Origin of the sequence: Enterococcus quebecensis (genome assembly GCF_001730365.1) — a bacterium.
GTDB classification, from domain to species: domain Bacteria; phylum Bacillota; class Bacilli; order Lactobacillales; family Enterococcaceae; genus Enterococcus_L; species Enterococcus_L quebecensis.
Genome location: NZ_MIKB01000012.1, coordinates 288357 through 403699, shown reverse-complemented (window position 1 = coordinate 403699; position 115343 = coordinate 288357). Strand labels below are relative to the sequence as shown.

Genomic DNA, 115343 nt, shown 5'->3' with positions numbered 1-115343 from the left:
GCAGAAAAACAAAACTGTAAGCAGCTGGCTTTTTTTCATAGCTTTTCTCCTTTTGTTTACTTTTTAAGCATTGAAACGATATCCACTGCCCCAAATTGTTTCAATGGGAATCTCTGATAGTTTCCCTTTTTTCAACTTCTCTCTAATCCGTCCAACATGGACAACAACGGTATAAATATCGCCATCAAGATCATCCATATCCCAAACTTGGCGAAACAGCTGTTCTTTCATCCACACTCGGTTGGGATGTTCCATAAAAAAGAGTAGTAAATCGAATTCTTTTGTCGTAAAAATAACTTCTTTGCCTAAAACAAAGACTCTACGAGCATTTTTATCAATAAGAATCTGAGCTCTCTCTACTGTATCATTTTCTTGAGTAGCGCCTGTTAATAATTGATATCGTTTAATATGAGCCTGAACACGTGCGACCAACTCACTTGGACTGAAGGGCTTCGTCATATAATCGTCTGCGCCTAAGCCTAAACCTCTAACTTTGTCGATATCTTCTTTTTTAGCTGAAACAATCATCAAGGGTACATTTTTCTTCTCTCTAATTCGACGGCAAATTTCAAAGCCATCCATTGAGGGCAACATGATATCAATCACGATTAGATCGAAGGATTCGTTCAAAGCTCGATTCAATCCTTCCAATCCATCACTCGCAATCTCAGCTTCCATTTGATTGATTTCTAAATAATCTTTTTGTAATTCAGCAATGCTTGCGTCATCTTCAATCAATAAAACGCGTGATACGTCTTTTGACATTTCGTTGTCCCCCTCAGGCTTTTTTTAGTAGAATCGTGATAGTTGTTCCTTGATGAAGTTCACTTTCAATCGTTACTTTGCCTTCATGCATATCGATGATTTGTTTGACGATAGCAAGGCCTAAACCGCTCCCGCCAGTATTCGTTGGTCGAGCTTCTTCGCCACGATAAAAATGATCGAAAACAAATGGTAGTTGTTCTTCTGGAATCCCTTGTCCGTTATCTACTATGCGAATCCTAACCTCTTGGTTCGTTTCAAAAACCTCTATTTTGATCGCAAGAGAACGTTCCTTAGATTTAAATTTCAAGCTATTTTCAATTAAATTGATGAATACACGATTTAATTGCATCCTATCCGCCAATACATAACTTGGATGTGCTTGGTGATCAATCAACTGAATGGAAACTGAGCTTTCTTGCAACTGAAATTCTTCAATGATATGTTTCAAAAATTCGTTGACATTGATCCGATCAAATTGAAAGGGAATAGCAACTGCATCTAGTTTTGAATAGAGAAACAATTCTTCGATCAGCTCGTTTAAAGAGATGGCTTTTGTATGGATCGTCTGTAAATACTTATTCTGCTTTTCTGGGGAATCAGCAACACCATCTAGTAAACCTTCCACATAACCAATAATAGATGTGATCGGTGTTTTTAAATCATGTGAAATACTCGCTACCAGTTCTTTGCGATTCTCTTCAAGTTTTTCCTGTTCTTCTGTTGAATCAATCAAGGCTTCACGCATTTTTTCAAAATCATCTGTTAGTTGTTTGACTTCCATCGCCGTCTGTTGAGATTGATCTGTCATAACTACCTCTAAATGACCATTACTTATTTCGGACATGCCTGCCCCTAAATTTTCAAGAGGTTGAATAATGGTTTTTCTTAATAAATGGTTTAAAAAGAGCAAGCCACTAAATGACACAACTAAAATCGCAACAATGATCAACACGCCCCATTTAGTCATAAATTCAAGAAAATTATTTTCTTTTTTCAAAACTAATAAGCTGCCTGGCACATTATCACTAAAATAAAAATCAAATTTCACATAGCGATATAAACGACCAGCGTTGTCGATGGTTCCTCTTGTTTCAATGTTGTTGGCATCAAATTTAGGAAAGTGAGCAACCAAGGATTTTTCGACTAAATCTTTTGAATAATAAGCAATCAGTTCATCCATGCTTACAACAACGCCTAAAGACTCAGATTCAAACTGACGGATATTTTTCTTTAATTCTCCACGGGGGATAAGAAGTTGGTCGGGATCTGTTTTGGCAATTCCACGTAGTTTGACATAGGCTAATTCCTCTTCTGGACTTAATGAGCGTTGCTGAGTAAAGGCACGATACAACGTGCCTGGAGTTGGATTTTTTCCTGTTGTTACATAGAAAATAATACAAATAATTGAAACTAATGATAGGCAGGCAATCGCAATGCCTCCAATATATGAAATGAGAAATCTCTTTTTAATTGTCATTTTTTCTCCTTTGTTTTCATTTAATAGAGGTAAGAATCACACTGCCTATTTCTTAGAAGCTAAATACTGGTTTATGTTCTCCCTTGTATGGTTCATGTTCAACAAATATAGTTATTTCATTTCCTGCTTGATCTTTACCCATTCGTTTATACGTGAATTTCTTGTTGTTCAATTCTGTAAGTTCAAGCGCTGCACCATATTTATTCTCTCCAATGGATACGTGAGCTCGAATTTTATTATGGTCCAACACATCATAGTACCCAAAATCTCCACGGCTATTGCCTGTTTTCAAATCAAAGAATTCATATTTACTATTGTCAGAATCAAATTTAGCTAAACTGATAAAGTTTTGGTTGAACTCTGTTACATCATTGCCTGCTTCATCAATAACTTTTGTTCCATTCCATAATGTTTGACCTAAAATTTTTGAACCAGTGTCTTTTGTATTTATCGTTCCAGTTTTGGTATCTAATGGTTTTGCTTCTTCTGTAAAAGTTAACTTCTCTTCATTATAAGGGATATGCTCAACAAATACATCTACTTCATTACCAGCTTTGTCTTTTCCTTTTCTTTCATAGGTGAATTTATCCTTCGTTAATTCGGTAACATCAACAACTGCTTGGTATTTTTTAGACTCTGAAATAAGGATACGTTTTTTTCCGTCATTTGTAATGAAAAATATTCCTCGGTCATCACGAGTATCACCAGTTTTAGCATCAAAAAATTCATAACGCCCAGTATCTCCGTCGTATTTTGCTAATCCGATAAAATTAACATTTTCTGCAGTTAAATCATTATTGTCTTTGTCGTATACTTTTGTTCCTTGCCAATTGGTTTTACCTAAAATGTTTGTTAGGTTCTTTCCTTTAGTGTCGCTCTTCTCTTGTTTGGTTTGTTCCGTTTGTTGCTGACTACTTGCTTTTGATTCCTTGGATTCTTCTGTCCCCATGCTACAACCTGCTAATAATACTACTAAACTTGAAACGCCTACGATAATTTTTTTATTATTCATACTTTCTCTTTCCTTTCTAAAATTCGTTCTAAATTCTCAATCTATACTTTTATTATAAAGGAGAGTTCTAAACGGATTCTAACAAGAAAATAAACAAAGTATAAACAATTTTTTGTATCTGTTAAATATCGTAACGTTAACTATCCAGGAACACTATATGTATTTATACTTTAACAACATAAGCTACTAAATTATTGGCTATAAAAAAACAGAGATATAACGTTTGAAGTTATACCTCGGTTTTTCTGTTTTAAATCGTAGTAGCTTTTGGTAAATTTTCATAGAAAGCTGCTTTCGTTGCAGCAATATATGGTGTTAGCCATAGATAACCAATTCCAAGTGTTAAAATAGCTAAGATATGCCAACCGATAAAGCTCAAATCCAATAGGAATAATTGGCCTTTGTATCCCTTCATCAACTGTCTACTGCGAGTGATACAATTTAGAAACCCAGGACGTACTCCTGTTTCTTCAAAACTGTCGTAATAAACAAAATATGCTTGAGAATAAGAATAGCCTTTGATAATTCCCGGTATAACTAAGAGTAATGACCACAAAGAGATAAAAATAGTCATTAATAGATAAATACAGATTACTCCTAAAACTACAGGTCCAGCAAAGCCTCGAAAAACATCTGAAAATGGACGGATTTCTTGTCTTTTTTCTCTTAAAAGATCAAGGAATGTCCAAGAAATTCCTGCACTGAACAATGCTCCGATGATTCCACCGACAAAACCGCCACTACCTCCTCCAGAATTTCCGTCATAACCTGTATTGCTGTTTAATAAATCTGAATTATTCTGAACAAATGTAAGCATGGGTAATATCAGTACAACAAATAATAAAAGTCCAATTGCAATTGCGATCAACGTCGGTACCAAACACATCAATACACTATCTTTCCAACGACCACGCAGTATTCCTTTCGCTTCATTTTTTAATTCAGCAGTTGTTTTCATAAAATTCCCTCCTTTCTATTTATTACAATCAGTATAACAAATAAATAGTCATAAAAAAAAAGATACACGTTTAGATGATTTTAGAAATGATAATCAAATTTCTATTTGTAAAGAATGGATGCTATAATTTAACCGCAAGAATAATAAAGTAAATCTATTCAACAACAAAACTAGTATCTTCATGGCTAAAATCGTTTGGAAAGTATTGCTTTCCCTTTATTTTACTGGTCTGCAAGCAATGCTTTCTTGAAAATAGGAAACAGGTTCTTTATGCTTAAGATACATTAACGAAAGGAAATTATATGATGGAATTTGGAGACAAGATAAAAGAGCTACGAACAAAAAATCAACTGACACAGGAAAAATTTGCTATTCGTTTAAATGTAACAAGACAAGCAGTATCTAACTGGGAAAATGATAGAAACCTTCCAGATCTTGAAATGTTAATCCTAATTTCTAGTATTTTTTACATTTCGCTTGATGATTTAATTTTAGGAGGAAACAACGTGAACAATATGACAGAAAAGCTAATTAAAGATGGCAGTCAAATAAGGCAAGCAAAATTAAATATGGTTACGACTTTGATTGGAGCATTTCTATTATTTTTTGGTTTTGCTTGCTTCTTTATAAAAGCAAACTCAGTAGAATATGTTGATGCATCAGGTATCCTACATGAAAATTTTTATCTTTTACCTATAGGCTTTTTGTTCATTTTTGCCGGAATGGTTGTATTTTTAGTTACTGGTATCAAATTTCTAATCGCTATCATTCGTAAGAAAACAGCGTGAATACATCTCTAACAAAAAACTCCTCTTGCAAAAAGCAAGAGGAGTTTTTACGTATGGGTATAAGGAGAAAAGATCAAGTGATCAATTGTCCCTTTTTACTTTATAGTCAACTAAAAATTATTTGTTTTTTAAGTTGTAGAAAGATTTCAAACCTTTGTACTCAGCAACTTCACCAAGTTGGTCTTCAATTCTTAATAGTTGGTTATATTTAGCAACACGGTCTGTACGGCTTAATGAACCAGTTTTGATTTGACCAGCGTTTGTTGCTACAGCGATATCAGAGATTGTTGAATCTTCTGTTTCAAAGGCGTAGTACCAATACTTTAAACATGATTTAACTAAAACTAAGGACTGATATTATAAAAGGATTGTATATCTAAGTGCTAATTAAAACAGACAGTATTATTAACTAGGAACACTTGTACTTTGCAATACTTTCAAATCAGGCTGTATGAATTTAAATTAATCTGTCAAATATTACTAATAAGTATTTTATATTTTAATACATAAAAATAGTGTAAGTAGAACAATACTAATGATAGTTATCACGAAGAAAAAAATTAAACGAAATTTTATGTCTGATTGAAGTTCATTTAATTTTTTTTCTTTAACAAAATTCAATCCATTGAGAAAATTGGCTTGATTTGTTTCGATATCTTTTTTAATCTTACTTATTGACAAACGACTTGTCTTTTCTATGAAAGCCTTACCTGCTGTATCATTAATTGAAAAATACTTTAAATCAGAAACCGAATCTTTTTGATAATAATAAGTAGTATCAATATTTGTTAAGTTGAACGATACTGAAATACTTGGCTCATTTTCATTATATAATAGTTCAAAAAATATTATATCTGATGTAGAAAAGGGATGATTTAATACTCGTAATTTATCCTTTTTTAAAGTAATTACAGTATGTTCATTAGTGCTACTATCTCCAACTAGTCCAAATGATTGTTCATCCCAAAGATAACTGTACTTTAACTTAATAAATTTTTTTGAAAGCTGTTCATTATTACCATTTTTTATTTCAATGTACTCAGTAACTGGATTTTTTAATAAAAAAAAGCCTACTACTAATAACAGTACTGATAAAATTAATACTTTATTTCTCTGTCTCATCGTTTGTTACCAGATTTTAATTCCGAATTTTTATTCATTAAATTCAATAAAAACTCAGCAAATACTTTCTTGTCATTAACGTCCATATTTTTATATGTCTCGCTATTTGTAAATTGAGTATATTGTTTCTGTAACAATAGCCATCCCGCTTCATAACTGCCATTTCCGATATTTTTAATAAATTCATTGACTCGATAATCAGAAGCAGATTCTATATTCTTATAATAGTCATTAAACACTTTATTCATATTCTTCTCTACTTGTAATTTAGAGTAGATATTTACGGCATCTAAATCTGCACGATAATCATCATTTCCCATGCTCGGTCTTGCTCCATTGGTTCCCGCTACATCCCCTATATACCCAGAATTAACATCCAATCCTGAAACTGGATACAAAATTCCTAGTAACTCATCTGCTGTATCCTCAAGTGGAGATTTAGTATAATAAGTCGCAATAGTCGCACACATATGTGCAAAATCAGAGCGATTTCCAAACTGAGTAAAGAGTTCAGTTACTCTTGCTTGTTGCTCTTTAGACAAGTCATCCCAATTACTATCGAATAAAATACGAGATGCTTGTTTAATATCCAGTATTGGAGCCAAATTATGCTGATTTATAATAGCTTTTGAAAGTAACTCTATTTCTTTATCTGTTAATCTTCCTGCCTCTGCTAAAATTAAGTGCAATGGCTTTTCCCCAAACAGAGCACCTGTATAACTCCATTGTATACTTCCTCCATATTGAAAAGATGCTAATAACGTAATAAGTAATCTATTTGCTTCCTCTTTACCATGCAGTTTTTCCAAATTATCATATAGTTTGTTAATAATTTGAGCTTCTTCTGAATTAAATCCATATTGCTTTTTCATATTATAGGAGAACAATTCAGTTTCTGACATATTTTTAACCTGATATTTTTCCCATTTTTCATTAATTGTGTTCTTCCATGACAAATCATTTGGAATATTAAAGGTTCCTGTTGCACCACTCCATGCCGTTTTAGTTTGTGCCAACCCTTGATTTACAGCTTGTTGTAGACTAGTTATCTCCGAAAATAATGATGGTGAACTTGCATTAAATGCTAATAATTTCTGTAATTGCTCTTCCAATTTTTGCTTGGAAGCGTTATACATCCCTATTAACATTGAATTAGCAGTTAACTGGAATGATTTAGTAATATCAGGCGTTTTAGAAGAATTTAGTTCTCTGCGAATATCTTCTGCTTGATTCAATAATCTATCTGCTCTTCTAATCTTTTCTTCCAATTCAGATTGTTTTAAGTCACCACTATCTACTTGAGAAATATATTCCTCTGGGAATTTCTTAACTGCACTTTCTACTGCTTCAGAAAGTAGAATTCCTCCTTGTGCTAGAGGATATAGAACCGACTGAAAATAGGCTTTTGCAGAATCGTATGCTTTACCAGTTAAAAATGGACTTGCTATCACAAAATCTGTAATAGCTTTTTGTAGTTCATTGTATCCTTCTACTTGCGACTTGCACATTATAGACACGCTAGATGCTTGACTTTGTGATACGGAAACATACATATTAACACTCATTATTTACTATCCTCCTCTGACAATACTTTTCTTTTTTCATATCCAATATCTTCTAATTGATTCAAAACTTTCTTTTTTTGTATGCGTAATTCTTCCTCATCATTTTCCAAATAATCCATTACTTGTCTTTCTTTTTGAGAAAATTCATCAAAGATTGATTTATAAAAATTGCCTTGTTTATTTTTATTAAACTGATAACAGATATCATCAAAAAAATGTCTTGCTTCGTAAAAATGTTGGTCATAGCTTTCTTTGACTCTCTTTACTTGATTTAATTCACTCGATAGGGTTTCTTCTTTTAAATATAATTGCTTTTCTTCTTTTTGAATCTCTTCTAATTTTCTCATTTTCCTAAACCACCTAGAGGTCTAAAAATAGTATTTGCAACTGTTTGGTCTAAAGCTTCAAAATCCTTTGCCACACTTTGGAGATTACTAGATGCCAAAAACACTGCTTGAGCTATCTTAGTGGCTGTTTCTTGTGCGGTAATTATCACTTCTTGTGCATTATCATTCCCTGTCACTGTTGTTTGAGTATCATTATTTATCTTAGATTGCTGTATTAGTCTATCCGTTGCACTTTTTAGCACAGTAGCCTTTTGACTTGCTCCAGCCAAATCACTTTGTATTGCCATTAGTTACTCCTCTCTAAAAAAACTAATTGTAATAAAATTTTATCACAAATGTCATTTTGATAATAGTTAAAATTTACTTAATGATAATTATTTATTCCATAAATTACTATATCTAATTTTATAGACTTTGTAATATTCTGATTTTTCTTACTTATGTTCAATATTTTATGAATAGTAAATATCCACCCGTGTGAACGGGTGGCTTTTTAATCCCCCTATAAGGGGTCACTACATACCAAGCCCCTTATAGGGGCCTTTTAAAAAGACCTCCAACCGCTTCTTGCTCTCTAATGTATTTTTCGATTGTTTTTTGATTCAATCCAACCGTACTAACATAATATCCTTTTGCCCAAAATGTTCGATTTCCATAATTATATTTCAAATTCGCATGTCTTTCATGAATGAGAACCGCACTTCTTCCCTTTAAGTAGCCCATGAAACTTGAAACACTTAACTTTGGTGGTATTTTTACTAACATATGAATATGATTTGGCATTGCATGCGCTTCTAAGATCTCTACTTCTTTTATTTCACATAATTTTCTCAAAATTGTTCCAATATCTTTTCTTAGTTTTCCATAAATAACTTTCCTTCTATATTTTGGTGTGAAAACAATGTGATACTTACAATTCCAACGACTATGTGATAAACTTTTATCGTCATTAGACATAAAAAATCTCCTTTCGCTCAGTATCTGGTTGGTAGCCATTTACTAGTATAGCGAAAGGAGATTTTTAACGCTAAAGCTTCCGTTTCCGCACACGTAGAACGTGTGGTTTATTTCTGTCGTTAACAAAAAAACTCCTCTTGCAAAAAGCAAGAGGAGTTTTTACGTATGGGTATAAGGAGAAAAGCTCAAGTGATCAATTGTCCCTTTTTACTTTATAGTCAACTAAAAATTATTTGTTTTTTAAGTTGTAGAAAGATTTCAAACCTTTGTACTCAGCAACTTCACCAAGTTGGTCTTCAATTCTTAATAGTTGGTTATATTTAGCAACACGGTCTGTACGGCTTAATGAACCAGTTTTGATTTGACCAGCGTTTGTTGCTACAGCGATATCAGAGATTGTTGAATCTTCTGTTTCACCTGAACGGTGAGATACAACTGCAGTGTAGCCAGCTTCTTTAGCCATTTCGATAGCTTCGAATGTTTCAGTTAAAGTACCGATTTGGTTAACTTTGATAAGGATTGAGTTAGCGATGCCTTTTTCAATACCTTCAGCTAATTTAGTTGTGTTTGTAACGAATAGATCGTCACCAACTAATTGAACTTTGTCGCCTAAAGAAACAGTCATTTTTTTGAATCCGTCCCAGTCATTTTCGTCTAGTCCATCTTCAATTGAGATGATTGGATATTTCGCACATAAAGCTTCGTAGAATGCGATCATTTCTTCAGTTGTTTTTTCGCCTTCGCCAGAATCAGCTAATACGTAAACACCTTTTTCTTTGTCGTAGAATTCTGAAGCCGCAGCATCCATAGCAAGAACGATGTCTTTACCAGGTACATAGCCAGCTTTTTCGATTGCTTCGATGATTACTTCAAAACCTTCTTCGTTTGAACCAAGGTTAGGAGCGAAACCACCTTCGTCACCTACAGAAGTAGCTAAACCGCGAGCTTTTAAGATTCCAGCTAATGCGTGGAATACTTCAGCACCATAACGTAAAGCTTCTTTGAAAGTAGGAGCGCCTACAGGCATGATCATGAATTCTTGGAAGTCGATACTGTTATCAGCATGAGATCCACCGTTGATGATGTTCATCATTGGAGTTGGTAATACTTTAGTATTGAATCCGCCTAAGTAGTGGTATAAAGGTACTTCTAGGTAATCAGCAGCAGCACGAGCTACAGCAATTGAAACACCAAGAATAGCGTTTGCGCCTAATTTACCTTTGTTAGGAGTTCCATCTAAATCGATCATTGCTTTGTCGATAGACATTTGGTCACGTACATCGTAGCCAATGATTGCTTCAGCGATGATGTTATTAACGTTGTCAACTGCTTTAACAACCCCTTTACCTAAGTAACGAGATTTGTCGCCATCACGTAATTCAACGGCTTCGTATTCACCAGTTGAAGCTCCAGATGGAACCATTCCACGACCAAAAGCACCGCTTTCAGTGTATACTTCTACTTCGATTGTTGGGTTACCGCGTGAGTCTAAGACTTCGCGTGCATAAACATCAGTAATAATTGACATGTTTTGTCTCTCCTTTGAGTTTGTTTTATACTAAGGGGATTCGATTCCCTTAATTATGATTGTAGTGAATAAACGCGCGCTATGCAAACATTTTTTGCATAAATTCAATGATTCTTTGATTTATTGCGTATATTGTTATAAGCAGTGATTATTTAACCGCATCTAATAATGCTAAGAATGAGTCAGCTTCAAGGCTTGCTCCGCCGACTAAAGCACCATCAACGTTTTCTTTTGCCATATATTCAGCAATATTTTCAGGCTTAACAGAACCGCCGTATTGAATACGTACAGCTTCTGATACTTCTTTACCATATAATTTTTCAACAGTTGAACGAACAACGCCGCAAATTTCATCAGCGATGTTAGCATCTGCAGATTTACCAGTTCCGATTGCCCAGATTGGTTCATAAGCAATAACCATTGAAGATACTTGCTCATTAGTTAAACCAACTAAACCGTTTGTGATTTGACCTTCGATCCATTCAGCAGTTTTACCAGCTTCGTATGTTTCTAAAGATTCACCACAACAGAAAATTGGTGTCATGTTATTGGCAAAGATAGCTTTAGCTTTTTTGTTGATGTCTTCATCTGTTTCGTGGAAGTACTCACGACGTTCAGAGTGACCAATAATTACATATTGGATACCTAAATCTGCAATAGCAGCAGGTGAATTTTCACCAGTAAATGCGCCTGAGTTTTCCCAGTAGCAGTTTTGTGCAGATAGTTGAACTTCAGAATCTTTAAGACTCCAAGCTAATGGTGCTAAAAATAATGCAGGAGACCCGATTACTGAATCAACAACATCTTTTGATGGAATAGCATTTTTTACTGCTTCAGCAAAGCTTTGCGCTTCTGCTAAAGTTTTGTTCATTTTCCAGTTACCAGCGATAATTGGTTTACGCATGAAAAAGCACATCCTTTTCTTATTATGGTTTAGATTGGTTAAACGGTGTTCAAAAGACAAGCTTTTTGTAATTTCCTTCATCTGTAGAACTTCAAGTATTGAAGTTCTACAGATTCAGTCCAATCACTGAAGTTTAAACGCCTTTTTCACAACCTCTTTATTTGTCGTTGATTGCTGCTAAGCCAGGTAATTCTTTACCTTCTAATAATTCTAAGCTTGCGCCTCCACCTGTTGAGATGTGAGTGAATTTATCAGCAAAGCCTAATTGGATCGCAGCTGCAGCTGAATCACCACCACCGATGATTGTTGTTGCATCTGCTAAGTTAGCAATTGCTTCACAAACACCAATCGTACCATTAGCGAAGTTACTCATTTCAAATACGCCCATTGGTCCGTTCCAAACAACTGTTTTTGCGCCTTCTAGTGCTTGAGCAAATAAAGCAATTGATTCAGGTCCAATGTCAAGACCCATTTGTCCATCAGGAACATCACCTGTATGTTCTTCTGTTGGTACATCATTTGAGAATTCAGCAGCAGTGATTGAATCGATTGGCAAGATTAATTTGTCGCCTGCTTTTTCGATTAATTCTTTTGCTAGTTCAACTTTATCTTCTTCTACTAAAGATTTACCAATATTCATGCCTTTAGCTTTGTAGAATGTATAAGTCATTCCGCCGCCGATAAGGATTTTATCTGCTTTAGAAATTAAATTTTCGATAACACCGATTTTGTCAGAAACTTTTGCTCCACCTAAGATCGCAACAAATGGACGTTTTGGTGCAGTAACTGCTTCGCCAACAAATTTGATTTCTTTTTCCATTAAGAATCCAGCAACTGTTGGGATACCAGTTGAAGCAATTCCAACGTTAGAAGCGTGCGCACGGTGAGCCGTACCAAATGCATCATTAACAAATACATCACCTAAAGAAGCCCAGTATTTACCTAATTCAGCGTCATTTCCGCTTTCTTTTTTACCGTCAACATCTTCAAAACGAGTGTTTTCAAATACTAAAACATCGCCGTCTTTCATATTGTTTACAGCAGTCTCTAATTCAGTACCACGAGTTTCAGAAACGAATGCCACTGGTTTGCCCAATAATTCGCCTAAACGCTCTGCAACTGGTTTTAATGATTTGCCAGCTTTGTCTTCTTCTGTTTTCACACGACCTAGGTGAGAAAATAGAATTGCTTTTCCACCGTTTTCGATTACGTATTTGATCGTTGGTAATGCAGCTACGATACGGTTATCGTTCGTGATTACACCATCTTTCAAAGGCACGTTGAAATCAACACGAACAAGGACTTTTTTATCTTTTAAATCTACATCTTTGATTGTCTTTTTAGCCATTGTGGAGTACTCCTATCTATAAAAGTTTTTAGGTATTTTTAAACAAAATAATAAAAGCGGAGAAGCGCGCTGCTTCCCCGCTTATTATTTCACAGTTGTTCAAATTTCACTAATGATAAGAAGAAATCTTATAAGTTAGCGAAGTACTCTAAAGTACGAACTAATTGTGCAGTATAAGACATTTCGTTGTCATACCAAGCAACAGTTTTCACTAATTGTTGATCTCCAACAGTCATTACTTTTGTTTGAGTAGCATCGAATAATGAACCGAAAGTCATACCTACGATATCAGAAGAAACGATTTCATCTGTGTTGTATCCGTAAGATTCGTTAGCAGCTTTAGCCATAACTTCGTTTACTTCTTCAACAGTTACTTTTTTGTCAAGAACTGTTACTAACTCAGTTAATGAACCAGTTGCTACAGGAACACGTTGAGCAGCTCCATCTAATTTACCATTTAATTCAGGAATAACTAGACCGATTGCTTTAGCAGCACCAGTTGTGTTAGGCACGATGTTTTCTGCTGCAGCGCGCGCACGACGGAAGTCTCCACCTGGGTGAGGTCCATCAAGAGTCATTTGGTCCCCTGTGTAAGCGTGGATTGTAGTCATAAGACCTTCAACAACACCAAAGTTATCTTGTAACGCTTTAGCCATAGGAGCTAAACAGTTAGTTGTACATGAAGCACCTGAGATTACTGTTTCTTTACCAGTTAAGATATCGTGGTTAGTGTTGTAAACGATTGTTGGTACGTCATTTCCACCAGGAGCAGAGATAACAACACGTTTAGCACCAGCTTTTAAGTGTAATTCAGCTTTTTCTTTTGAAGTGAAGAATCCAGTACATTCAAGAACGATATCTACACCTAATTCGCCCCATGGTAATTCTTCTGGGTTACGGTTAGCAAGAACTTTAACTTCTTTACCGTTTACGTTGAAAGATCCATCATGAACTTCAACAGTTCCGTTGAAACGTCCTTGAGTTGTGTCATATTTTAACAAGTGAGCCAACATTTTAGCATCTGTTAAGTCGTTGATTGCTACTACTTCGATTCCTGCTACATCTTGGATACGACGGAATGCTAAGCGTCCGATACGTCCAAATCCATTAATACCTACTTTAACTGTCATTGAAGATTTCCTCCTTATGAAAATCAAAAATTTTTTTATTTTAAAGAGTTGCCCCTTTTAAAATCTCATTTGCAGCAGCTTCATCAGTGATGAGCCACGTTTGTTTTGGTGCATTTTTCATGTAAGCCCGAATTGCTTTGGCTTTGGTCTTGCCGCCTGCAATCGCTACGACATTTGGAATTTTTTGTACATCTTTCAACTGAAGTCCAATTCGTGGGATTTTATGAACGATTTTTCCTTCTTCATCAAAGAAATAACCGAAGGACTCTGCTACAGCATTATTTTGCTTTAACATAACCAGTTCATCATCTGACATCTTACGCCGTGCCGCCATGTGTAAAGCACGTCCGATACTGTGAACAACACAATTGCTTTGTTCAATCAATGTCAACACTTCTTGGATTGATGGTTCTTGCAGTAGAGAGTTATAGGTTTCAAGACTTAATTGTTCTGGAACATATAATGCTCTATGATGTCCGCCAGTTTTACTTGCCATAACAGCACTTACTGAATTAGCTTGAACAGTCATTGCCTCACCAATTCCACCTCTGGCTGGGACAAACAAGTTATGTCTTTTTTCCGTCTCTAGCGTCCCCATGTGTTCTGCGGTCACTGCCATTGTGGTGCCGCCCATTACTGCGATAATATTGTTACCGTCAGGTAAAAGCAAATCTAGCGAATCGGTCAAAATATCGCCAAACTCATAAAGAACTTTCTCTTGACTGTCACTATCTCCAGCTACAACAATGCAACGCTGAATTCCAAAATATTGACTGATTTCTTTTTCAACTTGATGCATGCCAAGCAATTGATTCATCACTGTCTCTAAACCTTGATAGACATCTAAGCCTTTTTCAGTCAACGTCATTCCACTTTTTGAAGTTTCTATCAATTGTAGGTTCTTTAGAAAATCAGTCTCGGTTCTCAAGACACGCTCTGTAATCCCCATACTATCTGATAAACTTCTACGTCCAATAGGCTGCATCCAGTATATATTACGAAGAATATGAAACCTTTCCTGCATTACATCGAGCAAATCTGGAGCAACAGCTTCAATCATTTTTAATTCATCTAGCATGATGCGCTCCTTCGTTGGTCTGAAAACGTCCAAGTAAGACTTAAAACGACCTATGAACTTTAAAAAAATAAAATTGACGTTTTTCTTTTTCATTGTTAATCTCTATTAACAGTCTTAAAAGCGTCCCTCAATCTTACAAACTTAGTTTAACAGTTTTGATCCTTCTTTTCAAGAAAAAGAGATTATTTTTTTGAAATAACTCAATCTATTTTCTTGAAATTTAATATATACCCACTATTTCTCTTTTAAGATCGAATCACCTTTCTAAATTTTACTCAGTACAAAGCGTTTTTCAAAAATCATACCTTTTTTATATTTTTTTCACTACTTACACCAACTATATTCACACCTGTCTCTTATTATAAGAACATACCAAATTATGAGGTGAATACATATGGATAAAGAAAAAAATGAACAACAAAGTAATGAATCAATTGAAGAAACGTTAGAAAATCATTCTGAAAAAGCGGAATCATCTGAATATAATGAGTCAACGGAACAAGAAACGGCAACAGAAACTCGTTCAACTATTGTAACCGAAGACAACAATTTCAAAAGTTTCTTTAAAAAACTTGATAAAAAAGTAGTCATTTATAGTGCAAGTTTCTTATTGATTGGATTGATTGGAGGAGCTAGTCTTTCTGGCGGTCACAGTCGTCACAACTTTGCTGATGGACGTCCCGAACATAGACGCTTTGATGGAAACCGTAGAGGTCAGCAAGAACAGAAAAGTTGGAAACAAGAACGGAATGAGGATAATTCAAAAAGTAATCGCCATAACCGTCGCTCAACTCAACAAGGTGATACACCAATGAAGGATAATAGCTCTAAGGATGAAACAAAATCAAGTGAAGACAGTAAAAATAGATAATTCACTTTAGACACAAAAAATCCAGATCATATGATCTGGATTTTTTGTCTTCTATCTTCCTTCTTATAAGTCCTCTTCATAAAAATGGCCTAGAATTTTTACATTATCCGAAATACTGACAAAAGCAGATGGATCTGATTCTTTCATTGCAGCTTCCAGTGCCGGCAATTCAAAACGGGTAACAACTGTCAACAACAATGTCTGCTTATCATGCCGATAAGCTCCCTCTGCTTCATGAATGATCGTGATGCCTCGTCGCATTTTCTTTTGAATTTCATTAATCACATTATCAGGATTTTTTGTAATGATCATTACCTGCATTTTCTTTTGTTTTGTATAAACAGCATCGGTTACTTTCCCACTGACAAAAATCGACAATGCACTATAAAACATATATTGCCAACCGAATAAGTACCCTGCTACAAAGATAATCAATCCATTAAAATACATTGAAATTGAACCTACAGAACGTCCAGTTTTTTTACGGATCGTAATACTAAAAATATCCAATCCTCCTGAAGACAATCCATTTTTCAAGGCAAAACCAATTCCTGAACCCATCACACCTCCACCAAAGATGGCACAAATAATCGGATCATTGGAAAGAGTTGTTTGTGGTACGATTTGCATAAATACAGATGTCAGTGTAACGGTCAGTACTGTGAAAATCGTAAATTTTTTCCCGATTTTTAGCCAAGCAATAAAAAATAATGGAATATTCAATGCATATAAAGTTATCGAAACCGGCACTTTAAATCCAACTACTTTGGTTGAAAGTGTAGTGAGAATTTGTGCCAATCCAGTAATCCCGCTAGAATAGATATTTCCTGGTTGGTAAAAAAAGTTCATCGCAACTGATGCCAAGATCGCATAAACGATTGATACTGAAAGTTTCGTCGTGTAATCATGGACTGGTAAACTTTCAAAGAATTTTTTCATGTAGAAGCAGCCTCACTTTACTTGATTCATTTGTTTATCATTATACGTGCTTTGAGGTAAGAAAAAAAGCTCAATCTCCGATTTAACATAAAAGTATCCCACATTCTTCATTTTACTCTTAACGTTTCATAATCCTGCAACGTGTTGCAAACCTTTTGAAAACGGTTACAAATCGACGCTTTTTCAGTTATGATCAAGTTGTATAAATTTTACTGAAATGAGGAATGATTATGCGTCATACAAAACTAGATTCTTTTCCTAAAAACTTTTTATGGGGAAGTGCTTCTGCTGCTTACCAAGTTGAAGGTGCCTACCAAGAAGATGGGAAAGGTATTTCAGTCTGGGATTCTTTTGTAACAAAACCAGACACAACATTTAAAAATACCAACGGTAACATTGCAGTTGATCATTATCACCGCTTTAAAGAAGATGTCGCTTTAATGAATGAGCAAGGTTTAAAAGCGTATCGTTTTTCGATCGCTTGGTCACGAATTTTCCCAACTGGAAAAGGTGAAATCAATCAACAAGGTTTGGATTTTTACAGCCAATTAATTGATGAATTACTGAAATATGATATAGAACCGATTGTAACAATTTATCACTGGGATTTACCCCAAGCATTACAAGAGGAGTATGGGGGCTGGGAATCTCGTACTATTATTGAAGACTTCACGAATTATGCCAAAGTCCTATTTGATGCTTTTTCTAGTCGTGTGAAGTATTGGGTTAGTTTAAACGAACAAAATGTGTTTATCACTCACGGCTATTTATTAGGAACTCATCCACCAGCAGTTCGTGATATAAAAAGAATGTTTAATGCCAATCACATAGCTAATTTAGCCAACGCTTCAGTGATTAAGGCCTTTAAAGCTGGCGGTTATCCAGGAAAAATCGGTCCAAGTTTCAATTATGGCCCAACTTACGCTTTTGATAGTAATCCTCTCAATGTTCTTGCCAAAATCGATACAGAGGAATTAATGGGCTTTTTCTGGCTAGATGTATATGGTATAGGTAAATATCCCAGAACAGTAATTAAACAGCTGGAAACACTGCAAATAGCGCCAACAATCACCAAAGCCGATGAAGCATTACTACTCGAAGGTCTTCCCGATTTTATCGGATTGAATTATTATCAAACCGCTGCCGTTAAAGCCAGCAACAACGATTCTTTTACAGGAAAAATGAAAATGAATAATTCCGGTCAAAAAGGTTCAAGTCAAGAACTTGAAATCCCAAGAATCAGCAAATTCGTCAAAAATCCTTATTTAGAACAAACCAATTGGGATTGGACGATTGATCCTATAGGTATTCGCGTTGCTTTACGAACCATTGAAAGTCGCTACCAATTGCCTGTACTGATCACCGAAAATGGTTTAGGCGAGTATGATACATTTGAAGATGGTAAAATCCATGATCCTTACCGCATCGAATACTTAGAAAAACACCTAAGTGAAATTCAAGAAGCTATCACAGATGGTGTTCAAGTATTAGGTTATTGTACGTGGAGTTTTACCGACTTACTCAGTTGGCTAAATGGCTATCAAAAACGATATGGTTTTATTTATGTGGATAGAGATGAAGAATCAGAACGGACATTGAATCGCTATAAAAAAGATAGTTTTTACTGGTATCAAAAAGTGATTGAAACAAATGGTGATTACTTAAATGAAACGGGGCGTAAATAATGGAAAGATTAGAGAATTTTCTAAATAAATTTATTGGTCCAATTGCTCAAAAAATGAACGGCAGTAAATTTTTTAGTGCATTGTCTGAAGCTTTTATGAGAACCACGCCAATTACATTAGGCGTTGCATTATTGATGATTATTGGTAATTTCCCTATTCCTCAATGGATTGAATTCTTAGCTAAAACAGGAATGACTGCTCATTTTAACGCCGCTTTAGGTGCGACGATTAGTTTGCTTTCTGTTTACGTGACTTTCAACTTTGCTTATATCTATTCTAAAAAAGAAGGCTTAGATCCACTACCGGCAGGACTTTTAGCTATTGGTTCATTTTTTATTTTAATGCCACAAATAGTTCAAACCTACACCTTAGAAAAAACGGTTACTGAATTTCCAACTCAAGCCACTGTCACTGCAAGTACTAATGTAGAAGCTTTCGCTAGTCAATATACTGGGGGAACCGGATTATTTGTTGCCATCATTGTTGGTTATTTGACAGCTGTTATGTATGCGTTCTTTATCAGAAAAAACTTATCGATTAAAATGCCTGATACTGTTCCTTCAAATGTCTCTGAATCATTAAGTCCAGCAATTTTATCAGGTCTTATTCTAGCAGTATTCTTTATTATCAGAGTCCTATTCTCATTTACACCTTTTGACAATATTTTTGCTTTTATTACAACATTGATTCAAGCACCACTACAATCTTTAACTGGTTCACCAATTGCAATCATCATTATTTTTACTTTAGCAAATATGTTGTGGTTTTTCGGAATTCACCCCAATATGGTTTATGGCGTTGTGATGCCGGTTATGACTGCTAATATGCTAGCAAATATGGCGGCTTATCAACAACATCAAGAACTTCCTTTTTTAGCAATGGCTGTTGTTTCATTTGTTTGCGGTAACTCTTTTGGTGGCCAAGGAAGTACTTACGGCTTAGTTATTTCAATGTTCACAGCAAAATCAGAACGCTATAAACAATTATTCAAATTAGCAGGACCACCAGTGATTTTTAATGTGAATGAACCGTTGATTTTTGGAATGCCTTTGATGTTAAATCCCTTCTTCTTTATACCGATGGTTGCTTCCCCTATCTTGATGGGCGGTATTACTTGGGGCATGTTGTCGATTCTTGATTTTTCTAAATATAATCCGCTGATTGCATTACCTTGGACAACTCCGGCACCTATTGTTATGGCTTTGAAAGGCGGCTTTAATTATTTATTGATCTTTGTTGTATTATTGATTGTTAACGTATTGGTTTGGTATCCATTCTTTAAAATGGCAGATAAAAAAGAGTATCAACTTGAACAAGCAAATGCAAAATAGTTTGGACATGAGCCTTTAGCTCCGAGAACCAAGTAGGTACTGTGCAACATCAACTCGTACCTTGTTGTGTTTTACAGTAATAAGAATAGATTACCGGAAATTGTTCTTCAAATTCTTGGTAATCTATTCTTAGTCCTTAAACATTGGATGTGATCGAAGTGAAGCGTATAGCTGCTTTTTAACCATCATTTATTTGGTTTTAGAGGGTGAGACAAAAGTAAACAGCACTTTTGTCTCACCCTCTTTAATACTATCTACTTAGAACTTAGCATAATTACTATTTCCGAGTAGCCTAAGCTTCTCGCATAATCTTCAGCTGTTCGACCTGTATTGTCTTTCAACTCCTTATTTGCTCCTGCATCTAATAATACTTTGACGATTTGTTGGTAGACTGAAGAGCCGTTTGTTAATGCCACCGCTTCAATCAAAGCTGTGTAGCCATAGTTATTTTGATGATTAATATTAGCCCGACCATCTTTTAATAAAAGTTCAACGTTCTCCAGATGACCTTTTTCAGCAGCTGGGATCAAGGCATTCCCACCAAAACGATTAACTTTTTGCTGATCCGGTACTTGTTTTTCTAACATATATCTCAAGATTTCTGTTTTGCCTTGTGCACCTGCGTAAAGGTAAGGGCTGTCAGAGATATGATCTTGCTGATTGATATCTGCCCCTCTATCGATTAGCAGTTTAGCAATTTCGATAAAGTTTTGATGGGTAGCAATCAACAGAGGTGATTCTCCTTGCGCATTTACTTCATCAATCGGATAGTTTTTATCTTGAAGTATTTCTTGAACTTTCGCCGTATTATTCTCATTCACTGCTTGAATCAGCGTTCCTACTGGAAATGATTTACTTCTCGACTCTGAGATCTGAGAATGAGGTTCACTAAATTGAGACTTCGTTGTATCACTTTTTTCACTTGTCATACTCGTACTCTCCTTCACCGTTTGTTTTGACTCCCTTTTTTTCGTTTGACAGGCTGAAAAAATAAGTAATAAAGAAAACAGTACCGTTATCTTTAGCATGAATGTTTTTTTCATTCTATTTATCCTCCTTAACTGGGTCTTATTTTCAGTATAAAGCATAAATATAAACGAATTATAAATTCAACCGTTTCAGCGAGATTTATTTCTTATTAAAACAAAAAGCAACTAAATACTCGATTAATGCGACTGTCGGAATCTGTGAAGATAAATCAAAATTATAAGGTAGTCGCTGATTTTCAATATAATAAGGAATATTGATCGTTGAAAGTTTGGCCAATGTATTATCATGCGTATTGGTAATACTGATAATATGCTTGCTAGTTGATTTTAATAATCGAACAAGTTCAATAATTTCAGCTGTTTCTCCTGAAGTGGAAAAAATAATAATCACGCTGTCCCCCTCTTTCATTTGTGTAGAAAGAAAGGGTGCATATGGCTCATTGGAATGCATTGCCTTGTATCCTATCGTATTGAATTTTCTAGCAGCGTAATTGGCCATCACTCCTGATGACCCCATACCAACACAATAAATAAAACTTGATTGTTGTAATAACTCACTAACCATCTCAACTTGTTCTAAAACATTTTCAGCAAAAACTTGATTCACAAAAATCCCTTCAAGTGAAATCGTATCAGTCATTCCTTGACCAGCAACTTTACTGACTTCATTTTTGACATAGCGTTGAAAATCATGATAAGAATCAAAGCCACATTTCCGTACAAACCTTGTCACAGTTGAAGGAGAGCAAGGAATTTGAGCTGCGATTTCTCTAGCTGAAAGAGTAAAAATAGTTTCTAAGTTTCTAAAAATATAGTTTTGCAGTACTTCATCGGCATCAGATAGATGTTTAACTGCTGATATTTTTTCTAGCATCGACTTAACCTACTTATGTTCAAATTTATGTGTACATTATAGTGGAGGCTTAGATATAAGTAAAGAATGCTAATCAGTGATCTTTCAATAAACAAAAAACGAGCCCCGAATAAACGCTAAAAGTTTATGGGGAACTCGTTTTTTTATTTATCTAAATCAAGTGTTATTTCTTTTTCTACTCATCAATTGCTGTTACATCAATATTCAACTCAAACAATTGTAGCGGTGAAACAGTACTTGGTGCGCTAGTCATTGGATCTGCTGCTTTCCCATTTTTAGGGAAGGCGATCACTTCACGAATGTTGTTTTCGCCTGCTAATAACATCACTAAACGGTCTAAACCTAATGCGATTCCGCCGTGTGGAGGGAATCCGTAATCTAATGCATCCAACAAGAAGCCAAATTGTTCTTGTGCTGATTCTTTTGTAAATCCTAATGTTTCAAACATTTTTTCTTGTAAGTCACGCTTGTGGATACGTAGTGAACCTCCACCTAGTTCGTAACCATTTAAAACAATATCATAAGCTTCAGCGTAGACTTTAGATGGATCTGTAGAAAGTAATTCCACATCAGACTCTTTTGGTTGTGTGAATGGATGATGTGCAGAAACATAACGACCAGCTTCTTCATCATATTCAAACAATGGCCAGTCAACAACCCATAAGAAGTTAAATTTCGACTCATCGATTAAACCTAATTCTTTTCCTAAACGAGAACGAACTGCTCCTAATGCTGCTGCAACTACTTCTGGCTTATCTGCACCAAACATCAAAATATCGCCGACCTCAGCATTTGTTGCTTTGATTAATTCATCTGAAACATCTGTCAAGAATTTAGCGATTGGACCTTTTAATCCATCTTCTTCGACTTTCAACCAAGCTAGGCCTTTTGCTCCAAATTGACTAACATACGTACCTAAATTATCCATGTCTTTTCTTGAATATTTATCCGCTGCACCTTTAGCATTCAACGCTTTGACTTGCCCACCATTTTCTAAAGCCATTTGGAAGACTTTGAAATCAACATCTTTGACAACATCTGAAATATCAATTAATTCCATATCAAAACGTGTATCTGGTTTGTCACTACCGTAACGCGCCATTGCTTCATCATAGCTGATACGTGGGAATGGTAATGTTACTTCGATTCCTTTTGTTTCACGCATTACTTTCGCTAACATTTCTTCTGTCATTGTTTGGATTTCTTCTGGTGTTAAGAAAGTTGTCTCAATATCGACTTGGGTAAATTCTGGTTGACGATCCCCACGTAAATCTTCATCACGGAAACAACGAACGATTTGGTAATAACGATCGAAACCAGCATTCATCAATAACTGTTTGAAAATTTGTGGCGATTGTGGCAACGCATAAAAATGTCCAGCGTGCACACGGGAAGGAACTAAATAGTCGCGAGCGCCTTCTGGTGTTGATTTACCTAGGTAAGGTGTTTCGATATCCATAAAATCAGTGTCATCTAAATAATGACGGATTGTTTTCGTTACTTCATGACGTAATTTTAAATTTGCTGTCATTTGTGGACGGCGTAAATCTAAATAACGATATTTCATGCGAATTTCATCACCAACATTATTCTCGTCCTCAATTAAAAATGGCGGTGTTTTAGCCGTATTTAAAATCGTGATTCCTGTTGCCATTACTTCAAATTCACCGGTTTTCATTTTAGGGTTGATCGCTTCTGTATCACGATATGTTAGTTCGCCAGTGATTTCAATTACATATTCACTACGGCATTTGTCTGCAATTTCCCATGCTTCTTTTGAATGGGCTGGATTAAAAACAACTTGTGCAATCCCTTCACGGTCACGCAAGTCAATAAAAATAACTCCACCTAGGTCACGGCGTTTTTGTACCCAACCTTTTAATGTGATTACCTGTCCTACTAAATCTGCCGAAACTTCTCCGCAGTATACTGTTCTTTTTGTCATTGATTGTTGCTCCTCTTCATTTTTTACTATTTATTAATCAAACATCACTGTCATCATTTCATCATAGACTTCATCAAATCTCTCGTAAATATCTGATAGTGGAAATGCTTTTTCTTTACGGCTAGCCATTGATTTTACATTGACAATGCCTTGTGTTAACTCAGTTTCACCTAAAGTCAGTGCTAATTTTGCATTTAATTTAGCTGCTGTTTTAAATTGTGCTTTTGCTTTTCGATCCATAAAATCTCGATCCGCTGAAAAACCAAAGTTACGAATAGCTTGAACTAGTTTTAATGATTCGATATTTGTCTGCTCCCCAAGTCCTACAACAAAGGCATCTACTTCATTGATCACTGGAACAACTACGCCTTCTGCTTCCATTGTAATCAACACACGTTCGATTCCCATTGCAAAACCAAAACCAGGGGTTGCAGGTCCCCCAAGCTCTTCCACTAAACCATCGTATCGACCGCCGGCACAAATCGTTGCTTGAGCGCCCATACCAGGTGCTTCACTCATCACTTCAAAAATTGTATTTGTGTAATAATCCAAGCCACGAACCATGTTACTGTCCACTTCAAAAGGAATATTTAGCTCATTCAACATTGTTTTGACTATTTCAAAATGCTCTTTTGAATCTTCACTTAAATAATCCAAAATCGATGGCGCATCCGCTACAATCGCTTGATCTTTCTTATCTTTACTGTCTAGAACTCGTAAAGGATTTTCGTGTAGACGACGTTTCGAATCTTCACTTAAATCAGCCGATTTTGGCTCTAAATAATCAATCAAAGCCTGACGATAAGCAGCTCTTGTTGCTTTGTCTCCTAAAGAGTTAATCACCAAGCGAATTTGTTGAATCCCTAACTGTTTAAAAAAGTCTAAAGCCATTGCCATACTTTCAACATCAACCGCTGGATTAACGCTTCCGAAAGCTTCTGCTCCAATTTGGTGAAATTGTCTTAGACGTCCTGCTTGCGGACGCTCATAACGGAACATCGGTCCCATGTAATAGGTTTTATAAGGTTTCGCAAATTCTGGTCCAAATAATTTATTTTCAACAAATGAACGAACAATTGGAGCTGTCCCTTCTGGGCGCAATGTTACATGACGATCCCCTTTATCATAAAAATCATACATCTCTTTTGAAACAATGTCAGTTGTATCTCCCACGCTTCGAGAGATCACTTCATAGTGTTCAAAAATAGGGGTGCGAATTTCTTCATATTGATAATCACGGAAAATCAAGCGAGCCGTTTCTTCAACGAACTGCCACTTTTCAGAAGTTCCTGGTAATAAGTCATTGGTGCCTTTTGGTTTTTGATAACTCATTTTTTTCATCTCCTATTTTATTGTTTGTTATTTGTAAGGTGTTTTGGTAAAGATTGATTGAGATTAGAGCAGCTCTAAAGTCGTTTGTAAAATTAGGTACTACTTTTTATTCACTGATCATTTCTTTTTGTTCGGATCATGGCGTTTAATAGTTCACTAGTTAAGATAACTTCTCTCACTTCGTTCGCCAAGTATTGTTCATCATCCCCTCTAGTGAAGCCAAGCATGCTCAGCTTTAGCTCTTATATCTAAAGTGATAAACAACAAAAACTCGCCCTTGTATAATTACAAGGGCGAGTGAATAGACACACGCGGTACCACCTAAGTTTTGAAAGATTGCTCTTTCCTCTAACGATTAACGCTCGTAACGGAACGGTTTTTCCTCCGTTCATCTCCAGAATGTCTTTCGATTTTTCTATTGAAGTTGCTTTCAGCCACGGCAACTTTCTCTTATACAATTAGATTGAAATCTACTCGTTCTTTCATTGATTTTTTAGATATTAAATATAAATTACTAAAATTCCCCAGTAAAGTCAAGGGAATTCAATTAATTTCACCCTCTGAGACAAAAAATAATCTGATAATTCTTCCTTAGTACATCTATTTCAGCCTTTATTAATAAAACTTTTCTATTTTCTTAATGATGATGAAGCATATCGTGAAGGATATCTGAACCTGACCACTCACTATTATAATAAGTCGGCCAGTTTTCCAATTCTTTCAGTAACTCTTCTTGGCTCTCATCGCCAAAATATAAATGAAAATGTTCAGTTTTTGTCGGCTTAATATTGTGATCACTAAACTGAATATTTAGCGGTGCACCACTATTTTTATCTACTGCACTAAAAAGATAGCGTACACCTCTTTTACCAGATTCATATGTTAAGATTCGATACCCATCATAGTGATAGTCTGATTTTTGAGAAATGCCATCTTTAAAAAACTCAACTGTATTTCCCTTAATAAGGATTCGTTCGGTCTCCGTTTTATAGCCTGTCGTATAATATTGTTTATACTCGTCAAAACTCTTGTCCTTTTTTTCTTTTGCTTTGTGTTCAAGAACTTCATCTAAGGTGCCATCAAGCAAGTATGGATAAACGGATTGCCAATCGCCTGACCAATCTTGTAATGTTCTGTTTTCAATTTCATCATCTTTAAACTCTCCGTCCTTACTGTGAGAATGTTTATGATTATGCGCTTGTTTTTCTTTTGAAGATTGACTAGTTGTTTCAACTGTTTCTGTGTTATTTGTTTTTGCACAACCACTAACTACCAACATCCCCAGCAAAAGAATCCCGATTCCTTTAAACAACTCCGTATTTTTCTTTTTCATCTTCCAACCTCTTTTCCATTTTTATTGATTAAACCTAATAATAGCTTCTTATCATTTCTGGTTTGCAAACCACAAAACGTAACGATTACGATTTAATCAAATTATTTTATACTACCTTTCGAAAAAAAACAATAGAAAATAAAAAAATATTGTAAGCAAAGATAAGATTTCTATCTATTACTCACAATATAAAAGGTTTACAATCCACTATCTAATAGTTCTGCTAATGAAATAAGTGCCTTATGAATAGCTTCCAGTAATTGGTTTGTTTCATTTTCATTGTTTTTTTTTGCTGACATCGTCAGAATCACTTTTTCATCTAGAATACCGTAATAAAGGCCAAAACCAGTTTTATTTACTGGTCCAAAACTAAAGGACTCTAATAAATCATAGGGAATTCCGGTTGTTGAGATAAAATCTTCTCTTAATATTTCAAGTGCTTCCGCTGAAAAAAATCTCGCTCCTTCTTCAGGATTAAGAGCCATTTTTTGTAGCCCAAAAAGATGCCGTTCTATTCCCTTACCATTTTGACATTGCCTGATTCGATCTGAATGAGCGGATGCAGCTTCTTTAAATAATGCCGCTAACTCCTCTTTAGAATTCACTTCAGTATTTTCATAAAATGCCTCGACAAATACTTTTTTCTCTAGACTAATTGAACGAGCACTTTCTGTTCTCCCTTCATAAAACATACGCATAGCAACTGGTTCATAAATCGATCTTAACTTTCCAAAAACCTTTTGTTGCGCCATCGCTAAAGCAATATGGAAAAATGCGTCTGGACTGACTTTGGCTTTTTTCATCTGTTCTTTTCCGATATCAGAGATGACTTGATGTTTAATACTATAAGAGCTATTTTCTTCCATAACGCTCTTTCGTGATTGTTCTAAATCAGTGATTAATTCATTTGTTAAGACCCATTCAAATCTCTCCACTATACGAGCTGAACCCTTTTTAGCAACTGGCAAATCTCCCTCATTGAAGGAATTAAATACGTTGGTCAGTAGATTCATAGTTGGCACACCATCAATCGCAGTATGTTCCATATTAAATCCAATATAACCGTTTTTCGTGATGATCGCCTGTGTTGTTTTTGCCAAGAATTGATGGCTTGTATTTAACAAAACATCATTGATTCGTTCATCCTCAGTATCATCGTTTCCTTGTGAAAAACTTAGAATAAATAATGCCTCTTCAATCTGTTTCAAATTTTGACTATTTCTTTCATCTAGTTTTAGCTGTTCATAAATCGAAGCTGACTCATCCCTTTTGACACCTGTGAGGTAAGGAATCAACTCTTCGCCTTTTCTGGGGGTGCGTTCCGCTGATAATACATACTGCAGATTTTCCAACAATTGTTCAATGGGATAAATTTCGCCCAAACCATTTGTCACATCTAAACGAAAATAGATACCATTTGCAAAAATCACAACATAATTACCTTCTGCCTTCGCTTCTCCTCTATAAAAAGAATCGATCTCTCCGCCAGGAATTCTGCAACTTTTGAAAAAATTCATATAAAATGACATATCAACAGGTTGGTTTTGTTTCGTATATTCCATTGGATATGTGCCATCAACTAAGCGAAGATAATTATTCGTCAATTGATACACCAGTTGAGCCGCTTTGGCTTCTTTAGATGTCAATTGATCATAATAAATTGGGTTAATAACCAAAGCAAAGTTCGACTCGCTTTGCAAATAGCCTCGACTTTCTAAATAATTCTGTTCCCAAAGGGGCGCCAACCAACTCCCCGTTGTTTTTTCGGCATAATGAACCAAATCCTTTTGCAATATTACTCCATCTGAAAAACCAAAGGCTACAACTTTCTTTTGAAAGTCTTTTAGCTCTTCTAATGTCATCAGTGGTCTCATCCATTCACTAAATTCTCTTAAGGTTTCATGTAATTCAGGCACAGGCAATTTTTTTAATTTCGGTAACAGTTGCTCTTTATATTTTTCCATCTTACACCTCAACGCTCTCTTTTTCTTTCATTATACCAATCATTTCTTCTTTATATGTCCCTTTTCTAAAAATAATTGAACATAATAACAAAAATAAAAAAAGAACTTTTTATCTTGAATTAACCTGATAATTCGCTCTTATTCAATTTTCATCAAAACGAGAAATCTTGAAAAAACATAGAATAAATTAGTGATATATAAACCAACTTGAATTACTGACAAAAAATTGTAAAAACTATTTTTGAATATTTCATTTACTTGTTTTTTAGTAAGATATACTTTTTATTAAATTGAAAGCAAAGAATCGCATTAGATAACTGCGTTGTTAGAGCAGAAAATAGAGGACGATTTAGAGATCCTAACAAAAGAGGAATGGTCATTCAAAAGTTTTGGTTTAAAGCTGAATTATAAGCCTTCAAAGTAGAGGTAGATGCTTAGATAGGTGCCATACAAGCCCATACGGAGCAAATCAATGCATTTGGTCAAGCTTATAGTTAGGCTGTCTCCAACGCTACGCAAGAAATGCAGTTCGCTGTTACTATGAGTGGACAAGGAAATAGATGCTATAAACAGATAGAAAAACAAGCTTAATTTTGACAATTATCATCAAAATCAAGCTTGTTTTCTTTTGGAGAAATACTAGTACTCCAGATGTATTTCTTTATCTATTCTTTGTATCAATAATAATCGTAACCGGTCCGTCATTTATCAATGACACGGCCATATCAGCCCCAAACTCACCAGTTTCCACGTGGATCTCTAATTCTTTCAACTGCTTATTAAACAACTCATATAAAGGAATCGCAGTCTCTGGACGAGCAGCCTCAATAAAACTAGGTCGATTGCCCTTCTTTGTATCTGCATACAAGGTAAACTGAGAAACACTCAAAATGCTTCCTTGAATATCTTGAATACTTAAATTCATCTTACCAGCCTCATCTTCAAAAACACGAAGCTTGCTGATTTTACGAATTAAATAAGCCACATCTTCCGCTGTATCGATTTCATGAATTCCTAATAAAATCATGAAGCCTTGATCGATTTTTCCAACACTTTTTTGATCGATCATAACCTCAGCTTGGGTCACTCGCTGAACGACTGCTTTCATAATTTATTCCTCCTAGCCGTTGGTACGACGGACATTATAAACATCCGGTATATTTTTGATTTTATCCACGATGGTTTTTAGATGAGCCAGATTTTGAATTTTTACTGTCACATGAATCATCGCCATTTTATTTTTCGTTGGTTTTGCTTCCACACTCACTAAATTTTTGGTCATTGAACTAATTACTTGCAGCACATCATTCAATAATCCGCTACGATTATAGCCATAAATCTCTAAATCAGCATCATATTCTTTATTTGAATTATCAGTATCTTCCCACTCAACTTCAATCAAACGCTGAGCAAGTTCTTCTTGATACTGCACATTCGGACAATCCGCACGATGGATCGAAACACCTCGGCCTTTCGTAATATAACCGACAATCTCGTCTCCTGGCACTGGGTTACAGCAACGACTTATTCTAACAAGTAAGTTTTCTACGCCTTGAATCACGATTCCGCCTTCATGACGAACTTTCATTTTATCCGATTCTTTTTTGACGGGCTGTGTCATCAACTCTTCTGCTTCTTGCTTTTGGCGTACCATCTCTTGTTCTTTCCGTTCCTTTTCAGTTAAACGGTTGGACACCATTTGCGCACTAATTTCACCATAACCAACAGCTGCATAAAGATCATCTTCTGTTTGGAAATTAAAACGATCCAACGCTTCCGCCATTTTGGTTTTATTCAAAAATTCTTTTGGCGCAAAACCATGTTCCAGCAAAAACTTGCTAATTGCATCGTGTCCTTTGATAATGTTGACTTCACGATCTTGAACTTTGAAAAATCGTTTGATTTTATTTCGTGCTTTGCTTGTTGCTACCATTTTTAGCCAATCACGGCTTGGGCCAAAGGAATTTGGTGAGGTTAAAACTTCAATAATATCACCATTTTTCAGTGTATAATCCAATTGAACCATTTTCCCATTAACCTTCGCACCTGTTGTCTTATTTCCAATTTCCGTATGCACACTATAAGCAAAATCAAGCGGTCCAGAACCTTTTGGCAATTCCGTTACTTCACCGGTCGGAGTAAAGACATAGACTTTATCACTGAAAATATCGCCTTTAACACTTTCCATAAAATCAGAAGCATCATAACTCTCATCTTGCAATTCAAGAATCTCACGGAACCAACTTAGTTGTTTTGTATCATTGTCTTCATCTACTTTTTCAGTCTTACCTTCTTTGTAAGCCCAGTGAGCAGCAACCCCGAACTCAGCAATTTGATGCATTTCGTGCGTTCGGATCTGTACTTCTACTGGATTTCCTTTTGGTCCAATTACTGTTGTATGGATGGATTGATACATATTTGCTTTAGGCATAGCAATATAATCTTTAAACCGTCCTGGCATAGGGGTCCATTTCGTGTGGATCGCACCTAAAACAGCATAGCAATCTTTGATAGAATCAACAATCACTCGGATCGCTAATAAATCATAGATTTCATTGAATTGTTTTTTATGATCCTTCATCTTCCGATAGATTGAATAAATATGTTTAGGACGACCGTAAATTTCGGCATAAATATCTAAATCTTCTGTCGCTATTCGAATATCCTCAACCGCTTCTTCAACATAGGCTTCTCGCTCATCTCTTTTACTTTGCATCAAATTAACGATACGGTAGTATTGATTCGGATTGATATAGCGCAATGCTGTATCTTCCAGTTCCCATTTGATTCGACTAATCCCTAAACGATGTGCAAGAGGTGCATAAATTTCAATTGTTTCTTGGGCAATTCGGCGCTGTTTGTCTTCTCTTAGATGCTTTAGTGTACGCATATTATGGAGACGATCAGCCAGCTTCACCATAATTACACGCAAATCTTGTGCCATCGCTAAAAGCATTTTCCGATGATTTTCAGCTAACTGTTCTTCATGAGATTTATACTTTATCTTTCCAAGTTTAGTCACACCATCAACTAACATAGCGACATCTGCCCCAAACTCATTCTTTAAATCTTCCAACGTTACGTCTGTATCTTCTACCACATCATGTAAAAATCCTGTTGCAACCGTGTGCGGATCCATCCGTAATTCAGCTAAAATCCCTGCAACTTGAATTGGGTGAATAAAATAAGGCTCTCCGGACTTTCTAACTTGACCTTCATGCGCCTTTTCAGCATAATCACAGGCTTTTTGAACAAACGCAACATGCTGTGGTGCCATATATTTCGATACAAGTTTAATGACTCCTGGACCAGTCATAATTTCCTCTTTTGGCATTGTTATCACTCCTTTGTCCCTATGTCAGACACCTTCGTAACGTGTCCGATTGACTTATGTAAAATACGTAAATTACTACAATTTGTTATATCACTTTAAAAAAGAAAAGTACCACTTGAAACAGTAGCACTTCCAACATCTTTTATTATACTAAATTTCACTAGATTTTCAATTACTCACAATTTAATTCCACTTTGAAATTAAAGGCAAGATCTCCCGACCATTACCGATCCCGATTTGAGAGGCTCCCGCTTGAAAAAGTAATTCGATTTCAAGTAAGGTTGGCGCTTTTACATTTACTTGGAAATTTATTTTCTTTCTTCGAGCTGTCCGAAAAATACTCATATCATAGATTGCCTGCTCCATTGTCAAATCAATCCCTAAAGAAATCCGACTAACATTCAACTCTGCGATATCCATTATCAATGCTTGTTTTTGATTGTCCGTTAAGTTACTGCTATCTATAAAAAATCCAAGGGCGTTCCGCCCAAATGCCAGCGGTGCTAATGCTTGATAATTCTGATTGCCATAACTGTTCAACTGCTCAGGCGGCATAGTCACAAAAACATCTGATGCACCATCTCTGTATAATTGTCCTGTCTCAAACGCTTTTTTAGCTAATGTTCCTCTGCCTAGCGGAAAATCGACAAAACTACCTACTTGAATGATTGTTCCATTCAATAATTGTTTGGCTCTTGCTACATTATGTGGCAAAACAAAAATTGAACCTACAGGAAATTCTTTCAAGAAAAGTATTTCTTCTGTGAACTGTTGGTCTGTAAACGCTGGATCCGTTAACATAACTGAAAGTTTTTGCAACCTTAACTCCATAACTAACCCCCTTATAACTTACACTAATTCAAATTGATAACTAATGGCGCTCAATACATATAAAGGCGCCGTTTCAGCGCGTAAAATCCGCGGTCCCAAGCCGCAAAGAATACCACCATGTTCTTGAAACACCTCGATTTCGGTCGGTGAAAAACCACCTTCTGGACCAAATATAATCAAAATTGACGCCCCAACAGCTAGTTCGCTAAGTGCTGTAGCAAAGCTACTACGTTCCCCACTTTTTGCAGATTCTTCATAAGCAATCAATACTTTATCATAGTTAGAAAAAATCGATATCAGCTCTTGTTCTTTCTCTAATAATACAATATCAGGTGCAAACTGACGATGAGATTGCTCAGCTGCTTCCGTAGCAATTTTCTTCAAGCGTTCTGTTTTTTTAGCTAACTTTTTGTGATCCCACTTTACAACAGATGACTTGGCAGGAAATCCAATAAACTCGTGACTACCAAGTTCGGTTCCTTTTTGAACAACCCATTCTAATTTATCTCCCTTAGGATAACCACAAGCAATCGTGACGTTGACTGGTAACTCTTTTTCTGCTTGTTCTTTACTGATTTCTCTTAAGTAGACTGCTTCTTCCGTAACATCAACAATTTCCGCAATGATTGCCAAGCGATCACTAAATACCAAATATACTTGCTGTTTTGGCTCCATCCTCATCACTCGCACAATATGATGATAATTTTCTCCAGTGATCGTGTATTGCTCTTTGGTTTCATAAGGTTCACTTAAAAAATAACGTTGCATCTTACTCTTCCTCTGTTTTCTTTAATATAATCGCATACCAATCTCCCTGTTGGAAAATTTGATCTACAAGAAAACCCGTTTCTGTCATTTTTTCTATGACCATGGCTTTTTTGTCCTGAATAATACCAGAAACAATCAATGTTCCATCATTTTTCAGCAAACGCCATGCATCTTCAATCATCAAGGTAATGATATCTGCTAAAATATTCGCCACGATCACATCAGCTTCAATCATTACACCTTTCAACAAATCATTAGCTGATACATGAACATCACTAGCAATCGGATTCATATCCATATTTTCTTTAGCGGCAGTCACAGCTACATCATCTAAATCATAAGCATGAACTTCTTTAGCCCCTAAATATTTACTAGCAATACTTAACACACCAGAACCTGTACCAACATCAAGCAACGTCTCACCACCACGTAAAACGGTCTCCAGAGCTTGTAATGTCAAGCGTGTTGTTGGATGCGTACCTGTACCAAAGGCCATCCCCGGATCTAAAGTAATAATTTTTTCAGCCCCATCTTGTGCCTCATATTTTTCCCAACTTGGAACGATTGTCAGAAAACGAGTAACACGCACTGGATGATAATATTTTTTCCAAGCAGTTGCCCAGTCACTTTCAGCGACTTCACTAACGTTTACTTCATTCTTACCAATTTCCAAACCAAACTCTGGCAAACGGGTAATGCTTTCTTTAATAAAAGGTAAAATTTCCGGTAAAAATGTTGTTTCAGGAAAATACGCCATCACCAATGCGCCATCCTTAATATGAGTAAATTGCTCTTTGTCTAACAATTCACCATAAAGATCACTTTGAAAATTTTCGACATCTAAAGAATCTTCAATGGCAACACCGCTTGCTCCAGCTTCCATCATAATATTTGAGATTGCTTCCACTGCTTCACTTGCTGTTTCAACTTTTACTTCTGTCCACTTCATGTAGGTACCTCCTTTAATAGGTTGGATAAGCGATATACGTATCGCCCTCAGCTTTTTGATATTTTTTAACAGCTTCATCAAAAGACTCTTGTGACCATTTTAGCTCAAATACTTCTTGTTCTTCATCCGTTAAAAAGTCTAACAAATCACTTTGTCCTTCTGCTAATACTTCATTTAAATAGTCTACAAAACCATCTAGAATAGATTGTTTGATTCCTTTTTTTCCTTCATACGGAATGACTGCTAAATAATCGTCTTCATCTGCAGATGTTTTTTCAGGGTTATAAAATAAAACACCATCTTCAAATTCAATGATTTCTTCTTCTGAAACAATCCCTTGTGCATCGTCGATTGCTTCATGTTCTTTATTTTCAGCAAATAATCGAAAAACAACTTCAATTGAATGATTTTTCGTATTCCAATCTAGTGCTACGTCATACTCTGTCATTTTTTTTGTCATTTGTTCATCTAAATAAGTTAACATTGTTGTTTTTTTCATTTGTTTTCTTCCTTCCAGCCAAAGGCTTTTTGATCAATATCGCTTCTTCTTTGTTTAGAAATATAAGGATTTCCAGAAACAGCGTACCTCAATGGTAAGTCTGTCCAGATTCCTTTATTAGGAATGCCTATACGAGGAAGTGAGATGATTTTCTTGGGTGTTTTTCTTTTTTCAGGAACGATCCTAAGTCTGCTGTCAAAAATCGATTGACCGTATAAATTGCTATTGATTCCCAATGCTGCAACTAGCTTGCCCGGACCATTGGATAGTTCTATTCCTTTGCGACCTCTACGATTTTCTTCCATTTTCTCGATGCCTTCAATTGGCTCGATAGCACGAATCATTACACCTTGGGGCTTACCTTTTTCTTGTGTCACCATGTTCAAGATTAAATGAGTATGCATCGTATAAAGATAAATCGTTCCAGGCTTCTCATACATGGCTTTTAAACGAGGAGTGTCTCGCATCCCAAAGCTGTGAGCTGCCTCATCTTCTGGACCCAGATAAGCTTCCGTATCAACAATATAGCCAGAAAGGATCATTCCATTCTCTGTTTCATGCTCTAAATACATCCCTAATAAATATTGCGCAATTTCTTCTGTTGATTTTGTATTAAAAAAATGTATCATTTTATTCATTCGTTTTCACCACTTCTTATCATACACGAATCTAGCCCCATTATCCATTGAAATAACAAACAATTGGCAGACGGCAGCCCTGTTTTTTATCTACTTTTAATCCTCTTACATGTACAAATCCTCAACTAAACACAAACGTACGTTCTTTGTGGTATAATATGTTTATGAAGAATTGAAAAGGAGGTCCAACGATGCAACAACCATTAGCTTATCGTATGAGGCCACGAAATTTAGATGAAGTTGTCGGTCAACAACAACTTGTTGGGCCAGGAAAGATCATTCGCCGAATGGTGGAAGCTCGAATGCTTTCATCCATGATTTTATACGGTCCTCCTGGGACTGGAAAAACCAGTATTGCTAGTGCGATTGCCGGTTCCACAAACTACGCATTTCGTCTATTAAACGCCGCAACAGACACAAAAAAAGATCTACAGATTGTCGCAGAAGAAGCAAAAATGAGCGGCACAGTAATATTATTATTAGATGAGGTACATCGTTTAGATAAAACAAAACAAGATTTTCTATTGCCACATTTAGAAAGTGGACGAATTATTATGATTGGTGCAACTACAGAGAACCCTTATATTACTATCAATCCAGCGATTCGAAGCCGAACTCAAATTTTTGAAGTTAAACCACTAACTGAAACAGATATCCAAAAAGCAATCAAAGAAGCACTATCTGATACCGAACGCGGCTTGGGAGAATACCCTGTAGTTCTAGAAGAAAAAGCTCTCCAACATCTATCTCGTGCAACGAATGGGGATTTACGTAGTGCTTTAAATGGTCTCGAGCTTGCAGTAAAATCAACACCAGAAAATGAAGATAAAGAAATTGAGATCACTCTTTCTATCATTGAAGAGTGTGTACAGCGTAAAGCATTGACTCATGATAAAAATGGGGATGCTCATTATGATGTCATTTCTGCCTTTCAAAAATCAATCCGCGGCAGTGATGTCGATGCAGCGCTCCATTATCTAGCTAGATTAGTGGAAGCAGGTGACTTGCCGATTATTTGTCGTCGCTTAATGGTAATTGCCTACGAAGATATTGGTTTAGGCAACCCTCCAGCTGCAGCTCGCACTATCACTGCAGTTCAAGCAGCAGAAAAACTCGGTTTTCCTGAAGCCCGAATTCCTCTTGCAAGTGTAGTAATAGATTTATGCCTATCGCCAAAATCTAATTCCGGCATCGTTGCAATCGATGCTGCGTTAGCCGATATTCGTGATGGAAAAGCTGGAGATGTTCCAGGTCATTTGAGAGACAGCCATTATTCAGGTGCGAAAGATTTAAATCGAGGCATTGGTTATCAGTATCCTCATAATTTTGAAAATGCGTGGGTTAATCAACAATATTTACCTGATAAAATAAAAAATGCTCACTATTACAAACCAATTGATACTGGAAAATATGAACAAGCTTTACACCAACAATACCAGCGGATTCAAGATTGGCAAAAAGAAAAGAATTCAAAAAAATAATCCGCTTTCAAATCTAAGCTACCTCGTTGCTGTTTGTACGAGGTTGTGCTATTATAAAGATGGTAAATCTGTGATGTACGAGTTGTCTTTTTTGTGTGTTGACCGAACATTTTATTGATATCTAGGGATCCTTCTGGTACCTAAGCTGGTAACATGCCTTATCATTTGGTAGTTCGAAGCTGTCAGTCGTGGAACCCACCTGCTTTGTTTGCGGGTTCAATACTATAGGACGAATAACGGCATTAACGGATTTTACCATTTTATTAGATTATCGAACAATTTGCGAAGTGCAAATTGTTTTTTATTTGATGGAGGGGCTTTTATGGTTCGAGTACTTATTTTTATAGCTGTCATATTATTAGTTGTTATTGGTGTTTATCTATTAAAAAAAGCAAGCGTTTTTCTACCTATCATGCACAATGGTGAAGCAGACGATAATAAGCAATTTCTACACCAGTTTGGTGTTTTTTATCTGATTCTAGCTGGCATTGGTATTTTAGTTGGACTTTTTAACTTGAAATTTTTTTCATTATTCTACATTTTTTGTTTGCTAGTAATTTCGGGCGTGTTCAGTTTTATGTTTGCTAAGAAGATTCTATAACAGTCTCTTCTTTTTTATTTTCTTTTTTTAAGGTTTTGTTCTACAATTAAGTAAGTAATAAGATTATCGTTTCTAAGGGTTTGAAAGGAGTGGTCACAATGTTACAAAATTATCGTAAAATCATGGTTGCTGTAGATGGATCATCTGAAGCTGAATTGGCTTTTCAAAAAGCAATGAATGTTGCAATGAGAAATGATGCAGAATTGTTATTGGTTCATGTTATAGATACACGAGCATTTCAATCTGTTTCTTCTTTTGATGGTGTCTTAGCAGAACAAGCAACTGAGATGGCGAAACAAACGCTTGAAGGGTATAAGAAACAGGCAAAAGAATATGGTTGTGAGAAAGTATCCAGTATCATTGAATATGGTTCTCCAAAACCGTTGATCGCAAAACAACTACCACAAGATTACGAAGTTGATTTGATCATGTTAGGTGCTACAGGCTTAAATGCAGTTGAACGATTATTTATTGGTTCGGTTTCTGAATACGTTATTCGAAACGCTGCTTGTGACGTTTTAGTGGTTAGAACTGATTTAAACAATAAAGTTCCTGTCCAAACAGACGAAGACTAACAATTAAAAAACAGTCAAAAAAGAAGCAACTCGAAAAAATCGAGTTGCTTCTTTTTAACTTAATTATTTTCTTAAACGTTCAACGTCACGAGCAATCATTAATTCTTCATCTGTTGGAATCAATAATACTTTAACTTTTGAATCTTCCGTAGAAATCACTGATTCTTTTCCACGAACGTTATTTTTCTCATCATCTAATTCACAACCAAACCAAGTCATGCCTTTGATTACTTCACTACGAACGTGTGAATCATTTTCACCGATTCCAGCAGTAAAGACAATTGCATCTACACCATTTAAAACAGTTACGTAACTACCGATATATTTACGGATACGATCAGTAAAGACATCGTAAGCAACTTGAACAGCTTCATTATCCATATTTGCTTCTAAATCACGCATATCACTAGAAATACCAGTTAAACCAAGTAAACCTGATTTTTTATTTAAAATATCGATCATATCTTTGATATCAGTTAATTCAAGTTTTTCCATTAGGTAAGCTAGTAAAGAAGGATCAATATCTCCAGAACGAGTACCCATTGTTACACCTGCAAGTGGTGTAAAGCCCATTGATGTATCAACAGATTTACCACCGTCAACTGCTGTAATTGAAGCGCCATTACCTAAGTGACAAGTAATGATTTTTAGCTCTTCGATCGGACGACCTAGCATTTCAGCTGCACGATTTGCAACATACATATGACTTGTGCCATGTGCGCCATATTTACGAGCTGCATATTTGTCATAGTACTCAGTTGGAATACTGTACAAGTAATTATGTTTTGGCATTGTTGTATGGAATGCTGTATCAAAAACTGCAACACTGATAATATCAGGCAAGATTTTCTTAAATGCCTTGATTCCCATTGCATTAGCTGGATTGTGTAATGGTGCAAGATCAGCTAATTTTTCAATTTTTGTTAACACTTCGTCATCAATAACAACAGACTCTTTGAAGTCTTCTCCACCAGCAACGACACGGTGTCCAACTCCAGTGATTTCATTGTAAGATGCTAAGATATTTAACTCAGTTAACTTATCTAATAACATTTTTACAGCAACGTCATGATTATTGATGTCGATTACTTCTTCATATTTTTCGTTATTTCCATACTTGATTGTAAAGATCGAATCATTTAAACCAATTCTTTCAACGATTCCTTTAGCGATTACTTCTTCGTTTGGCATTTGATATAGTTGCCATTTTAAACTTGAACTTCCAGCATTGATTGCAATTGTTTTAGACATAATACTCTCCTCTTTATCAGTTGTTTTATTTTAAATTTGAAGACTTCCAAGCCTCAAATTGTTGAAAAAATTGTGTTACTTTCGCAGGATCTTTCAATGAACCTAGTTTTGCGACAAGTACTTCTTTTACCTGTTCACTGTATTCCCCTTTATTTTGTACAAACAAAATACTCTTTCTCGACTGAACAGATTTGAACAACTCATCAGGCAGCTGAATCATGCCTTGTAGATATACATTTTTTTGCAACCAATTTTTGAAGAACTCGCTCTGTTCTGTTTCTAAAATATTGGTTGGTATTAGAAATAATCCGTAGCCATCGGGTTTAACAAACTTCATGGCTTGTTCCATCAATAAATGATGTGCGTAGCTATGCCCTTCTTTTGCTACTGAATCAAACTCTTTAGCTTTTTCATCATTTGGATAATACCCAATTGGTAAATCGCTGACAGCTACATCAACTGGATCAACAAGCAAATCTTGCAAGCCATCTTGATGGAATAGCTGGATTGAAGCATTTGTCCATTCACTATTAGTAGCTGAGACAGATAGTAATGTATCATCAATATCTACACCAAAACCTTGAACGGTGTACTTGGCTAAATTCAAGTTAAGAATGATCGTCAGCAATAGATTCCCCATACCTGTTGCAATATCTAATATTTTTAACGGCTGTTTGGGACTATAAAGCTGTTCAATCAAATAGACAAATAAAAAGCCAATGCTGTCTGGGGTCAGCTGATGATTTGCTTGTAAGGACTCTGCTTTGTTCCCTTTAAGTAAAATCAACTGGGATAAACGTCTGATTTCTTCTGGTTCCAATTCGATTGCTTGGAGTTGTTGATAAATGGTTTTAAGTTGTTGAACAGTTTGTTCATCTGGCACTCCATCTAATACACGTACTTGATAATTATCAATGATATTTTCACCATTTTCAGTATATGCATCCAAAAAAGAAGTGTCTAACGATTGTTTAAGCAACTGAATAGCCTGCTCTGTCAAATCGAAAGCCTTTTCTATTTTCTCAGGGAACAAAAGAAACACCTCTATTTCTATCTATAATATAACAATTTTCATACCTGTTCTATTTTAACGAAAAAACAGACAATAATCAATCAATTTCCCGTGAATATTTATAAAACACTGAACTATACTCATTTTTTACAAAAATCCTAAAATGAATTCTCTTCTTACATTGTTCATCTGTATTAGTTTCTAGATCCCTTAATTTGATACACGCTTCACAAATTTTCTAATATCCATTCCCTTTACTGTATTTAAGTCTTATCTTTTCAACTTTTGGATAGTTTTCTTGAAATTGGTATGTTGCTTGGGTTTGATCTAGCCTTACCCTAAAATTTAAAGTAGTTTGGTCGTATTTATAATACAACATTCCCGTTGAATATTTTTGCTGTCCTTCTTTTTTAAGCTTTTCTTTTTCCTGTTTAATATTATAAAGAAATATACTTACCATCGTTTTGGCAGTATAATACTCACTTGTCTTTCGTGAAAAACGTTGTGTTAACTGAAAATCTTCTAAAATAAGCTGAAAAAGAAAACTGAATAAAAAGAGAAATAGTAACGTAGTAAGTAAAATACTCCCTTTATACTTATTTTTCATTTTCCTTCTCCTTAGGGATAATCCATTTTGTTGTAACATTTTCATTATTTTCAAGAGTTACTTTTATCTTAACTGAATTATTTTCCTCTATAAAAATTGCTTGTTTTACATCTGTTAAAAGAGGGTGATATCCGCCATTTTCAACTTTTACCAATTTGCCTAACTTGTATTCGATCCAAACTGTCTTATTATTCCTTTTATTTCTAAGAATAATTTTATCATTTTGCGTCTTTTCATAGCGACAATCTTTTAATTCATTTTCTAATTGAATCATAAATATATGCCATTCTTTTTTTCTTTCACTTTTCAAACGTTTGGTCACCACGGATCCATGTTTAACAGAAGCTGAAAAAAGTATACAAATAACAGATAATACAAGCAGAGCAAGCAAACATTCTGTTAAAGTAAAGCCCAAATAATTGTTTTGAGATCTATTCTTTTTTGATCGTGAAAAGCTCTTTTCCATCTGTAATCTCCACTTCCACCAACATATCGTTTGTTGTATCCAATTGTAGCTGATAGCTTTTATTCTCTGTGTTCATTTCTTTAGATAACTGTCCTCCATAATTCTCATGATGCTTTATTTCTTCATATAAAATTCGCTGCATAGATAGTTTATCTTCTGTTTGTTTATTCTTTTTTAACAGAAACCCATTTAATGACATGTAACTTCCGACTATCAGACACAACAAACCCAACGCAACTAAACTTTCTAACAAAATATAGCCTTTATAATTGTTTGTTTTTTCGGACATAGCGCCCACTCCCTAATTGAAATTGGAACTCAATCAACTGATTTTTTTCTATCCATGAAAAAGAAAACTTTGAAAGTACCCCATTATTTCCAGAACTCTTTTTAAATATAATTTTATTAGGCCCAACAGCTTTTAACGATGATGGAACTTCCAACATTTCCTCTACCATTTGATCATTTTTAGGAATTAAAAAACTAAATTGCTGGTTCTCTTCAAAAAACACAATTTGGGTATCAACTGTATTTACAATAGCCATCTGTTGGGTAAACAACAATTGTTTTTCAAAAAATGAAAGAAACTGCTCAACTTCTAATGCTTGCTTCCATTTCTTAATTGCAAGTGTAGGAAGTAAAATAAAAATTGTACAGATAAATAAAACTATCAACGTCTCTACTAGCGTAAATCCTTTCATGTTTTTTATGATCATTTCTTATTTGCCTGATATTTCTCATATTGTTCTTGTGTGATGTACTGCTCTTTTAACAACTGATCAATCGTTGGCGTCTGATTTTTTTCCATAGTATACAAATCAATTTGTGTCTCTACAATTTTAACAATTGCTTCATTTCCCTTTTTATCAACACTTTCTTTGTGTTTTGAAAGATTTGGTACAAATAATAAAATTAAAACGGAAATAATCAGCAATACAACCAACATTTCTAATAATGTAAATCCACAATAATTCATTCGTTGTTTTTTCTTTTGTACGATCATAATAGCTCCTCCATTCCGCCGTAAATTGGCAATAGCATCGCTGCATAAACACTAACAACTAACAATGCAACAATTAAAAAAATAATTGGCTGAATCCATTGAATTAATTTTTCCATACGCTTAAAAAAACGTTGCCAACACAACTCACTATATAACATCAACTCTTTACCTAAATTTCCTTTCACCTCTCCTTGTTGAATAATCAAAGATAATTCTGGAGAGAAGAAAGAAAATGTTGGCAGTTGTTCATAAAATGTATGCCCCAATATTGATCGTTCTTCAATTATTTCAGCAAGTTCCCTCATGAGAGAACGCTGCTCTACTGTTTGCATTAATTGGATAACCATCTTAATTTCCAATCCTTGATAAAATAGTTTTCCCCATTCAAGAGCAAAAAAAGCAGAACTATATTCTTTATAAAACTTTCCTATGAGCGGTAACTTAGAAAAAAATGTCGCTCTTTGTAAAAAAGTTCTTTTACTTAACTGCCAACGTAAAAAAGAAACCGTAACTACTAAACTGAGGATAAATGCAAGTAAGTAATAGGGACTTTTCTGAATAAAATGAATTCCTATACTGTCCGCTTGAATCGTTCCATTTATCATCAGTTGAGGAAGCAAAACTTGACGAATACTAATCAAAACAACAGTTAAAAAAAGTAAAAGTAATACTGGATAGCTGATTACTTTATAAAAACTTTGTTGCTGTTTTTCAACGATTCTCATATGTTGGTTGATTCTTTTTAGTGTTCCTGCTAAATCTCCGTGAGTTTGCGCAAATTCAATTTGTGTAATAACTAGTGTCTTAAATCCAAGAGGAACTAACCCACTATGAAGTGATTCTCCTTGTTCCATCAATGTAATCAAGTAGTTTATCGCTTTTTCAGAAATAGAACGAGATTTTTTCATAAAAAGCAAACTTTCTTGAATGGTAAATCCATTCTTCAATAAATCTGCAAGTAAATGAATAAAAAGTTGCTGTTGTTGTTTTGATAATTCAATACTCTTTTTCTTCTTCAAATGTTTGATCATCAATAAATCCATACGCCCAAACCTTCCTTAATTCTTGCGACCACTTAGAAATCATTTTTCTAGAAAAATCATAATCCATAAGTAAGCCACTGATTTCTTCATCATTTATAGTGAGAAAAGGTAATAATCTCTGATAAATAATTCCTGCCACACATTCAGAAATTTCTCGTTCCTTTACACCTAATTCTGCCAATCGTTCATAGACTCCATTAATACTCCTCGCATGAATTGTTGCGAATACTGTATGCCCTGTGAGTGCTGCTCTAATCGCAGCTTCAGCAGTCAGAGCATCTCGTATTTCTCCAATAATCAAAACATCTGGTCGATGGCGTAAACAAGCTTTGATTAACGCATCATAAGTCAAATCAATTTTGGTATTCGTTTGCAATTGAAGAAACGACTCTTCCTCAATTTCCACAGGATCTTCTATTGTAATCACTTGTTGAAATTGATCTGTTTCCTTTGCTAATTTATACATTAATGTTGTTTTACCAGAACCGACAGGACCACAAAACAAATGTAACCCACGCTGCTTAATATGATTCCGAATGCTTGTTAGTTGCTGTGGTAAAAAGTAGTTTTCACGGTTATTTCCGAAAATATGCAAAAAACGGATAACCAAACTTTCTCGTTGTCTAAAATCACCCACTGTGGATAAACGCAACCGTACTTCATCATTATTGATCCTATACGTTGCAGCTCCAACCTGAGCTTTTCTTCGCTCTCCAACGTCCATACTGCCAATGAACTTAAAATGAAAAATTAATTTTTCACCTTCTTCCTCATTCAATTCTTGGAAGAGTACTCTTTTTTTCCCCTTTCTTGTAAATATTTGAACCTTGTTTTCAACAGGTAAAACATAGATATCTTGCAAACATTCTACAACACCCCATGCAATTAACTTAAGAGAAAGCTCTTTAATATCCATTCTCTTCCCTCCTCAAAAGTAATATACGCACTTTAATAAAAAATATTCAAAAAACCTGAAACAAAACTAAAAAAGTTTCGTTTCAGGTTTTAATGTTACACCAAGTTTAATTAACCACTGTTTCAACTGTATAAATCCATTCTTAACAAACTATAAAAGAAAAAAATAAAGTTGTAAGTGTGAAAAAATCACCACTTACAACTTTATAAGAGTTCTGATGCACTATCTTCCCCAAAATAGTTTATCGTTTTGATATACTCATTATACTAAAAAATTGCCCGTAATAACTTTCAGAAATTGTGAATTTTATTAAAATTTTTGAGAAAAACTGACTCCTACTCAAAAGGGTTGAGTAGGAGTCAGTGCTTTACCAAGCGATAAAGACTTAGATCTTATTTATTATACCAAACAATTCATAATAAATCACTAAAATTACTTTTAAAAAGAAATAACTATTTTACAAAAAATAAAAAATTATTTATTTTTCAATTTTTTATTCACCATATATACTGGGATTCCCAACAAAGTAATGCTTATTCCAATACTGGCCAAAATTGTTTGCGTGAATAATGTAGTAATTAAAATAAATAAACCTCCTAAAATTGCTACTATAGGAATAACAGGATATAAAGGGACTTTATAAGGGCGGTTCAGCTCTGGTTCTCTTTTCCTCAAAATCAATACTGCAGTAAAAATTAATAGGCTGAAAAGCCACATGACAAAAATCAACATATCCGTTAATAAATCAAAACTGCCCAAAAACATCATAATCGCAGCAATACTGAATTGGAAGATCCCTGCGATATAAGGAACAACAAACTTTTTAGATAGTTTTTGAAATTGCTGACTGAAGGGAATCATCCCCTCTAACGCCAACGCATACGGTACACGAATACCAGTCATCGTATAACCATTCAATGCACCATATACTGAAATCAAAATGCCAATCGTTACTAATTTACCACCAACAGCTCCAAAAATTTGATTAGACGCATCTGAAGCTGCATTTAAATTGCCAGAAAGTTGTTGGATTGGTAAGGTTTTAAGAAACACAATATTGATTAAAACATAAACAATTGTAATAAACGTTAGGCCTAAAAATATTGCTTTTGGCAAATCTTTTTCCGGTCTTTTCATTTCACCAGCTATAGTACCAACACCAAGCCAACCATCATATGCAAACATTGTTGCCAATAAAGATCCACTCAGCGCATGGATAAAACCGCTATCTCCACCCGACTTAACAGGTAGTAACGAGACTTCGACATTAGAAGGCATAAATAAACCAGCTAATACAATTAATGCGATCGGAATCATTTTTATGATCAATGTAAATGACTGTAATTGTGATGCTGCTTTAGTTCCTAATAAATTAATTAAGGTCACACTCAAGCCAGTTCCTATTGCTATTGGTAATAGCGATCCATTTGACAAATGAAATAAGTGGATAAACTGCGTACTAAAAATAATCGACAACGCAGCAATATTAGCTGGAAAATAAATGACACTTTGAGCCCATCCCAACAAAAAACCAGGCAACTTCCCATATGTATATTCTATATATTTGACTGCACCACCCGTTTTTGGAATAGCAGTCGCTAATTCTGCACTTGTCAAACCCGCACATATTGTTAAAACTCCACCTAAAACCCACGCAAAAATTGTTAAGCTCGGTGACTGAGCAAAGCTAACCACACTTGCTGTTTTAAAAAAAACACCTGCACCAATAACAGTTCCCATAACTGTTGAAAAAGCGCCAAATAATGAAATTTCCCGCTTCAATTGATTTTCTCCCATGATCATCCTCTTTCCCATATTATGTCATTTTTTTAGTATAGCTTTTCTGAAATTAAATTCAAGTATTTCAGAAAAGTCCTCATCATTTTCTTTCATAAAATAAAAAAAGTGCAGATAAAGTCAATATTAGACTCATCTACACAATTAATTCAATAAATGTATTTTATATTATCTAAGCTTGTCCATAGTATGCATTCTTGCCATGCTTTCTAAAAAAGTGCTTGTCTAAAAGATACTGGGGAATTGAACCTACTGCATCATTTACAACTTCTGTTACGCATGCCATCTCAGCTACTTCATCTAATACAACACTGTTCTCCACAGCTTTTTGCGGTGTTTCTCCCCAAGTAAATGGACCATGACCATAAACCAAGACACCTGGAACAGCTAAAGGGTCAATCTTTTTTTCTTTGAAGGTTTCAACTATTACTTTTCCTGTCTCATATTCATATGCAGAAGAAACTTCTTCCAACGTTAATTGACGCGTACAAGGAATTTCCCCATAAAAAGTATCCGCATGAGTCGTTCCATATGCCGGAATTTCTCGTCCCGCTTGCGCCCACATCACTGCATTTTTGGAATGAGTATGCACTACAGCATTGATTTCTTCAAAAGCTTTATACAATTCAACATGAGTCGCTAAATCGGAAGAAGGTTTCATTCCCTCTTCCAGCAGTTCACCATTTAAATCTGTTACAACCATGTCAGAAACTTTCATCTTGCTATAAGGAACACCACTTGGCTTGATGACAATCACTCCTGCTCCCCGATTGATCTCACTAACATTTCCCCAAGTAAGTTTTACCAACCCTGATTCTGGCAAAGCCAAATTAGCAACAAAAACGCGTTGTTTCATCTCTTCTATCAATCGTTTATTTGACAACATATCCAACCTCCTTCAAATAAGGAAAAAGAAATGTTTTAGCTTTCTCGATTTCTTTTTCAGGTGCTTCACTGTTTTCACTCCACATTTCGATTAGAAAAGGTCCATTGTATTCTAAACGCTTTAATGTTTTGAGACACCCCAAAAAGTCAACGCAACCTGAACCAAAAGGAACTTCTTTAAATTTCCCAGGAAACTTGTCGGTCACTGCAATCGTATCCTTCAAATGAATGGCAGAAATATGATCAATTCCAATTTCTAGTTCATAACCAACATCATTTTCCGGCCAAGCTGATAAATTACCAAGATCAGGATACACTTGCAAATAAGGCGATGGAATTTGCTCTTTGATTTTTAAGAATTTAGAAATTGAATTAATAAACGGATCATCCATAATTTCTATTGATAAAACGACCTCTTTAGCAGCAGCCATTGCTACTGCTTTTTTTAAGTTTTCAATAAAATAGGCTCTTGATGTTACTGTCTTCTCTTCATAGTAAACATCATAGCCTGCTAATTGAATCGTACGGATACCTAAATCAGAAGCTAATGCGATTGCTTTTTCCATTATAATCAAAGCTGTATCACGTTTTTCCTGATCCATAGAACCTAACGGAAAGCGTCGGTGTCCACTCAAACAAATTGATAAGATGTTCACTTTAGTTTCATGAATTGCGTCTCTCACTTCTTTTCGCTCTTCATCTGTCCAGTCTAATCGTTTAAGTCGCTCATCTGTTTCATCAATTGACATCTCAACAAAATCAAAATTTAATTTTTTAGCTAATAACAAACGCTCTTTCCAACTAATGTTTTTTGGGAGGGCTTTTTCGTAGATTCCAAATGTAGTCATATGCTTTACCCCCAAATACGTTTGATTTCATCTTGAAAATCTTGTGCAGCTTTTTTGGGTTCTTTAGCTGCGGTAATTCCACGACCTGTAATAAAAGTGTACACATCAAGGCCTTTGAACAATTTCAGTGTCTCTACATCTAATCCCCCAGTAACAGAAACTCTAAAACCCATCTCAATCAGTTTTTTGACCTTTGCCAAATCTTTTTCTCCCCATGTTTCCCCTGCCAATAACGCATCTCGGCTTTGATGATAAATCGCTTGGGAGATACCTGCATCCAACCATTTTTGAGCTTGTTCATAGGTCCAATCTCCATAAAGTTCCACTTGAACTTCTTCAACTTCTTTTGCCGCAGCTTTCATTGTTGGGATCGTTGCACAGCAAATAACTGTCATCCAATCAGCTCCAGCATCTCGGCAATTTTTTGCTACCGTTCCACCTGCATCCGCACACTTGGTATCAGCAACGACTTTTTTATCAGGATATAATGCACGAATACAGCGAACAGCTTCTGCACCTGCTTGTAAACAAAGAATCGTTCCGACTTCCAAAATATCCACAACTTCACCAACTGCAACGACATCCTTAATTGCACTTGGCAAGTCTGAATGATCTAATGCTACCTGTAAGTTAGGTTTACTCATTTATTTTTTCTCCTTTCGCTTTCCCTACAAAGACTAGAGCGAATGATCCATTCACTCTAGAATCTTCGACAATGTAAAATTATAACTATTTAAATTTTGCAGCTAACTCCGTTTCTTGTACTCGCTCACTGATTTCTTTTGCTGACATAACATTTCTTACACCAACAACAGTGATTCCTTTTTTCTTCGCGTCTTCAAACATATTCAAAAAATTCATCGGACAAAAAACGACATCATATTGCCCCGCTGTACTTTTCCCTTCAGAAATCGCACAATGATGAATGTTAGTAATATTAAACCCTAATTCTTTCAATGCTTTTTCCACACTTTTCTTCATCATTAAACTTGTTCCAGATCCATTTGCACAAGATACTAATACTCTCATTTTAAATTCCTCCTAATTTTAAAAGCGTAATGGGCTCGTCCTGACTCGTAGAAAAATAGGAAAATAGGGTTGTGACGCTTTTGGTCACAAACAAATTTTATCTTTTTTCCCAGAGTCTAGCCCATGTAGCTAGATATTAAAGCGTAGTCGGCTCGTCCTGACTCGTAGAAAAATAGGAAAATAGGGTTGTGACGCTTTTGGTCACAAACAAATTTTATCTTTTTTCCTAGAGTCTAGCCCATGTAGCTAGATATTAAAGCGTAGTCGGCTCGTCCTGACTCGTAGAAAAATAGGAAAATAGGGTTGTGATGCTTTTAGTCACAAACAGATTTTATCTTTTTTCCTAGAGTCTAGCCCATGTAGCTAGATATTAAAGCGTAGTCGGCTCGTCCTGACTCGTAGAAAAATAGGAAAATAGGATTGTGATGCTTTTAGTCACAAACAGATTTTATCTTTTTTCCTAGAGTCTAGCCCACGTAACTAGATAACATTAAAAGCTGAAAGAGTTCCTTTAGTCTTTTCCCCGAAAAGCTAACTCTTATAGCTTGATAACAACAGGTTTAAGCACCTTTAGCTGCCATTTTCTTTACATACTCATCATAATCTTCTGCAATCAAGAAATATCCTTCTGGATTTGCTCGATATTGCAACTGCGGAATTGCTAGTAGCAGAACCACAACTAATCCAACACCAAAGTAACCTAAGTATTTCATTACTATTGTCATAACTGGCCAAACCGTTGCCCAGTCAAACATACCAATATATCCACCGTACTGAGATAGCCCGATAAATGCTGCGATTAATGCAGAGCCCAAAACTTGAACAACGCCTGAAATAAAAGGGAAGACACACGCTGCCTTAAAACCACCACGATTATTCGCATAAACAGCGATTACTGCATTATCAAAGAATAGCGGAATAAATCCTGCGATAACGATTACTGGAGATTTAAATAGAATCAATAAGCCAATTGTAATAAATTGTCCTAAAGCCCCAAATAAAAAGCCGATTGTTACAGCATTAGGTGAACCAAAACCAAATGTAGCAGCCACGTCAATACCTGGAACAGCTCCTGGTAATAATGTATTTGATATCCCTTGGAATGACTCTGTCAGCTCTGAAACGAATGTTCGAACACCTAATTGTAAAATAGCTAAGTAAACAGCAAAGTATAAAGCCGTTTGTAATATATAGAAGAAAAAACTTTGTCCTTCTACCATAAATCCAGCTTCAATCAAATAATCCGGGCCTAACACGACCAAAATAATTCCAAAGAAAAAGAGCATTAAAATTGATGTCGCCACCATATTTTCATTGAAAATCGATAAAAAGCCAGGAAGTTTTACATCTTCCAATTTTCGATTATTTTTGTCTTTTTTCATTTTTTCAGCTAGTCGAGCAAAAATGTAAACACCAAACATTTGTTGATGAGCGATTGCAAACCCTGCACCTTCCGTCAAATCTTGTGTAATATCCACCGTTAGGTTTGAACCCACAGCCCAATAACAACCTAAAATAAGACCCATGATCAATAAAATTTGAATTTGCCCTAAATCAGGAAAACAAAATAGCAAAATCCAGAACGCTGTTGCTGCTTGTTGAATTTGAACATTCCCTGTAGTAAATACTGCCCGTAATTTTGTATATTTTTTAAAACGAACCAATAAAATATTCATGACAAAAGCAATCAATAATAAAATCATCGTATCACTAAACGTTCGCCCGAAAGTCTCTTCGATCCCTGCAGTTACTGCATTCTGACCAAAGTAAGGATCTATGACCATTGCATCCAAATCAAAGCGTTCTTTCAGTCCAACTAAAATAGGTCGAAAATTATCGACTAAGCCCCCAGACCCCACAGTTAAAATCAAGTAGCCAACAGTCGCTTTTAGGAAACCAGCGATACTTTCGTATATCGGTTTTTTCAGTAAAACATAACCTAAAAGAACAATAAAACCAATTAAAAATGCTGGTTGAGTTAAGATATTTGCAGCAAAATAATCCCAAATTCCCATTAGAAAATCTAACACTTGCGTCATATACTCCCCTTCTTTCTACATATCAAAAGTAGTCATTACTTGCTGATAGTCCTCCATTGTGTCCACAGTCATCAATGCATCAATCAACCCGTCGGTCATCAACATCTCAGATAGTTTTGAAATATTCTCTACATGCTCTTCACTATTTTTAGCAGCTAATGTGAAAAATAGACGCGCATTTTTTTCATCATTTCCTTCTTCAAAAACCACATCTTCACTCATTTTTGTAAATGAGATAGCTGTTCCTAAAACACCTTGACTGTCCTCAGAAGAATGTGGCATAGCAACACCAGGAACAATCACAATATACGCTCCATACTTTTGAACACATGCCACTATCTCATCTACATATTGCTGAGTAATAATATTTTTATCTAACAGATTTTGACAACTAATCGTGATTGCTTCTTCCCAATTAGACGGTGTTTTTTCACAAAATCTGACTAAATCATTCTCAAAAAAATACTTTAGCATCCACTTACTCCTTTCTTATAAAAACGATGGAAATGGCGTGTCATTATCTGTTGTAAAAACATCATCGAAGCCACGATAAAAGTTAAATTCAAGTTTGTCTTTATCATTTGGATACGTAAATTTCCCGCCAACTTGCCAAATAAACGGTTTAAATTGATACTCTAATCGATCTTTTTTAAACTTCCAAATTTCAGTGATCTCTTTTGGATCAGCCATAAAGTTAGCCCAAATATCATAATGAACTGGAATAACAACCTTAGTATTTAACGATTCCGCCATCCGCAGCATATCAACAGAGGTTACCTTATCTGTGATGCCACGTGGATTTTCTCCGTATGCTCCCAAACAAACATCGATTTTATGTTCATTTCCGTGTTTTGCAAACAAATTAGAATAATGAGAATCTCCCGCATGATAAATATTGCCGCCACTTGTTTCAAATAAATAGTTCACAGCTATTTCATCCATATCCTGTGGCAATTTTCCTTTTAATGTTACTTCTGGATCTTCACAAGTAACTAAGGCAGTTCGATCAAAAGCCTCCAAAGCGACAATTTCTATATCTTTGATTGATACTCGATCACCAGGTTTTACAATCATTGTTTTATTTTCTGGAATTCCCCACTTCAACCACGTATTCACAACTTCTTTGGGTCCGATAAAACGTGCATCTGGACAATTTTGATGAACAGCCGCTGCAGTGTTGATATCTAAATGATCCGAATGAATATGAGTCACAACCAAAGCATCAACGTTTTTCACAGCAAACGGATCAATCACAAAAGGTTGCGTTCTTAGATTAGGCTGCATATTTTCACAACCACTCATTCGCATCATTTGATGTCCTTTTTTCATTTTGCCATCACCATGCGCTCTTTTTCCTGTACCACACCACAAATCACATAAGATATTTGTGCCTTCGTGAGATTTCAGCCAAATCCCCGTACAGCCTAGCCACCACATGGAGACCGTTCCTGCTTTTACTTTTTCTTGCTCGATCTCTTCATTCAAATATGTTCCCCATTCAGGAAATGTACTTAAAATCCAACTTTCTTTTGTTACATCATGAATTGTTGCCATATGATCCCTCCATATTATCTTAATCTCGATTACACTTTTCATTCTACAACAAAATAAACCGTTTTCAATCGTTTTATAAGATCGTTTAACTTATTTTAAGAACGTTTTTAACGGAAAATACATTTTAAAAGATAAAACCATATTTTTTATGTTCATATAATCATTTTTATGATATAGTTGCGGTGAGGTGATAAATATGAATAGTTTTGTTTGGAAAAGTGTTTACTTCGTAAAGAAAGGGCTCTTATGGATTGCCTACTTATTGTTTGCTGTATACATCGGATACCTAATTTATACAACCCAAGAATTAGGAACTAAGCTACTCTTTGGCAGTCTTGGCTGTATTGTTTTAAGTATCACTTTACTTTTTGAATATCTAAAAAATATATATGAAAAAATGATCTACGCTTTGACTGTAGACTGTGATTTAAAAAGAGCCGATGAACTAAAAATGATATTACAGAAAAAAGATTTGTTTAATGGCTTTAAACAGTCTATTATTATTTTTGACAGCTTACTTTTGTTAGATGAAGGAAAGTATGACATTTGTTTAGAGCATTTATATAAAAATCAATTGTTTTTTCATTCTACACTTGATTACCTCTTCATTTATTATCATACGCAAATGCACTGCTATTCTTTTTTGAATGATGAAAAAAATGTAAAAATAGCTATAGAACATTTATCTAAGTTGAAGAATGTTAAAAAGAAACAGATGCGTGGATTATTTTCATGGCACGAAATTGCGGGAATAAGCTATTTCCATCAAAATAGAAATAAAAAGTGCTTAAGTGAATTAGAGTTAATCGATAAAAATCGACTGAATAATCGGGAATTGACGTACCTTTTGTATCTGAAAGGCCAATGTTTACTTAGATTAAATGAGACATCCGAAGGCTATCGTTTATTGAAAGAAGCAAAAGAGCTGGGAAATACACTTGCAGTTACCCAAGTGATTTAGAGTGGAGGAACTTAAATGAAAAGCTCACACAAAACAATCAAAGAACGTCGAGATAAAGTACTCAAACTATTGAATAACCAAACAAGTTTGCTAGTAAAAGATATCAGCCGTGAATTGGCCGTCTCTGACATAACGGTTCGTCGTGATTTGACTGCTTTAGAAAAAATGGGATTAGTTCAAAGAGCGCACGGAAAAGCTCGAATCGTTGAAAAAACTGGAACAGAAGATTATAACGAAGAAATTGAAGTTTTAAAAAATATTATTGCTAAAAAAGCAGCAGAATTTGTGAAAGACGGGGATACCCTATTTATTAACACAGGGTCAACAGCTTTGTCGTCGTTGAAACATTTAGAGGACAAACGTGTAACCATCGTTACGAATAACGTAAAAGTAGCTAATTTGGACCACAATCCAAACTCAACAGTCATTTTATCAGGCGGTGAGATTCGCTTTCCAAAAGAAGCATTAGTTGGCGACATTGCGATCGACTCATTTTCCAAAATGTCTTCTGATATCTCAATTATCGGCTGTTCTGGTCTTAGCGTTGAAAATGGTATAACGACTCCGGTTTTACACGAATCTAAAATCAACTCACTGATTATCGAACGAACGAACGGCTTAGTAATCGTTGTTGCTGATTATCGTAAAATAGGACTTTCCTCTAATTTTACCAGTGGCAATATTAAAGATATTAATTATTTAATCACGGATACCTTTGCATCTCCTGAAGTTATTCGGGAAATCGAAAAACAAGGTGTTCAAGTGATTCAAGTTGAATTTTAAATACTACTAGCTTTACACTCTGGAAAATCATTGAACCTTTTCCAGAGTTTTTTTACTTAATAAAAAAAGCGAACTTATGATACAATTTAGTTGTAAATAAATGACATTTAAAAAAATAGGCAACAGTGTTCTTTAACTTCAGCATCTAAAAACAAGGAGGGCTATTATGCGAATCAAACAATTGGATTATATTATAAAAATTGTTGAATTTGGTTCTGTCAATGTCGCAGCAAAACATCTATTTATCACTCAACCAAGCCTTTCCAATGCTGTGAAAGAACTAGAACAAGAGATGGGTATTCAAATTTTTCAAAGAACACAAAAAGGAATGGTTCTGACTACAGAAGGAACAGAGTTTTTATCCTATGCTCGACAGATTTTAGAACAAGTGGATCTGATGGAGGAAAAATATAAGGGCACCGAAACAAGGCGGAGACTATTCTCTGTTTCTGCTCAACATTACGCTTTTGCTGTCCATGCCTTTGTTCAGTTAATTAAGTCCTATGATAAAAATGAATATGAGTTTACCTTTCGTGAAACTCAAACAAATAACATCATCGAAGATGTTAGTACTTTCCAAAGCGAGTTAGGTATTCTTTATTTGAATACGTTTAATGAAAAAGTAATCCGTAAATTGCTAAAAGAAAAACAACTAACCTTCCGCCCACTATTCACAGCTTATCCTCACGTTTTTGTGAGCAAAAAAAATCCTTTAGTTGGGCGAAAATCAGTACAATTAGCAGATTTAGAAGACTTTCCTTATCTCTCTTTTGAACAAGGACAACTTAATTCCTTTCACTTTTCTGAAGAGATTTTGAGCACACTATATCATAAAAAAAGTATCCGTGTTAGTGATCGAGCAACCTTATTCAATTTTTTGATTGGACTTGATGGCTATACAATCAGCTCTGGCGTCTTAAGTCGTGAATTAAATGATGAAAATATTGTTGCACTGCCATTAGAGGTCAACGAAACAATGGAGATTGGCTGGATCCAATCCAATCAACTGTCCTTATCCCCATTAGGAAAAGAATATTTACGGTACTTAAAAGAACATATTGTTGATTATGGTTTTACCATTGCTGAAGAAAAATAAAAAAGTACTGATAAAATACGGTTGATTTTATCAGTACTTTTTATTTTTTTAGGCTTAACGAGTTTGCTTCTCTTTTTTTATTTGCTTACTTCTTAACTGTCCACAAGCAGCATCGATGTCTGTACCATATTCTTTTCTAATGACACAGTTGACGCCATTTTTCTTCAAAACATCGTAGAATTTTAAAACATCGGCTTTTGCACTGCGACTATACTGATCATGTTCACTTACCGGATTGTAAGGAATCAAGTTTACAAAGGTTAACTTTTTCTTATCCTTCAATAAATCAGCTAGCTGTTGCGCATGTTCTGGGCGGTCATTTACATTACTCAACATAATGTATTCAAATGTGATTCGGCGATTTGTTTTCTCCAAATATTCATCTACAGCGTCCATCAATTTTTCAATTGGAAAACTACGATTGATTCGCATGATTGATGTCCGAACATCATTGTTTGGTGCATGTAAAGAAATTGCTAGATTGACTTGCAATCCTTCATTCGCAAATTCTTTAATTTTTGGTACTAAACCACTTGTAGAAACTGTGATATGACGAGCACCAATTGCCAACCCTTTTACATCGTTAACTGTATGTAGAAAATTCATTAGATTATCGTAGTTGTCAAACGGCTCACCAATTCCCATCACCACAATATGACTTACTCGTTCACCTTCACCACGTTGATCAAAGTAGTGTTGAACTAACATGATTTGAGCAACGATTTCTCCAGCAGTTAAATCACGTTGTTTTTTCAATAAACCACTTGCACAGAAGGTACAACCAATATTACAACCAACTTGTGTGGTTACACAAACAGACATTCCATATTCTTGACGCATCAAAACTGTTTCGATCATATTTTTATCAGGTAACTCAAATAGGTATTTTACAGTACCATCATTGGCTTCTTGAATGATCACTTGACGTAATGGATTAATAATAAAATTTTCTTCTAATAGTTCAATCGTCTCTTTTGATAGGTTGGTCATTTCGTTAAATGACATCACACGCTTGATATATAACCATTCCCATACTTGAGTAGCTCGGAACTTTCTCTCATCGTGTTCAATAAACCATGAAATAAGTTCTTCTTTTGTTAAACCGTAAATGGATGCTTTTTCCACTAGTTTTCTTCCTCATTTCTTCTAAACATTCGCTTCATACTATAACTTATTATAGCCAATTTGTCCACATGCTGTCTAGGTTATCGTGGATGCAAACTCTTTTTATCCGTAGGATCTATCTCTGTCATTAACGGTAACTATTAAAAGTTTTCATAGGCAAAAAGAACTGTGCTTTTAGTTTAAATTTCGGCTGCATCACCTTTAGAATATAGAAGCTAAGAAAAAAACGTTCAGATTATTTTCCTAATAACCTAAACGTTTTTTTGTACTTTTTTAAATTTTATGCTTGTACCAAATGATACACTTTTTTGAAATAAAAGACACGAGCAATAAGATAATAAACAAGTTGAATTAGGATAAACACTCCCAACACCTGCCATCCGGCGACCTGCATGCCTTGGTTGAACATATGATACATTGCAGTTAGCGCCACTGCTCCATGAATAACAGAAACAATGATTGGCGTAAAGAATAGAATTCCGACTTGCTGATAAATCATTTTTTTCAATTCTTTTTTAGTCAAACCCATTTTATAGATCATTTTGAATTTTTCTACATCTACATCCATGTCACTGTATAATCTGAAATATAAGAAGCTTCCAGCAGAAACAAAGAAGACGATTCCGATAAAGATTCCAACAAATAAAATTGGAGCATAGTAATCAGTGATCGATTGTTTTGAATAACTTTTGGCCATAAATGGTCTATTCTTTTCTTCAAATTTACCAATTGATACTAATTCATCGTAGCTAGTATTTTTCGGTTGCCAAACAATCATTGCTGTACTTTCCATGTTTTTCAAATCGGTTTTGTCTGGTACAAGTACAGTTGCTCCATAGGCAGAAACAACATCTGTTTTTTCCTTTTTATCAATGGTTACCACTGAACCATCCGATAATTTAACCTCATTTATAGCTGGCTCTTCAACGCCCATAGTGTTCGTTGACACCAACTGAACTGCTTGCCCATTCGTTTTGATAGTTGCCTTGTTTACTATTTTAGCCAAACGATTATACTCAGATTCTTTAATAAAATTAACTTGATCCGCATTTGTGTAGGTGATCAATTCACCTTCATCCACTTGAATGCCTTTATCTGCCAACAATTGTGTAAACTTCTCTTGTATTGGAGCTGTTTCTTCAACGGCCCCTGAGATCTGAAACTCATAAGGCACTTGATTTATTCCATTTAAAATCATATGTTGAAATCCATATAAGGTACCAATCGCTGCAAAAGCTACAGTTGAGATAATCGATACCAAAAAAAAGGAACGAGCATTATCTTTCATGCGAAAAGCCAAATCAGAGAAAACAACCATATTCGTTTTTTTCCAAAAGATAGATTCTTTCTTTTTAACTCCCTCAATAACTGAAACACTTAGCTGATTGAATAAAAAACGAGTTCCTACTACAACTAAAAAAATCACGGGGATCATAACTACTGGTACTAACATACCTTGCACGAACAAAGCAATCCCATAACCAACACCAATCAGAAAAACAGCTAATACTGTTTTAACATGAGAGCTTTTGATCGTCCCTTTCCCTAAATCCCCTGCTTTTAATAATTCTTGCAAGCTTAATTTTGGTAATCGGAATTGAATGAAAAAAGAAATAGCTAAAAATAAGACTGCAAAAGAAAGAACAGTTAACATAAGGGCCTGTGTAGGAAAATAAAAGCCAAATGTCAAATGCATTAACTTATTACTTAGCCATAAAATAACTTGTGAAAAACCAATCCCCGCAAGGCTGCCAATAACTGTGGCAAAAAAGCCAATGACCAAATTTTCAATGAAAACCATTTTTTTCAATTGTTTCGGACTCATTCCTTGTATCATCAACAGACCGAATTCTTTTTTCCTAGACTGAATAAAAACGTCCATTGAATAAAGGACAAAAAAGAATGCAAAGCCATAAATAATAATTGCGGCTGCCAGCATACCCATTTGCGCATTTTTATTTAGTCCACTTGATAAGGCTGGATGAAAAGCAAAAACCGTAAAAGTAAAGAAAACCATTACCGAAAATAATGTGCTTAAAAAATAAGCCATGTATAAATGCCTATTTCTCAAAGTGTTTCGAATAACAAATTGACTAAAACTCATTATCGACACCTTCAATCTCAGATAGTTTTAACATGATCTCATCATAAAACATCTTTTGATTTCCATTGTGATGGATTTCATCAACTAGTTCACCATCTTTAATAAAGACAATTCGTTTACAATAACTTGCTGCTAGAGGATCATGAGTCACCATTAGAATCGTCGCATTTTCTTCCTCATTTAGTTGTTGTAAAAGTTCCATAACATCTTTAGATGATTTTGTATCTAAATTGCCTGTTGGCTCATCTGCTAATAATAATTGCGGTTGATGAATCATTGCACGGGCTACTGCCACTCGCTGAGCTTGTCCCCCAGAGATTTCTGCAATCCGTTTTTTTAATAAACTAGCAATTCCCAGTCGATTAGCTAAAAGATTTAGCTTTTCTTTCATAACAGAGATTTGTTCTCCATCCAAAGTTAACGGCAAAACAATATTTTCTTCAACTGTTAATGTCGGCATCAAGTTAAAACTTTGGAAAATAAAGCCTAGCTCCCTACGTCTAAATTTAGCAATTTCCTCTTGATTTAACTGATTAGGGTCTTTCCCATTCATTAAAATGTGACCAGATGTGGGTTGGTCAATAGTTGCTAAAAGATTCAGAAATGTACTTTTCCCACTTCCAGAAGGTCCCATGATTCCTATAAATTCGCTGTCGTTAACGGTTAGGTTTATCCCTTTTAATGCGTCATATTTGATTTCAGTTCCGTATGTTTTCGATAAATTTTCAACTTGTAACATAATTATCGCTCCTTCTCTCTACTGTGTTAGTCTAGTCTATTTACAACTAACCCACCATAGAAAAAAATAACAAGTTGCTTACACTTTTGTAAGCAACTTGTCATAAAAAATGGTACGTATTTTATCTAAGCTTTATTCGTTGATTTAATACCATACTTTCTTGCACACACTTTCATTTTTATTCCATCGTAATCTCTGAATCTGGAATTGCTTTAGGAGAATATGGATTACTTGGTGTTTGCCATCTTAAATGGAAATATGAAACAGGTGCTTCTTTATTGAAATGCTCTGTCGTGATTCTAATTGTTTGTCCTGCTCTTAAATAGCGGAAATTTGATAATGTTCCCCCAGTTATATTGTCTCGATCAATAATTTTTTCGTCGTCTAAATAAACTGCTCCATTATCATCCACTTCAATAGAGAATGTGTAAAGCCCTGTGTCCTTAACCGTTACGTATCCAACTTTTTTAACTTTATAGTAATCCGGACCTAAATCAGGATGTGGTGGTACACTATTGTAATCATCATCGAAATTCTTTGCAGTTCCCGTTCCTTTTTCTATGAAGTATCCTAGATACTTAGGAAAATCATAAAATGTTACGCCGACACCTTCTCTTTTCCTTACTGTTACTTCAACAATTGCGGTCATCCCATTTGATGCAGTTACTGTAATTTTCGTTTTTCCAACTGCTTTAGCTTCCCAGTTACCTAATGCATCCACTGTCATGATCTCTGGATTCGCACTGGTAAAGGTCACGTTCTTGTTAGTTGCATTATCTGGCGTGATCGTCACTTTTAGTGTTCCTTTATCTCCTACATATTGATCTAAAACTGAGGGTTCTACCTTGATACTTGTTACTGGTACTTCCCTTTCTCTCACTGTTACTTGTACAAGGGCATTTTTCCCATTTGACGTAGTCACTATGATCGTTGTTGTTCCAACTGCTTTGGCTACCCAATTCCCCGATGCATCTACTGTCATAATCTCTGGATTTAAACTAGAGAAAGTTACGTTCTTATTCGTTGCGTTAGCTGGTGTAATCGTCACATTTAATGTTCCCGTGTCTCCTACATATTGATCTAGGATGGATGGTTCTACTTTTATGTCTTCCACAGGTATCTCTCGTTCTCTCACAATTACCTGAACCGTTCCAGTCACTCCATTTGATGCAGTTACTGTAATTTCCGTTCTACCAACTGCTTTGGCTACCCAATTCCCCGATGCATCTACCGTCATAATCTCTGGATTTGCACTGGTGAAGGTCACGTTCTTGTTAGTTGCATTATTTGGCGTAATCGTCACTTTTAGTGTTCCTTTGTCTCCTACATATTGATCTAAAACTGAGGGTTCTACCTTGATACTTGTTACTGGTACTTCCCTTTCTCTCACTGTTACTTGTACAACTGCAGTTTTTCCACTTGACGTAGTCACTATGATCGTTGTTGATCCAACTGCTTTGGCCACCCAATTCCCCGATGCATCTACTGTCATAATCTCTGGATTTAAACTAGAGAAAGTTACGTTCTTATTCGTTGCGTTAGCTGGTGTAATCGTCACATTTAATGTTCCCGTGTCTCCTACATATTGATCTAGGATGGATGGTTCTACTTTTATGTCTTCCACAGGTATCTCTCGTTCTCTCACAATTACCTGAACCGTTCCAGTCACTCCATTTGATGCAGTTACTGTAATTTCCGTTCTACCAACTGCTTTGGCTACCCAATTCCCCGATGCATCTACCGTCATAATCTCTGGATTTGCACTAGTGAAGGTCACATTTTTATTTGTTGCGTTAGCTGGTGTAATCGTCACATTTAATGTTCCAGTATCACCTACATATTGATCTAAGATGGACGGCTCTACTTTCACTTTTTCTACAGGAATATCTTTTTCTCTCACTGTTACAGAAACTGTGGCCATTTTATTATTAGAAGTTAATACTATTATCACAGTTACACCAGGGGATTTGGCTTCCCAGTTTCCCTCTTGATCTACTGTCATAATCTCTGGATTTACACTTGTAAAAGTTGCATCTTTGACGTTTGTATTACTAGGCTGATAGGTAACTTTTAGCTTACCAGTATCTCCTACAAATTGATCTAATACCTTAGGCTCTACTACAATTTTATCTGGTAGTACTGGCTTTTCTCTGACTATCACTTGGACAACAGCCATCTTACCATTAGATGTCGTTACAAGAACCATTGTATTACCAGGAGATTTGGCTACCCAATTTCCCTCTTGATCTATGGTCAAAATGGATGGATCTACACTCATATAACTTACATTTTTATTTGTAGTGTTATCTGGTGTGATCGTTACTTTTAGCTTACCTGTATCTCCTACATATTGGTCTAATATTTTTGGTTCCACTGAAATACCATCGGCCAGTATCTCCTTAACTGTTACTCTTACATAAGCTGTTTTTCCATTTTTCGTCGTTACTGTGATAATCGTGTTGCCAACAGCTTTCGCTTCCCAGTTCCCATCTTGATCCACAGTCATAACAGACGGATCAAGACTGGCATATGTCACTTCTTTATCTGTAGCGTTATTTGGTGTAATGGTTACTTTTAACTTACCTGTATCTCCTACAAACTGGATCAATTCTTTAGGTTCTACGCTGATATCTGTTACAGGGATGTTTTCGTATAATGCTAAGTTTACATTTGTTTTCTTATCTTGAGTTTTCAAATCGAATTGAATACTTTTCCCATTCTTATCAAAGTTATTATTTTCAATGACTTCATACTTAGATGGAATTGATAATGCTTTTACTTCATATGATTTATCTGGCGTAATTTTTGTGAATGAATAGTTTCCGTTTGCGTCAGATTTCGTTGTTTGGACAAGCGTTGAACTTCCAATCAAGTAAAGACCTAAGTCAATTCCTGCAATACCTTTTTCTGACGTATCTTTGATGCCACTTTTATTTTCATCATTGAACACTGTACCTGTTATTGAGGGATCTGTTGAATTGAAACCTATCCAACCGCCTGTATACGTTTCATCATCATCCAGATCGAAATGGCTAGAAAATCCCTCTGAAGAAAAAGGAAGAGGACCACTTGTAACTTTCACATATCCTAAAGGATAATCTATTTTTAACTGGTACATACCAGAAGCAAGTTCGTCAAAAGTGTATCTACCAGCTTTATCTGTTACTGTTTTTTTAATTTCAGTTCCAGAATCGTCTAATAATCGCATTGTAATTCCTTCAATTCCAGATTCATTTGGATCTTGTTTACCATCTGAATTTAAATCTTCAAAAAGAATGGCACTAATAGTAGCTGTACCTGCAGCTCTGTTTACTTTTCCTTGTGCCATTGCAGGAACTCCTGAAGTTAGTATACTTAAAACTGTTACTACTACTAAAATGATATTTATTATTTTGTATTTTTTCATGTTATCTCCTTTATTAATTTACGATTACTAATTTTTTACTTTAATTATTACATCAAATTTGAAAGAAACCTATCCAACCGTCTGTAAATGTTTCTCCATTATCTAACTCAAAATAACTAGAAAGTCCATCTGATGAAAAAGCAATAGCTCCAGTTGTAACTCTCACATACCCAGTAGGAAAATCTATTTTTAACTGATACATCTCAGACGCTAGCCTACCAAAAATGTATTTTCCTTCTCTATCTGTTACTGTTTTAGCAATTTCAGTTCCAGAATCATCAAACAACCGCACTGTAATTCCTTCAATTCCAAGTTCATTCGGATCTTGTTTGCCATTCATATTTGAGTCTTCAAACAGGATGGCACTAATAGAACTACTTCCATTCGCTTTGTGAGATATTGCTTCAGCCATCTCAGATTCACCAAAAAACAACGTGATCAGAAAAACAGTTAAAAGTAAAAAAACAGTTGAAAATTTAAATTTTTTCATATTATCCACCTTCCTTAAAGGTATTTTTGAATATTTCATAATAAAAAAATATCCCAAAACTATAAAATGTTCCCCATTCTTTTTGTTTATTAACAACAAATTAGACTATCGTAGGGGCAAACATTTAGCTTTGGGATCTTCTGTAAATATTAAAGACTACTCTTTATACTTAGTGATACAACATGCTCTAGATCATACATTTAAAAAGGGGTAAACATTTTTTTATTTTTTTGTTTTAGACACCAAGTAAATCGGGTGTTGTATATAATAATTCTTGTGGAATTAATTTATACGGTAATGGGTTAGATGGCGTTGACCAAAATAGATCGTAGTAATATCTTCCTGTTGAAGCTTGACCTGAACTATAAAATGGTGCTACTACCTTCACTTTAATAATTTGTCCAGCTTGGAAATACAAAGGACTACCAGGCTGAACGATAACATCATTTACATGAATTTGAACAACCGCAGATCCACTACTTGTAAACCTATAGCTCCCAGTATCTGTTAACTTAATATAAGCTGTTTTTTTCACTTGGAATCCAGCTGCTGGATCAATTCCTGGATAAGGTTGAGCATTGGCTTGGCAAGTGAAATCAAGTGTACTGTCTTCATATTGACTAGCGACTGGAATAAAGCTAGTAGTCAAACCTTGACGTTTTTCATATTCCGTGAAAACACCATGAACTAATTTATCAGGAACAACCACATCTGCTCCTAGTAAATCAGGTGTTGTATATAGTAATTCTTGTGGAATTGCTACAGCTGGTCCGATTACGCCAGAAGGCACTCTCCAATAAACATTGGTTACGTACTGCCCGAAACTACTTTGAGCTGAAGTTGGAAACGTACTAACAACTTTTACTTTTACGATTTGTCCAGCTTGTAAAGAAACATAAGGATAATTCGCTTGAAGCAACATATCATTTATATAGACCTGTGCATTACCACTGCTACTTGCTGAAAACATATACATACCTGTATTGCTTATTTTAATATATGCAGTTTCACTCACTCTAAATCCATTGTTAGGATTAATCCCTGGGTAGGGCTCTTTATTAATACTACATGCAAAATCTAAATTTTTGTTTTCGTACTGACTTGCAACTGGAATATAGTTGTTACCTTCTCTTCTAAAATATTCTGAATATACTCCATGAACTAATTTTGTATCCGCTCTACTTGAATTACCTTCTTCTGCTGAAGCAACACTTGAATTTATGCTAATGAATACTAAACAAGCTAGTAAAACACCGCTGATTGCCAAAAATCTTTTTTTCATATTTGAAATCATTTTTTTCATCCTTTTTTTATCTTTTTTAGTTTACCCCACGCAATTGTAACACTAAACAAATATCGTGTAAATTGTTTATTTCAACTTACATTTTGTATACAAAAATACAAAAAATAAACAAATAAAAAGATGGAAAAGCCATTGTTTTATTTGAAATAAATATTTTTTCAACAATATTCCGTCTTACTTTATATATTTCAAAAGATACTTTTCTTTTAAACGTCGCTCTTAGTATTTTGTTTTTTCTTTTTAGAAGGACGTTTTTGTTTCACCTTATTTGGCTTTCTTTTCTTCTTACGCCGATTTTTATTTTTCTTTCGATTTTGTATAATGATGGTTCCCACTACTAATCCGATCATTAGAATAATGGCCGCCCCCACAGCTAACCATAGAACAAGATTTGTGTTCTCCTTCTGTAAATAGACAGATTCATCATTAAACTTTTTTGCTTCTCCCTTTGAAATGGTGAACACTTTTTTTAATTCGTAAGTTTTTTCATCCGCTGTGAGCTTCATCACAGCTTCATATTTTCCAGGAATCATTTCTGTATCTTTCATATCAAAACCAAACTTTACCGTCGAATGTGGTGCCATCTGAAAGGCATCTTCTTTTCGAGTATAGATTACCTTGTTGCTCTTTTGGTCAATTACCTTGCCATCAATCGTCATTTTATGAATAATACTAGGCGCTTGATTTTGTAGTATGGCTTCTATAAAATTGTGGAAATTACGTTGTCCAGCCTCTACTTTAATCAAATCTAGTTTATTTTCGGCTTTTGTATCTGATTCTGTTATTACAATTGGAAGACTATAGGAAAACGTATTTATTACTGCTTTCTCTTTATCTTTTTCTGTCTCTTGGTACTTTTCTGAGAAGTGGAGACCACCTAAAAGTTGCCCTTCATAGGGTGTTGTTGGTATGTTTATTTCAGCTATGACATCTTTACTTTCATTTGCTTCTAATTTAACTGTTGACTCCTTCAATTGAACAAGCTCTTTCACATCAACACTCATACTACTGTCTTTTTCTTTATCAAACTCTTTGTAGCTGATGACGCCTCCATCGCTAGTTGTCCCTCGTGTTACTTTGATAAAAACTTCTATAGGATTATTAGAATAATTCTTTATTCTTGCTCTTATTTCTTGGAAACTACCTGGTGTTACTTTTAAATCGTAATAGCCACTTTCTCCTTGTCGCTGATTCTCAGGGTAAATGGCCTCAACAGAAAAAGCTGCACCTGTCCCTCCCGAATTTGTTGACTCAGAAGCTTGCGAGTCATTTGCAGGTAAAAGAAAAAGACACAATCCTACCAACCATAAAATACATTTATTTACTTTACCCATCTAACTGCTCCTTATTTGAAAATAGAAGTTAAGATAAACATTTGCATCTTATCAACCCAAAGGCGGTGTATCTTTGGAAAAACACATGAGTTTATACTTTTATCAATGTACATTCGCTTTTTAAAGGTCTGAGATATAACTCGACGAGTTCTACCTCAGACCTAGCATTTAATTTTATTTTACGATAAAGGACTTAGTGTTGGTTTTAACTCCCAATTTAACTGTGCTTGATATGTTCCAGTTTCAACAGCTGTCTTAGCAGGCATTCTAAATGTTACACCATCAGTAACAGAATCCTTTGTATGAGTATTGTTGCTATTTGACCCTAATGCAAGTGAGAAGTCGCCTAAACCTTGGCCTGTGGAAGCATCAGAAGAAGCTACGGAAACTTCTGTTCCTGGTGTTAACACTAACCCATTAGCTACATCTGTGGCAGCAGCTTTAGAATGAATCGTTGGTTTAGCTGTACTTGTCCCTTCATAATTTGCGTTGGTAAATACAATTTCTCCGCCACTAATTTTTTTAGTAGACTCATCTGTAAAAGTAAATTCACTGGCTGTCACGGAAACAGTCCAACCAGTTCCACGGTTCGTTCTCATATCATGAGTTGTTATCCACGGTGCACGATAGACTGGCTTCTTATTCTCGTCCCATGCTGGAACAACTTTAGCCTTAGCTGTCATTTTTGCACTAGATTTTTGATTTGATCCAAAATCTAAATCTGGAACTACTACTAATTTTAAATCGCCAGGATTTTTATTGCCCCCAGGATTATCTGGGTTCGTTGGATCTGTTGGATTAACTGGATTCGTTGGTTTCTCTGGGTTTTCTGGATCGGGAATATTGTTAGAACCATCATCTGTAAAGCTAATATTTCCATTACTTACCCCTTTTGTTGCTTCTGGATAAGTAGTAGTAGCCTCTGCATTTAATGCTCTCATACCTACGATTGCGGCCAAAGCAGCACCGCACATTAATAATTTTGTTAATTTCATTGTTTACTCTCTCCCTACAAACTTTTTATATTATTAAAGTATATTTACTTTAGTAACCAATCATTGATTTTATCTAACATAGTTTAACTATTTTTTATTGTTTACTTTTCTTTCTCATGATCCCCAAAAATGCTATAACGACGAATACTAGACCAATAACAAGTACAGAGATGGCACTTTTTTCTCCTGTATTTGGAAAATGGGGTTTACTTGAAACCACCTGTTGTTTCTCATAACTCTCTGTTTCTTGTGAATTGGGCGGATTAGAAGAATTAGTTGTTCCAGTGTCGTCTGCTTCATAAAAACTAATGCCCCCAACAGTCGTTGTATTGGCTGGCCCATTATACTCTTGTGCCTCTGCCAAATAGCTTGGACTTAATAGACTAAAAAGTAGAACGAAACCCATGATACACACTATTTTTTTCATATTCTAATCCTTTCTCTGTGGATTTTCTGTTTAGCTACTTTTTCAAAACGTTCTTTCGCTTCTTCTTTTTCTTTCTTCGTTGCTCCATTCGCTTCTTCCTAGCTTGTTTCTTTTTGTACATACGGAAAAGTAAGAATAGTAGAAGAAGTAAGAGCAAAGATAGTAACCCGATTAATACGAGAACTAAACGATTTTCAAAGATATTTTCTTTTTTGATACTTACATCTTTTTGATTATAACTTTTTGCTTCTTCTGATGTGATTTGGAATTTCTTTTCGAAACGCCAATTTCTTTCCTTTTGATTAGCTGTTCCTTTAAACACATAGCTTCCCGCTTCAAAAGGTTTTCCATTCAAAGGAATTGGTAAATCAAACGTGCTATTTGGAGCAATTGATACATTCTTTTTATCCAATGTCAGCACTGGAGCCTCTGCTCCCTCTTTTGTTACGGTCCCTTTGAAATTAACATCTGATAGATAGCTTGGCTGAGCATTCTCTAGCAATAAACTAATGACATTTCTGGCATTTTCTTGGTCACTTTTCACTTTTTTTAAAGCTAAATCACCTAATATCTCCTTACTATTATCAGTGGTTCTTAAAATCAAACCAATTTCTCTGGCAAAATGATTTTTTATATTCCCTTCAGTTTTAGCTGTCGTTTTATTATATAAATACAAACCGCCTGCTAAAATCCCCTCAAAGGACTGTTTTGGCATTTTGACTTGTAAGGTTAACTTATATTCTTCTTTAGCTTTTAGTACAATCTCTTTTTCAGAAATGGTTATGATATCTTCAATGTTATACATTAAACCTGCAGATTTTTCTTTACTTTTTACTGAATACGTCACAACCCCCGCTCGATTTGTTTGAGCTCTGTTGACAGAAGGGATAATAATAATCTCCTTAGAAGAAGTATTCGTCAATACAACTTCTAGTTCTTGTATTTGACTTGGTGTCATCTTCAAATCAAAATAGGTCACTTCTTTTGTATACTGATTCTCTGGTAACTTTACATCAGCCGTAAACCCAGCAAACGTTTCTTGATCTTCAGCATAGACAAATACACTAGTTACAAAAAAAGAACTGATAACTACCCCCATGGCTAAAAGACTAAATAGTTTTTGTTTGATGTTCATTCTTATCCCTTCCAGAAAACAACTATGGGAAGAGCGCATCCCATAGTTGGTCTAATTACTCATTTATGGTGCTGGTGTATCTGATAATGTCCATGTTAAGCTTGATTGATATTCTACTGCTTTTTTAGCTGTTGCAGCTGGAACCGCTAATTCAAATTTAGTTAATGCTAATGTTGAGATTCCATCACCAGTTGTAGCTTTAGCTCCAAAAACTAATTGTTCCCCACCTACACCTGGTGCTAAAGTAAATGAGCCATTGATTTGGCCTCCTGTAGGAGCTGTGCCACCAATATTCGTTACAGCGCCTGTAGTAATAGTCAATGCAGCATTTTCTAACACAGCAGTGCCTTCTTTCTCTTTAAATTGATCTGTTTGTGCTACTTTTACGCTCCAACCAGCTTTATTACCACGTTCATCGTTGATGTTTAATTTACCTGTAGTAATTGTTCCGTTTTCAACGCCACCTTCAGTAGCCGTCCACTTCTCAGCCGCTTTGTTTTGAATTTTGTGTGAACCAAAGTTTAAGTTAGCTGGTAACCCAGATCCAATAGTACCGTCTCCCGGATCAATAGTCATATCTCCTTGAGTATAAGTAACCGTTGCATTTGTTGCTTTAGTATCTTTATCTACAGCCAATGCTTGGCTTGAAAAACCAAACGCTGATAGTAGCAATCCTGATAATAAAGTTACGCCCGTAAATTTTTTCATGTTTAAAAATCCTCCTAAAATAATTTTATATTAAGCTTTTTCAAGCTTTATAACTTGTTTGATAACAATTGAATACGTTTTATTGCTTACTGTGGAACATCAGAAAGTGTCCATGTAAGAGATGAATTATACTGACTCGCTTTTTTATTTGTTGTTCTAGGAACTTTTAAAGAAAATTTATTCAAAGGGATTGTCGTCGTTCCTGTCCCTTCGGTGGTTTTAGCCACTGCAATCTTAGCTTCCACGCCACTTTTTAAGTCAACAGTACCTTCTACCTGACTGGGTGAATTAGAAATCGTATTGCTTACTGGTCCGATTTCTAAATTAAGATCGGTATTCAATAAGGGAGTACCTTCCGCAGTAATGAAATCTTCATTTTGTTTTACTTTCAGCGTCCATCCACCACTTGTACGAGTGTCATCGATTACTACTTGTCCTACAGTTGGCACCCCATTTTCATTTGCCGTTAATGTTTCATCCTTGGAATGTTGAATTTTAGTTTTTCCAAAATCGAGGTTGGTGGGAAATGTGCTGCCAGTCATTTTTACATCTGCTTTTTTATTTGTTTTTGTCTTCATATTGGTTGGGTACCATAAAGGTTTTGAAGAAGGATCAGGATATACTAACTCTACATCTGCCAAACTAACATCAACTGGTAATTTATCCTCTTCAGCTAGTACGTAACCTTCTGGTGCTTGGGTTTCAATAAATGAATAATTTCCCTTGAAAAGTTGATCTACTTGAACAATTCCTTTTTCATCTGAGATCAAATCTGCTTTGACCAATTCTGTTGTATTGTTCTCATTATTTTTTACTAAGTTGAACTTCGCTCCTGGAAGAACTTTATTTGTATCTGCATCTCGTTTGGTTAGCCTGACGCTTCCCCAGCCTTTCATATATTCGACGACGACCGAGGTATTATCTGACGGTAAGTCTACATCAAAGTAGGTTGCTCCTTGCCGAGCAAAATAACCAGCTACTTCGCTCACTCCACCAGCAATTCTATATTTTCCTGATTGTAAATCGGAAAATATATACTCACCATTTACTGTCGGCACTGATTTGATAGGATCTGACAGATTGTTATGGGAATAAAGAACTACCATACCGTTAACTGGTATACTATGATCATCCGCATCCACCGTATTCACCTTAATAGAATAGGTTTCTGCTTTATTCTCATTAGCTGCTTTTTTAGGTTCGATAACTTGATCGTCCTTCTTATTTACAGAATCTTTCTCTTCAGGCTTTGTTGTAGATTTCTCTTTTGTTTCTGATTTTGTTTTTTCGTTTGAGTCCATGGTTGTTTTTTTCGCAGAAGATACTTTTAACATCGTTACGTCTAGTTTCAATTTGTTTGCAGTATCAAACTGAAAGGTTAGTACTTGTTTTTTATTCTCTACGGAAGAGTCTAGACTTGCCAGAAACTCAATATCTACTTCTCTCTTTTTAAAATCCGCAAAAAAATCACTGACTTCAAAAACCAATACTTTTGAGCCTTCAGTTTCGTCGATAATGTTCCATGTTCCTAGAACATTTTCTTGTTTATCCTTCACTTCAACTGATCCATTATTGCTAGGCATGAGGAGTGGAACTTTCGTCGAGAAGGTTTGATTTTTCGTAAGTTTCATTTCATCTGGTATTGATAAATGGTACTTCACTTGGAAAGTATCGTCGTAGTTAATTGTCTCTCCATTTTTAATCGGTGTTTTTGACACTGTTTTCGTTTTTAGATCATATTTTGTTAAATTGACATCTTGAAAAACAGTTGTTTCAGTAGCACCTTTTTCATCACTCGCTTTGATTCTTTCATTACTAAAATAATTTAGACTGAGTATACTTAAACAGCCTATCAGAAATACTAAACTAATTTTTTTTCTCATACATAACAACTCCTATAGAATATGGTATTTAAAAAAGAAGGTTTAAAATTCATTTGATGTACGCACTCTTTTCTACAAGGCTTCTTTATTTAAACGAAAGCCTTTAGAGCGAACAGTTCGAATTAAATCCTTTCCTTCTTCCCCTAATTTTTTTCGAATCAGAAAAATGATATTAGCTACCCGATATTTGCGTTTTGAGTGCTCTCCTTTCCATAAATGATTAGAAATTTCTTGATACGTGACAACTTCATCGGCACGATCGTAAAGAAAAGATAGCGTCATAAACTCTAATCGAGTAAAACAAATTTCTGATCGACCATTAAGCGACAAACTTTGCGCATCTTTATTTAAGATGACCGAAGTTGAAATCTCTGTTGAAGTTTTCGGATGAACCAAACAGTTCAAGGTGTTTTTCATGATGATAAAATCATTTTCTTCTGTCTCACTGTCTTTAACAAAGATGCCGTTTGCACCTAAATGGAGACACAGCTTCAGTTCTATCTGCGTCATTGGGGCATCTGTGTACAACCATATTGGGATAGAAAAATTTTCTTTTCTCAAATTAGTCAACCATTCCAATCCTTTGATTGTATGATTATTCGTTTTATGATTCACATTAATTAGAATTCCATTTACTTCGCTTAATTGATCCATTTTTTTTATTTCTTTTGATTTAAATCCATATGAATGTATTTTTTCGGTTAAATCCAAATCAAAAGAATGTTCCGATATGACTATTCCTAATGTATACATTTAATGTGCCTCTCCCTGTTTCATATTTTTATGTAAAACATGAAACAACAGCTAAAACACTATTTAAATAAGGATTAGATATGCTATTTGACGGCGAAAGTGACGGCGTCAAAATTTAAAATAAACATTTTTTTATTCTTTTTGAATAACTAACGTTATCAAAAAGATAAAATAGGGCTAACCCCATTTTTATTGTGTTTACATTAAAATTGTAATTCATCTAATTTTTTAATAGCTCTACGATTTTCTTCTAAAAACGAACTAGTATATGTATCTAGGGTCAACTTGATTGAAGAATGACCTAGCAATGAACTAATGGCGGCAATATTTACTCCTAGCTCCACACAACGTGTCGCAAACGTGTGTCTTAGCGAATGGAACGATATATCTGTCAGTCCAATCTGCTGTTTGATTTGCTCAAAACGATAACTGACCGTTCTGGGTTCAATTGCATGATCACCGTTACCAATAACAAATTGTGACTTAGATTCCTTTTTCCATATCACTAAGGACTGTTTTAATTTTAAGGAAAGCGGAATAAAACGATTTGAGTTTGGTGTTTTGGGTGCTGTTTCGATAATTTGTGTTTTATTACCGGATTCATCAGGTAAACTGATTCTTTGCGTGGTTCTATGAACGTGAATCATGGAAGATTCAAAATCAATATCCTCCCATTTTAATGCGCAAATTTCACCAATTCTCATCCCAGTTTCTAAGGCTATTAATATAGGTAGTCCTTTTTGAGTTTGAAGACTGGCTTGCTCAATTGCTTTGTGTTCCCCTCGTGTGAGTGCTCTAACTTTTTCTTTATGAACTTTGGGTAATACCGTGTCTTCACATGGATTAGAATAAATATATGCTCTATCTTTTGCTGCTTCAAAACAGCCTTTCACTATTCGAAAAATGACATGGACAGAACTCGCTGATAAGGTTTTAGACAAATGTTCGATTAGTTGATCGATATCGGTTGGCACAATTTTCTTCAATGGCCTCCCTTCTAAAAAAGGTAAAACATGTAGCTCAATTTTATTTTTGTAACTCGCAAATGTACTTTCTTTTATCTTAGGAGCCATAATAGAAGTAAGCCAAATCTTCGTCCAATCTCCAAAAGTTCCATAAAATTCTTTTTTCGTTTTTGAATAAAACACTGTCGTTTGAATTTTTTTCTCAAGCAATTGCTCTTTTACAGAACGGTAAGACTGAGCATAGACATAGCCGTAATGAATAGATCCATCATTTTTTCTTGCCTTGGGGTATCTTCCTTCCCATCGACCATCTTTTCGTTTATAAATATTTTCTCCTCTAGCCAAAAAATCAAATCCTTTTCTATAAATTTTGACGGCGCAATTGACGGCTTTAAAAAACATCCTTATAAATAAAAGGTTATTTGACAATATAATAAACGAAATTCTCATTTTTTTGTAGTAATATGCTAAAAAATTGAGAATTTTATTTAAAAAGGCCTATTGATTTATTGATTTTAAAGGGATATACTAATTTCAGTTAAGAAATTTCATGTTTTACATAAAACTACGAAAAGTAATTTAAGTAATACATAAAGATTTGTTTTTTTAAATAAAAAAAATCAAAAAATTTCATTTTCCGAAAATAAAATAACACGAAATGTAAAAAAACAGACATATAAGAGCCTATTTTTGGAATGAACACTATATAGAAATATGATTAAGTCAACAACCAACGAAACATAAAATTTTAAAAGAAAGATTAGTTTATATTCCCCCTATTTTTTAGTCATTTCACCCATTTTAGACAAGTGAAATCATTCAAAATTTTTCACTAAAGAGAACGACAACTGCGCTCTCATCCTCTATAAAAAAGGCTGGATTGATCAACATTTCACTAATAAAATCACTTCTAAATATGAATAGAAAATAATTTAATTTCATTAAACGATTTAAAAAAAAATTCATTATTTACTTTTTAAAATCATAAAAGACCCTTTATCAACAATAGTTGATAAAGAGCCTTCCTATGATTTTTTTCTTTGAATTTATATTCCAATCTTCATTTTTTTTGCAGAGTGATTAAAGATTTTTGTTTAAACAAACTCTACGCTTCATACTCAATCACATAAGGATAAAGCACTGTATTATAGACTGCCTCTGAATACTCAACCACTTTTCCTAAAGGGCTCATAGATTTCCGTACTCTTTTTAATCCATTTTTTTCAGAAGTATCTAGAATTCTTTGTTGCTCTGTTGTTAATTCAACCGTTTGAAAACTATCTTCAAACTTAACAATCTCAATGCCGTTTTGATCCATCAAGCGATACAATGACTCATTTTCAAATTCTTCTAAAGAAACATCTGCCAAACTATTCGGCAAAAAATAATTAAAATAAATATATGGTTGGTTATCCAGTGTATATAAACGTGAAACTTTTACCACTTCTTCCCCCAAACATTGATAAACTGGAGAATCTGGTCTGACTGTCACTTTTTCCAAATTTAAAATTTTCTTTGCTACTTTTTGTCCCGAATCATTCAAATATTCTGTAAACGTTCCTGCTTTTGATAGTTTATTATAGGGACGATTGCTTAAAACAGTCGTTCCTTTACCGCTTTTTTTCTCTACCAACTCTTCTGATGATAATAATTCGATTGCTCGACGAACCGTGATTTTACTCACATCAAATAACTGTTCAAGTTCAGCTTCTGTCGGCAATAATGAACCTACCGGATATGTACCATTCATAATATCTGCTTTGATTTGATCTGCGACATCTAAATATAATACGCTTTTTCTTCTCATATCATCCATCCTTATATTTTCTATTTACTCTACCTTTGGATCTTTATTCATTAGTTATTGAGGTATATTACTCTAATTTTAATCCCATTTATGATTTTATTCAACTTTTCCTCAGTCTATTAGAGAGATTTTGTATATTATACCAAAATTTATAATTGCAACAAACCTCTTTGTATATAGCAAACTGTGCGTTTATTTGAATAGCCTACATCTAATTTTAAAAAAATGAAGTACGCTTTTTTAGCCTACTCCATTTTTTAAAGTATTTTCTTTTATTCGGAACCATGATCCATTGGCCCATCTTCAAGAGTCGGCTCAAGAAAAACTTTTCTTGGCTTACTGCCTTCTGATGGCCCGATTACACCGTGTTCTTCCAACTCGTCAACCAAACGAGCTGCACGATTATAACCGATTCTAAAACGTCGTTGTAGTAATGATATACTTGCCGTCTGCATTTCTACGACTAATGCTTTGGCTTCTTCATACAATTCATCCTGCGATGCTTCACTGTGGCTACCAGTCGTTTCTTCTTCTGTTGGCATCATGCTTTCTTGATAGTCAGCTTCTTGCTGTTCAGTAACAAAAGTTACGATTCGTTCAACTTCATGATCCGAAATAAAGGCTCCTTGGACACGAATCGGCTTATTTTCACCCATTGGCAAGAACAACATATCACCACGACCCAAAAGCTTTTCAGCTCCGTTACTGTCAATGATCGTTCGTGAGTCCGTTCCACTGGAAACAGCAAAAGCCATGCGGGAAGGAACATTTGCTTTAATAATCCCCGTGATAACATCCACACTTGGACGTTGTGTCGCTAAAATCATATGAATTCCTGCCGCTCGTGCCATTTGTGCTAAACGAATAATCGCATCTTCCACTTCGTTACTAGCAACCATCATTAAATCGGCTAACTCATCAACAATTACAACAATAAATGGTAATATCGGACGATTTTCACCATCTTCCAAATTCTTTTGAATAACCAGCTCATTATATCCAGAGATATTTCGAACCCCAGTTGCTGCAAATTTTTCATAGCGAAATTCCATTTCTTGCACAACTTTTTGTAAGGCTTGAGCGGCTTTTCGTGGATTTGTAACTACTGGTGTCAATAGATGAGGAATACCGTTATAGACATTCAACTCCACCATTTTTGGATCAATCATCATCAATTTGACTTCATGAGGTTTTGCTCTCATTAAAATACTTGAAATAATTCCGTTAATTGCAACAGACTTCCCGCTCCCAGTTGACCCTGCAATCAATAAGTGAGGCATTTTAGCCAAATCAGCTGACTGAACCATCCCTGAAATATCTCGCCCAAGCGGTACTTCCAACAACTTATCTGGATGACTTGGCTGTGCTTCAATGATATCTCTAAATGATACTGTACTCACTGTGCTATTAGGTACTTCAATCCCAATCAATGATTTCCCTGGGATCGGTGCTTCCATCCGCACATCTTTTGCAGCAAGTGCCAAAGCAATATCATCAGTCAAACTAACCACTTTGCTTACCTTTACCCCCACTGCCGGTTGAATTTCAAACTTTGTTACAGCAGGTCCTAAGCTAGCTTTTACAACTTTCGCATCTACCCCAAAACTTTTAAAGGTTTGTTCCAATACACCAATATTTTTTTCGATTTTTTGATACTCTCCGCTTTGATCAGCGGAAGGAATTGAATCTAACAATGTTGATGGCGGCAATTCATAATCACGATCTTCAGCTTCTTCTGAAATTTCAAAATCTAAATCACTGCTCTCCTCATCCATTTCTGATTCAACTATCGGCTTTTGTTGTACAGGAGGCATTTGCGCCTGACTTTGAAAACTATCGATAGGAACCAGTGTTAACTGTTCTGGTTCCTGTACTTCTTTTTCTTCTTGCTCCCATGCTTCTTGTGCTAACTTCTCACCTGGCGTTAACTCTCTGACATCATTTTTCAGACGTTCTTGAGCAAGTTGTTCTATTTTCGCTTGTTTCGCTGCACGCTTTTCAGCACGTTTGGCTTCTTTTTCAGTCTGCCGCTCTTCGCTTCTAGCTGTTAAACCACTGAGTTTTTCACGTATAATCTGCAAGCCACTCATTACTTGCTGAAAATCAAGCATACTCATTAAAAATACACCGATCAATAGTAGTAAGCTTGCGATCAAGTAACTGCCAAATTGTGCAACTAAAAAGAACGTCATGTTATAAAGTGCAGCCCCTAACATACCGCCGCCAACATTTTCAGCTACAGTGCTTGCCTTTAAATCGATTCTCAGAAAGTCCCATGTTGTCCCTAATATCTCGGGTGTCTGAGTGCCAACATTACGAAACATATATGCATGTAAAAATAATAAAACACCTAAATAAACAAATATGCCCCCGAAAATTGGACGACTTTTTTTGATAGGAAACTCTTTTCCATAAATAACCAAAGAAAGGCCGTACAGCATTAGTAAAATAGCAGCAATGGAAAATGTATTTCCAATAATCACACGTAAACCATTGGCGATCAAGGTGCCAAGAAATCCTAATTTTAATAGTCCGAATAATCCGAAGAAGATAAAAAAGATACCAAGAAAAATGAAATTAAGATGTTCTTGCTGTTGTTGTTGCTTTTTTGTCTTTTTCTTTTTTGCACTTTTCCTTTTTTGTGCCATGTAACATCCCTCTTTTCAATCAGTATCCATTATACCTAAAAATCGAGCCGAACAAAAGTACCCCCATTGTTTCTCTCAAAATTTTAATGATTTAGCCTATATTTCTCTACTTATTTGACTCTATCACAACTTTCTTATGGATACCAATGCCAGTTACTCCAGAAAGAATCGATAGAATCGGACATAATAATATAAAGAAACTAAATGGTGCATAACTCAGTGTAGAAACTTGCAGCGTACTTGCCATAAAAACACCACTTACGCCCCAAGGAATTAATGAATTTAACACAGTTCCTGAATCTTCCAAAGCTCTAGACAAAACTTCCGGCTGCAAATCTGCTTTATCATAACTTTCTTTAAATGCACGTCCAGGAAGAATAATTGATAAATATTGCTCACCGATCATCACATTTGCTAAGGCTCCACTAAAGACTGTAGCGGCAACCAGACTTCCTGTTGATTTTAATTTATGGGCAAGAGGTGCCATCAAGACTGTGATCACATCCATTTTCATTAGCAATCCACCTAATGACAAGGTCAAGAGAATCAATGAGACTGACCACATCATGCTTTGGATCCCTCCTCGAGTTAGCAACGCATCGATTTGTTCCATCCCAGTTTCCGAAACAAAACCATTTTCTAAAATCGTGCTTAATTGTTTTAAATCGACATTCCTCATTTGAATCATATACATAATACTTGAAACTAGGATTGTAACTAGTAGAGAAGCAATAGCTGGAACCCTCTTAATTGAACAAAATACTAGTAATAGAATGGGGATAATTGCCCACCAGCTAATCGAGAAATTTCCTTTCAACACCTCTAAAAACTGTTGGGTTTCTAACTCAGTCTGTCCAATCTTCGTTTGAAATCCAATAATTGCATATAAAACAAAAGAAATAATAAATGCTGGAACAGTCGTCCACATCATATTTCTGATATGCTTAAATAAATCTGCACCAGCAACTGCCGAAGCTAAATTGGTAGTATCTGAAAGAGGAGACATTTTATCACCAAAAACCGCACCGGAGATAATCGCACCTGCCAAAATAGCAGAGTTAAATCCCATCGAAATCCCCATTCCCATTAGAGCTAAACCAATTGTTGAAACAGTAGTAAATGCGCTCCCAATTGAAATTCCTACAACTGCACAGCCAACAAATGCAGAAGGCAAAAATATTTTCGTGCTAATAACTGAAAACCCAGCATACATCATTGTTGGGATCACTCCACTTGCAATCCAGACCGCAATCAAGGCCCCAATCAAAATGAAAATGACCATGGGAATAATTCCTGTTTTTACACCCTCTATAATCCCTTCGTGGATTTTGTCCCACGATGCTCTTTTCCATTTACTCCATCCAATCAATAAACCCAATGCGCATAATACTGGGAAAATCGGACTCATTCCCACACCAATCACACAAATACTAATAATCAATAATAAAGACAAAAATATAAATAGTGCTTCTTTTACACTCAGTTCTTTCTCCATTTACTTTCCTCATTCTTCTTATAAATTTAATTGCCAAATACAAAAAAATCCCTGACAATCAGAAATAGACTGTCAGGGACGAATAAACGATGAGACAAACGTTTTATTTTTGTCTCATACGCATGAATACACGCGGTACCACCCATAGTTGAAATTAAAGTATAATTTCCTCTCAAAAGACGCTAACGGATCTTACCCGAACATGACAATTACGCTCTAGATTTGTAATTCAAGAATTTGTTTTGGTTAACTTCCATCAGCCGTTAACTTTCTATTATTTCAAAACAAGTCTCTACTGTGAATCCTTCATAGCGTTTTTGATTAATTTTATTTTTAACGGTAAAAATCAAAACGACCTTTTGCCAACATTTCTTTGATTCCACCTGTTTCAAATAATGAACGATCCATGATCACTTTTTTGATAACAGATGCTGGATACCCTTTGACTTCCATTTTTCCAACTTCACCAAAAGCATGGCTGTTTCCGATTGAAGCAACAGAACCTAATGATTTAAAGGTAAATTCTTTGGTCGCTTCTCCTCTTAATTGCGCTTTGATGTTTTTCCCTGCATGTTCACCCATTTTAAGCGAAATTTGTGCAGTTGTTGGATAAGGACGGTTTGATTCTTTATCCATAACAGCAGAACAGTCTCCAATGATGTAAACATTACTGTGGTCTGCATCCGTTAAATCAGACTGTACCATTACACGTCCACGTTTTGCTGCAAAACCAGAATCACCGACTACATGGCTTCCACTTACACCAGTCGTCCAGATAATTGTTTTAGCAACTAATTCATTCAACTCATTAGTTTCTTGGTTATCTAGATAAACAACTGTATCTTGTTTAATTTCTTTGATTGGTTTTCCAACTAAGAAATTTACGCCCCATTTTTTCAAATGATCGATTCCATAGCCACCAAGTTTTTCACTAAACATTGGCAATAAACGAGTCACAGCTTCTACACAGTATAATTGAATCTTTTCTGGCTCAACCCCAGCAATTTCAGCTAGTTTTTTCTTACCTTCATGCAATGAACCTAATAATTCAATCCCAGTAAAACCAGCACCACAGACAACGATTTTCAGACAGTTTTCGTCTTTCGTTTCTTTGTAAGCTTTCATTTGTTCTGTTAAATGTTGATAGACTTTTTCTGATGTTGGAATGTCTACCATTTTTAATGAAAACTCTTCAACACCTGGTATGCCAAAAGATTCTGATTCATACCCCAACGCAACGATCAAATAATCATAAGAAATCCCTTCTTGGTCTTTCAAATGAACGAGTTGGTTTTCACTATCAATCTTCTCTACTCTACCTTGTACAAAAGTTGTGCAAGCTGATTTTACAACATCTTTGATTGGATAAGTGATTCTTTCTGATGTTTGAATTCCTGCTGCCACTTCGTGAATGTCTGTTGCTTCAAAGTGGTAATCATTTTGATCCACTAATGTTATTTTTATATCGTTGTTGCCTTTTTGTAACTCATGCAGCGCTCTTAAACCGGCATAGCCAGCGCCTAAAATAACGACGTGCTTACTCATTTTAAAATCCCCTCTTAACCTTTTTATTTTATTATTTAAGCCACAATCCTATGGCAAAAAATACAACTTGGGCAAGTGCACCAACGGCTAGAATCCGTATGGCACAAATAAATGTTTTTGTTTTGACTTGTTCTTTTAAAAATAACTTCGACTGTTTCCAGACAAATGGTACAACCAAAATAGTCAATAACATCGTAATCGGCGTCAATCCTAAAACAACACTCAAAACGATCGAAACAAACGCAATGACAATTAAACCAACAAACAATCTAATTGATGCCTGCTTCCCTAAATAGTGAACTAGCGTAAACCGATGATTCATCTCATCTTCTTCTAAATCACAAATATTATTAGCTAACATTAAATTAGCAATCAAACAGGTATTAGGCAAAGCAACTAAAAAGATACTTCCTAGATTGCTCACTGTCCACTGAAAAGAATCAAACGTATTGATATAAACACAAATCAACATGATCATAAACCCCATCGTAAACCCTGAAAAAAATTCACCTAACGGCAAGCTTGATAAGGGTTTGGGTCCAGAAGAATAAAAAATGCCAATCAAGTAACAATACAATCCGAGCCATAACAAGGGCCATCCTACAATAATTGACAAGCCGATTCCCATCAACGCTGAAATGACGACCATCCAAATGATCCAACGACGAATCATCGATAACGATAAGTTTTCTCGGCCAATAATATTGGTTTTCTCTTTATAATCATGCCCTTCTTTAGCATGATGGTAATCATTATAGTTATCTAAAATATCGACAGCCATATTAAAAATAAACATCGCAATAAAATAAATAATAACATAAAATAGGTGAACATTTCGATAATGATACCAACTAAAACAAATTCCTAAAAGAAAAGGTAAAACACTGGCTGTCTTTGCTTTTAGTTCTACTAATTCAAAAAATACTTCTCTGTTCAAATTATACTCCTCCCTCCTTTCAAAATTTAGTTTTATGCTCACGGAATAATTTACTGTATTTCTTTACGAAATTCGTATACAATCAATAGTATTGAACTACTGAAAGGAATATTGTGTTATGAATGATTTTTGGAAAGAGTTTCCTATTATCCAACAACAATTAAATGAAACATGTGAATTGATCAAGCACCAAGTTAAAATACGCAACAAGGACATCGAACAAGCGTTGATTGAACTAACTTATTCAGGTGGTAAATTATTGCGCCCAGCCTTCTTCTTTTTGTTTGCTCAAATTGGTGATGAACAAAAACAAAATCACAAGCAATTGATCAAGATCGCCGCTTCAATTGAAATCTTGCATATGGCAACGCTCATACATGATGATATTATCGATGATTCTCCTCTAAGAAGAGGAACTGCTACGATTCAATCTCGCTATGGAAAAGACATCGCAGTGTACACTGGTGATTTATTGTTCACCGAATTTTTTGAGTTGCTTGCTGAGACAATGAATGGTTCTGATTTCTTACATACAAATGCTTCAGCGATGAAACGTTTACTGGTCGGTGAATTAGACCAGATGCATACACGTTACAAAAAAGATATGACTGTTACTGATTACTTACGCAGCGTCAATGGAAAAACCGCTGAATTATTTTCTTTAAGCTGCCTAGAAGGTGCTCATTTTGGTCATGCGTCATCCGAAGTTCAACGCTTGGCAATGCGTATTGGTCGTCATATTGGTATCGCTTTTCAAGTCTACGATGATATCTTAGATTATACAGCAGATGTAGAAACTTTGAAAAAGCCTGTTTTAGAAGATTTAGCTCAAGGTGTCTACACGCTACCATTGATCTTTGCCATGCAAAAAGCACCGGAACGCTTTTGCTCTTATCTAGAAAAAGGCGCAACGATTACAGACGCACAAGCAGTTGAAACTGCACAGCTCGTTCACGAACTAGGTGGCGTTACGGATGCAAAAGCCTTTGCTAAAAAAGTAACTGAAAAAGCATTGACGGATATTGAAAAACTGCCTGACTGCATAGGTAAGGAACACTTAACTCAGTTAACACAATTATTATTGCAACGTTCTTTTTAAAAGTATCATTAACTTTTAAAAGATGAAGGCAAAGCTCGCAGAGTTTTTGCCTCATCTTTTTTTATTTTATTCTTCAACAAGTACTTTCGTCAATCAATTCTTATTGGTTCCACGATCAATCGCATATAATTGTTGATAATGCTCATTTGTTTCTAACAACTCTTGTGGTGAACCACTCATTTCCAACTGCCCATCTTCAATAAAAATGACACGATTCATCATATGAACACCTTGCAGATGATGAGTGATCCAAATAAGTGTCTTATCTTCTAATGTGCTGAAAAAAGTGTCCAATAATTGTTGCTCCGTAATTGGATCAAGGCCTGTTGTTGGTTCATCCAACAACACAACGGGTGTATCTTGCAGTAAAATCCGAGCCAAAGCCAAACGATGACGTTCACCACCGGAAAAACGTAACCCAGCTTCATCCACCATTGTCTGCAGCCCTTCTGGTAACCCTTCAACCATTTCCTTTAAACCAACTTTATCTAAAACTTGCCAAACTTCTTCTGTAGACGCTTCTTCCTGTCCAATTCGAACATTATTTAAAATCGTCGTTCTAAACAAATATGGCGCTTGGTGGATAACACCAATTGACTGTGTAATTTGATCACCAAAATCAACTGTTGGAATGCCGCCTAGAGTAATACTTCCTTTATCCGGTTTTAAATCTCCGCGAATCAAGGTTGCCAAAGTACTTTTTCCTGAACCACTGCGACCTAAAATCGCCAATTTTTCTTTTGAGTGGATCGTCAAGTTTAGATCATCTAACACTTTTTTTGACGTTCCTTCATATGAAAAAGATACATCACTAATATTGATTTCACTACTTGTAACCACTAGATCTTTTGAGACTTCTTTTGTTTCTTCTGGTTCAGGTAAATCATTCAATCGTTTGATAGAATCTTTATAGATATTCGTTTCTTGCGCCGCATCAGGCAGCGGAGCAAAAGCATCAATCAACGGAAAAACAGTCAAAGTGAATGCTGCAATCCAGTTAGCTGCGCCCCCATGATTACCAGGAAAACGTACACTAGCCCACGCTAATACTGCTATGGTGATTACACCAAAACCAACTTGTAAAACAAAATCTCTGACACGATTAAACCGTTTGATTTTTTCATCTAACTGACGCAATTTTGCTTCTTCTTTTTCATAAGAATGAACAAATTCATGTCCACGTTGGCTAAATACCCAATCAGAAACACCTAAAATATTATCAGTTAATGTTTTGTATAATTCATTTTTAGACACTTTTTGCTTTTCTTGTCTGGCACCATTCACTAAAACTGAAACCAACGGCAATAGAAAAACAATCACACCTAACATCAACAACATACATAAACCAAACCACCAAGAAAAGAAACCTAAACCAATAATGATAAAGATATACAATAACCAAGCGATCACTGTAGGGAAAACCGTACGTAAATACAGATTTTGCAAGTGATTGATATCTTCTGATAGTAAACCTAAAATATCTCCTGTTTGGTATTTTGATTTAAAGAAAATCGCATCTTTTTCTAAAACTAAATACAATTTCAGACGTAAATCAGATGTCATTTTCAATACCCAATTGTGACTAACTAAACGCTCAATATAACGAAAAACTGGTCGACTGATCCCAAAAGCACGAGTCAACACAATCGGAATGTAAATCATTAAAATATTTTCTGGAAGAGATGCTGCTCGGCTAATTAAATAACCAGAGTTAAACATCAACGCTCCTGCACTGAAGAAAGTCAAAAAGCCTAAGAACAATGCCAAATACAATAATCCTTTATACTTTTTCAAAAATGGTTTGACCCATTGATCTTTCTCATACAACTCTTTATTTGTTGGGGTATTTTCCATTATTCATTCCCCCTCATTTGATTCATTAATTTCACATAGTAACCATTTTTATCAATTAACTCATCTAAAGTTCCCGCTTCAACAAGTTGACCTTTATCCATCACTAAAATATAATCCATTTCCGCCATCCAATGTAATCTGTGTGTGGCAAAAAAGACAAGATGATCTTCCATCAATGGTAACATTTTTATCTTTAACTCGACTTCTGTTTCGATATCTAAGTGAGCTGTTGGTTCATCGAACAACAGAATCCGTCGTTCCTTGTCTAAAAAGGCTCTAGCTAACGCTACACGCTGAGCTTGTCCTCCGCTTAACATTCTACCACTTTCACCGATCACCGTGTTTATACCGTCTCTAAGACCTTCTACAAACGTTTCTAAACCTACCAAGCGCACAGCAGCTAAAACTTGTTCATCTATTGCTTCTGGTGTATAAAAACGGACATTATTTGCTAACGTGTCTTGGAAAATATAAGGTGATTGTGGGATATAGAGCACTTGTTTTTGCCATTCTTTTTGCAGAAAATGCGGAATCACTTGTCCATCTACTTCGATTTTTGTCGAATCAGCATTAGGTTCTAAAAATCCACTAAGCACATTAATCAGTGTAGACTTACCCGAACCACTGGCACCAATGACTCCAATTTTTTGATATCCTTTTGCTGTAAAATCCAATCCTTTCAAAGCTGGCTGAATGGCATCTTCATATTGGAACGTTAATTGTTCAGCAGATAATTCGCTTAAGGCTGTCCAATCCCCTAATGAAAGACGATCGGTTTCTGCCATTTCTGGTAAATCTAAGACTTCTTGAATTGCTTGAAATGAATTTTTTCCATCCAAAGTAGCATGATAATCACTAGCAAAATCTCGAACGGGCAAAAAGAATTCTGGCGCTAAAATCAACGTTGTCAACGCTGGAAATAATAATATCCCGCCTTCTAACAAACTTAACCCCAAAAACACCGCCACAACTGCAACTGATAACGTAGTAAAGAAATCTAATGCAAAGGTGGATAAAATAGCAATTTTCAAAGTACTCATTGTCGCTTCTCTAAATCGCTCGCTTGTATTATAAATACTGCTTGCGTATTTTTTACTTAAACCAAACAATTTTAATGTGTCCAAACCTCTTAATGAATCAATAAAGTGATTAGACAAAAGTTGAAATGCTTTATATTGTTTGTCCGCTTTGCTTTGTGCTGCATACCCTAAAATGATCATAAAGATGATAATCATAGGAAACACAACTAGCAAAACAACGCCCGAACGAACATCTAAAGTAAAGACAAAAATCAAAATAATCCACGGGATAATCATCATATTCATGATTTTCATCAAAATCAAATGAAGATAATTCTCAGCCTGACTGATCCCTTCAAGTGCCATGGTGATCATATTTCCTGTTCCATTTTTTTGAACAACGGTTGGACCTAAACGAAAAATCTTTTGCAATAACGCTTCTCTCAATTCACGAGAACGATCATAACTAAACCGATCTAGCATTTTCTCACGCAGATAAGTCACCACATGTCTACCAGTATAAAACAAAAAGAACACCAAAATATTCAACAGCTGGTCGCTTAACTGACCACCTTCCCATAACCCAACAACGGCTTTAGATAAATAAAATGCTTGCCCTATAATAAATACTGCTTGCAGGAAAGAAAAACCTGCAAGCATGATCATAATATTTTTGATTTTCGGCATTTTTAAGATGGCTTTGTCGATCATCCTTCATACCCCTCAGCAACGACTGCTGGATGTTTGATACGTTTTCTAAATACATAGTAGGACCAACTAGTATAAGCTAAAACAAACGGTAAAATGGTTAATGATAACCAAGTCATTGTTTTTAGCGTATAAGGAGTACTTGATGCATCTTTGATCAAGATATCATAGTAACCCTCACTACCTATCATTACACGTGGGAATAATCCACTGAATAATAAAGCAACTAGAAGAATTAATGTCAAGCCACTAGCAATGAAAGCGACCATTTCTTTTTTCTTAAAGACACTTACATTGGCAACAACCGTCAATACAACGATTCCTAAAACCAGTAATAAAGTCACTAGGAAGTGATTATCAAAGAAATCTGTTTTAAAGTACAATAGCGCCGCAAACACAACTAATCCAACATATAAAATCCAATAAAAGAATGACGCATAGTTACGTGCACGTTCTCTAACTGGTCCTTCTGTTTTCAAAGTGATGTAGTTTAAACCATGTAAGTAGCATAATAATGTCAAGGCAACACCACCAACAACAGAAAATACATTAATATAATCTGTAAATGAAGCAGTCATGTTTCCATCCGCATCAAGAGGCATCCCTTGAACTAAACTAATAAACAAAATACCAAAGAAAAATGGAACAATAAAACTACCAATTGATAATGTCCAATTCCACATTCTGCGTCTTTTACCATCCGGCATACGATGACGGAACTCAAAAGAAACACCACGAATGATCAAACCGACTAAAATAATGAACAAAATCAAGTAAAAACCACTAAATAATGAAGCATACCAGTATGGGAAAGAAGCAAACATCGCCCCACCTGCTGTTAACAACCATACTTCATTACCATCCCATACAGGTCCAATTGTTTCGATGATTTGTTCTTTTTCTTCTTCATCATGAGCTAATGTTTGAACCGACATACCCACGCCAAAGTCAAAACCTTCTAGGAAGAAGAAGCCTGAGAATAAAATACCAATTAATACAAACCAAAGTAATTGCAACGTACTCATTCGCCAAAGACCTCCTTATCAAACGGATCTACATCAGTAGAGTTCGCCTCTGCTAATTTTTTTTCTTCGTAATCTGGTCCTTTTTTAAGTTCAACAGTAATCAAGTAAACCATCACTGAACCCAGACCTGCAAATAAAATAAAGTAAATAATATTCGATGTTAATAATGAAGCCACAGATACATTTGGCGACACACTATCTTCAATCGTGAATAAACCGTAAACAGTCCAAGGGTAACGACCAAGCTCTGTAATCAACCAACCAGTTGTATTTGCAATAAATGGTGCAAATGTACACAAAGCTACGATCCAAACCATCCAACGTTTTTCATAGAGTGATGGTTTTTTCTTACGAGTAAAGAATAATCCTAACGCAGAAACTAATAACATTAGTACACCGAATCCAGCCATTATTCTAAAACTCCAGAACAATGTATTAACTGGTGGGAAGTAATTTCTGTCACCATATTTCTCAATTAAATCTTTATTCGCTGTCTCCATTCCATCAACAGAACCAGAAAGACTGTTGTAAGATAGAATACTTAAGACATAAGGAATTTGAATACCAAAAACTTGTTTGTGCTCCGCTTCGTCAGCCCAAGCAATTAAAGTCCAAGCTGCAGGATCACCGGAATCTTCATAGGAGCCTTCCATCGCTGCAAATTTCATTGGTTGACCTTCAATCAAGGCTTTCATTTGTAAATCTCCAGCAAGTAATACGCCAAGAGAACCAAATAACCCAACCCACAAACCAATTCTCATAGAAACTTTATGGAAGCTAATATCACGTTTTTTCAGGATTTGGAACGCAGCAAGACCTGCTACAATCATTCCGCCCATTACAATAGCGCCTGCTAATACGTGAGTAAATTCATACCAAACTTTTGGATTGGCAATTACCGCAGCAAAGTCGATCAATTCTGCACGACCATTGTTCAATGTATATCCAACTGGATGTTGCATGAAGCTGTTTGCTGCTAAAATCCAGAAAGCTGACATCATAGAACCAAATACAACCAACCAAATAAATGTTAAGTGCATTTTTGCACTTACTTTATCCCAAGTAAACATCCATAACCCCAAGAATGTTGACTCCAAAAAGAATGCTAGTAAGGCTTCAATTGCTAGAGGGGCTCCAAAAATATCACCAACAAAACGTGAGTAATCCGACCAGTTCATACCAAACTGGAATTCTTGAATAATCCCTGTTACAACTCCTACTGCAAAACTTAATAGAAAAATGTTGCTCCAAAACTTCGCCATTTTACGATAACGTTCATCTTTTTTTACAACATACAACGTTTCCATGATAGCTACAACAAGAGCTAATCCTATTGAAAACGGTACGAAGAAGTAATGAAAGACTGTCGTCATTGCAAATTGGAACCTTGCTAATGTTACAATATCAAACATCAATAATCCTCCTTGTTTTTAGCGTTTCCACAAAAAGAAAGAAGCTGATTTCATTCAAAATCATTATCCATTTGCACAGTTGGTTGGCGCTGTAAAAATGAATCCAAATCAGGAATAAAATAAACCTACATACATTATTATGTGTGGAAACTCTTTTTATTAAATTTAGAATGATTCCAATTTAAAGTATACTCTTTTATTTGCAAAATACAAATGTTTCTGTGCCTTTTTCATCAAAAATTCCAATGATTCTTGGGAAAAAATAAGAAAAGAGAAGATTACTATGAAGATATAAAAAAAGCACCTCCCGTGAAGCGCTTTTTTTATCCATGTAATTACATTTACCTGATAACCAAAACTAGTAATTCTTTTCAAAACCCTCTTTTGTTTTAGAGTGTTACTCGACGTTATTTTAAAAAAACTATTTTTCAATCTAACAGCTTATTTTTCTTTGAGTATTCCATATATTTATAAACTTTCTCAATTTTATCCTGCTTCACTTTGTCTATTTTATTCGGAGTAAATCCTCCAATAATCCCTTGCTTGTGCAGTTCTTCGATCATCGCAATCAGCTGATAAAATTCTATCAACATTTGTTCTTCATTGGTTTCCTCTGGTCTATCGGGATGGTGATCATCAAATCCAAACCTGATTGCTTTTGACAGAGCTTGCTGTATCTCTGCACATTCTTCCATCGCAACTAATGCTAGATATTCATTCTTTTTCATACCCATAACCATTCCTTTTCCTATAGCTATTTTTTGAAGTAATCAACATAAATAGGAACCGCCGCTTCCCGTAATACTCCTTTAACAACTTCTGGTCGGTTAGGACTTTTTGAAAAAATCTCTTCACTACCAATCATGATATTAAATCCTGCAATCGCTGCCAATTCATCATGCCCTAAACTAAACACCATTCTACCCAAACTACTCCAAACCATCGCTCCTGCACACATACAACAAGGTTCACAACTTGTATAAAGTGTGTATTCAGATAAATCTGTTATTTTCTCAGTCGAACAAAAATCGCGAATAATCCCTAATTCGGCATGATACGTGGGATCGCTTTCTGTGTGGATCTGATTTTCACCGGTAAAAACAATGTCCTTCCCTTTTACTAACAATGCACCGAAAGGTTCATTCCCATTTCTTGCAGCATCTTTAGCAAGTTCTAACGCTTGTTCCATGAATGTGGCATCTAATTTTTCTTGTTCATTATTAATTACCATATTTTCACACTCTTCTCTAACTATTATTTTGTCTAAATTATACCACGAATCAAAAAAGTCTTACCATGACATATGAATTTAAGCATATGAAAAATAAATACACTAATCATAAAAAAACGGCACTGTAAATCATACAGTACCGTGAAAATACAACTAAAATTAGCAAATGGAACCTTTTATTCTTAATACCATACAACGGGTACTTCACAAGTAAAACTAGCAAAAAAACCCTTAGATGCATCAGCATCTTTAGAACTAGCCTCAAAAGACAAATTCACACTTGAAACATTTTCATCAAGAGTGTTTATTATTACCGCATTATTTTCAAGTATCGGATTAGTCGAACCTAAGTTAGTCTCACCGCTAACTGTTTTCGCACCATTAAATTGCTGAGAATACTTTACTGGATGTTCCATAATAAACCTTTTCGTATTTTCATCAACATACACAGTCGGAAGTTTTACACTATATCCACCAAAAGCGTGCAAAGATTTTAAGTTAAGGGATTGTGACAACATGCTAAAATCACGTATATTTGCGTAGCCAAAATATAAAGTTTCAAGATTTTCTAGCTCACCAAATGGCGAAATATCGATGACTTTATCTTCATCCCCTTGTATTAAAGATGAATAAGCATAATAAGTTTTAAGCTTTTTCATCCCAGAAATTGGACGAAAATCCGTTATTCCTTTAAAATTATTAATTCTCATCTCCGTAGCATTCGTTGCATATTGAATTCCTTCAATCGACCCATTATTACCGTTTTTTATTTCATTGACTTCTTTCATCTGGTCAACTGTGGGTAATTCATTTTCCACAACATCATTAATCTGATCCATCACTGCTTGTCTCAAATCATCATCAGATAAGTATATTCTTTTTTCATCTGCAGAAAAACCTTGACTATAACCCACAATCCCAATAAAACTACCTAAAAAAACAATACCCAACAAATATTTTACCTTTTTCAAAAAAAAACCTCCTTAAAGTTTTATAAATAAATTATACAAGAAAAGAACTTATCTTGACAATAAGTTCTTTTTTGTATTCATTTAAAAAGTATAAATTTCAATTAAAATAGATTTTTTAAGCCCTAGAGAATATTCAAAACTACTCGTTTTTCATCGCAGCTTTTAATGCTTGTGCCAATGCACTTTCTTCTGGTTCTTCTTTTTGTGAATATTTCTTCATTAGCTTACGTTCTTCATGTTTTGTAAGTTTCTTGTTGCGCTCTTTTTTATCTTGCATTTTTTCAGTGATCGAGCAGTATTTACATTTGAAGTATGCACCATTTTTCCCATCGATAATTTCCATTTTACGATGACATTGTGAACAACGATGATTGGACACTTTGGGATCTTTTCTACGACGGTAACTGCAATCTTGGTTGGAACAAACATAAATTTTCCCGTCTTTAGTGTTTTTCTCACGTAAGTTTGAGCCACAGTCAGGGCATTTCTTCTGTGTAATTGAAAAATCTTGGTATTTGCTTTCACTTTGCTTGATTTCATTGACTAACTTTTTAGTATCTTGTTCGATTTCTTTCAAGAAGACAGTACTGCTTTGTTTGCCTTTGGCGATTGCTTCTAATGTTTTTTCCCATTTTTCAGTTAGCTCAGGTGTTACCAGAGATGGATTGACAAGTTCAAGTAATTGCTTGCCTTTTGGTGAAACGCTTAACCCGTTTGTCGTACGTTCCATCAATTCTGATTTAATCAGTTTCTCAATAATTTCTGCACGTGTAGCAGGTGTTCCCAAGCTGTGTTTTTCCATTAAACCTAAAAGTGTTCCTTCGGTTAATGGTTTTGGTGGGGCTGTTAATTCTTTATTAATAGTAAAATTCGGAGGTACAACCATTCCTAATTTCCAATCAACAGATGGTACAACATCTTCTTTCTCCTGTTTCCAACCAGCAACTTCGACTTTACTTTGACGGAAAATAAACTGTTCTTTACCAAAATTTACCGTTACTTTTGTTTGTTTTGTGCGGTGAGGTTCAGCAAACATTCCTAAAAAGCGTGTAACGATCATGTTGTAGATTTTTTGTTCATCTCCACTTAATTTTTCATAACGTGGGCGTTGTTCAGTTGGAATCAGCGCATGGTGATCCGTGACTTTCTCATTTTGGAACACTTTTGTTAGTTTGACTTGACCACCATCTTTGATATACGTTTTGACCTCTGGTGCAAAGTCACTAACTGCTTGTAACCGTTCTTTCATTGTTGCTTTCATATCTGTTGTTAAATACTTGCTATCTGTTCTTGGATAAGTCACGATTTTATGAAATTCGTAGAGACTTTGAACAAGCGAAAGAGTTTTTTTCGCTGAAAATTGATAACGTTGATTGGCTTCTCTTTGGATTTCTGTTAAATCATAGGGTAGCGGGGCTTGTTCGGTTTTGCTTTTTTCTTGGATATCAGTTACTTTTCCTTTGCCTTCACTTAATTTTTTCACAAAAGATTCTATATCATTGCGTTCTTTAAACGCGTAAGGATTACTTTGGACTAGTTTTGCTTTTTCTTTTTGAACTTGAAGCTCTACTGAAAAATATGTCTGAGGTCTAAAACCTTCGATTTTCTTCTCTTGTTGACGAACTAAAGACAAGGTTGGCGTCTGTACTCGCCCAGCTGATAGGCTATCTTGATATTTCACCGTCAAGGCTCTTGTAACGTTCAAACCAACTAACCAGTCTGCTTTTGCACGAGCTAAGGCAGAATAATAGAGATTATCGTATTCTTTGGCTGGTCTTAACTTCTTAAATCCATCTTTAATCGCTTTATCTGTTTGAGAAGAGATCCATAGACGTTTAACTGGTTTATTGAAATGAACATACTCTAAAATCCAACGAGCAACCAATTCGCCCTCACGTCCTGCATCGGTTGCGATGACTGCTTCTGATACATCTTTACGGTTAGCTAATTGTTTGATTGCTTTTAATTGATGTCCAGTTTTTGGTAGAGGTTTAATCCCTAAATTTTTTGGCACCATTGGCAAAGTCTCCATTTGCCATGACTGCCATTCTTTATTGATATCTTCAGGCATTTTCAAGCCTAAAAGGTGTCCTAGTGCCCAAGTAACGATGACATTTGGACCTTCATAATAATTTTTGTTTTTTTGATTTGCCCCTAGTACTTTACTTAAATCTTTGGCAACACTAGGTTTTTCAGCAATAATCAGTTGTTTATTTGCCATTTATTTCACTCACTTTCTATGATTCCATATGTAAATTTATGTCATTTTAAACATGTCAATAAGATAATTTTACCACATTCTCCTTATTGATCGTGCCTTTATTTAAAGCATTTTTATTGAAATGCGAGAGAAAGAGCTTTATACTTACTATTTGTAAGTTTAAAATAATGCCTATCAAGGAGAAACTATGATTACAATTGATTTTTTTCACGATGTTATTTGCAGTTTTTGTTTTCCGATGTCTTATCGAATGAGACAAGTCCAAAAAGAATTGCCTGAAATAAAAATTATTCATCGTTCCTTCGCTTTAGCTAGAACGGATGAAGATCATGTTCAGATGTTTGGTTCTAGAGAGAATGCCAAAAAGGAAATTTTGTCTCACTGGGTCCACGCGAATCAAAATGATGATTTACACCGTTTTAACATTGAAGGAATGAAAAAAGCAGACTTTCCTTTCCCAACGTCTATGAATGGTTTGCTTGCAGCAAAAGCTGCTGGCGTCGTTGCAGGAGAGAGCGGCTATTGGGATATATTTGATGCTTTGCAAGAAGCATTATTTGTTAATAGCCAAAATATTGATGATTTCGCTGTTGTTGAATCGATCATAAAAAACAGTTCTATTGATTTCTCAAAATGGCAGCAAGCTTTTAATAATCCCGAAACCTTACTGTTGGTGGAAGACGATTTCCGCGTAGCAAACACTTATCAGCTGACTGGTGTACCCGCATTAATTGTTAATGGAAAATATCTAATCAATGGTGCACAACCTTTGGAACAAATTCTCCAAGCCATTCAAACAATCAAAGAAAAAGAAACACCTATTATAGAAGTCGTTGATAATGACCAAACAAAAAACGGCTCATGCAATATGGAAGATGGTAAATGGGTTTGTAAGGACTAATAAACCCCCTTTCATCCTGCTTAATAAAAAATTATGAGGGTAAGATTGCATGATCTTACCCTCATAATTTTTTAAGTTTATTTAAACCAGACTAGATTTACAACATTTCGGTTTCACACAATCATTATGACGCTCATGAAAGTCATCACCGCTTTCAAAAGTAACAGCCTGTTGATCTTTTAGCAAAGCTAAACCTTTGTATTGCTGCAGATCCTCATCACATTCCTCACACCAGCGTTCATCACCATCATTCCAAAAAGCTGCCAAATAATTGACTTTTGTATTTATATATCCATATGTTGAAGAAAATTCTTGCCATTTGTTTATGTAATAACGCTCCGCATCTTCTAGAGAATTAAATGTTTTTTCTTCTTCGATATCTTCCTGCCAGTCTTCAAAAAACCACCAAGGCTCGTTATCGCCGTACATAGTAACAACTTGGTACATTGATCGCTCACTCCAATTCTTTCTACAAATGCTATTCTAATCACTTAACACAAAACTTTCAACTTACGTGCTTGTGAATTTTTTTTTAACTCTGCAATCTTTTTATTGTACCATAAATAAAAAAACAGCAAAATAAACTTTACTTTGGCTTTATTTCATTGCTTACATGTAAAGCCTTTGCTAAAATATGAAGTGATCAGAAAGGAACGCTTGTTACTATGAAAAAACCTTTATTTTGGAATTCAATTGCTATTTATTTACTGCTATATAATAATATTTTGCTCATTATTTCTTTGATCATGGCTTTAAAAACTTTGATAGAAGGCCAGGCAACATTTGGATTGGATCTCTGGTATCAGATTTTTGTTTACCTTGTTTATATCGTTGTGATAATAGGATTAATAACTGGTGGTAAAAGAGGGTATCTACTATCGATAGTATTCATTCCATTTATTGTTTTAGTGTATTTTTATCCGCCAATGATGGTCAGTATGTTTCCTAAAATGATTATGTTGGCATTTCGTGTAGTTGAGCTAGCTTCATTTGTTTATTTAGTTATTTCACCAGAATCAAGAGCTTATTTCCGTAGCTGTAATCAAAAAAACGAGTAGAATTCTACTCGTTTTTTATGTTATAACTATTGAATCAATCTCATTAAATATATTGCAATACTTTTTCTTCCTGATACGCTTGATCAATCAAGCCGCCACCAAGACATTCCATGCCATCATAAAAAACAACTGCTTGTCCCGGCGTTACCGCACGGACAGGTTCAGAAAAAATCACTTTTGCCATCGTTCCCTCACCAGTTAACACAACTTTGACGGGTATATCGTCTTGACGATAACGGAATTTTGCTGTACATTCAAATTCTTTCGGCATTTCTGTATCAACAGTGAAATGAATCTCACTCGCATCTAAATGTGTCGCATATAATTGTTCATGATGGAAACCTTGTCCAACATATAATGTATTAGTTGCCAAATCTTTACCAATCACAAACCATGGTTCTTGTGATCCTTTGCCCCCGCCAATGCCTAAGCCTTGACGTTGACCAATAGTATAATACATTAAACCATCATGTTGTCCTTTAATTTCCCCATCTAACGTTACCATATCACCCTTTTTAGCTGGCAAATAGTTACTTAAAAATTGTTTGAAATTCTTTTCTCCAATAAAACAGATACCTGTTGAATCTTTTTTCTTAGCTGTTGCTAAGTCAGCTCGTTCTGCAATTGCTCGAACTTCTGATTTTTCCATTCCACCTAAAGGGAACATCGTTTTGGCTAATTGTGCTTGAGATAATTGACTCAAGAAATAAGTTTGATCTTTATTATTATCCACACCACGTAACATGCGCACTGTGCCATCTTCTTTTCTTTCAACTTGAGCATAATGTCCGGTTGCTACATAATCTGCTCCTAATTGCATTGCATATTCCAAAAATGCTTTGAATTTAATTTCCTTATTACACATCACATCTGGATTTGGTGTTCGTCCTGAGCGATATTCGGATAAAAAGTATTCAAACACTCGATCCCAATATTCTTTTTCAAAATTTACTGAGTAATAAGGTATGCCGATTTGATCAGCAACTTTTGCTACATCTTTGTAGTCTTCGGTAGCAGTACACACACCATTTTCATCCGTGTCATCCCAATTTTTCATAAAGATACCCACGACATCATAGCCTTGCTCTTTTAAAAGCAACGCTGTAACAGAAGAATCTACACCTCCGCTCATGCCTACAACGACACGAGTTTTGCTGTTATCTGTCATTTGATCACCATCATTTCAATTTAGATTCTGAATGCATCTACGATTTGAAGGTCGTAACTTTTCAGTGATACTTATTATACTAGGAATTTCTAAGAAGTAAAGGTATTAAGCCATTCTTATTTAATAAAAAAAACGATGCTAATGATTACAGATTCTAACTTTTGTTAAAATAGCTATTGACTATCCACAACATACATAGTGTAATATAATTAGTATTTTTAGTAAAAAGGAGAATGATCTGTGGGAAAATTTAATTGGAGAAAATTATTGTCATTAGAGAAGCTGTATACGATCGCAAAATTTTTTGGTGGTGTCATTATAAGTGTATCAACTTTATATATTGCTTGGGTTACTTACGACCAAGAAAAATATAGCCAACCACTTGAATTCACTCCAACTATAGAACTAAAATTAAAAAGTATTGAGTATGTCAAAAATGACACTAATTCTGACTATACTAAATCGTTAACATTTGATTTTTTCATTAAAAGCAATGTTGATTCTGGAGCAATAAAATCACTTTACATTTTTTATAATGTAGGAACAGACAAAACAGAACCCGCTACAAGTTTTTTAAAGAAAGATACCCAGTATAACGAATTAAAATTTTTTGATGGTGGGTTAATACCCAAAAAAATTGATCGCTATAAAGGTGATCTTCAATATAATAAATTACCACCTAATAAAAATTTCATACAAACTTACATCAACCTACTTGCAATAGATTACAACGACAATAAACATATCATTAAACAATATTTCTATTTTGATACAAATTCATTTTCCAAAATCGATAGTCAAGCACAAGCAAAAAAAGGAGTTCGAATCATTCCAGAAACAGAACAAGTAAATTTTGAACCCATTCTAACTGAAAATCTTTATGAACATATGATTATGTCTTCGTCAAATCAACTTATTAGTGATATGAATGCTGAAATTATTGATGTCTTAAAAAAACAAGGAATAGAAGAAAAAAAATACTTCCTCATAAATAGAAAAAAAACATTGGAAGAAAGAGATGTCATTATACAAACCTATAATAAATTTTACAAAAAATAATAGTACAGATAACTACAACTTAAGTCATTATAAAAAGCCCTTAACAATTGACGTTTACACGTACAATTGTTAAGGGCTTAACTTATTACTTGTCACATTTTTTTTAATTACAAATTATGCTTTCTCTAAGACTCCGCGACTAATCATGCCGTCCATCAAGAAATAAAATTTCTCTTGGCTCATCGCATGAGACTCACTTTTGAAAATGTTCATTGCTTTTAAGCCATTCGCTGTTGTCACTGACATTTTTAATGTCTTTAAATCCTCAGCAATTGTGATCTTAAGCTTGAACCCTTCTTTACTTTGCGGTGTTGCATCCAATGGACGGATAAATTGGAAATTTCCTGAGTTGGTTTCAATAAATCCATTATCTTTCAATGTGTATTTTTTTGCCTGTTCGTTTACTTTATAAAATACCGCAGAACCCTCTACTGTTGCTTTCTCTTTAAATGCCATTTTTCCACCTCTTTATTTATTGTCTCTTTTATTATAGTAGTTAGGCCATCTTTTTGCTAGCTCTAATCTTCTTTTTGTCGGATTATTGTTTAATTTTTTGAATTGTTTTGATCAAGATATTTCCAAACTCCTTGATTTGAGCTTCATCATTTCCTAAACCAAAACTGATTCTCACTGATTCTTTAATCGCTGGATGATTCTTGCCATATATGGCTTCTAGTACATGCGACGGTTCTACCGTACCTGCCGTACAAGCTGATCCAGTCGAAATTGCTATGCCTTGAAGGTCCAAATGCATCAATAATAAGTCACTTGATATACCCTTAAACCAGATATTCAAGATATGCGCTAATTTATTTTTAGGGTTGCCATTTATTTGATATTCAATCTCGGCTTTATCCAATTGAGTTAAAATAACTTGTTGAAAAACACCATATTTATCATGACGTTGTTGTTTTTCACTTGCTGTCAAAAGCTCAACCGCTTTTCCCATGCCAGCGATACCAGCCAAGTTTTCAGTTCCTGCTCGACGCTTTTCTTCCTGCTCACCACCATGAAAAAATGAAGGCAAAGAAATCTCATCATTTTTATATAAGAAACCAACACCTTTTGGTCCATTAATTTTATGAGCGGAAATACTTAACAAATCAATCCCAAATTCATGAGGTAAAATCCCTTCCGCTCCATAAGCCTGTACAGCATCTGTATGAAAAAAGGCTTGATGTGTCTTCAATAGCTTGCCTATTTCTTTAATTGGTAAAAGATTTCCTATCTCGTTATTGCCGTACATAACTGATACTAAAATTGTATCTTCCCGTAACGATTCTTCAAAATCAGACAAAACAAGGTCACCTTTTTCATTAACAGGTAGGTATGTTACTTCAAAGCCTAGACTTTCCAAATATTTCATTGTTTCTAAAACAGCCGGATGTTCAATTGCTGTCGTAATTAAATGCTTGCCATGGTCTTTTCTAGAAAGTGCTGTTTCAATTATTGCCGTGTTGTCCCCTTCTGTCCCTCCGCTATTAAAAATAATTTCATGTGGCTTGACTTGCAAACTCGCTGCGATCACTTGCCTGATGTCTTCTAATCTACGATGAGCTTGTCTACCAAATGCGTGGATACTGGAGGGATTGCCAAAAGTATTCGCCATTTCATCTGTCATTATCTCTATAACCGCTGGATGAGCTGGTGTTGTTGCTGCGTGATCTAAATAAATAGGTTCCACAAAACTCGTCCTCTCTATATCAGTTTTATTGGAATTAGTTTACCATAACTGTTGATGATCCTCAAAGATTGATTGTTTTACTTTTCAAAACGTTTTTCTTTTCGATACGTATAAATATTGCCATATGTAAAAACAGCAATTCCCAACCAAATAAAACTAAATGCAATAAATTGTTCTACTGAATAAGGCTCCTGATATAAAAAGATAGCAGATATCAACATTAATGTTGGTCCAACATATTGAATAAAACCTAAAATAATATAAGAAATTTGTTTTGCCGCTTCAGCGAAAAGTAATAGTGGAATTGCTGTAACGATTCCTGCACCTATCAATAATAAATTGGTAGATACTTCATAGCTCATAAATCCTTGGCGTGAAAAAAACAATAAATAAATCATAGCAACTGGTAAAATAACAAACGTCTCAATTGTCAAACCCGTATATGAACTCACCGAAACACCTTTTTTGATCAACCCATAAAAACTAAATGTAATAGCCATAACCAACGGTGCAAAAGGAACTTCTCCTGTTTGAACAGTTAGTAAAATAACACCTGCCAAAGCCAATCCACAAGCGATTATACCAGAACGACTTAATTTTTCTTTCAATATCAACGTTGCCAGCAACACATTCACTAAAGGATTCATATAATAACCCAAACTCGCTTGAGTAACGTGTCCTTGACTGACTGTATAAATAAAGGTAAACCAGTTCACTGAAATCAAAATAGCCGCACAAATAATAGCAAATAATTTTTTCTTATCCTGTAATACCGTCTTAACCTCAGATAAAAATAAAGACCATTTTTTCGTGACTAAAATGTAGACAATCATAAATAAAAATGACCAAACGATCCTGTAACATAAAATATCTAACGGATCTACATTAGGCATCAACTTCCAATAAATTGGAATAATCCCCCAAAATATATATGCAATAAATCCTAACAAAACACCCTTCTTCTGTTCCTTCATCCATGTAGCTCCTCTCTTATATTGATCTTATGTAAGTACTTTGTTATTTGAATAATCAAAATGATAAAAAGAAGTTCAGAGTAAATTAACAGCTGAACTTCTTTCTTTATTTAAATAGATAATTATTTATTTTTCTTCTAAACGAAATAGCGGACTCATTGGCGTATTTTCATGGATTCGTTTCACTGCTTCACCCATCAACTCAGCACAAGAAACGATACTTAAAGCGTCTGGTTTACGTTCTTCAGAAATGAAGACAGAATCTGTCACACAAATTTGTTCGATTGGTGACGCATCTAATATTGCTTTGGCTCCTTTTGAAAGTAGACCATGAGAGGCACAGGCATAAATGCTTTTTGCTCCGTTTTCTTTTAAAATCTCGGCAGCTGTCGCAATCGTTTCTCCTGTATTTAAAATATCATCGACTAAAATACACGTCTTGTCTTTAACCTCACCAATAACATAACCTGAACGAATGCCGTCAATTTCATCTTGATCAACGATTGCTAACGTCGCATCAAGATATTCAGATAAGCTTCTAGCACGCTGAACACCACTGTTTTTAGGAGAAACCACAACAATATCTTCTCCAATTAATTTCTGCTGGCGATAGTTATGAGCAAAAAGCGGCATCGTAAACAAATTATCCACTGGAATATCAAAGAAACCTTGTACTTGAACTGTATGTAAGTCGAGTGTTAGTACACGAGTTGCACCTGCTTCTTCCAATAAATTGGCAACTAATTTTGCTGTGATCGGCTCTCTTGGTTTAGCCGTCCGGTCTTGTCTGGCATATCCATAATATGGTAACACCACATTAATAGTTTTGGCACTTGCTCGTTTTAATGCATCAATCATAATCAACAATTCCATTAAATGGTCATTTACTGGAAGGTTGGTTGACTGAACAAGAAAAACATGGTCCCCACGAATACTCTCTTCAATATTTATTTGAATTTCTCCGTCACTAAATTGGCGAACCGTACTTTTTCCTAATTCAGTACCGACTACTTCAGCAATTTTTTCAGCTAAAGGTCGATTGGCATTCAAACTAAAGATTCGTAATGTTTTATCCTGGTATTTTTGGGTCATGATTTCCTCCGTGATCTAGATATTTTCTATTCTTAATAATTGGAAAGTTCAAATTACATTCTAACATTGATTGGCTAAAAAATCATTGATCTTTTGCTTTTATATGACAATTATTTGAAATTTCGGTAACTTTTAAAAGAAGATTTCTTTGCTTACAAAACTGTTCGTTAAATCCACTAGTTTCACCTTGCTTTTCCTAAGTTGCTGAGTAAAATTAAGTAATAATCTGAGGGAGGTTAAATCATGCATCACAGAAAACATCAAAAAAAAAAGAAAAACTGGATACCTACATTAGTAATCCTGATTTTGATGATTCTTGTCGTATCTGAATTGTATCTTTTATTTTTCCAAAACCATTCTAATTCTGTTTCTCAAAACAATACAACCAAGCCAAACGTTAAAACTTCCCAATCAATAACCAGACTTACAAAAGACGCTCAGCACGCAGAAAATTTTAATCAAGAAGTAAAACCTACTTCTGATTTAGCAAAACAAATAGATCAAAAATTAAGTGATAATCAATTTATCGGAACAGCTCTAATCATCAAAGATGGACAGATCATTTTGCAAAAAGGATTTGGCTATGCAAACTTCGGCAAACAGCTGCCAAATACTTATCAATCTCTGTTCCAAATTGGGTCAATTCAAAAAGGAATGACTGCCACTCTAATTTTAAAGCAAATTCAAGCTGGAAGATTATCATTGGATGAGACCTTAGATCACTTCTATCCAACTATCCCTGATAGCCAGAACATAACAATTCGCCAATTGCTCTCCATGACATCTGGTTTATGTCAAAAAGTAAAAGCTACAAATATGATGTCCGATGATGCTTTTCTTCGATTTGCATTTTCAAATGTAACAATGGGCGATTATGGCAAATTTAAGTACGATGCTATCAACTACTTTCTTTTGGTGGGAATATTAGAAAAATTAACAGATGCTTCTTACCAACAATTATTTCATCAAATGTTTAATCAACATCTCCAACTGTCACATACTATGTTTTATAATAATTTTTTAACTTCAAATAATCGAACCTATGCCTACGCAAGAACAAATGGTAAAGATTTTAGCTCAGAAATCAAAGATAAACCTTTACTTTTCAACCAAGAAGTCGGCACAGGAAATATAGCCATGACAACCGGGGACTTATATCTATTTTACTACAACTTGTTAGAAGGAAAAATTGTTGATCATCAAACGATGAACACTCTATGGACGCCGGAAACTCAAAAAGGATATATGGGTGGTGTCTACAATTTTTCTAACTATGTTCAAGGTCATGGTGTGGAAGAAGGTTTTGAAACAAATGCCTTTATTTCAAAAGATACAAAAAATTCGGTTATTTTATTTACAAATGAATATCCGGGTGCCAAAATATACCAAGAATTATCAAAAAATATTTTTGATTTACTTGGATCTTATTAAACTTAATATATGGTAAAAGAGGTTGAGAAAAAGGAAGCAAACTTTTTTCTCAACCTCTTAATCAAGCATTTTTAGGGCTCCCTAAAAAATGGATTGATTTTAATCTTAATTTATCATATACTAATTTTAAGGCAAACCTAAAAAGGAGGTTTTTTTATGTCTATAAATAAAAATAATCTTACAATCGAACATTTAACTGTTAGTTATCAAGGTCAAAAGGCCTTAATCGATATTTCGTTACAAATACCTGCCGGAAAAATTACTGGAGTCATCGGTCCAAATGGTGCAGGAAAATCAACCTTTCTAAAAGGAATGTTAGGATTGATTAAGGCCGATTCCAGAGCTGTGCTTTTAGGAGATCAAGCAATTGATACTCAGAAAAAACGAATTGCTTATGTAGAACAACGCAGTGCTTTAGATCTTACTTTTCCAATCAATGTAATGAAGGTTGTTCTTTTAGGAACTTATCCTCAGCTAGGTTTACTGAAGCGACCAAAAAAACAGGAAAAAGAAAAAGCTCTCGCAGCACTTAAAACTGTTCAATTGGAAGATTTTGCTAAACGACAAATCGGTGAGTTGTCCGGTGGCCAATTGCAACGAGTTTTTATCGCCAGAGTACTTGCTCAAGGTGCAGATATTATCGTTTTGGATGAGCCTTTTGTTGGAATTGATATGACAAGTGAAAAAGTAATCATGGATATTCTCAAACAATTAAAAGATGCAGGTAAAACGATCGTAATCGTTCACCACGATCTCCACAAAGTCGCTCATTATTTTGACGATGTGATTATTTTGAAGAAAAAATTAATCGCTTGCGGACCTGTGACAACAACATTTACCAACAAGAATATCCAATTAGCTTATGGAGAAACAATGGGAGATATCATTATAAAAGGAGTGGCTGACGCATGATTGCAAATTTTATTGACGGTTTGGTTCGCTATCAGTTTTTACAAAACGCTTTGATCACTTCAATCATCGTGGGATTGGTTTCTGGGATTATCGGTTCATTTATCGTTTTACGAGGAATGTCTCTCATGGGAGATGCCATTTCACACGCAGTATTACCAGGAGTAGCAGCTTCTTACATGTTCGGGGTAAATTATATCTTTGGTGCTTCGATTTTTGGTATCTTGGCTGCTTTATTGATTGGCTTTATTACACAAAAAAGTCAGTTAAAAAATGATACAGCAATTGGTGTTGTTTTCAGCTCATTCTTTGCTCTAGGGATCATCATGATCTCATTTGCGCAAAGCTCCACCGATCTTTACCATATCCTCTTTGGTAATGTTTTGGCAGTTCGTGATTCTGATATTTTGATCACTGTAATTGTTGGCATCATCGTTTTGATCTTTGTTGGTCTTTTCTATAAAGAATTACAAATTACCTCCTTTGATCCAACGATGGCACAAGCATATGGATTAAATGTTCAATTTTTCCATTATGCCTTGATGTTTTTATTAACTTTAGTTGCTGTTTCATCGTTACAAACTGTTGGAACAATTTTAGTGATCGCTATGTTGATCACGCCTGCTGCTACCGCTTATCTTTTAACCAATCATTTGCCTACAATGATTACTTTAGCTTCTCTTTTTGGGATACTGAGTTCAATCATTGGCTTATTCTTTAGTTACTCATACAACTTAGCTTCAGGGGCTACTATTGTTTTAACTGCTGCAGCATTTTTCATTTTAGCTTTTCTATTTTCACCTAAAAAAGGACTATTTTTTGTCAATAAACAGAAAACGGAGGAACCTACATCATGAGAAAAAAAATAATGATCATTACAACTTTAACTTGTTTATTTTTACTAGCTGCCTGTCAAGGTAAAGCGACAGACAAGTCAGAGTCAGATAAAATCAATGTCGTTGCCACCAATTCTATTCTTGCTGATATGGTAGAAAATGTTGGAAAAGAATTAGTCAATTTGCATAGTATTGTCCCTGTGGGAACAGACCCTCATGAATACGAACCTTTACCAGAAGATGTTGCTAAAGCCTCAGAAGCAGATGTTTTATTCTTCAATGGGTTAAACTTAGAAACTGGCGGCAATGGTTGGTTCAGCAAGTTGATGGAAACAGCGAAGAAAAAAGAAAATCAAGATTATTTTTCTGTAAGTAAACAAGTAAAACCAATGTATTTAACAAGTGCGGGACAAGAAAATCAACAAGATCCTCATGCCTGGTTAGATATTCAAAATGGGATTTCTTATGTAGAAGCAATCAGAAATACTTTAAGCGAAAAAGATCCTAAAAATAAAGAAATCTATGAAAAAAATGCCAAGGAATACATCGAAAAACTTTCAGTCTTAGACAAAGAGGCAAAAGAAAAATTTGCTGACATTCCAGAAAATCAAAAATTATTAGTAACTAGTGAAGGTGCCTTTAAATATTTCTCTAAAGCATACGGTTTAACAGCTGCTTACATTTGGGAAATCAATACAGAAAACCAAGGCACGCCAGATCAAATGAAACAAATCATAGATAAAATTCATTCAACCAAAGTCCCTGCGTTGTTTGTTGAAACAAGTGTCGATAAACGAAGTATGGAAAGAGTATCTAAAGAAACAAAATTACCGATTTACAGTACAATTTTTACTGATTCCATTGCTAAAAAAGGCGAAGATGGCGATAGTTATTATGCCATGATGAAATGGAACTTAGATGAAATCCATGATGGATTAACAAAATAAAAAAACTGGGTCTGAGGTATAACTCTTTGAGTTATACCTCAGACCCTTAAAATCGCAATAAGCGTTAAGAGGAAAGCAGACTAACCATTGCCTCTATTCATATCAACTTCTAAAAATTGATGGCCTTCGGAAATAAGCTAAATACTTTCTTCCCAACCCCAGTTTTTCTTATTGAATCATTTCTTCAATGTTAATCACACGATCTGTAATATCTGTATAAAAGTCTTCCTCATGAGAAACGATCACAATCGTTCCTTGAAATTGTTGAATTGCTTGTCGTAAGCTCTCCTTAGCTATGATATCAATATGATTCGTAGGTTCATCTAAAAAAATAATGTTACTGGAATCCATGGTCAGCTCACACAATTTTACTTTCGTTTGCTCTCCTCCACTTAATAATCGCAACTGTTGATTTACCAATTTATCAGGTAACCCACATTTAGCTAGATATGTTCGAATTTCTTTAATTGTTTTCTTAGGGAAGCAATCACTTAAATACGCTAAGGGCGTCAAATAATCATTTTTCCAAGTTAAATCTTGAGAGAAATAAGCAATTTTTGTGTTAGCTGGATATTGATATTCGCCGCTAATGGGAGTAATTTTTCCCGTTAAAGTTTTGATCAATGTAGATTTACCGATTCCATTAAATCCTTTGATAGCAACTTTTTCACCGCTATGAACAGATACATTGATTGGTGCTAATAACGGGTTACTATAGCCAATCACCAAGCCATTAGTAATTAACGCTAGACTTGCCACAATAGATTGATAGGGAAATACGATTTGAGGTTTCATCAAACTGCCTGGAGGTGCCATGCGTTCCACTCTGTCCAATTGTTTTTGGCGACTTTTCGCCATGGTTGCTCGATTTCCTGCTTTGTATTTGCGAATGTAGGCTTCCGCTTTCTCAATTTTTGCTTGTTGAGCGTGATATTGTTTTAAATAGCTTTCTTTGTTTTGCTCTTTTTGTGCAAAGGATTTTTCGACATTTCCTGTGTATTTGGTCAGCTTGCCAAACTCAATATCGCAGATACAATTGGTCACAGCATTTAAAAAATGATAATCATGAGATACGATAATAAACGTTCCGTCAAAATTGTTTAAATAGTCAATCAGCCATTTGATATGGGTATCATCCAGATAGTTAGTTGGTTCATCTAGTAGTAAAACATCAGGTTCTTCCAAAAGCAATTTTGCTAAAATCACTTTTGACCGTTGTCCACCACTTAATTCTTTCATCGAACGATCCAGACCAATAGCTTCAATTCCTAACCCATTGGCAAGATCATTAATAATTGTATCAATTTGATAAAAGTCACTTTCATCCAATTGTGTTTGTAGATTTCCAGCTCTCTCTAATAATTTACCTTCACTGGTCTCACCAAACTCAGCATATAATCCATTGATTTTCTCTTCTATTTCATAAAGTGGTTGATACGCTTGGTGTAAAAAGTCATTGATTGTACTATTTCCAATGACTTCCACATACTGATCTAAGTATCCGATTTTGATATTATTTTGCCAAGTGATCGTTCCATCATCCGCTAAAATTTCACCTGTTAAAACTTTGACTAACGTTGATTTCCCCACACCATTTTGACCAGTTAATCCCATGTGGTCACCTTTATTGACACGAAGAGACGCATCTTCGTATAAGATTTTTTCACCAAAACGTTGCGTTAGGTGTTCTATTGTTAATAAACTCATTTTTTCTTCCTCTTTTCTGAATTTTTACTATAAATTACACTGTTCAACAATTTAAATTGCTTTAGTTTTTATGCGAAATGTCTTATTAGAAAGACAAAAAAACAAGCGACCAAATAGGCTTCCCTATCTTATCCCTCGTTTCATATCAACAAAGGACAACGTACGAAACACGTTGTCCTTTAACCAGCGCTATTAAAAAATCATGATTCATCGTTAAAACAACACTAAATAAGACTAGCTGATAGTCTAAAAAAATTTAGTATTCGCCTTTAACGATGAAGCGTTCATTTTATTAGGCTCCACAACAATGCTTCATCACATTCATTTGTTGGGAGCTGATTCTTTTTACAAATTTATCTGAAAGAACAAACATTCTTAATCACCCTTCTTTACAGAAGATATTTTAACATAATTGTTGTGAAAAGCAAGAATATTGATAAAATAAGTATCTATCCTCTCTGGGTAAAGTACTGAATTATTTTGTTTTTTTCAAAAACAGTATACATAAAAAAGCGCAAGCTCAAGAAATCTTTTAAACTTCCACGCTTGCACTTTTAATCATTATTCATTTAAACTTAAATACGTCAGCGCATACCCCACATGAAATTCTGTCGCTAGCGCCAATCCAGCTTCATCAATATCAAATTTTTCATGATGATGACCGTATTGTGTATCAGGATTATCTAAATTTCTAGTACCGACACGACCATATACACCTGGTGCTTTAAGTAAGAAATCAGCAAAATCATCTGCGCCTAAACTCTTTGTATAGTCTGTTACTACATTATCACTGCCAACAATCTCAGTTGCTACTTTTTGCGCTAGTTCTGTTGCTGTATCATCATTTATCAACGGACCTGCTGCATCATGAATATGAAATGATGCAATTTTCGTTCGATGTGCTTCAGCAATTTGCTTAGCAATTTCTTCCACACGTTTTAAAACAAACGCTCGCGTCTCATGACTAAAGGCTCGAACTGTCCCTTCTATTCTTGCATGATTCGCTACAATATTATATCTAGTTCCCGCATCTAACACACCAATGCCAACAACTACAGGATCTAGTGGACTTACCTCTCTAGCAGCTATTTTCTGCAGCTCGACTACAATACTTGCAGCAGCCAAAACAGCATCCCGACCAACATTCGGTTGAGCCACATGACTGCTCAATCCTTCTACTTCGATTTTAAAAATATCGCAAGAGGCATTCGTAGCACCTTTCGTCGCAACTAGTTTTCCAACAGGAACATTCGAATCTAAATGAATACCAAAAACTTGATCAACATTTTCTACAAAACCGCCTTCTACAAATTGACGTGCGCCAGCACCGATTTCTTCTGCAGGTTGAAAAGCGAGCTTGATTGTTCCTGAGAACTCATCTTCACGATTTTTCAACACTTTAGCGGCACCTAATAAAGCTGCTGCATGCCCATCATGACCACATGCATGGTTTAATCCTGGATTTTTAGATTGGTATTCTTTTCCTGTAGCATCTTCTAATTCTAGCGCATCGATATCCGCTCTTAGAACAATCGTTTTTCCAGAACCTTTTTTACCTTCAATAGTGCCTAAAACACTTGTTTCGCCTACTTCTTCAAAAGGAATTGCCAACTTATTTAGCTCTTCTTTAATTCGCTTGATTGTCTCAAATTCTTTTAAGCTCGCTTCTGGATATTGATGAAAATGGCGTCTTAAGGCAATCACATCGGTTGAATTTCGTTTAATCTCTTCTTTAATTGATTCTCTTATCAATGTAGTCATTCTATTCACCTCTTTTACTTTCTGCCAAACGTTTCCCACGCTGGAATACTTGAGCCTTTTGATGTTTTCTCAATAACTTTTTTTGTTTCTTCCTGTTGATAAGCATCAACAACTTTGTTATAGGTTTTATTGTTTTCATCGTCCTTACGAGCAACAATGATATTGACATATGGTTTAGATGTTTCGTCCACTGGTTCTAAGAAAATCGCATCTTTAGTTGGCGTAAAACCAGCATCCACAGCCATACCACTATTGATTACAGAAGCATCAATATCTTGAAGGGCTCTTGCTGTTTGGGACGCATCTAATTCGGTGATTTTCAACTCTAACTTATTCTCTGTAATATCACTGACTGTAGGTGTTTGTTTTTTTGCTGGATCAACTTTGATTAGACCTGCCGTTTGCAATAGTAATAATGCTCTCCCACCGTTTGTCGCATCATTTGGAATAGCAATTTCTGCTCCTTTTTTCAACTCTTTAACGTTTTTAATTTTTGAAGAATAAATCCCTAATGGCGCACTAACTGTGTTACCAACCGAAACAAGATCCGTCTTGTGTTCTTTATTGTAATTATCTAAGAATATTTGATGTTGAAACGAATTTAAATCGATTTCTTTTTCAGCCAAAGCTGCATTGGGTTGAGTATAATCAGAAAACTCCACTAATTGAAGATCGATTCCTTCGCCTTTTAGACGGTCTTTCACTGATTCTAATACTTCATTATTGGCACCCACTACACCTAATTTTACAACTTCATTTTTTTCACTTTTTGCACTTCCCGCAGAGCATCCTGCTAATACAAAACCGATTGTTACTGCTAATCCGATAATCTTCACTGCTTTTTTCATTATAAATTCCTCTTTTCTTATTTTTCATTTTTTTAATGTGATGTTTTTTTGATCAATGTATTACTAATAAATTGGCTGGCAAATACTAAAACTAAAATAATTAATGTTGCAACTACTGTGACATCTGTTTGAAACCGATTATAGCCTCTTGTAATTGCTAGATTTCCTAGACCACCCGCACCAATTGCTCCAGCCATTGCAGTTAAACCAATTAAATTAATAATCGTGACAGAAGAGACACGAATAATACTTGGTAATCCTTCAACTAAATAAACTCTAAAAATAATTCCTAAAGGACTGGTTCCCATTGATTCTGCTGCTTCAATTACACCAGGATCAACTTCCAATAACGCATTTTCAATCTGTCGTGCAAAAAATGGAATCACTCCTATCACCAGTGGCACTAGAGCAGCCGTTGTACCAATCGTTGTTCCTGTTAAAAAACGAGTGATTGGCTGAATCAGTGCCAGCATGATGATAAAAGGAATGGATCTACAAATATTGATAACCTTCTCTAAAATATTGTAAAAGAAACTACTTTTTAAAATACCTTGCGGACCTGTTGTCACAAGAATAACACCAAGTAACGTGCCTAAAATTCCTGCAATAATCGCTGTCCAAAAAACCATATAAAGTGTTTCAATTGTACTATTGATAAACTCCTGTTTTAACTGTAAAACATTTGGAAAATAATTTTGTAAAAAAGCTTGCATATCCGCCACTCCTCTTCTTACTAGATAGTTATTTTATTTAGATGACATGTAAAGGTACAATTTTCTCTTTTACCTTTCTTACTTTTAAAATTTTTACCTTCACTCCTTGTTGTTCTAAAAAGCTCAGTGCTTTTTCCCTTTGATGTTCTTCTCCCGAAAGAATGACAATCAAATTGCCAATAGGTACTTGCTGTAAAATTTCGACATTGCCATATAAAATGTTCGTGACTACGTGATACTTACTATACAGCTGAGCAATCAGCGGTTCACTTGTTTGCTCACCTACATAAGAAAATTCAACTAACACTTCATTTCCACCTAAATCTGTCAAGCTAGGATGTTGAAGAATCGTCTCCAATGCTTGATCAATGTGCGTCGCGGTACGGATAAAATCCTTCGTCAAGGCTTCTTTTGGTTGACTGAAAATCGAAACAATATCATTTTTTTCGATTACCTGACCATCTTCCATCACGGCAACTTTATTACAAATTTCTTTAACCACTTGCATCTCATGGGTAATCAAAACTATCGTTAAGCCCAACTCTCTATTTAATTTCTTTAATAAGTCCAAAATTTGAATTGTCGTTTTAGGGTCCAACGCACTGGTTGCTTCATCGCATAATAAAATTTCTGGATCATTGGCTAATGCTCTAGCAATTGCTACCCGTTGCTTTTGTCCACCAGATAGTTGGCTCGGATAAGCTTCTTTTTTATCTGAAAGGCCTACAAGTTCAAGCAATTCTTCAACTTTTTCTCTTCGCTGCTTTTTAGTCAATCCAGAATATTTTAATGAGAAGTCAATATTTCCAAAAATCGTTCGTTCTTTCATTAAATTGAAATGCTGAAAGATCATACCAATTTTTTTGCGCTGTAAACGTAACTCTTTTGATGAAAAATCCAAAATATTTTTACCATTAATGATGACTTTTCCAGAAGTTGGACGCTGTAACAGATTAATAACACGAACCAGTGTACTTTTCCCTGCTCCAGAATAGCCAACGATACCAAAAATATCCTCTCTTTCAATCCTTAGTGAAACATCGTTTACTGCATTGATTTGTTGTTTTTTCTGGTAAAAGGTGACATCTATATTTTTTAACTCAATCATTCTTTGTTCCTCCTTTAATTCTGCCTGTTCTTTTGCTTTATTTAATACATTTTATTTTCTAAAATTGAATTCACTACTTTAAAACTGCTTCACTATCATCTCCTCATTTATCAAAAAAAAACGTCCTCAAATGTATAAAATTATACATTTGAGGACGCTTTTGCGTGTTACCACCTCTATTTGATATCTATTCACATAGATATCCTCATCAAGTACGTCAATAAAAATTGATTATACTCTAGCATGTTAACGGATGCGTCCGTCGCTGTCTTATGAACTAGTCACTCGAAGCGCTGCTCAATGGCCATTTTCTAGATTTCGTTTATCGCTTGTTTTCAGCTACCCAAGCTCTCTGTTAGATAACATTCCATCTGTACTTTCCATCTCATTGCTTTGTGTATTCAATTGTATTAGTTATTTGTAAAACATAAAAATAGCCCTCTACTAGCGTATGCTAGTAAAGGGCGAATAATCGCGGTACCACCTTTGTTTTAAAGTAATCGTAATTACTTTTCTTAGACCAAGTCTTCTAACTTGTTGCTTTGATAACGGGTGCTTTCCCGAAGCTGCTTACCTATCAACAGCTTGTCCTCATGAGGCCATCTTCAACTCTTTTGCGCTTGTCTCTTTTCACCAACCGAGACTCTCTAGTAAAGCACATCCAAATTTACTCTTCTCTTCAACGGATTGTTATTCACTTGTTGTTAAGTTGTATTCTACTGGAAAATAAAATTTCTGTCAAATAGTTTTTTCATTTATTCAATAATCATTTCAGCAGAGCGGATTCACTCATTGTTTTAAAGTACCTTTAAAATTCTTCTCTATGACTGTCAAGAAATCTTTCCAGTCTCGTATTTTACACACGAAAATTTATTGACAAAATCTAACATCTACGGTAATCTGTTATCTGTATTACATAAACATGCCGCCTTAGCTCAGCTGGTAGAGCACCACCATGGTAAGGTGGGGGTCGACGGTTCGAATCCGTCAGGTGGCTCTCGAAGAATCTTGATATATCAAGGTTCTTTTTTTCTTATTCTACATAATTTTTCGAAAAAAACTGTGTACGTTGCTCACACGATATAAAACAACGCACATAGCTTTTTTATTCCTTCAAATTAAGACCTTTTTATATTCTTACCTTTATTCTTCTGGTAATTTCGCTTCATAATCCTCTAATAATACATCAAGTAATAATTCGCCTTTCTCTACTCTTTTTTGCCAGTCCAAATTATCATTATGTTTTTCTAATAACATGCCGGTAAAGCCACCAAGTTCATAAGATTCATCTGGTCCAGACAAGTCTTTTTCCTCCGTAAAGTCTAGCTTTACCATTTTCTGATAGGCTTTAAATATTTCGTCTTTTGAAGCATCCACACCAAGAACAGAACGTACACTCATTGCATCATCAAAATATCTTGCTGATCCTTCATATAAATCAGTTCCTCTTACAAAATCCGCATCCTCGCTCTGTTCTGTCTTATATTTTGTATGCCAGTATTTTGCCTCATCTAAATATTCTTTTTCCTTCTCAGGAAGCAAAATTGCTTTTCGTAAACTATTCATCAAGTTTGCTCGTATTTTTCTAGCCTCTTTATTTGCAGCAGATTTATTTGTTTTTTCTAAAAAATCTGAATCCATAACATTAGCATATTCATTCTTCTTTAACGCCCAACTTCCTTGAAAACCATGAAATAATTCATGGGTACTAATCGCAAAATGAACGGTTGATTTTGGCAATGATTCAAATTGAGTGTCTTGATATGGTTGATCAAAGTAGTTCTCTTTTTCAACTGTTGCAGCAAATGCTTTGCCATTGTATGTCTCATCCATAAAAAGTACTGGTACTTCTATTTGTGTGCGTATATCATCAGGTAAGTCTTTCGTATAAATCTTTTCAATTGTTTTATCAGGATATGCAATCCAAGTATATGTTTCGTTAGCTAATCCATATCCATAGTTAGTATAGTCCGCACCTTGCCAAACTTTTCCTGCATAAGGCCAAGCTTCCCATGCTTGTTGGGCACCCATCAAAAAGTAGCGGTCAAAATCCATCGAATCCCACTCTTTCTTCAAATCTTTAAACGGAGGTTTATTTTTATCTAAAGGAAATTTCAATGAAGATTCTTTCTTTTTAGAGTCCGAAGTGGAGTTTTCTTCCGATTGAACTTTTGAAGTATTATTTTTTGAATTATAAACAGTAAGTGTTCCAATTGATACAATTACTATCAAAAGTAAAATCAGATATATGTTTCTTTTTTTCATGATAACTTCTCCTTTTACTGTGTATTTTAGAATGATAAACTAGATTTTTAAGCATTCGATAATAAATTAGTCTATTTCAATAGTATTGCCCTCCTTATGAAACCGCTATCATTCAAAAGTCTAATTTTCTAAATAAAAATAGTCCGAATGACTTGTTCCATGAAACTATTTCGTAAAACTATGTCATACATCCCCTCCTTCTAAAAACTTATTATTGACTTACAATTGTATAATAACAATTTCAGCGTCAGATTTCGGTTAGTTTTTTAGAAGGTAGAAATCATTTAATATAATGTATATGAAGCTGATACAAGATTTTTACTATGTCTATATTCCATCAGTATTCAACTTCTATCCATGAATCCCCTACTCATTCAGATTCTATTTTTCTAAAAAACAAGTATAATAGAATAAGACTTTCAAAGAGGTGAAAAAATGTCAGCCAACAACAACATAACTATTGAGTATTATCAGGATAACGATCAATCCCTTTATTCCATTCTCACCAAGGATATTCGTGTCATGCGCTATATCACAGAAAAAGCTGAAACGGAAACTGAAGCTACTGAAAATTTCAAAAAAATTCTTGCCTACAATGCCTCTCATAATGATCAAACTGGCTATTATAAAATAGTCGACCAAGAAACTTTTATCGGCTTTGGAAAACTTTCTTGGGATGAAAACCATAAAATAGAAATTGGCTATATGGTTTTGCCCAAACACTGGGGTAAGGGATACGCCACACAAATTATTTCTACTTTATTAAATCTAGTAAAACAGTCAACAGTATTATCTCAGCATACTGTTTATGCCATTATTGACCCCAGTAATGGTGCATCAAAACACCTATTAAAAAAATATCACTTTACTTCTGTTTGGCAGGGAATTGAAGATGGTTTGCCTTCTGAGCATTTGATTTGGTGTCCATAATTTTTCAAAAAATCAATTACACAAAAAAAGAGCTATTTACAGCTCTTTTTTGTATATCTTCCAATCAATCATATCTCTTACGCTTAGAAGATGAGGGAATTCCTAAAGCTTCTCGATATTTCGTAACAGTACGGCGAGAAATTTCAATTTTTTTTCCTTGCAGTAAATCGACTAATTTCTGATCAGACAGAGGCTTGGCTTTATTTTCATTATCAACTAGCACTTGTAGTTGTTTTTTTATGCTGCCTGTCGATGTTTCTTCTCCCGTACTTTCATTTGATAATCCGTGTGAAAAGAAAGACCTAAGCTCAAAAACTCCAAAATCGGTTTCTAGATATTTGCCATTGACTGTACGACTAACCGTTGATTCATGAATGTTCAATGTTTCCGCAATTTCTTTTAAGGTCATTGGTTTTAGCGGCCTGTCCTCTTTAAAAAAGAATTCTTGCTGGCGTTTAACAATCTCTGTACCAACTCTTAAAATCGTGTCACCTCGCTGAATAATTGTCTTTTCCAACCACTCAAATTCATTTTTCTTTTCCTTGATATATTCTTGAACTTCTTTATCGTCAGTTGCTTCCATCCGCTTAAAATAAGCTTGTTGAAACTGAATTGTTGGGGTACCTGTTTTATTAGAGAGAACTGACAACTGGTTGTCTTTGATCCTCACTGTTAAATCAGGGCGTATGTAAAGTCCTGAGGTAGATTCAAATATACTTCCAGGTGCTGGTGTCAATGTTTGAATATAATCAAAAATTGCCTGAATCTCAGATAACTCCACTTCAAATTTTTTAGCAATCAATCCCCATTTCCGATTTGCCAAATGATCAAACTCTTCTTCAATTACGATATAGGCTAAGGCTGGTGCAGTATCATCCCGCTCAACCTGTAACATCAAACATTCTCGTAGATCTCTAGCACCTACTCCTGCTGGATCTAATTGCTGAATCAAGGTCAAAGCATCTAACATCTCGATAGATTTTGCTCCTGTCTTTTCGGTTGCTTCATCTAGATCGATCATCAAATATCCATTTAAATCAATGTACTCAACTAAAAACAAAACAAGCGTTCGAAGATATGTATCTCGATAATTTAAATGAATTTGATCAATCAAATATTCAAAAAGCGATAGGTGATTATCGGGAATCTGATTTATGTAGTTGTTTTCTTCATTTGTATACGTTTGGCTGCTAGAGCTTGCAAAATCTCCATAGTTTGTATCCATTTGTACATCAATCAGAGGATTTTCCAATGCTTTGGCTTCTATATATGAGTAAAGTTCTTCAGAATTATATTGTAAAATTTGAATAGACTGCTGTAATTGTTGTGTCATGGCAAGCTTTTGGACTTGTTTTTGTTGTTGGGATAGATGTTGTTCAAATTTCATTATTTTTGTCCTTCCCCT

At 35.1% G+C, this 115343-nt stretch carries 104 protein-coding genes, 1 tRNA gene, 1 other RNA gene, 2 pseudogenes and 3 other annotated features (1 of these 111 only partly in view); of the genes and pseudogenes, 21 read left to right on the top strand and 87 right to left on the bottom strand.

Annotated elements, in window-relative coordinates:
* The 5 genes from BCR23_RS06290 to BCR23_RS06270 form a co-directional block, all read right to left on the bottom strand.
* A protein-coding gene (locus BCR23_RS06290; protein ID WP_069634622.1) for a hypothetical protein crosses the window boundary here: on the bottom strand, positions 1 to 39 show its beginning. It extends 1008 nt beyond the left edge of the window; only the first 39 of its 1047 coding nucleotides appear in the window; its start codon is at positions 37 to 39; its stop codon lies beyond the left edge, outside the window.
* 24 nt (positions 40 to 63) lie between these two features.
* Positions 64 to 765, bottom strand: coding sequence for a response regulator transcription factor (locus BCR23_RS06285; protein WP_069634621.1), 702 nt, complete (start codon positions 763 to 765; stop codon positions 64 to 66).
* 13 nt (positions 766 to 778) lie between these two features.
* Complete coding sequence (locus tag BCR23_RS06280; RefSeq protein ID WP_069634620.1) at positions 779 to 2242, bottom strand: sensor histidine kinase; 1464 nt, start codon at positions 2240 to 2242, stop codon at positions 779 to 781.
* Between the two features lie 52 nt (positions 2243 to 2294).
* Positions 2295 to 3254, bottom strand: a complete 960-nt coding sequence (locus BCR23_RS06275) for a DUF4822 domain-containing protein (RefSeq protein WP_069634619.1) — start codon at positions 3252 to 3254, stop codon at positions 2295 to 2297.
* Positions 3255 to 3504: 250 nt separating this feature from the next.
* Positions 3505 to 4212: a DUF975 family protein gene (locus BCR23_RS06270; RefSeq protein WP_069634618.1), complete on the bottom strand. Its 708-nt coding sequence runs from the start codon at positions 4210 to 4212 to the stop codon at positions 3505 to 3507.
* Positions 4213 to 4517: 305 nt separating this feature from the next.
* On the opposite strand from BCR23_RS06270, the gene BCR23_RS06265 reads away from it, so the two are divergent.
* Entirely contained in the window at positions 4518 to 5000 is a 483-nt protein-coding gene (locus BCR23_RS06265) for a DUF3955 domain-containing protein (RefSeq protein ID WP_069634617.1), read from the top strand.
* Positions 5001 to 5117: 117 nt separating this feature from the next.
* On the opposite strand, the pseudogene BCR23_RS14475 reads toward BCR23_RS06265, so the two are convergent.
* The 11 genes and pseudogenes from BCR23_RS14475 to BCR23_RS06215 all read right to left on the bottom strand — a co-directional run.
* Positions 5118 to 5303: pseudogene (locus BCR23_RS14475) on the bottom strand (phosphopyruvate hydratase); the annotation flags it as partial.
* A 189-nt stretch (positions 5304 to 5492) separates the two neighbouring features.
* Complete coding sequence (locus BCR23_RS06260; protein ID WP_069634616.1) at positions 5493 to 6122, bottom strand: hypothetical protein; 630 nt, start codon at positions 6120 to 6122, stop codon at positions 5493 to 5495.
* On the bottom strand, positions 6119 to 7687 hold the full coding sequence (locus tag BCR23_RS06255) for a T7SS effector LXG polymorphic toxin (protein WP_069634615.1): 1569 nt from the start codon (positions 7685 to 7687) through the stop codon (positions 6119 to 6121). Before BCR23_RS06255 ends, BCR23_RS06260 begins: the two co-directional genes overlap by 4 nt.
* On the bottom strand, positions 7687 to 8034 hold the full coding sequence (locus tag BCR23_RS06250) for a DUF3958 family protein (RefSeq protein WP_069634614.1): 348 nt from the start codon (positions 8032 to 8034) through the stop codon (positions 7687 to 7689). The genes BCR23_RS06255 and BCR23_RS06250 overlap by 1 nt, the downstream gene beginning before the upstream one ends.
* Complete coding sequence (locus BCR23_RS06245) at positions 8031 to 8321, bottom strand: TIGR04197 family type VII secretion effector (RefSeq protein WP_069634613.1); 291 nt, start codon at positions 8319 to 8321, stop codon at positions 8031 to 8033. Before BCR23_RS06245 ends, BCR23_RS06250 begins: the two co-directional genes overlap by 4 nt.
* A gap of 244 nt (positions 8322 to 8565) precedes the next feature.
* Entirely contained in the window at positions 8566 to 8991 is a 426-nt protein-coding gene (gene tnpA / locus BCR23_RS06240) for an IS200/IS605 family transposase (RefSeq protein WP_069634612.1), read from the bottom strand.
* Positions 8992 to 9220: 229 nt separating this feature from the next.
* Positions 9221 to 10519: a phosphopyruvate hydratase gene (gene eno / locus BCR23_RS06235; RefSeq protein WP_069634611.1), complete on the bottom strand. Its 1299-nt coding sequence runs from the start codon at positions 10517 to 10519 to the stop codon at positions 9221 to 9223.
* Between the two features lie 148 nt (positions 10520 to 10667).
* Positions 10668 to 11423 (bottom strand): triose-phosphate isomerase, encoded by a 756-nt coding sequence (gene tpiA, locus BCR23_RS06230; protein ID WP_069634610.1) that lies wholly within the window; start codon positions 11421 to 11423, stop codon positions 10668 to 10670.
* A 157-nt stretch (positions 11424 to 11580) separates the two neighbouring features.
* Entirely contained in the window at positions 11581 to 12771 is a 1191-nt protein-coding gene (locus BCR23_RS06225; protein ID WP_069634609.1) for a phosphoglycerate kinase, read from the bottom strand.
* A gap of 128 nt (positions 12772 to 12899) precedes the next feature.
* Positions 12900 to 13901, bottom strand: coding sequence for a type I glyceraldehyde-3-phosphate dehydrogenase (gap, locus tag BCR23_RS06220; RefSeq protein WP_069634608.1), 1002 nt, complete (start codon positions 13899 to 13901; stop codon positions 12900 to 12902).
* A gap of 40 nt (positions 13902 to 13941) precedes the next feature.
* The gene (locus BCR23_RS06215; protein WP_069634607.1) at positions 13942 to 14979 is read right to left on the bottom strand and encodes a sugar-binding transcriptional regulator; all 1038 of its coding nucleotides are present in this window, start codon (positions 14977 to 14979) and stop codon (positions 13942 to 13944) included.
* A gap of 394 nt (positions 14980 to 15373) precedes the next feature.
* On the opposite strand from BCR23_RS06215, the gene BCR23_RS06210 reads away from it, so the two are divergent.
* On the top strand, positions 15374 to 15850 hold the full coding sequence (locus tag BCR23_RS06210) for a hypothetical protein (protein ID WP_069634606.1): 477 nt from the start codon (positions 15374 to 15376) through the stop codon (positions 15848 to 15850).
* A gap of 63 nt (positions 15851 to 15913) precedes the next feature.
* Here the strand turns inward: BCR23_RS06210 and BCR23_RS06205 are convergent, their stop codons facing one another.
* A complete protein-coding gene (locus BCR23_RS06205) occupies positions 15914 to 16789 on the bottom strand; it encodes a YitT family protein (RefSeq protein WP_069634605.1) in 876 nt (291 codons plus the stop codon).
* A 230-nt stretch (positions 16790 to 17019) separates the two neighbouring features.
* Between BCR23_RS06205 and BCR23_RS06200 the strand changes: the two genes are divergently transcribed.
* On the top strand, positions 17020 to 18474 hold the full coding sequence (locus BCR23_RS06200; protein WP_069634604.1) for a glycoside hydrolase family 1 protein: 1455 nt from the start codon (positions 17020 to 17022) through the stop codon (positions 18472 to 18474).
* On the top strand, positions 18474 to 19805 hold the full coding sequence (locus BCR23_RS06195) for a PTS sugar transporter subunit IIC (RefSeq protein ID WP_069634603.1): 1332 nt from the start codon (positions 18474 to 18476) through the stop codon (positions 19803 to 19805). Before BCR23_RS06200 ends, BCR23_RS06195 begins: the two co-directional genes overlap by 1 nt.
* A gap of 254 nt (positions 19806 to 20059) precedes the next feature.
* On the opposite strand, the gene BCR23_RS06190 is transcribed toward BCR23_RS06195, so the two are convergent.
* The 13 genes and pseudogenes from BCR23_RS06190 to BCR23_RS06130 form a co-directional block, all read right to left on the bottom strand.
* On the bottom strand, positions 20060 to 20848 hold the full coding sequence (locus BCR23_RS06190; RefSeq protein WP_069634602.1) for an ankyrin repeat domain-containing protein: 789 nt from the start codon (positions 20846 to 20848) through the stop codon (positions 20060 to 20062).
* A gap of 85 nt (positions 20849 to 20933) precedes the next feature.
* Complete coding sequence (locus BCR23_RS06185; RefSeq protein WP_069634601.1) at positions 20934 to 21668, bottom strand: MurR/RpiR family transcriptional regulator; 735 nt, start codon at positions 21666 to 21668, stop codon at positions 20934 to 20936.
* 175 nt (positions 21669 to 21843) lie between these two features.
* Positions 21844 to 23613, bottom strand: coding sequence for an aspartate--tRNA ligase (gene aspS / locus BCR23_RS06180; protein WP_069634600.1), 1770 nt, complete (start codon positions 23611 to 23613; stop codon positions 21844 to 21846).
* A 33-nt stretch (positions 23614 to 23646) separates the two neighbouring features.
* Complete coding sequence (gene hisS, locus BCR23_RS06175; protein ID WP_069634599.1) at positions 23647 to 24945, bottom strand: histidine--tRNA ligase; 1299 nt, start codon at positions 24943 to 24945, stop codon at positions 23647 to 23649.
* Positions 24946 to 25231: 286 nt separating this feature from the next.
* Positions 25232 to 25440 (bottom strand) — a binding site (T-box leader).
* 142 nt (positions 25441 to 25582) lie between these two features.
* Complete coding sequence (locus tag BCR23_RS06170; RefSeq protein WP_069634598.1) at positions 25583 to 26278, bottom strand: metal-binding protein ZinT; 696 nt, start codon at positions 26276 to 26278, stop codon at positions 25583 to 25585.
* A 197-nt stretch (positions 26279 to 26475) separates the two neighbouring features.
* Positions 26476 to 28242, bottom strand: a complete 1767-nt coding sequence (locus BCR23_RS06165) for a choline/carnitine O-acyltransferase (RefSeq protein ID WP_069634597.1) — start codon at positions 28240 to 28242, stop codon at positions 26476 to 26478.
* A 661-nt stretch (positions 28243 to 28903) separates the two neighbouring features.
* Positions 28904 to 29350, bottom strand: a complete 447-nt coding sequence (dtd, locus tag BCR23_RS06160) for a D-aminoacyl-tRNA deacylase (protein ID WP_069634596.1) — start codon at positions 29348 to 29350, stop codon at positions 28904 to 28906.
* A 12-nt stretch (positions 29351 to 29362) separates the two neighbouring features.
* Positions 29363 to 31576 carry a RelA/SpoT family protein gene (locus BCR23_RS06155; protein WP_069634595.1) on the bottom strand — a complete coding sequence of 738 codons (2214 nt, stop codon included), beginning with the start codon at positions 31574 to 31576 and terminating at the stop codon, positions 29363 to 29365.
* A 183-nt stretch (positions 31577 to 31759) separates the two neighbouring features.
* Positions 31760 to 32407 (bottom strand): beta/alpha barrel domain-containing protein, encoded by a 648-nt coding sequence (locus BCR23_RS06150; RefSeq protein WP_069634594.1) that lies wholly within the window; start codon positions 32405 to 32407, stop codon positions 31760 to 31762.
* 18 nt (positions 32408 to 32425) lie between these two features.
* Positions 32426 to 33175 carry a 16S rRNA (uracil(1498)-N(3))-methyltransferase gene (locus BCR23_RS06145; RefSeq protein ID WP_069634593.1) on the bottom strand — a complete coding sequence of 250 codons (750 nt, stop codon included), beginning with the start codon at positions 33173 to 33175 and terminating at the stop codon, positions 32426 to 32428.
* A gap of 1 nt (position 33176) precedes the next feature.
* On the bottom strand, positions 33177 to 34124 hold the full coding sequence (gene prmA / locus BCR23_RS06140) for a 50S ribosomal protein L11 methyltransferase (RefSeq protein WP_069634592.1): 948 nt from the start codon (positions 34122 to 34124) through the stop codon (positions 33177 to 33179).
* A 13-nt stretch (positions 34125 to 34137) separates the two neighbouring features.
* Positions 34138 to 34623 (bottom strand): DUF3013 family protein, encoded by a 486-nt coding sequence (locus BCR23_RS06135; protein ID WP_069634591.1) that lies wholly within the window; start codon positions 34621 to 34623, stop codon positions 34138 to 34140.
* A pseudogene (locus BCR23_RS06130) lies at positions 34589 to 35261 on the bottom strand (DNA-3-methyladenine glycosylase). Before BCR23_RS06130 ends, BCR23_RS06135 begins: the two are co-directional and overlap by 35 nt.
* 191 nt (positions 35262 to 35452) lie before the next feature.
* Between BCR23_RS06130 and BCR23_RS06125 the strand changes: the two are divergent.
* The 4 genes from BCR23_RS06125 to BCR23_RS06110 all read left to right on the top strand — a co-directional run bounded on the left by BCR23_RS06125 (position 35453) and on the right by BCR23_RS06110 (position 37918).
* Entirely contained in the window at positions 35453 to 36742 is a 1290-nt protein-coding gene (locus BCR23_RS06125; protein WP_069634590.1) for a replication-associated recombination protein A, read from the top strand.
* Between the two features lie 62 nt (positions 36743 to 36804).
* Positions 36805 to 36998, top strand: a non-coding RNA gene (gene ssrS, locus BCR23_RS06120) — 6S RNA.
* 66 nt (positions 36999 to 37064) lie between these two features.
* Positions 37065 to 37343 carry a hypothetical protein gene (locus tag BCR23_RS06115; RefSeq protein WP_069634589.1) on the top strand — a complete coding sequence of 93 codons (279 nt, stop codon included), beginning with the start codon at positions 37065 to 37067 and terminating at the stop codon, positions 37341 to 37343.
* 98 nt (positions 37344 to 37441) lie between these two features.
* Positions 37442 to 37918, top strand: a complete 477-nt coding sequence (locus BCR23_RS06110) for a universal stress protein (RefSeq protein WP_069634588.1) — start codon at positions 37442 to 37444, stop codon at positions 37916 to 37918.
* 63 nt (positions 37919 to 37981) lie between these two features.
* Here the strand turns inward: BCR23_RS06110 and BCR23_RS06105 are convergent, their stop codons facing one another.
* From BCR23_RS06105 to ulaG, 17 genes are all read right to left on the bottom strand, one after another.
* Positions 37982 to 39169 (bottom strand): acetate kinase, encoded by a 1188-nt coding sequence (locus tag BCR23_RS06105; RefSeq protein ID WP_069634587.1) that lies wholly within the window; start codon positions 39167 to 39169, stop codon positions 37982 to 37984.
* Positions 39170 to 39194: 25 nt separating this feature from the next.
* Entirely contained in the window at positions 39195 to 40202 is a 1008-nt protein-coding gene (locus BCR23_RS06100; RefSeq protein ID WP_069634586.1) for a class I SAM-dependent methyltransferase, read from the bottom strand.
* A gap of 217 nt (positions 40203 to 40419) precedes the next feature.
* Positions 40420 to 40788 carry a competence type IV pilus minor pilin ComGG gene (gene comGG / locus BCR23_RS06095; RefSeq protein ID WP_069634585.1) on the bottom strand — a complete coding sequence of 123 codons (369 nt, stop codon included), beginning with the start codon at positions 40786 to 40788 and terminating at the stop codon, positions 40420 to 40422.
* Entirely contained in the window at positions 40778 to 41254 is a 477-nt protein-coding gene (gene comGF, locus BCR23_RS06090; protein WP_069634584.1) for a competence type IV pilus minor pilin ComGF, read from the bottom strand. The genes comGG and comGF overlap by 11 nt, the downstream gene beginning before the upstream one ends.
* Entirely contained in the window at positions 41220 to 41543 is a 324-nt protein-coding gene (gene comGE / locus BCR23_RS06085) for a competence type IV pilus minor pilin ComGE (RefSeq protein WP_069634583.1), read from the bottom strand. The genes comGF and comGE overlap by 35 nt, the downstream gene beginning before the upstream one ends.
* Positions 41518 to 41970, bottom strand: coding sequence for a competence type IV pilus minor pilin ComGD (gene comGD / locus BCR23_RS06080; RefSeq protein ID WP_069634582.1), 453 nt, complete (start codon positions 41968 to 41970; stop codon positions 41518 to 41520). Before comGD ends, comGE begins: the two co-directional genes overlap by 26 nt.
* On the bottom strand, positions 41967 to 42257 hold the full coding sequence (gene comGC, locus BCR23_RS06075) for a competence type IV pilus major pilin ComGC (RefSeq protein ID WP_069634581.1): 291 nt from the start codon (positions 42255 to 42257) through the stop codon (positions 41967 to 41969). Before comGC ends, comGD begins: the two co-directional genes overlap by 4 nt.
* Entirely contained in the window at positions 42254 to 43300 is a 1047-nt protein-coding gene (comGB, locus tag BCR23_RS06070; protein ID WP_069634580.1) for a competence type IV pilus assembly protein ComGB, read from the bottom strand. The genes comGC and comGB overlap by 4 nt, the downstream gene beginning before the upstream one ends.
* Complete coding sequence (comGA, locus tag BCR23_RS06065) at positions 43254 to 44216, bottom strand: competence type IV pilus ATPase ComGA (protein WP_069634579.1); 963 nt, start codon at positions 44214 to 44216, stop codon at positions 43254 to 43256. The genes comGB and comGA overlap by 47 nt, the downstream gene beginning before the upstream one ends.
* Before the next feature lie 474 nt (positions 44217 to 44690).
* Positions 44691 to 46013, bottom strand: a complete 1323-nt coding sequence (locus BCR23_RS06060) for an APC family permease (RefSeq protein ID WP_069634578.1) — start codon at positions 46011 to 46013, stop codon at positions 44691 to 44693.
* A gap of 172 nt (positions 46014 to 46185) precedes the next feature.
* Positions 46186 to 46899, bottom strand: coding sequence for an L-ribulose-5-phosphate 4-epimerase (locus tag BCR23_RS06055; protein ID WP_069634577.1), 714 nt, complete (start codon positions 46897 to 46899; stop codon positions 46186 to 46188).
* The gene (locus tag BCR23_RS06050; protein ID WP_069634576.1) at positions 46886 to 47746 is read right to left on the bottom strand and encodes an L-ribulose-5-phosphate 3-epimerase; all 861 of its coding nucleotides are present in this window, start codon (positions 47744 to 47746) and stop codon (positions 46886 to 46888) included. Before BCR23_RS06050 ends, BCR23_RS06055 begins: the two co-directional genes overlap by 14 nt.
* 5 nt (positions 47747 to 47751) lie before the next feature.
* Entirely contained in the window at positions 47752 to 48390 is a 639-nt protein-coding gene (locus BCR23_RS06045) for a 3-keto-L-gulonate-6-phosphate decarboxylase UlaD (protein ID WP_069634575.1), read from the bottom strand.
* 85 nt (positions 48391 to 48475) lie between these two features.
* On the bottom strand, positions 48476 to 48775 hold the full coding sequence (locus BCR23_RS06040; protein WP_069634574.1) for a PTS sugar transporter subunit IIB: 300 nt from the start codon (positions 48773 to 48775) through the stop codon (positions 48476 to 48478).
* Between the two features lie 560 nt (positions 48776 to 49335).
* The gene (locus tag BCR23_RS06035; RefSeq protein ID WP_069634573.1) at positions 49336 to 50814 is read right to left on the bottom strand and encodes a PTS ascorbate transporter subunit IIC; all 1479 of its coding nucleotides are present in this window, start codon (positions 50812 to 50814) and stop codon (positions 49336 to 49338) included.
* A gap of 15 nt (positions 50815 to 50829) precedes the next feature.
* Complete coding sequence (locus BCR23_RS06030) at positions 50830 to 51288, bottom strand: PTS sugar transporter subunit IIA (RefSeq protein WP_069634572.1); 459 nt, start codon at positions 51286 to 51288, stop codon at positions 50830 to 50832.
* A 15-nt stretch (positions 51289 to 51303) separates the two neighbouring features.
* Positions 51304 to 52368 (bottom strand): L-ascorbate 6-phosphate lactonase, encoded by a 1065-nt coding sequence (gene ulaG / locus BCR23_RS06025; protein ID WP_069634571.1) that lies wholly within the window; start codon positions 52366 to 52368, stop codon positions 51304 to 51306.
* Between the two features lie 196 nt (positions 52369 to 52564).
* Between ulaG and BCR23_RS06020 the strand changes: the two genes are divergently transcribed.
* The 3 genes from BCR23_RS06020 (at position 52565) to BCR23_RS06010 (ending at position 55208) form a co-directional block, all read left to right on the top strand.
* Positions 52565 to 53329, top strand: a complete 765-nt coding sequence (locus BCR23_RS06020) for a hypothetical protein (RefSeq protein ID WP_069634570.1) — start codon at positions 52565 to 52567, stop codon at positions 53327 to 53329.
* Positions 53330 to 53344: 15 nt separating this feature from the next.
* Positions 53345 to 54112, top strand: coding sequence for a DeoR/GlpR family DNA-binding transcription regulator (locus BCR23_RS06015; RefSeq protein WP_069634569.1), 768 nt, complete (start codon positions 53345 to 53347; stop codon positions 54110 to 54112).
* Positions 54113 to 54278: 166 nt separating this feature from the next.
* On the top strand, positions 54279 to 55208 hold the full coding sequence (locus tag BCR23_RS06010) for a LysR family transcriptional regulator (RefSeq protein WP_069634568.1): 930 nt from the start codon (positions 54279 to 54281) through the stop codon (positions 55206 to 55208).
* A gap of 54 nt (positions 55209 to 55262) precedes the next feature.
* On the opposite strand, the gene rlmN is transcribed toward BCR23_RS06010, so the two are convergent.
* The 19 genes from rlmN to BCR23_RS05915 form a co-directional block, all read right to left on the bottom strand.
* On the bottom strand, positions 55263 to 56333 hold the full coding sequence (gene rlmN / locus BCR23_RS06005; RefSeq protein WP_069634567.1) for a dual-specificity RNA methyltransferase RlmN: 1071 nt from the start codon (positions 56331 to 56333) through the stop codon (positions 55263 to 55265).
* Between the two features lie 280 nt (positions 56334 to 56613).
* On the bottom strand, positions 56614 to 58437 hold the full coding sequence (locus BCR23_RS06000; RefSeq protein ID WP_069634566.1) for an FtsX-like permease family protein: 1824 nt from the start codon (positions 58435 to 58437) through the stop codon (positions 56614 to 56616).
* Positions 58427 to 59176, bottom strand: coding sequence for an ABC transporter ATP-binding protein (locus BCR23_RS05995; protein WP_069634565.1), 750 nt, complete (start codon positions 59174 to 59176; stop codon positions 58427 to 58429). Before BCR23_RS05995 ends, BCR23_RS06000 begins: the two co-directional genes overlap by 11 nt.
* A gap of 178 nt (positions 59177 to 59354) precedes the next feature.
* A complete protein-coding gene (locus BCR23_RS05990; RefSeq protein WP_069634564.1) occupies positions 59355 to 62582 on the bottom strand; it encodes an Ig-like domain-containing protein in 3228 nt (1075 codons plus the stop codon).
* A 52-nt stretch (positions 62583 to 62634) separates the two neighbouring features.
* On the bottom strand, positions 62635 to 63072 hold the full coding sequence (locus BCR23_RS05985) for an SdrD B-like domain-containing protein (RefSeq protein ID WP_069634563.1): 438 nt from the start codon (positions 63070 to 63072) through the stop codon (positions 62635 to 62637).
* Between the two features lie 235 nt (positions 63073 to 63307).
* Positions 63308 to 64366, bottom strand: a complete 1059-nt coding sequence (locus BCR23_RS05980; RefSeq protein WP_069634562.1) for a PA14 domain-containing protein — start codon at positions 64364 to 64366, stop codon at positions 63308 to 63310.
* Positions 64367 to 64581: 215 nt separating this feature from the next.
* Positions 64582 to 65709 (bottom strand): WxLIP family cell surface protein, encoded by a 1128-nt coding sequence (locus BCR23_RS05975; RefSeq protein WP_069634561.1) that lies wholly within the window; start codon positions 65707 to 65709, stop codon positions 64582 to 64584.
* Positions 65710 to 65888: 179 nt separating this feature from the next.
* Positions 65889 to 66704: a WxL domain-containing protein gene (locus tag BCR23_RS05970; protein WP_069634560.1), complete on the bottom strand. Its 816-nt coding sequence runs from the start codon at positions 66702 to 66704 to the stop codon at positions 65889 to 65891.
* Between the two features lie 94 nt (positions 66705 to 66798).
* On the bottom strand, positions 66799 to 67131 hold the full coding sequence (locus BCR23_RS05965; RefSeq protein ID WP_069634559.1) for an LPXTG cell wall anchor domain-containing protein: 333 nt from the start codon (positions 67129 to 67131) through the stop codon (positions 66799 to 66801).
* Between the two features lie 34 nt (positions 67132 to 67165).
* On the bottom strand, positions 67166 to 68266 hold the full coding sequence (locus BCR23_RS05960; protein ID WP_167352154.1) for a WxLIP family cell surface protein: 1101 nt from the start codon (positions 68264 to 68266) through the stop codon (positions 67166 to 67168).
* Positions 68267 to 68329: 63 nt separating this feature from the next.
* The gene (locus BCR23_RS05955; RefSeq protein ID WP_069634558.1) at positions 68330 to 68974 is read right to left on the bottom strand and encodes a WxL domain-containing protein; all 645 of its coding nucleotides are present in this window, start codon (positions 68972 to 68974) and stop codon (positions 68330 to 68332) included.
* An 86-nt stretch (positions 68975 to 69060) separates the two neighbouring features.
* Complete coding sequence (locus tag BCR23_RS05950; RefSeq protein ID WP_069634557.1) at positions 69061 to 70857, bottom strand: WxL domain-containing protein; 1797 nt, start codon at positions 70855 to 70857, stop codon at positions 69061 to 69063.
* Between the two features lie 72 nt (positions 70858 to 70929).
* Entirely contained in the window at positions 70930 to 71610 is a 681-nt protein-coding gene (locus BCR23_RS05945; protein WP_069634556.1) for a winged helix-turn-helix domain-containing protein, read from the bottom strand.
* 203 nt (positions 71611 to 71813) lie between these two features.
* Positions 71814 to 72920 carry a tyrosine-type recombinase/integrase gene (locus BCR23_RS05940; protein WP_083241896.1) on the bottom strand — a complete coding sequence of 369 codons (1107 nt, stop codon included), beginning with the start codon at positions 72918 to 72920 and terminating at the stop codon, positions 71814 to 71816.
* 760 nt (positions 72921 to 73680) lie between these two features.
* Positions 73681 to 74382 carry a GntR family transcriptional regulator gene (locus BCR23_RS05935; protein WP_069634554.1) on the bottom strand — a complete coding sequence of 234 codons (702 nt, stop codon included), beginning with the start codon at positions 74380 to 74382 and terminating at the stop codon, positions 73681 to 73683.
* 272 nt (positions 74383 to 74654) lie between these two features.
* Complete coding sequence (locus BCR23_RS05930) at positions 74655 to 77030, bottom strand: DNA translocase FtsK (RefSeq protein WP_069634553.1); 2376 nt, start codon at positions 77028 to 77030, stop codon at positions 74655 to 74657.
* Positions 77031 to 77136: 106 nt separating this feature from the next.
* On the bottom strand, positions 77137 to 78525 hold the full coding sequence (nhaC, locus tag BCR23_RS05925; RefSeq protein ID WP_069634552.1) for a Na+/H+ antiporter NhaC: 1389 nt from the start codon (positions 78523 to 78525) through the stop codon (positions 77137 to 77139).
* A 333-nt stretch (positions 78526 to 78858) separates the two neighbouring features.
* Complete coding sequence (locus BCR23_RS05920; protein ID WP_069634551.1) at positions 78859 to 80070, bottom strand: NAD(P)/FAD-dependent oxidoreductase; 1212 nt, start codon at positions 80068 to 80070, stop codon at positions 78859 to 78861.
* A 31-nt stretch (positions 80071 to 80101) separates the two neighbouring features.
* Positions 80102 to 81007 carry a prenyltransferase gene (locus BCR23_RS05915; RefSeq protein ID WP_069634550.1) on the bottom strand — a complete coding sequence of 302 codons (906 nt, stop codon included), beginning with the start codon at positions 81005 to 81007 and terminating at the stop codon, positions 80102 to 80104.
* A gap of 118 nt (positions 81008 to 81125) precedes the next feature.
* Between BCR23_RS05915 and BCR23_RS05910 the strand changes: the two genes are divergently transcribed.
* Entirely contained in the window at positions 81126 to 82106 is a 981-nt protein-coding gene (locus BCR23_RS05910; protein ID WP_069634549.1) for a polyprenyl synthetase family protein, read from the top strand.
* A gap of 93 nt (positions 82107 to 82199) precedes the next feature.
* On the opposite strand, the gene cydC is transcribed toward BCR23_RS05910, so the two are convergent.
* The 8 genes from cydC to BCR23_RS05870 all read right to left on the bottom strand — a co-directional run bounded on the left by cydC (position 82200) and on the right by BCR23_RS05870 (position 92547).
* Positions 82200 to 83960 (bottom strand): thiol reductant ABC exporter subunit CydC, encoded by a 1761-nt coding sequence (gene cydC / locus BCR23_RS05905; protein WP_069634548.1) that lies wholly within the window; start codon positions 83958 to 83960, stop codon positions 82200 to 82202.
* Positions 83960 to 85690, bottom strand: a complete 1731-nt coding sequence (cydD, locus tag BCR23_RS05900) for a thiol reductant ABC exporter subunit CydD (RefSeq protein ID WP_069634547.1) — start codon at positions 85688 to 85690, stop codon at positions 83960 to 83962. The genes cydC and cydD overlap by 1 nt, the downstream gene beginning before the upstream one ends.
* Complete coding sequence (cydB, locus tag BCR23_RS05895; protein WP_069634546.1) at positions 85687 to 86712, bottom strand: cytochrome d ubiquinol oxidase subunit II; 1026 nt, start codon at positions 86710 to 86712, stop codon at positions 85687 to 85689. Before cydB ends, cydD begins: the two co-directional genes overlap by 4 nt.
* Complete coding sequence (locus tag BCR23_RS05890) at positions 86709 to 88124, bottom strand: cytochrome ubiquinol oxidase subunit I (protein ID WP_069634545.1); 1416 nt, start codon at positions 88122 to 88124, stop codon at positions 86709 to 86711. The genes cydB and BCR23_RS05890 overlap by 4 nt, the downstream gene beginning before the upstream one ends.
* A gap of 428 nt (positions 88125 to 88552) precedes the next feature.
* Positions 88553 to 88852 carry a nucleoside triphosphate pyrophosphohydrolase family protein gene (locus tag BCR23_RS05885; protein WP_069634649.1) on the bottom strand — a complete coding sequence of 100 codons (300 nt, stop codon included), beginning with the start codon at positions 88850 to 88852 and terminating at the stop codon, positions 88553 to 88555.
* Between the two features lie 26 nt (positions 88853 to 88878).
* Positions 88879 to 89355: a nucleoside deaminase gene (locus BCR23_RS05880; protein ID WP_069634544.1), complete on the bottom strand. Its 477-nt coding sequence runs from the start codon at positions 89353 to 89355 to the stop codon at positions 88879 to 88881.
* Positions 89356 to 89537: 182 nt separating this feature from the next.
* Positions 89538 to 90326 carry a leucine-rich repeat domain-containing protein gene (locus BCR23_RS05875; protein ID WP_069634543.1) on the bottom strand — a complete coding sequence of 263 codons (789 nt, stop codon included), beginning with the start codon at positions 90324 to 90326 and terminating at the stop codon, positions 89538 to 89540.
* Positions 90327 to 90465: 139 nt separating this feature from the next.
* A complete protein-coding gene (locus tag BCR23_RS05870) occupies positions 90466 to 92547 on the bottom strand; it encodes a DNA topoisomerase III (RefSeq protein WP_069634542.1) in 2082 nt (693 codons plus the stop codon).
* 187 nt (positions 92548 to 92734) lie between these two features.
* On the opposite strand from BCR23_RS05870, the gene BCR23_RS05865 reads away from it, so the two are divergent.
* Positions 92735 to 93448, top strand: a complete 714-nt coding sequence (locus BCR23_RS05865) for a DsbA family oxidoreductase (protein WP_141706700.1) — start codon at positions 92735 to 92737, stop codon at positions 93446 to 93448.
* A gap of 81 nt (positions 93449 to 93529) precedes the next feature.
* On the opposite strand, the gene BCR23_RS05860 is transcribed toward BCR23_RS05865, so the two are convergent.
* The gene (locus BCR23_RS05860; RefSeq protein ID WP_069634541.1) at positions 93530 to 93895 is read right to left on the bottom strand and encodes a DUF1033 family protein; all 366 of its coding nucleotides are present in this window, start codon (positions 93893 to 93895) and stop codon (positions 93530 to 93532) included.
* A gap of 218 nt (positions 93896 to 94113) precedes the next feature.
* Between BCR23_RS05860 and BCR23_RS05855 the strand changes: the two genes are divergently transcribed.
* The gene (locus BCR23_RS05855; protein ID WP_069634540.1) at positions 94114 to 94506 is read left to right on the top strand and encodes a hypothetical protein; all 393 of its coding nucleotides are present in this window, start codon (positions 94114 to 94116) and stop codon (positions 94504 to 94506) included.
* Positions 94507 to 94549: 43 nt separating this feature from the next.
* Here the strand turns inward: BCR23_RS05855 and mnmA are convergent, their stop codons facing one another.
* Positions 94550 to 95674, bottom strand: coding sequence for a tRNA 2-thiouridine(34) synthase MnmA (gene mnmA, locus BCR23_RS05850; RefSeq protein ID WP_069634539.1), 1125 nt, complete (start codon positions 95672 to 95674; stop codon positions 94550 to 94552).
* A 240-nt stretch (positions 95675 to 95914) separates the two neighbouring features.
* Here mnmA and BCR23_RS05845 point away from each other — a divergent pair, with 240 nt between their 5' ends.
* Positions 95915 to 96733: a hypothetical protein gene (locus BCR23_RS05845; protein WP_069634538.1), complete on the top strand. Its 819-nt coding sequence runs from the start codon at positions 95915 to 95917 to the stop codon at positions 96731 to 96733.
* Between the two features lie 114 nt (positions 96734 to 96847).
* Here the strand turns inward: BCR23_RS05845 and BCR23_RS05840 are convergent, their stop codons facing one another.
* The 4 genes from BCR23_RS05840 to BCR23_RS05825 form a co-directional block, all read right to left on the bottom strand.
* Positions 96848 to 97189, bottom strand: a complete 342-nt coding sequence (locus BCR23_RS05840; protein WP_069634537.1) for a DUF1831 domain-containing protein — start codon at positions 97187 to 97189, stop codon at positions 96848 to 96850.
* A gap of 82 nt (positions 97190 to 97271) precedes the next feature.
* A complete protein-coding gene (locus BCR23_RS05835; RefSeq protein ID WP_069634536.1) occupies positions 97272 to 98417 on the bottom strand; it encodes a cysteine desulfurase family protein in 1146 nt (381 codons plus the stop codon).
* Between the two features lie 77 nt (positions 98418 to 98494).
* Positions 98495 to 99391, bottom strand: a complete 897-nt coding sequence (gene rarD / locus BCR23_RS05830; protein WP_069634535.1) for an EamA family transporter RarD — start codon at positions 99389 to 99391, stop codon at positions 98495 to 98497.
* Positions 99392 to 99517: 126 nt separating this feature from the next.
* Entirely contained in the window at positions 99518 to 100483 is a 966-nt protein-coding gene (locus BCR23_RS05825) for a ribose-phosphate diphosphokinase (RefSeq protein WP_069634534.1), read from the bottom strand.
* Positions 100484 to 100726: 243 nt separating this feature from the next.
* Here BCR23_RS05825 and BCR23_RS05820 point away from each other — a divergent pair, with 243 nt between their 5' ends.
* The 4 genes from BCR23_RS05820 (at position 100727) to efaA (ending at position 104606) form a co-directional block, all read left to right on the top strand.
* Entirely contained in the window at positions 100727 to 101914 is a 1188-nt protein-coding gene (locus BCR23_RS05820; RefSeq protein WP_069634533.1) for a serine hydrolase domain-containing protein, read from the top strand.
* A gap of 156 nt (positions 101915 to 102070) precedes the next feature.
* Complete coding sequence (locus tag BCR23_RS05815; RefSeq protein WP_069634532.1) at positions 102071 to 102826, top strand: metal ABC transporter ATP-binding protein; 756 nt, start codon at positions 102071 to 102073, stop codon at positions 102824 to 102826.
* On the top strand, positions 102823 to 103680 hold the full coding sequence (locus BCR23_RS05810) for a metal ABC transporter permease (RefSeq protein ID WP_069634531.1): 858 nt from the start codon (positions 102823 to 102825) through the stop codon (positions 103678 to 103680). The genes BCR23_RS05815 and BCR23_RS05810 overlap by 4 nt, the downstream gene beginning before the upstream one ends.
* The gene (gene efaA, locus BCR23_RS05805) at positions 103677 to 104606 is read left to right on the top strand and encodes an Mn/Fe ABC transporter substrate-binding lipoprotein EfaA (protein ID WP_069634530.1); all 930 of its coding nucleotides are present in this window, start codon (positions 103677 to 103679) and stop codon (positions 104604 to 104606) included. Before BCR23_RS05810 ends, efaA begins: the two co-directional genes overlap by 4 nt.
* Positions 104607 to 104774: 168 nt before the next feature.
* Here efaA and BCR23_RS05800 read toward each other — a convergent pair whose 3' ends face one another.
* The 5 genes from BCR23_RS05800 to BCR23_RS05780 form a co-directional block, all read right to left on the bottom strand.
* On the bottom strand, positions 104775 to 106313 hold the full coding sequence (locus BCR23_RS05800) for an ABC-F family ATP-binding cassette domain-containing protein (RefSeq protein ID WP_069634529.1): 1539 nt from the start codon (positions 106311 to 106313) through the stop codon (positions 104775 to 104777).
* A gap of 561 nt (positions 106314 to 106874) precedes the next feature.
* Positions 106875 to 108074 carry an amidohydrolase gene (locus BCR23_RS05795; RefSeq protein WP_069634528.1) on the bottom strand — a complete coding sequence of 400 codons (1200 nt, stop codon included), beginning with the start codon at positions 108072 to 108074 and terminating at the stop codon, positions 106875 to 106877.
* Between the two features lie 14 nt (positions 108075 to 108088).
* Positions 108089 to 108922 (bottom strand): MetQ/NlpA family ABC transporter substrate-binding protein, encoded by an 834-nt coding sequence (locus BCR23_RS05790; RefSeq protein WP_069634527.1) that lies wholly within the window; start codon positions 108920 to 108922, stop codon positions 108089 to 108091.
* 32 nt (positions 108923 to 108954) lie between these two features.
* On the bottom strand, positions 108955 to 109635 hold the full coding sequence (locus BCR23_RS05785) for a methionine ABC transporter permease (protein WP_069634526.1): 681 nt from the start codon (positions 109633 to 109635) through the stop codon (positions 108955 to 108957).
* A gap of 37 nt (positions 109636 to 109672) precedes the next feature.
* Entirely contained in the window at positions 109673 to 110743 is a 1071-nt protein-coding gene (locus tag BCR23_RS05780) for a methionine ABC transporter ATP-binding protein (RefSeq protein WP_069634525.1), read from the bottom strand.
* A gap of 147 nt (positions 110744 to 110890) precedes the next feature.
* Positions 110891 to 111141, bottom strand: a binding site (T-box leader).
* 59 nt (positions 111142 to 111200) lie between these two features.
* Positions 111201 to 111435, bottom strand: a binding site (T-box leader).
* Positions 111436 to 111667: 232 nt separating this feature from the next.
* Between BCR23_RS05780 and BCR23_RS05775 the strand changes: the two genes are divergently transcribed.
* Positions 111668 to 111740: transfer RNA gene (locus BCR23_RS05775), tRNA-Thr, on the top strand.
* Between the two features lie 146 nt (positions 111741 to 111886).
* Here the strand turns inward: BCR23_RS05775 and BCR23_RS05770 are convergent.
* A complete protein-coding gene (locus tag BCR23_RS05770) occupies positions 111887 to 113008 on the bottom strand; it encodes a hypothetical protein (protein ID WP_069634524.1) in 1122 nt (373 codons plus the stop codon).
* Positions 113009 to 113443: 435 nt separating this feature from the next.
* Between BCR23_RS05770 and BCR23_RS05765 the strand changes: the two genes are divergently transcribed.
* Positions 113444 to 113938, top strand: a complete 495-nt coding sequence (locus BCR23_RS05765; protein WP_069634523.1) for a GNAT family N-acetyltransferase — start codon at positions 113444 to 113446, stop codon at positions 113936 to 113938.
* 64 nt (positions 113939 to 114002) lie between these two features.
* Here BCR23_RS05765 and rpoN read toward each other — a convergent pair whose 3' ends face one another.
* Complete coding sequence (gene rpoN, locus BCR23_RS05760; protein WP_069634522.1) at positions 114003 to 115325, bottom strand: RNA polymerase factor sigma-54; 1323 nt, start codon at positions 115323 to 115325, stop codon at positions 114003 to 114005.
* Between the last annotated feature and the right edge of the window lie 18 nt (positions 115326 to 115343).

Coding starts and splice junctions, on each gene's coding strand:
- BCR23_RS06270 (WP_069634618.1), bottom strand. CDS start 4,212: ATGAAAACAACTGCTGAATTAAAAAATGAAGCGAAAGGAATACTGCGT.
- BCR23_RS05920 (WP_069634551.1), bottom strand. CDS start 80,070: ATGAGTAAGCACGTCGTTATTTTAGGCGCTGGCTATGCCGGTTTAAGA.
- BCR23_RS05960 (WP_167352154.1), bottom strand. CDS start 68,266: ATGAACATCAAACAAAAACTATTTAGTCTTTTAGCCATGGGGGTAGTT.
- comGB (WP_069634580.1), bottom strand. CDS start 43,300: ATGGATTTATTGATGATCAAACATTTGAAGAAGAAAAAGAGTATTGAA.
- BCR23_RS06265 (WP_069634617.1), top strand. CDS start 4,518: ATGGAATTTGGAGACAAGATAAAAGAGCTACGAACAAAAAATCAACTG.
- gap (WP_069634608.1), bottom strand. CDS start 13,901: ATGACAGTTAAAGTAGGTATTAATGGATTTGGACGTATCGGACGCTTA.
- eno (WP_069634611.1), bottom strand. CDS start 10,519: ATGTCAATTATTACTGATGTTTATGCACGCGAAGTCTTAGACTCACGC.
- BCR23_RS05840 (WP_069634537.1), bottom strand. CDS start 97,189: ATGGCATTTAAAGAGAAAGCAACAGTAGAGGGTTCTGCGGTATTTTAT.
- comGD (WP_069634582.1), bottom strand. CDS start 41,970: ATGATCATAAAAAACATGAAAGGATTTACGCTAGTAGAGACGTTGATA.
- cydC (WP_069634548.1), bottom strand. CDS start 83,960: ATGGAAAATACCCCAACAAATAAAGAGTTGTATGAGAAAGATCAATGG.
- BCR23_RS05980 (WP_069634562.1), bottom strand. CDS start 64,366: ATGATTTCAAATATGAAAAAAAGATTTTTGGCAATCAGCGGTGTTTTA.
- BCR23_RS06135 (WP_069634591.1), bottom strand. CDS start 34,623: ATGAAAAAAACAACAATGTTAACTTATTTAGATGAACAAATGACAAAA.
- BCR23_RS06195 (WP_069634603.1), top strand. CDS start 18,474: ATGGAAAGATTAGAGAATTTTCTAAATAAATTTATTGGTCCAATTGCT.
- BCR23_RS05955 (WP_069634558.1), bottom strand. CDS start 68,974: ATGAAAAAATTTACGGGCGTAACTTTATTATCAGGATTGCTACTATCA.
- BCR23_RS05795 (WP_069634528.1), bottom strand. CDS start 108,074: ATGACTACATTGATAAGAGAATCAATTAAAGAAGAGATTAAACGAAAT.
- BCR23_RS06050 (WP_069634576.1), bottom strand. CDS start 47,746: ATGACTACATTTGGAATCTACGAAAAAGCCCTCCCAAAAAACATTAGT.
- BCR23_RS05860 (WP_069634541.1), bottom strand. CDS start 93,895: ATGTACCAAGTTGTTACTATGTACGGCGATAACGAGCCTTGGTGGTTT.
- comGG (WP_069634585.1), bottom strand. CDS start 40,788: ATGAAAAATAAGTATAAAGGGAGTATTTTACTTACTACGTTACTATTT.
- mnmA (WP_069634539.1), bottom strand. CDS start 95,674: ATGACAGATAACAGCAAAACTCGTGTCGTTGTAGGCATGAGCGGAGGT.
- BCR23_RS06275 (WP_069634619.1), bottom strand. CDS start 3,254: ATGAATAATAAAAAAATTATCGTAGGCGTTTCAAGTTTAGTAGTATTA.
- BCR23_RS06210 (WP_069634606.1), top strand. CDS start 15,374: ATGGATAAAGAAAAAAATGAACAACAAAGTAATGAATCAATTGAAGAA.
- BCR23_RS05975 (WP_069634561.1), bottom strand. CDS start 65,709: ATGGGTAAAGTAAATAAATGTATTTTATGGTTGGTAGGATTGTGTCTT.
- BCR23_RS05825 (WP_069634534.1), bottom strand. CDS start 100,483: ATGACCCAAAAATACCAGGATAAAACATTACGAATCTTTAGTTTGAAT.
- BCR23_RS05870 (WP_069634542.1), bottom strand. CDS start 92,547: ATGGCAAATAAACAACTGATTATTGCTGAAAAACCTAGTGTTGCCAAA.
- BCR23_RS06260 (WP_069634616.1), bottom strand. CDS start 6,122: ATGAGACAGAGAAATAAAGTATTAATTTTATCAGTACTGTTATTAGTA.
- efaA (WP_069634530.1), top strand. CDS start 103,677: ATGAGAAAAAAAATAATGATCATTACAACTTTAACTTGTTTATTTTTA.
- BCR23_RS06040 (WP_069634574.1), bottom strand. CDS start 48,775: ATGAGAGTATTAGTATCTTGTGCAAATGGATCTGGAACAAGTTTAATG.
- BCR23_RS05990 (WP_069634564.1), bottom strand. CDS start 62,582: ATGAAAAAATACAAAATAATAAATATCATTTTAGTAGTAGTAACAGTT.
- BCR23_RS05770 (WP_069634524.1), bottom strand. CDS start 113,008: ATGAAAAAAAGAAACATATATCTGATTTTACTTTTGATAGTAATTGTA.
- BCR23_RS06200 (WP_069634604.1), top strand. CDS start 17,020: ATGCGTCATACAAAACTAGATTCTTTTCCTAAAAACTTTTTATGGGGA.
- BCR23_RS06055 (WP_069634577.1), bottom strand. CDS start 46,899: ATGTTGTCAAATAAACGATTGATAGAAGAGATGAAACAACGCGTTTTT.
- BCR23_RS05950 (WP_069634557.1), bottom strand. CDS start 70,857: ATGAGAAAAAAAATTAGTTTAGTATTTCTGATAGGCTGTTTAAGTATA.
- tnpA (WP_069634612.1), bottom strand. CDS start 8,991: ATGTCTAATGACGATAAAAGTTTATCACATAGTCGTTGGAATTGTAAG.
- BCR23_RS05810 (WP_069634531.1), top strand. CDS start 102,823: ATGATTGCAAATTTTATTGACGGTTTGGTTCGCTATCAGTTTTTACAA.
- BCR23_RS06280 (WP_069634620.1), bottom strand. CDS start 2,242: ATGACAATTAAAAAGAGATTTCTCATTTCATATATTGGAGGCATTGCG.
- BCR23_RS06105 (WP_069634587.1), bottom strand. CDS start 39,169: ATGTCTAAAACAATTGCAATCAATGCTGGAAGTTCAAGTTTAAAATGG.
- BCR23_RS06190 (WP_069634602.1), bottom strand. CDS start 20,848: ATGAAAAAAACATTCATGCTAAAGATAACGGTACTGTTTTCTTTATTA.
- BCR23_RS06110 (WP_069634588.1), top strand. CDS start 37,442: ATGTTACAAAATTATCGTAAAATCATGGTTGCTGTAGATGGATCATCT.
- BCR23_RS06145 (WP_069634593.1), bottom strand. CDS start 33,175: ATGCAACGTTATTTTTTAAGTGAACCTTATGAAACCAAAGAGCAATAC.
- BCR23_RS05790 (WP_069634527.1), bottom strand. CDS start 108,922: ATGAAAAAAGCAGTGAAGATTATCGGATTAGCAGTAACAATCGGTTTT.
- BCR23_RS05800 (WP_069634529.1), bottom strand. CDS start 106,313: ATGAGTTTATTAACAATAGAACACCTAACGCAACGTTTTGGTGAAAAA.
- tpiA (WP_069634610.1), bottom strand. CDS start 11,423: ATGCGTAAACCAATTATCGCTGGTAACTGGAAAATGAACAAAACTTTA.
- comGA (WP_069634579.1), bottom strand. CDS start 44,216: ATGGATATTAAAGAGCTTTCTCTTAAGTTAATTGCATGGGGTGTTGTA.
- BCR23_RS06255 (WP_069634615.1), bottom strand. CDS start 7,687: ATGAGTGTTAATATGTATGTTTCCGTATCACAAAGTCAAGCATCTAGC.
- BCR23_RS06215 (WP_069634607.1), bottom strand. CDS start 14,979: ATGCTAGATGAATTAAAAATGATTGAAGCTGTTGCTCCAGATTTGCTC.
- BCR23_RS06245 (WP_069634613.1), bottom strand. CDS start 8,321: ATGGCAATACAAAGTGATTTGGCTGGAGCAAGTCAAAAGGCTACTGTG.
- BCR23_RS06020 (WP_069634570.1), top strand. CDS start 52,565: ATGAATAGTTTTGTTTGGAAAAGTGTTTACTTCGTAAAGAAAGGGCTC.
- ulaG (WP_069634571.1), bottom strand. CDS start 52,368: ATGGCAACAATTCATGATGTAACAAAAGAAAGTTGGATTTTAAGTACA.
- BCR23_RS05865 (WP_141706700.1), top strand. CDS start 92,735: ATGATTACAATTGATTTTTTTCACGATGTTATTTGCAGTTTTTGTTTT.
- BCR23_RS05820 (WP_069634533.1), top strand. CDS start 100,727: ATGCATCACAGAAAACATCAAAAAAAAAAGAAAAACTGGATACCTACA.
- BCR23_RS06030 (WP_069634572.1), bottom strand. CDS start 51,288: ATGCTAAAGTATTTTTTTGAGAATGATTTAGTCAGATTTTGTGAAAAA.
- cydD (WP_069634547.1), bottom strand. CDS start 85,690: ATGATCGACAAAGCCATCTTAAAAATGCCGAAAATCAAAAATATTATG.
- cydB (WP_069634546.1), bottom strand. CDS start 86,712: ATGAGTACGTTGCAATTACTTTGGTTTGTATTAATTGGTATTTTATTC.
- BCR23_RS05885 (WP_069634649.1), bottom strand. CDS start 88,852: ATGAAAAAGAATGAATATCTAGCATTAGTTGCGATGGAAGAATGTGCA.
- BCR23_RS06115 (WP_069634589.1), top strand. CDS start 37,065: ATGGTTCGAGTACTTATTTTTATAGCTGTCATATTATTAGTTGTTATT.
- BCR23_RS05935 (WP_069634554.1), bottom strand. CDS start 74,382: ATGAGAAGAAAAAGCGTATTATATTTAGATGTCGCAGATCAAATCAAA.
- BCR23_RS06045 (WP_069634575.1), bottom strand. CDS start 48,390: ATGAGTAAACCTAACTTACAGGTAGCATTAGATCATTCAGACTTGCCA.
- BCR23_RS05880 (WP_069634544.1), bottom strand. CDS start 89,355: ATGGTAATTAATAATGAACAAGAAAAATTAGATGCCACATTCATGGAA.
- BCR23_RS06060 (WP_069634578.1), bottom strand. CDS start 46,013: ATGGGAGAAAATCAATTGAAGCGGGAAATTTCATTATTTGGCGCTTTT.
- BCR23_RS05985 (WP_069634563.1), bottom strand. CDS start 63,072: ATGAAAAAATTTAAATTTTCAACTGTTTTTTTACTTTTAACTGTTTTT.
- BCR23_RS05765 (WP_069634523.1), top strand. CDS start 113,444: ATGTCAGCCAACAACAACATAACTATTGAGTATTATCAGGATAACGAT.
- BCR23_RS06010 (WP_069634568.1), top strand. CDS start 54,279: ATGCGAATCAAACAATTGGATTATATTATAAAAATTGTTGAATTTGGT.
- comGE (WP_069634583.1), bottom strand. CDS start 41,543: ATGTCCGAAAAAACAAACAATTATAAAGGCTATATTTTGTTAGAAAGT.
- BCR23_RS06250 (WP_069634614.1), bottom strand. CDS start 8,034: ATGAGAAAATTAGAAGAGATTCAAAAAGAAGAAAAGCAATTATATTTA.
- BCR23_RS06125 (WP_069634590.1), top strand. CDS start 35,453: ATGCAACAACCATTAGCTTATCGTATGAGGCCACGAAATTTAGATGAA.
- BCR23_RS06155 (WP_069634595.1), bottom strand. CDS start 31,576: ATGCCAAAAGAGGAAATTATGACTGGTCCAGGAGTCATTAAACTTGTA.
- BCR23_RS06185 (WP_069634601.1), bottom strand. CDS start 21,668: ATGCTAGAAAAAATATCAGCAGTTAAACATCTATCTGATGCCGATGAA.
- BCR23_RS05815 (WP_069634532.1), top strand. CDS start 102,071: ATGTCTATAAATAAAAATAATCTTACAATCGAACATTTAACTGTTAGT.
- comGC (WP_069634581.1), bottom strand. CDS start 42,257: ATGATCGTACAAAAGAAAAAACAACGAATGAATTATTGTGGATTTACA.
- hisS (WP_069634599.1), bottom strand. CDS start 24,945: ATGAGTTATCAAAAACCAAAAGGCACCAATGACTTATTACCAGGAACT.
- BCR23_RS06225 (WP_069634609.1), bottom strand. CDS start 12,771: ATGGCTAAAAAGACAATCAAAGATGTAGATTTAAAAGATAAAAAAGTC.
- rpoN (WP_069634522.1), bottom strand. CDS start 115,325: ATGAAATTTGAACAACATCTATCCCAACAACAAAAACAAGTCCAAAAG.
- BCR23_RS06165 (WP_069634597.1), bottom strand. CDS start 28,242: ATGGAAAAATATAAAGAGCAACTGTTACCGAAATTAAAAAAATTGCCT.
- BCR23_RS05945 (WP_069634556.1), bottom strand. CDS start 71,610: ATGTATACATTAGGAATAGTCATATCGGAACATTCTTTTGATTTGGAT.
- BCR23_RS05910 (WP_069634549.1), top strand. CDS start 81,126: ATGAATGATTTTTGGAAAGAGTTTCCTATTATCCAACAACAATTAAAT.
- BCR23_RS05970 (WP_069634560.1), bottom strand. CDS start 66,704: ATGAAATTAACAAAATTATTAATGTGCGGTGCTGCTTTGGCCGCAATC.
- BCR23_RS06000 (WP_069634566.1), bottom strand. CDS start 58,437: ATGAGTTTTAGTCAATTTGTTATTCGAAACACTTTGAGAAATAGGCAT.
- BCR23_RS06035 (WP_069634573.1), bottom strand. CDS start 50,814: ATGACGCAAGTGTTAGATTTTCTAATGGGAATTTGGGATTATTTTGCT.
- BCR23_RS05890 (WP_069634545.1), bottom strand. CDS start 88,124: ATGTTTGATATTGTAACATTAGCAAGGTTCCAATTTGCAATGACGACA.
- BCR23_RS05855 (WP_069634540.1), top strand. CDS start 94,114: ATGAAAAAACCTTTATTTTGGAATTCAATTGCTATTTATTTACTGCTA.
- aspS (WP_069634600.1), bottom strand. CDS start 23,613: ATGACAAAAAGAACAGTATACTGCGGAGAAGTTTCGGCAGATTTAGTA.
- BCR23_RS06170 (WP_069634598.1), bottom strand. CDS start 26,278: ATGAAAAAGAAAAATACGGAGTTGTTTAAAGGAATCGGGATTCTTTTG.
- comGF (WP_069634584.1), bottom strand. CDS start 41,254: ATGGAAAAGAGCTTTTCACGATCAAAAAAGAATAGATCTCAAAACAAT.
- dtd (WP_069634596.1), bottom strand. CDS start 29,350: ATGAAAGCAGTCGTTCAGCGAGTGACCCAAGCTGAGGTTATGATCGAT.
- rarD (WP_069634535.1), bottom strand. CDS start 99,391: ATGAAGGAACAGAAGAAGGGTGTTTTGTTAGGATTTATTGCATATATA.
- BCR23_RS05965 (WP_069634559.1), bottom strand. CDS start 67,131: ATGAAAAAAATAGTGTGTATCATGGGTTTCGTTCTACTTTTTAGTCTA.
- nhaC (WP_069634552.1), bottom strand. CDS start 78,525: ATGGAGAAAGAACTGAGTGTAAAAGAAGCACTATTTATATTTTTGTCT.
- BCR23_RS06150 (WP_069634594.1), bottom strand. CDS start 32,407: ATGGAGTTAAGGTTGCAAAAACTTTCAGTTATGTTAACGGATCCAGCG.
- BCR23_RS05995 (WP_069634565.1), bottom strand. CDS start 59,176: ATGTTACAAGTTGAAAATTTATCGAAAACATACGGAACTGAAATCAAA.
- BCR23_RS05785 (WP_069634526.1), bottom strand. CDS start 109,635: ATGCAAGCTTTTTTACAAAATTATTTTCCAAATGTTTTACAGTTAAAA.
- BCR23_RS05930 (WP_069634553.1), bottom strand. CDS start 77,030: ATGGCACAAAAAAGGAAAAGTGCAAAAAAGAAAAAGACAAAAAAGCAA.
- BCR23_RS06285 (WP_069634621.1), bottom strand. CDS start 765: ATGTCAAAAGACGTATCACGCGTTTTATTGATTGAAGATGACGCAAGC.
- BCR23_RS05780 (WP_069634525.1), bottom strand. CDS start 110,743: ATGATTGAGTTAAAAAATATAGATGTCACCTTTTACCAGAAAAAACAA.
- BCR23_RS06205 (WP_069634605.1), bottom strand. CDS start 16,789: ATGAAAAAATTCTTTGAAAGTTTACCAGTCCATGATTACACGACGAAA.
- prmA (WP_069634592.1), bottom strand. CDS start 34,124: ATGAAGTGGACAGAAGTAAAAGTTGAAACAGCAAGTGAAGCAGTGGAA.
- BCR23_RS06015 (WP_069634569.1), top strand. CDS start 53,345: ATGAAAAGCTCACACAAAACAATCAAAGAACGTCGAGATAAAGTACTC.